80 protein-coding genes, 1 tRNA gene and 1 pseudogene (1 of these 82 running past the window's edge) are annotated in these 97,138 nt (G+C 69.2%); 48 read left to right on the top strand and 34 right to left on the bottom strand.

Translation table 11 applies throughout. From position 1 onward, the window contains the following. From FVE89_RS29610 to FVE89_RS29600, 3 genes are all read left to right on the top strand, one after another. A partial coding sequence (locus tag FVE89_RS29610) for a UDP-glucose/GDP-mannose dehydrogenase family protein (protein ID WP_161393721.1) occupies positions 1–1,107 on the top strand: 1,107 nt, incomplete at its 5' end. Between the two features lie 339 nt (positions 1,108–1,446). After that, on the top strand, positions 1,447–8,889 hold the full coding sequence (locus FVE89_RS29605) for an SDR family NAD(P)-dependent oxidoreductase (RefSeq protein ID WP_342389957.1): 7,443 nt from the start codon (positions 1,447–1,449) through the stop codon (positions 8,887–8,889). Further along, positions 8,886–10,253 (top strand): aminotransferase class I/II-fold pyridoxal phosphate-dependent enzyme, encoded by a 1,368-nt coding sequence (locus tag FVE89_RS29600; RefSeq protein WP_161393719.1) that lies wholly within the window; start codon positions 8,886–8,888, stop codon positions 10,251–10,253. The genes FVE89_RS29605 and FVE89_RS29600 overlap by 4 nt, the downstream gene beginning before the upstream one ends. Before the next feature lie 137 nt (positions 10,254–10,390). Here FVE89_RS29600 and FVE89_RS29595 read toward each other — a convergent pair whose 3' ends face one another. The 3 genes from FVE89_RS29595 to FVE89_RS29585 all read right to left on the bottom strand — a co-directional run bounded on the left by FVE89_RS29595 (position 10,391) and on the right by FVE89_RS29585 (position 14,922). Further along, a complete protein-coding gene (locus FVE89_RS29595) occupies positions 10,391–11,575 on the bottom strand; it encodes a polysaccharide biosynthesis/export family protein (RefSeq protein ID WP_161393718.1) in 1,185 nt (394 codons plus the stop codon). 184 nt (positions 11,576–11,759) lie between these two features. Next, on the bottom strand, positions 11,760–13,250 hold the full coding sequence (locus tag FVE89_RS29590) for an LTA synthase family protein (protein WP_161393717.1): 1,491 nt from the start codon (positions 13,248–13,250) through the stop codon (positions 11,760–11,762). A 175-nt stretch (positions 13,251–13,425) separates the two neighbouring features. Then, complete coding sequence (locus FVE89_RS29585; RefSeq protein WP_161393716.1) at positions 13,426–14,922, bottom strand: capsular biosynthesis protein; 1,497 nt, start codon at positions 14,920–14,922, stop codon at positions 13,426–13,428. A 352-nt stretch (positions 14,923–15,274) separates the two neighbouring features. On the opposite strand from FVE89_RS29585, the gene FVE89_RS29580 reads away from it, so the two are divergent. The 6 genes from FVE89_RS29580 (at position 15,275) to FVE89_RS29555 (ending at position 19,792) form a co-directional block, all read left to right on the top strand. After that, on the top strand, positions 15,275–16,582 hold the full coding sequence (locus FVE89_RS29580; protein ID WP_161393715.1) for a capsular biosynthesis protein: 1,308 nt from the start codon (positions 15,275–15,277) through the stop codon (positions 16,580–16,582). A gap of 67 nt (positions 16,583–16,649) precedes the next feature. Next, complete coding sequence (locus FVE89_RS29575) at positions 16,650–17,417, top strand: SDR family NAD(P)-dependent oxidoreductase (protein WP_161393714.1); 768 nt, start codon at positions 16,650–16,652, stop codon at positions 17,415–17,417. Then, positions 17,417–18,277, top strand: a complete 861-nt coding sequence (locus FVE89_RS29570; protein WP_161393713.1) for a formyltransferase family protein — start codon at positions 17,417–17,419, stop codon at positions 18,275–18,277. The genes FVE89_RS29575 and FVE89_RS29570 overlap by 1 nt, the downstream gene beginning before the upstream one ends. Before the next feature lie 178 nt (positions 18,278–18,455). Then, complete coding sequence (locus FVE89_RS29565) at positions 18,456–18,764, top strand: DUF1778 domain-containing protein (protein ID WP_161393712.1); 309 nt, start codon at positions 18,456–18,458, stop codon at positions 18,762–18,764. Beyond that, positions 18,752–19,285 carry a GNAT family N-acetyltransferase gene (locus tag FVE89_RS29560; RefSeq protein WP_161393711.1) on the top strand — a complete coding sequence of 178 codons (534 nt, stop codon included), beginning with the start codon at positions 18,752–18,754 and terminating at the stop codon, positions 19,283–19,285. Before FVE89_RS29565 ends, FVE89_RS29560 begins: the two co-directional genes overlap by 13 nt. 96 nt (positions 19,286–19,381) lie before the next feature. Then, positions 19,382–19,792, top strand: a complete 411-nt coding sequence (locus FVE89_RS29555) for a flagellar basal body rod C-terminal domain-containing protein (protein ID WP_161393710.1) — start codon at positions 19,382–19,384, stop codon at positions 19,790–19,792. Here FVE89_RS29555 and FVE89_RS29550 read toward each other — a convergent pair. The 3 genes from FVE89_RS29550 to FVE89_RS29540 all read right to left on the bottom strand — a co-directional run bounded on the left by FVE89_RS29550 (position 19,785) and on the right by FVE89_RS29540 (position 23,942). Further along, complete coding sequence (locus FVE89_RS29550; RefSeq protein ID WP_161393709.1) at positions 19,785–21,179, bottom strand: amino acid permease; 1,395 nt, start codon at positions 21,177–21,179, stop codon at positions 19,785–19,787. The two genes, FVE89_RS29555 and FVE89_RS29550, sit on opposite strands and share 8 nt — an antisense overlap. 125 nt (positions 21,180–21,304) lie before the next feature. After that, positions 21,305–21,949 (bottom strand): hypothetical protein, encoded by a 645-nt coding sequence (locus FVE89_RS29545; protein WP_161393708.1) that lies wholly within the window; start codon positions 21,947–21,949, stop codon positions 21,305–21,307. After that, complete coding sequence (locus FVE89_RS29540; RefSeq protein WP_161393707.1) at positions 21,942–23,942, bottom strand: hypothetical protein; 2,001 nt, start codon at positions 23,940–23,942, stop codon at positions 21,942–21,944. The genes FVE89_RS29545 and FVE89_RS29540 overlap by 8 nt, the downstream gene beginning before the upstream one ends. 284 nt (positions 23,943–24,226) lie before the next feature. Between FVE89_RS29540 and rpsO the strand changes: the two genes are divergently transcribed. Together rpsO and pnp are read left to right on the top strand one after the other, a co-directional pair. Further along, complete coding sequence (gene rpsO, locus FVE89_RS29535) at positions 24,227–24,496, top strand: 30S ribosomal protein S15 (RefSeq protein ID WP_010685305.1); 270 nt, start codon at positions 24,227–24,229, stop codon at positions 24,494–24,496. 209 nt (positions 24,497–24,705) lie between these two features. After that, positions 24,706–26,925: a polyribonucleotide nucleotidyltransferase gene (gene pnp / locus FVE89_RS29530; RefSeq protein ID WP_161393706.1), complete on the top strand. Its 2,220-nt coding sequence runs from the start codon at positions 24,706–24,708 to the stop codon at positions 26,923–26,925. Between the two features lie 219 nt (positions 26,926–27,144). Here the strand turns inward: pnp and FVE89_RS29525 are convergent, their stop codons facing one another. Beyond that, positions 27,145–28,953, bottom strand: coding sequence for an SWIM zinc finger family protein (locus FVE89_RS29525; protein ID WP_161393705.1), 1,809 nt, complete (start codon positions 28,951–28,953; stop codon positions 27,145–27,147). Between the two features lie 83 nt (positions 28,954–29,036). Here FVE89_RS29525 and FVE89_RS29520 point away from each other — a divergent pair, with 83 nt between their 5' ends. After that, on the top strand, positions 29,037–29,258 hold the full coding sequence (locus FVE89_RS29520; protein ID WP_012317941.1) for a YgaP-like transmembrane domain: 222 nt from the start codon (positions 29,037–29,039) through the stop codon (positions 29,256–29,258). Between the two features lie 77 nt (positions 29,259–29,335). On the opposite strand, the gene FVE89_RS29515 is transcribed toward FVE89_RS29520, so the two are convergent. Continuing rightward, positions 29,336–29,599 (bottom strand): GlsB/YeaQ/YmgE family stress response membrane protein, encoded by a 264-nt coding sequence (locus FVE89_RS29515; RefSeq protein ID WP_012317940.1) that lies wholly within the window; start codon positions 29,597–29,599, stop codon positions 29,336–29,338. 182 nt (positions 29,600–29,781) lie between these two features. Here FVE89_RS29515 and FVE89_RS29510 point away from each other — a divergent pair, with 182 nt between their 5' ends. Together FVE89_RS29510 and FVE89_RS29505 are read left to right on the top strand one after the other, a co-directional pair. Further along, positions 29,782–30,138 carry a RidA family protein gene (locus FVE89_RS29510; RefSeq protein ID WP_161393704.1) on the top strand — a complete coding sequence of 119 codons (357 nt, stop codon included), beginning with the start codon at positions 29,782–29,784 and terminating at the stop codon, positions 30,136–30,138. A 44-nt stretch (positions 30,139–30,182) separates the two neighbouring features. Then, positions 30,183–31,250: a polyamine ABC transporter substrate-binding protein gene (locus tag FVE89_RS29505; RefSeq protein ID WP_161393740.1), complete on the top strand. Its 1,068-nt coding sequence runs from the start codon at positions 30,183–30,185 to the stop codon at positions 31,248–31,250. A 39-nt stretch (positions 31,251–31,289) separates the two neighbouring features. Here FVE89_RS29505 and FVE89_RS29500 read toward each other — a convergent pair whose 3' ends face one another. The 3 genes from FVE89_RS29500 to FVE89_RS29490 form a co-directional block, all read right to left on the bottom strand. Next, the gene (locus FVE89_RS29500; protein ID WP_161393703.1) at positions 31,290–31,703 is read right to left on the bottom strand and encodes a DUF3597 domain-containing protein; all 414 of its coding nucleotides are present in this window, start codon (positions 31,701–31,703) and stop codon (positions 31,290–31,292) included. Between the two features lie 597 nt (positions 31,704–32,300). After that, the gene (locus tag FVE89_RS29495) at positions 32,301–32,639 is read right to left on the bottom strand and encodes a hypothetical protein (protein ID WP_161393702.1); all 339 of its coding nucleotides are present in this window, start codon (positions 32,637–32,639) and stop codon (positions 32,301–32,303) included. A 46-nt stretch (positions 32,640–32,685) separates the two neighbouring features. Next, complete coding sequence (locus FVE89_RS29490) at positions 32,686–34,539, bottom strand: DEAD/DEAH box helicase family protein (protein ID WP_161393701.1); 1,854 nt, start codon at positions 34,537–34,539, stop codon at positions 32,686–32,688. Positions 34,540–34,760: 221 nt separating this feature from the next. Here FVE89_RS29490 and FVE89_RS29485 point away from each other — a divergent pair. After that, positions 34,761–34,844, top strand: a tRNA-Tyr gene (locus FVE89_RS29485). A gap of 17 nt (positions 34,845–34,861) precedes the next feature. Here FVE89_RS29485 and ruvC read toward each other — a convergent pair. Next, positions 34,862–35,485: a crossover junction endodeoxyribonuclease RuvC gene (gene ruvC / locus FVE89_RS29480; protein ID WP_161393700.1), complete on the bottom strand. Its 624-nt coding sequence runs from the start codon at positions 35,483–35,485 to the stop codon at positions 34,862–34,864. A gap of 101 nt (positions 35,486–35,586) precedes the next feature. Between ruvC and FVE89_RS29475 the strand changes: the two genes are divergently transcribed. Then, a complete protein-coding gene (locus FVE89_RS29475) occupies positions 35,587–36,159 on the top strand; it encodes a peroxidase-related enzyme (RefSeq protein ID WP_161393699.1) in 573 nt (190 codons plus the stop codon). 434 nt (positions 36,160–36,593) lie between these two features. Here FVE89_RS29475 and FVE89_RS29470 read toward each other — a convergent pair whose 3' ends face one another. Beyond that, entirely contained in the window at positions 36,594–37,328 is a 735-nt protein-coding gene (locus FVE89_RS29470; protein WP_161393698.1) for a methyltransferase domain-containing protein, read from the bottom strand. Between the two features lie 179 nt (positions 37,329–37,507). Between FVE89_RS29470 and gloB the strand changes: the two genes are divergently transcribed. The 11 genes from gloB (at position 37,508) to lpdA (ending at position 50,304) form a co-directional block, all read left to right on the top strand. Next, complete coding sequence (gene gloB / locus FVE89_RS29465; protein WP_161393697.1) at positions 37,508–38,284, top strand: hydroxyacylglutathione hydrolase; 777 nt, start codon at positions 37,508–37,510, stop codon at positions 38,282–38,284. Positions 38,285–38,624: 340 nt separating this feature from the next. After that, positions 38,625–39,212 (top strand): TetR family transcriptional regulator, encoded by a 588-nt coding sequence (locus FVE89_RS29460; RefSeq protein ID WP_244042145.1) that lies wholly within the window; start codon positions 38,625–38,627, stop codon positions 39,210–39,212. A gap of 398 nt (positions 39,213–39,610) precedes the next feature. Next, positions 39,611–40,573, top strand: coding sequence for a malate dehydrogenase (gene mdh, locus FVE89_RS29455; protein ID WP_161393696.1), 963 nt, complete (start codon positions 39,611–39,613; stop codon positions 40,571–40,573). Between the two features lie 114 nt (positions 40,574–40,687). Further along, positions 40,688–41,884 (top strand): ADP-forming succinate--CoA ligase subunit beta, encoded by a 1,197-nt coding sequence (gene sucC / locus FVE89_RS29450; RefSeq protein ID WP_161393695.1) that lies wholly within the window; start codon positions 40,688–40,690, stop codon positions 41,882–41,884. 2 nt (positions 41,885–41,886) lie between these two features. Beyond that, entirely contained in the window at positions 41,887–42,771 is an 885-nt protein-coding gene (gene sucD, locus FVE89_RS29445) for a succinate--CoA ligase subunit alpha (protein ID WP_161393694.1), read from the top strand. Positions 42,772–42,945: 174 nt separating this feature from the next. Further along, positions 42,946–45,936 carry a 2-oxoglutarate dehydrogenase E1 component gene (locus tag FVE89_RS29440; RefSeq protein ID WP_161393693.1) on the top strand — a complete coding sequence of 997 codons (2,991 nt, stop codon included), beginning with the start codon at positions 42,946–42,948 and terminating at the stop codon, positions 45,934–45,936. 93 nt (positions 45,937–46,029) lie between these two features. Continuing rightward, positions 46,030–47,346, top strand: coding sequence for a 2-oxoglutarate dehydrogenase complex dihydrolipoyllysine-residue succinyltransferase (odhB, locus tag FVE89_RS29435; RefSeq protein ID WP_161393692.1), 1,317 nt, complete (start codon positions 46,030–46,032; stop codon positions 47,344–47,346). 23 nt (positions 47,347–47,369) lie between these two features. Beyond that, a complete protein-coding gene (locus FVE89_RS29430; RefSeq protein WP_246731231.1) occupies positions 47,370–47,783 on the top strand; it encodes a hypothetical protein in 414 nt (137 codons plus the stop codon). Beyond that, a complete protein-coding gene (locus FVE89_RS29425; RefSeq protein WP_161393691.1) occupies positions 47,761–48,087 on the top strand; it encodes a pentapeptide repeat-containing protein in 327 nt (108 codons plus the stop codon). The genes FVE89_RS29430 and FVE89_RS29425 overlap by 23 nt, the downstream gene beginning before the upstream one ends. After that, complete coding sequence (locus FVE89_RS29420) at positions 48,084–48,839, top strand: SDR family oxidoreductase (protein WP_161393690.1); 756 nt, start codon at positions 48,084–48,086, stop codon at positions 48,837–48,839. Before FVE89_RS29425 ends, FVE89_RS29420 begins: the two co-directional genes overlap by 4 nt. A gap of 61 nt (positions 48,840–48,900) precedes the next feature. Next, positions 48,901–50,304, top strand: a complete 1,404-nt coding sequence (gene lpdA / locus FVE89_RS29415) for a dihydrolipoyl dehydrogenase (RefSeq protein ID WP_161393689.1) — start codon at positions 48,901–48,903, stop codon at positions 50,302–50,304. Between the two features lie 133 nt (positions 50,305–50,437). On the opposite strand, the gene FVE89_RS29410 is transcribed toward lpdA, so the two are convergent. Both FVE89_RS29410 and FVE89_RS29405 read right to left on the bottom strand, forming a co-directional pair. Next, positions 50,438–51,259 carry a response regulator gene (locus FVE89_RS29410; RefSeq protein WP_348644747.1) on the bottom strand — a complete coding sequence of 274 codons (822 nt, stop codon included), beginning with the start codon at positions 51,257–51,259 and terminating at the stop codon, positions 50,438–50,440. Between the two features lie 190 nt (positions 51,260–51,449). Then, positions 51,450–52,418, bottom strand: a complete 969-nt coding sequence (locus FVE89_RS29405) for a tyrosine recombinase XerC (RefSeq protein ID WP_161393687.1) — start codon at positions 52,416–52,418, stop codon at positions 51,450–51,452. Positions 52,419–52,517: 99 nt separating this feature from the next. Here FVE89_RS29405 and FVE89_RS29400 point away from each other — a divergent pair, with 99 nt between their 5' ends. The 3 genes from FVE89_RS29400 (at position 52,518) to FVE89_RS29390 (ending at position 55,110) form a co-directional block, all read left to right on the top strand. Next, entirely contained in the window at positions 52,518–52,838 is a 321-nt protein-coding gene (locus FVE89_RS29400; RefSeq protein WP_161393686.1) for a YnfA family protein, read from the top strand. 86 nt (positions 52,839–52,924) lie between these two features. Then, the gene (locus FVE89_RS29395; protein ID WP_246731230.1) at positions 52,925–53,941 is read left to right on the top strand and encodes a transposase; all 1,017 of its coding nucleotides are present in this window, start codon (positions 52,925–52,927) and stop codon (positions 53,939–53,941) included. 464 nt (positions 53,942–54,405) lie between these two features. After that, positions 54,406–55,110, top strand: a complete 705-nt coding sequence (locus tag FVE89_RS29390) for a MarC family protein (protein WP_161393685.1) — start codon at positions 54,406–54,408, stop codon at positions 55,108–55,110. A gap of 24 nt (positions 55,111–55,134) precedes the next feature. Here FVE89_RS29390 and FVE89_RS29385 read toward each other — a convergent pair whose 3' ends face one another. Further along, on the bottom strand, positions 55,135–56,187 hold the full coding sequence (locus FVE89_RS29385; RefSeq protein WP_161393684.1) for a hypothetical protein: 1,053 nt from the start codon (positions 56,185–56,187) through the stop codon (positions 55,135–55,137). Between the two features lie 958 nt (positions 56,188–57,145). Here FVE89_RS29385 and FVE89_RS29380 point away from each other — a divergent pair. After that, positions 57,146–57,979: an ArsA-related P-loop ATPase gene (locus tag FVE89_RS29380; protein ID WP_161393683.1), complete on the top strand. Its 834-nt coding sequence runs from the start codon at positions 57,146–57,148 to the stop codon at positions 57,977–57,979. Further along, entirely contained in the window at positions 57,976–58,419 is a 444-nt protein-coding gene (locus tag FVE89_RS29375) for a hypothetical protein (RefSeq protein WP_161393682.1), read from the top strand. Before FVE89_RS29380 ends, FVE89_RS29375 begins: the two co-directional genes overlap by 4 nt. A 10-nt stretch (positions 58,420–58,429) precedes the next feature. On the opposite strand, the gene FVE89_RS29370 is transcribed toward FVE89_RS29375, so the two are convergent. The 4 genes from FVE89_RS29370 to FVE89_RS29355 form a co-directional block, all read right to left on the bottom strand. After that, a complete protein-coding gene (locus tag FVE89_RS29370) occupies positions 58,430–59,473 on the bottom strand; it encodes a cytochrome c peroxidase (RefSeq protein WP_161393737.1) in 1,044 nt (347 codons plus the stop codon). Positions 59,474–59,620: 147 nt separating this feature from the next. After that, complete coding sequence (pbpC, locus tag FVE89_RS29365) at positions 59,621–61,687, bottom strand: penicillin-binding protein 1C (RefSeq protein WP_161393736.1); 2,067 nt, start codon at positions 61,685–61,687, stop codon at positions 59,621–59,623. Between the two features lie 223 nt (positions 61,688–61,910). Next, the gene (locus tag FVE89_RS29360; RefSeq protein WP_246731229.1) at positions 61,911–62,096 is read right to left on the bottom strand and encodes a hypothetical protein; all 186 of its coding nucleotides are present in this window, start codon (positions 62,094–62,096) and stop codon (positions 61,911–61,913) included. Positions 62,097–62,296: 200 nt separating this feature from the next. Further along, positions 62,297–65,710: an acyl-[ACP]--phospholipid O-acyltransferase gene (locus FVE89_RS29355; protein WP_161393680.1), complete on the bottom strand. Its 3,414-nt coding sequence runs from the start codon at positions 65,708–65,710 to the stop codon at positions 62,297–62,299. A 462-nt stretch (positions 65,711–66,172) separates the two neighbouring features. On the opposite strand from FVE89_RS29355, the gene FVE89_RS29350 reads away from it, so the two are divergent. The 4 genes from FVE89_RS29350 to FVE89_RS29335 all read left to right on the top strand — a co-directional run bounded on the left by FVE89_RS29350 (position 66,173) and on the right by FVE89_RS29335 (position 70,109). Continuing rightward, on the top strand, positions 66,173–67,126 hold the full coding sequence (locus FVE89_RS29350) for a hypothetical protein (RefSeq protein WP_161393679.1): 954 nt from the start codon (positions 66,173–66,175) through the stop codon (positions 67,124–67,126). 398 nt (positions 67,127–67,524) lie between these two features. Further along, entirely contained in the window at positions 67,525–68,292 is a 768-nt protein-coding gene (locus FVE89_RS29345; RefSeq protein ID WP_161393678.1) for a TylF/MycF/NovP-related O-methyltransferase, read from the top strand. Positions 68,293–68,307: 15 nt separating this feature from the next. Next, positions 68,308–69,195 (top strand): hypothetical protein, encoded by an 888-nt coding sequence (locus FVE89_RS29340; RefSeq protein ID WP_161393677.1) that lies wholly within the window; start codon positions 68,308–68,310, stop codon positions 69,193–69,195. Then, on the top strand, positions 69,192–70,109 hold the full coding sequence (locus FVE89_RS29335) for a glycosyltransferase family 2 protein (RefSeq protein ID WP_161393676.1): 918 nt from the start codon (positions 69,192–69,194) through the stop codon (positions 70,107–70,109). Before FVE89_RS29340 ends, FVE89_RS29335 begins: the two co-directional genes overlap by 4 nt. A gap of 183 nt (positions 70,110–70,292) precedes the next feature. Here FVE89_RS29335 and FVE89_RS29330 read toward each other — a convergent pair whose 3' ends face one another. After that, positions 70,293–70,553, bottom strand: coding sequence for a hypothetical protein (locus FVE89_RS29330; RefSeq protein ID WP_161393675.1), 261 nt, complete (start codon positions 70,551–70,553; stop codon positions 70,293–70,295). 179 nt (positions 70,554–70,732) lie between these two features. On the opposite strand from FVE89_RS29330, the gene FVE89_RS29325 reads away from it, so the two are divergent. Then, a complete protein-coding gene (locus tag FVE89_RS29325) occupies positions 70,733–71,743 on the top strand; it encodes an SDR family oxidoreductase (RefSeq protein WP_202131162.1) in 1,011 nt (336 codons plus the stop codon). A 55-nt stretch (positions 71,744–71,798) separates the two neighbouring features. After that, positions 71,799–72,683: an MBL fold metallo-hydrolase gene (locus FVE89_RS29320; RefSeq protein WP_161393674.1), complete on the top strand. Its 885-nt coding sequence runs from the start codon at positions 71,799–71,801 to the stop codon at positions 72,681–72,683. A 253-nt stretch (positions 72,684–72,936) separates the two neighbouring features. On the opposite strand, the gene FVE89_RS29315 is transcribed toward FVE89_RS29320, so the two are convergent. The 4 genes from FVE89_RS29315 to nthA all read right to left on the bottom strand — a co-directional run bounded on the left by FVE89_RS29315 (position 72,937) and on the right by nthA (position 75,668). Beyond that, on the bottom strand, positions 72,937–73,779 hold the full coding sequence (locus tag FVE89_RS29315) for a class I SAM-dependent methyltransferase (protein WP_161393673.1): 843 nt from the start codon (positions 73,777–73,779) through the stop codon (positions 72,937–72,939). Between the two features lie 253 nt (positions 73,780–74,032). Beyond that, a complete protein-coding gene (locus FVE89_RS29310; RefSeq protein WP_342389954.1) occupies positions 74,033–74,356 on the bottom strand; it encodes a nitrile hydratase accessory protein in 324 nt (107 codons plus the stop codon). Further along, entirely contained in the window at positions 74,353–75,012 is a 660-nt protein-coding gene (nthB, locus tag FVE89_RS29305) for a nitrile hydratase subunit beta (protein WP_161393671.1), read from the bottom strand. The genes FVE89_RS29310 and nthB overlap by 4 nt, the downstream gene beginning before the upstream one ends. Further along, on the bottom strand, positions 75,009–75,668 hold the full coding sequence (gene nthA / locus FVE89_RS29300) for a nitrile hydratase subunit alpha (protein ID WP_161393670.1): 660 nt from the start codon (positions 75,666–75,668) through the stop codon (positions 75,009–75,011). The genes nthB and nthA overlap by 4 nt, the downstream gene beginning before the upstream one ends. A gap of 204 nt (positions 75,669–75,872) precedes the next feature. Here nthA and FVE89_RS29295 point away from each other — a divergent pair, with 204 nt between their 5' ends. After that, positions 75,873–76,577: a sigma-70 family RNA polymerase sigma factor gene (locus tag FVE89_RS29295; RefSeq protein WP_161393669.1), complete on the top strand. Its 705-nt coding sequence runs from the start codon at positions 75,873–75,875 to the stop codon at positions 76,575–76,577. 161 nt (positions 76,578–76,738) lie between these two features. On the opposite strand, the gene FVE89_RS29290 is transcribed toward FVE89_RS29295, so the two are convergent. The 4 genes from FVE89_RS29290 to FVE89_RS29275 form a co-directional block, all read right to left on the bottom strand. Then, positions 76,739–77,356 carry an MAE_28990/MAE_18760 family HEPN-like nuclease gene (locus FVE89_RS29290; RefSeq protein ID WP_161393668.1) on the bottom strand — a complete coding sequence of 206 codons (618 nt, stop codon included), beginning with the start codon at positions 77,354–77,356 and terminating at the stop codon, positions 76,739–76,741. A 3-nt stretch (positions 77,357–77,359) separates the two neighbouring features. Then, the gene (locus FVE89_RS29285; protein WP_161393667.1) at positions 77,360–78,418 is read right to left on the bottom strand and encodes a DUF262 domain-containing protein; all 1,059 of its coding nucleotides are present in this window, start codon (positions 78,416–78,418) and stop codon (positions 77,360–77,362) included. 181 nt (positions 78,419–78,599) lie between these two features. After that, entirely contained in the window at positions 78,600–79,997 is a 1,398-nt protein-coding gene (locus FVE89_RS29280) for an amidase (protein ID WP_161393666.1), read from the bottom strand. Positions 79,998–80,001: 4 nt separating this feature from the next. Continuing rightward, positions 80,002–81,597 (bottom strand): ABC transporter substrate-binding protein, encoded by a 1,596-nt coding sequence (locus FVE89_RS29275; RefSeq protein WP_246731228.1) that lies wholly within the window; start codon positions 81,595–81,597, stop codon positions 80,002–80,004. Positions 81,598–81,808: 211 nt separating this feature from the next. Between FVE89_RS29275 and FVE89_RS29270 the strand changes: the two genes are divergently transcribed. Genes FVE89_RS29270 through FVE89_RS29255 form a run of 4 tightly spaced genes read left to right on the top strand, consistent with a single transcriptional unit; the run spans position 81,809 to position 88,578 of the window. Next, a complete protein-coding gene (locus FVE89_RS29270; RefSeq protein ID WP_202131182.1) occupies positions 81,809–83,353 on the top strand; it encodes an acetolactate synthase large subunit in 1,545 nt (514 codons plus the stop codon). After that, positions 83,350–85,944 carry a penicillin acylase family protein gene (locus FVE89_RS29265; RefSeq protein WP_161393664.1) on the top strand — a complete coding sequence of 865 codons (2,595 nt, stop codon included), beginning with the start codon at positions 83,350–83,352 and terminating at the stop codon, positions 85,942–85,944. Before FVE89_RS29270 ends, FVE89_RS29265 begins: the two co-directional genes overlap by 4 nt. Positions 85,945–85,975: 31 nt before the next feature. After that, positions 85,976–87,448 (top strand): M81 family metallopeptidase, encoded by a 1,473-nt coding sequence (locus tag FVE89_RS29260; protein ID WP_161393663.1) that lies wholly within the window; start codon positions 85,976–85,978, stop codon positions 87,446–87,448. After that, on the top strand, positions 87,445–88,578 hold the full coding sequence (locus tag FVE89_RS29255; RefSeq protein WP_161393662.1) for a M20/M25/M40 family metallo-hydrolase: 1,134 nt from the start codon (positions 87,445–87,447) through the stop codon (positions 88,576–88,578). The genes FVE89_RS29260 and FVE89_RS29255 overlap by 4 nt, the downstream gene beginning before the upstream one ends. A gap of 126 nt (positions 88,579–88,704) precedes the next feature. Here FVE89_RS29255 and FVE89_RS29250 read toward each other — a convergent pair whose 3' ends face one another. Then, positions 88,705–90,096 carry an amidase family protein gene (locus FVE89_RS29250; RefSeq protein ID WP_161393661.1) on the bottom strand — a complete coding sequence of 464 codons (1,392 nt, stop codon included), beginning with the start codon at positions 90,094–90,096 and terminating at the stop codon, positions 88,705–88,707. Between the two features lie 308 nt (positions 90,097–90,404). Between FVE89_RS29250 and FVE89_RS30745 the strand changes: the two genes are divergently transcribed. Beyond that, on the top strand, positions 90,405–90,551 hold the full coding sequence (locus FVE89_RS30745; protein WP_202131161.1) for a hypothetical protein: 147 nt from the start codon (positions 90,405–90,407) through the stop codon (positions 90,549–90,551). A 5-nt stretch (positions 90,552–90,556) separates the two neighbouring features. Here the strand turns inward: FVE89_RS30745 and FVE89_RS29245 are convergent, their stop codons facing one another. Continuing rightward, positions 90,557–91,465 carry a metallophosphoesterase gene (locus FVE89_RS29245; protein ID WP_161393660.1) on the bottom strand — a complete coding sequence of 303 codons (909 nt, stop codon included), beginning with the start codon at positions 91,463–91,465 and terminating at the stop codon, positions 90,557–90,559. A 78-nt stretch (positions 91,466–91,543) separates the two neighbouring features. Further along, positions 91,544–92,035: pseudogene (locus tag FVE89_RS29240) on the bottom strand (VIT family protein); the annotation flags it as partial. 295 nt (positions 92,036–92,330) lie between these two features. On the opposite strand from FVE89_RS29240, the gene FVE89_RS29235 reads away from it, so the two are divergent. From FVE89_RS29235 to lpxK, 3 genes are read left to right on the top strand one after another with little or no spacing between them, the layout of a single operon-like run. Further along, positions 92,331–93,116: a lysophospholipid acyltransferase family protein gene (locus tag FVE89_RS29235; RefSeq protein ID WP_161393658.1), complete on the top strand. Its 786-nt coding sequence runs from the start codon at positions 92,331–92,333 to the stop codon at positions 93,114–93,116. After that, positions 93,113–94,444, top strand: a complete 1,332-nt coding sequence (locus FVE89_RS29230; RefSeq protein ID WP_161393657.1) for a 3-deoxy-D-manno-octulosonic acid transferase — start codon at positions 93,113–93,115, stop codon at positions 94,442–94,444. The genes FVE89_RS29235 and FVE89_RS29230 overlap by 4 nt, the downstream gene beginning before the upstream one ends. Beyond that, positions 94,444–95,427, top strand: coding sequence for a tetraacyldisaccharide 4'-kinase (gene lpxK, locus FVE89_RS29225; protein WP_161393656.1), 984 nt, complete (start codon positions 94,444–94,446; stop codon positions 95,425–95,427). Before FVE89_RS29230 ends, lpxK begins: the two co-directional genes overlap by 1 nt. Before the next feature lie 3 nt (positions 95,428–95,430). Here lpxK and FVE89_RS29220 read toward each other — a convergent pair whose 3' ends face one another. Beyond that, positions 95,431–95,649 (bottom strand): DUF2093 domain-containing protein, encoded by a 219-nt coding sequence (locus FVE89_RS29220; RefSeq protein WP_161393655.1) that lies wholly within the window; start codon positions 95,647–95,649, stop codon positions 95,431–95,433. Between the two features lie 64 nt (positions 95,650–95,713). Continuing rightward, entirely contained in the window at positions 95,714–96,700 is a 987-nt protein-coding gene (locus tag FVE89_RS29215) for a bifunctional riboflavin kinase/FAD synthetase (RefSeq protein ID WP_161393654.1), read from the bottom strand. A gap of 291 nt (positions 96,701–96,991) precedes the next feature. Here FVE89_RS29215 and FVE89_RS29210 point away from each other — a divergent pair, with 291 nt between their 5' ends. Beyond that, positions 96,992–97,138, top strand: the 5' portion of a protein-coding gene (locus FVE89_RS29210) for a response regulator (protein ID WP_091719055.1). It continues 237 nt past the right edge of the window; only the first 147 of its 384 coding nucleotides appear in the window; it begins with the start codon at positions 96,992–96,994; its stop codon lies off the right edge, out of view.

Below are 97,138 nucleotides of genomic sequence, written 5' to 3'. Positions count from 1 at the left end.
GTGTTCATCGCGGTCGGCACCCCGTCCCGCCGCGGCGACGGCTTCGCCGATCTGAGCTTCGTGTTCGACGCCGCCCGGGAGATCGCCGGTGCGCTCTCGGGCTTCACCGTGGTGGTCACCAAGTCCACCGTCCCGGTCGGCACCGGCGACGAGGTCGAGCGCATCATCCGCGAGGCCAACCCCGACGCGGCGTTCGCGGTCGCCTCCAANCCCGAATTCCTGCGCGAGGGCGCGGCGATCGCCGACTTCAAGCGCCCCGACCGGATCGTGGTCGGCACCGAGGAGGCCCGGGCCGAGGCGGTGATGCGTGAGGTCTACCGGCCGCTCTACCTCAACGCCGCGCCGATCCTCGTGACCAGTCGCCGCACCGCCGAGCTGACCAAATACGCCGCCAACGCGTTCCTGGCCGCCAAGATCACCTTCATCAACGAGATCGCCGACCTGTGCGAGGAGGTCGGCGCCGACGTGCAGCAGGTCGCGCGCGGCATCGGGCTCGACAACCGGATCGGCACCAAGTTCCTGCATGCCGGGCCGGGCTATGGCGGCTCGTGCTTTCCCAAGGACACGCTGGCGCTGGTCAAGACCGCCCAGGATGCCGGCACGCCGCTGCGGCTGGTCGAGACCGTGGTGGCGGTCAACGACCAGAGGAAGCGCGCCATGGCGCGCAAGGTGATCAAGGCCTGCGGCGGGAGCGTCCGGGGCAGGACGATCGCGCTGCTCGGCCTGACCTTCAAGCCCGACACGGACGACATGCGCGACGCGCCCGCGCTGGCGATCGTGGCGGGCCTGCAGGATGCGGGCGCGAAGGTGCGCGCCTACGATCCCGAAGGGATGGCGCAGGCGCGGGCGCTGATGCCGGCTGTGGATTACGCCGAGAACGCCTATGCCTGCGCGGAGGGGGCCGACGCGCTCGTGATCGTCACCGAGTGGAACGCGTTCCGGGCGCTCGACCTCGACCGGCTGCGGCAGGCCATGGCGTCCGGCGGCGCGAGTCCCGTCCTGGTCGATCTGCGCAACATCTACGATCCCGAAAGCGCCGCGCGCCACGGCTTTATCTATTGCGGCGTCGGACGAAACGGGGCCGGTCCCGGGCCGAACCCGTCCTGACCTGTGCGACGATCCGAGGATCTCTTCGGAAGATCTTTTTGCGCCCCGGGCACGATGCCGTTAGACGGGCTCCCGGCGGCGGGGCGAAACTGTGGCTTTCTGGTGATCGTTTCTGCGTCTCGACGACCAGTCGACCCGTCCAAACTTGGCGTTCTGATCGCTGGAATTGGATAGGTTTCTGATGAATACATGTCACAGCCTTCGGCAATTTTGCCACGCCGGGATGACCTCGCGCGGCGGCCGGTTGGACACCGCAATGGTGCCACAGTAAGGGGTGACAGGGTACTCACTCGTCGCGAGCCGAGCCGACTTCCGATAACGAGCGTGTGCGAACCGAACGTGACACAACGTACAGACATTGCGATCGTCGGACGCGCCTGCCGACTGCCCGGGGCCCCCAGTGTGGACGGGCTATGGTCACTCCTCTCCGAGGGGCGCTGCGCCGTCAGCAAGGTGCCGGCCGACCGCTTCTCCCTGGAGCGGTTCGCGCATCCGCGCGCCCATGAGCGCGGCAAGAGCTACACCTGGGCGGCGGGCGTCATCGACGACGTGTGGTCGTTCGACCCGGCGGTGTTCGGCATCTCGCCCCGCGAGGCCGAGCAGATGGATCCGCAGCAGCGGATGCTGCTGGAGCTGACCTGGGAAGCCCTGGAGGATGCGGGCCTGCGCCCGTCGAGCGTGGCCGGCAGCAACATCGGCGTGTTCGTCGGCGCCTCCTCGCTCGATTACGGCAACCTGCGCATCCTCGACGCGCCGTCGGGCGACGCCTACGCGGCGACCGGCAACACGCTCTCGATCATCTCGAACCGCATCTCCTACATCTTCGACCTGAAGGGGCCGAGCTTCACGGTCGACACGGCCTGCTCGTCCTCGCTGGTCGCCTTCGACAATGCCGTGCAGGCGATCCGGTCGGGCCGCATCGATACGGCGGTGGTCGCGGGCGTCAACGTCCTGGCGAGCCCGTTCAACTTCATCTGCTTCTCCACCGCGCAGATGCTCTCGCGCACCGGCCTGTGCCAGGCCTTCTCCAAGAACGCGGACGGCTACGTGCGCTCGGAGGGCGGCGTGGTGTTCGTGCTGCAATCGGCCGAGGCCGCGCGGCGCAACGGCGCCACGGTCCGTGCCGTGGTGGCCGCATCGGGCATCAACTCGGACGGCCGCACCACCGGCATCTCGCTCCCCTCGGGCTACGCCCAGGGCGCCCTTCTGGAGAAGGTCTACCGCGAGGCCGAGATCCGGCTCGACGACCTCGCCTTCATGGAGGCGCACGGCACCGGCACGCCGGTGGGCGACCCGATCGAGGCCTCGGCCATCGGCTCGAAGCTCGGCCGCGGCCGGCAGGCGCCGCTGCCGATCGGTTCGATCAAGACCAATATCGGCCATACCGAGCCGGTCTCCGGCCTCGCCGGCCTGATGAAGGCGACGCTGGCGCTCGAGCACGACCTCGTGCCGCCGTCGCTGCACGCGGCCGAACTGAATCCCGAAATCCCGTTCGACGAGCTGAACCTGCACGTCGTGCGCGAGCCGCTGAAGATCGGCCGCAACGGCCGCGAGCGGTTCGCCGGCGTGAACTCCTTCGGTTTCGGCGGCACCAACGCCCACGTGGTCATCACCGATGCCCCCGCTTGGTCCAAGGCCCCCGAGACGGCGCCGGAGCCCGCCGCGCAGGTGCTGCTGCTCTCGGCCCAGAGCCGGGCCGCGCTGAACGAGCTGGCCCTCGACTATGCCGAGCGCCTGGAGGCCGAGCCCGCCCGGGTTCCGACCATCGCGGCCGCCGTCGCGCATCGGCGCGAGCGCATGCCGGCCCGCCTCGCCATCGCCCTCGACGGCAAGACCGATGTCGCAGCCGCCCTCCGCGCGGTCGGCGAGGGTGAGGACAGCTCCGACGCCTTCACCGGCACCGCGGTCGACCGCGTGGCCGAGGTGGCCTTCATCTATTCCGGCAACGGCAGCCAGTGGGCCGGCATGGGCCGCGAGGCCTATGAGGAGAACGCGGTCTTCCGCGCGACCTTCGACCGGATCGACACCCTGTTCCAGACCTATTCGGACTGGTCGCTGAAGGAGGCGCTCTACGCCGAAGACCTGGACGAACGCCTCGCGCTGACCAGCGTCTCGCAGCCGCTGATCTTCGCGATCGAGAGCGCCTCCACGGCCGCCCTCAAGGCCAAGGGCCTGATCCCGTCCTACGTCCTCGGCCACAGCGTCGGCGAGATCGCGGCCGCCGAGGCCGCCGGCATCCTGAGCCTGGAGGATGCGGTCCGGGTCATCTACTACCGCAGCCACCACCAGGAGACGACGCACGGCCAGGGCACCATGGCGGTGCTGCTGATGCCGTCCGAGGAGGTCGAGACCTTCCTGAAGGATTTCCCGGCCCTCGACATCGCCGCCTACAACAGCCCGAAGGCCGTGACGGTCGCGGGTCCGGTCGCCGATATCGAGGCCGCCCTCAAGGCCCTGTCGCGCAAGCGCCGCCGCGGCCGCAAGCTCGACCTCGCCTACGCCTTCCACGGCCGGCTGATGGACCCGACCGAGAAGCCGCTGCTGCGCGATCTCGCCGGGCTGAAGTCCCGCGCCGGCACCACCGCGATGGTCTCCACCGTGACCGGTTCGGTGCTGGACGGCTCGCATTTCGGCGCCGGCTACTGGTGGCGCAACATCCGCGAGCCGGTGCGCTTCTGCGAGGCCGTGCAGGATGCCACCCGCCGCGGCGCCCGCGTGTTCGTCGAGGTCGGCCCGCGCGCGACGCTGATGTCGCATGTCGGCGACGCGGTCGAGCCGCTCGGCATCGAGACCGCCACGGTCGGCGTGATGCACCGCAAGGCCTCGGGCGGCGACCCGATCGCCAAGGCGGTCAGCGCCGCCCTGGTCCAGGGTGCGCAGGTCGACGAGGCCGTGCTGTTCGGCGATGCGCCGCGGGGCGACGTGCGCCTGCCGACCTATCCGTGGCAGCGCCGCCCGTTCCGCCTCGCCGACACCACCGAGGGCGTCGGCGCGATGAGCCCCCGCCCCTACCACCCGCTGATCGGCTCGCGCACGGCCTTCGACGGGCTGGAATGGAACGGCTTCGTCGATCCGGTGACCGTGCCGGAGCTGGAGGATCACAAGGTCGACGGCCAGGTGATCATGCCGGGCGCCGGCTTCGTCGAGATGGCCTTGGCCTGCGTCCGCGAGGCCCTGCGCGACGACGCGGTCGTGCTCGCCGATTTCGAGATCGTGGCGCCGATGGTGTTCACCGAGGACGCCCTGCGCGAGGTCGCGGTGCGCCTGTCGGGCACCGGCAACGGCATCCAGGTGCTGAGCCGCCCGCGCCTGACCCAGACGCCCTGGCAGCTCCACGCCCAGGCCAAGATCGTCGAGGGCACCTTCTCGGCCCCGAAGGCGCCGGACCTCGACGGCTTCAGCTTCGAGACGGCCGGCGAGCACGTGCTCTCCGGCGACGCGCTCTACGCCAAGGCCCTGGCCTCCGGTCTCGCCTTCGGCCCGAGCTTCCAGCAGGTCGCCATGAGCGCCCGGCTGGATGACGCCACCATCGTCTCCGACCTGCTGCCGGCCGAGCCCGACACCCGCTACGGCCTCGTGCCGAACCGGCTGGACGCCTGCTTCCACGGGCTGATCCTGCTCTTCGCCGACCTGCTCGGCGAGAACGGCGGCAAGGCCTATATCCCGGTGCGCTTCGGCGAGGTGCGGCTGCTGCGCCCCGGCGCGGTGATCGCCCGCTCGATCATCCGGACCCGCCGCTGCAACGAGCGCTCGATCCTGGCGGATTTCACGCTGCTCGACGCCGAGGGCGCGGTGATCGCCACGATCCGCGAGGGCCGGTTCCAGGCGCTGCGCGCCAAGGGCGGCGGCGACCTCTCGGTCTACGCGCTGTCGCAGGTGCCGGAACTCGCCACCGAGCCGACCGCGATCCCGATGGAGCGCCGTCCGAGCGTGGCCGCGCGGCTGCGCCCGCTCGCCGCCGAGGCGAAGGGTCCGGCCGACGCCGCCCTGTCGCCGGGCCACCTCCTGCTGGAGGGCTGGGCGACCTCGCTCGCCTACCGCCTCGCCTCCGGGCTGGCGCAGGGCGAGACCGTCTCGGTCACCGACAGCCGCGTGCCGGAATCCCTCCGTCCCTGGCTCCTGAACGCCCTCTACGCCCTGGAGAGCAGCGGGCTCGCCGAGCGCGCCGGTCAGAACTGGACGCTGGGCGACGGCTCCGCCCTGCCGGCGCCCGACGAGATCATGCGCTGGATCGCCGGCGACCATCCGGATCTCTCGGCCGAGCTGGTGCTGATCGCCGATGTCGGCGCTCTGGTCGACCGGCTGCTCGCCGGCACGCTGAGCGACGCGCCGTCCCTGCCGCAGGGGGCGATCGACGCCTTCGTGCTGCGCTCGGCCACCGCGCGCCACGGCGCCGACGTGGTCGCCAACCTGATCGAGCGCAGCCTCGCCCAGCTCCCGAAGGAGCGGGCCCTGCGGGTCCTGCAGGTCGGCTTCGGCCCGCTCTCGGCCCAGGCCGCGACCTTCGCGGCCGCCGCCGAGGCGCGGCTCACCGTGTTCGAGACCGACCGCCGGCTCGCCGAGCGCGCCCGCCTGTCGCTCGGCCGCGCCGCCGCCGTGGTGGAGACCGCGGATGAGCTCGCCCCGGGGAGCTTCGACCTGATCCTGGCCTCCGGCAGCCTGCATCGCGGCGACCGCGCCCTGCCGGGCCAGCTCGCCGGGGCCCTCGCCACCGGCGGCCTGCTGGTGGCGGTGGAGCCGGGGGCCTCCCTGTTCCGCGACCTCGTGTTCGGCCTCAACCCCGGATGGTTCGAGGAGGCGGTCGGAGGCCTGCCGGTCGGCCGGCTGGAGGATATCGAGGGCTGGCAGCGCACGCTCAGCGCCCACGGCCTCGTCAAGGTCGAGGTCGAGCGGGCGGCGTCGGCCAACGGCGACGACCTGCTGCTGACGGCGGAGGCGCCGGTGCGCCCGGGTCCGGCCCCGGCGCAGAGCTTCGCCTTCATCATCGGCTCCGACGACGAGTTCGCGGCCGAGACCGCCTCCTCCCTGGCGACCCTGCTGGTCGCGGGCGGCGTGCATGTCTCGATCATCCTCGACTCCGAGACCTCGCTGATGGAGCTGGAGAAGGAGACCCCCGACACGGTGGTGTTCCTGGCCGGCGCCTTCACCCGCGGCGGCGAGGCGGCCGAGCGGCTGCGCGACCGCTGCCTCAGCCTGAAGCGCTGCACCGAGCATCTGGGATCCCGCCAGACCCGCCTCTGGGTCGTGGCCCCCGGTGCGACCCGTGACCGCGGCGGCCAGACCACCAACATCGAGGCCGGCGTGTGGGCCTTCTCCCGCACGCTCGCCAACGAGGCCCCGAACCTCGACGTCCGCCGCATCGACCTCTCCCCCGAGATGTCGTCGAAGCGCGCCTCCGAGCGCCTGCGCGACCTCATCCTCTCCGGCACGCCGGAGACCGAGATCGTGCTGGACGACGAGCGGACGCAGGTCGTGCGCTTCCATGCCGGCCGGCCGCAGCACCGGGATCCGGCGGATCTGGTCCCGGCCGAGGCCGCGCGCCTGGAGCGCAGCAACACCGGCGGCCTCAGCGAGATGGTCTGGGGTCCGGCCGAGCGCCGCGCCCCCGGCAAGGGCGAGATGGAGATCGCGGTCGAGGCCACCGGCCTCAACTTCCGCGACGTTCTCTGGGCGCTCTCGATGCTGCCCGAGGAGATCCTGGAGGACGGCTTCGCCGGCCCCCGCCTCGGCCTCGAATGCGCCGGCCGCGTCACGGCCGTCGGTCCGGGCGTGAAGGGCTTCAAGGTCGGCGACCCGGTCGTCGCCTTCGCGCAGTCGGGTTTCGCCACCCACATCGTGGTGCCGGATCTCGTCGTCGCGCCGATGCCGCAGGGCCTCGACCCGATGGCGGCCGCCACCGTGCCGGTGGCCTTCCTCACCGCCTATTACGGCCTCGTCTCCTGCGCCCGGATGCGGCGCGGCGAATGGGTGCTGGTCCATGGCGGCGCGGGCGGCGTCGGGCTGGCGGCCCTGCAGATCGCCAAGCTCAAGGGCGCGCGGGTCATCGCCACGGCGGGCTCCCGCGAGAAGCGGGCGCTGGTGAAGGCTTTGGGCGCCGAGCACGTGCTCGATTCCCGCTCGCTTGCCTTCGTGGACGAGGTCCGGGCGATCACCGGCGACGGCGTCGATATCGTGCTGAACAGCCTGTTCGGCGAGGCGATGGAGCGCTCGCTCAACGCGCTCCGGCCGTTCGGCCGCTTCGTCGAGCTGGGCAAGCGCGACTACGTCGCCAACACCCATATCGGCCTGCGCCCGTTCCGGCGGAACCTCAGCTATTTCGGCGTCGATCTCGATCAGGTGATCCAGCACCAGGGCGACGACGGCGCGCGGATGTTCCGCGAGGTGATGGCCCTGTTCAACGACGGCGGCCTGAAGCCCCTGCCCTATCAGCCCTTCACCGCGGCCGAGACCTCGGACGCGTTCCGGCTGATGCAGCAATCGGGTCACATCGGAAAGATCGTGATCAGCCCGCCCAAGGCCGGCACGATCATGAAGGACACGGCGAAGCCGTTCACGGTCTCGGAGACGGGCGTCCACCTGCTCACCGGCGGCCTCGGCGGCTTCGGCCTGGAGGCGGCGCGCTGGCTGATCGACCGGGGTGCCAAGCATCTCGTGCTCGCCGGCCGCAAGGGTGCGGCCACCGATGAGGCCAAGGCGATCGTCGCCGAGCTGTCGGCCCGCGGCGTGACCGTCGAGGCCAAGGCCGTCGACATCACCAGCCGCGCCTCGGTGGACCGGCTGCTCGCCGAGATCGAGCAGAAGGGCAAGACGCTCGCGGGCGTGCTCCACGCCGCCGCGGTGCTTCAGGACGGCCTGATCGCCAACATCGACGCCGCGGCGCTCGACGCGGTGATCGGCCCGAAGGTGATCGGCGCCCAGCACCTGGACGCCGCCACCCGCGACCGGAGCCTCGACTACTTCGTCCTGTTCTCCTCGGCGACGACCTTCATCGGCAATCCGGGCCAGGGCTCCTACGTGGCCGCCAACGGCTTCATGGAGGGCCTGGCGCGGCAGCGCCGCCGCCGCGGCCTGCCGGCCCTGGCGGTGGCCTGGGGTGCGATCGGCGATGTCGGCATGCTCGCCCGCAACCGGGCGGTCATGGAAGGCCTCGCCGGCCGCGTCGGCGTCACGCCGATGGAGGCGCGCCGCTGCCTCGACCTGATGGCCGAGGCTCTGGGCAGCCAGGGCGCGTCTCCGGACGAGGCGGTCATCGCCATCGCGGCGATGCATTGGGGCAAGGCGCGCGAGCGTCTCGCCACCATGCGCTCGCCGAGCTACGCGGAACTCGGCTCGGACCAGCAGGCCGAGGCCGGCGGCGTCCAGGCGATCAACATCGCGGCGCTGCTCAAGGGCGGCGACCTCGATGCGGTCCGCAAGACCGTGTCGGACGCGATCGTCGAGGACATCGCCCGCATCCTGCGGCTGCCGAAGGACGATATCAGCCGCGTGCGCCAGCTCTCGGAGATCGGCCTCGATTCGCTGATGGGTGTCGAGCTCGGCGCCAGCCTGCAGGAGCGCTTCGCCCTTGAGGCGCCGCCCGCGGGCCTGTCCTCGGGCATGACCGTCAACGAGCTGTCGGAGTCCTTAATTCAGGCGGTTTCCGCGCCCATGGATGAGGCGGCCGGCGTCGCGATGAGCCTCGTCTCGAAGCATGTCGGTGGTGAGATCGATGCGCAGATGATGGCGCCTCTCCGGGAGCTCATCGAGCAGACGTCCAGCGAGATCAAAGAGACGAACTCATGACCGATACGGCACGGCCGGACGGCGGGCGCGCGGCGCTCGCCGGCTTCGTGACCAACCGCCTCGGGCGCGCGACGCCGCGCCCGGCCCCCGTCAAGGCGGCCTCCCCCGCCGGCCAGTCGGCGGCGCAGAATTTCGAGAACCTGCCGGGCTACCGGGAGCTGAAGCTCCAGCGTCAGGCGGCCGAGCTGATCGGCCTGGGCAACCCGTTCTTCCGCGTCCACGACGCCAAGGCCGGCGCGACCACCCGGATCGACCAGAAGAGCTTCACCAACTTCTCGTCCTACGATTATCTCGGCCTCAACGGCCATCCGCGGGTGAGCAACGCCGCCCGCGAGGCGATCGACGCCTACGGCACCTCGGCTTCGGCGAGCCGCGTCGTGGCGGGCGAGCGGCCCGGGCACATCAGCCTGGAGCAGGCGCTGGCCAAGCACTACCGCTCCGAGGGCTGCGTCGTGATGGTGAGCGGGCACGCCACCAACGTGACCACCATCGGCGCCCTGCTCGAAGCCGGCGACGTGATCTTCCACGACGCGCTGTCCCACAACAGCATCGTCACGGGCGCGCAGCTCTCCGGCGCCCAGCGGCGCTCTTTCGCGCATAACGACCTCGACGCCCTGGAGACCCTGCTCCAGTCGACCCGCCACGAGCACCGCCGGGCGCTGATCGTGGTCGAGGGCCTGTACAGCATGGACGGCGACGCGCCGGACCTCGCGGGGCTCATCGCACTCAAGAAGCGCTACGATGCGTGGCTGATGGTCGACGAGGCGCACGGCCTCGGCGTCACCGGCCGCACCGGCGCGGGCCTGTTCGAGCATTGCGGTGTCGACCCCAAGGAGGTCGACATCTGGATGGGCACGCTGTCGAAGACGCTGTCCACCTGCGGCGGCTACATCTGCGGGCCGATCGCGCTGATCGAGTATCTGAAGCACTCGGCCGGCGGCTTCGTCTACAGCGTCGGCATGTCGCCGCCGCTCGCCGCCGCCGCCGAGGCGGCGCTCGCGGTGCTGCATGCCGAGCCGGAGCGGGTCGAGCGCCTGCGCCAGAACGGCACGCTGTTCCTGACCACTGCCAAGAAGCTCGGCCTCGACACCGGCTTCAGCCTCGGCCTCGCCGTGGTGCCGATCATCGTCGGCGACTCGCTGAAGGCCGTGACCCTGTCGGACCGGCTGTTCCGGCGCGGCATCAACGTGCAGCCGATCATCCATCCGGCGGTCCCCGAGCGGGCCTCGCGCCTGCGCTTCTTCCTGACCTCCGAGCACACGCCCGATCAGATCCGCGATACCGTGAACGCGGTCGCGGAGGAGCTCGCGGCGATCGACAAGGGCGGCTCGCTGATCGAGCAGCTGCTGGCCAAGCGGGCCTGAGTCTAGTCCGGGGCCGAGCGCCTCGGCCCCGATCCGCCTTGACCGAACACGAGAACAGGGCGCGGATATCATCCGCGCCCTGTTCTCGTTCGGGGATCTGTCGGGATGTTCGCCGGCCCGGAGGCCGGCGGCGTGGCCTACTTCGTATAGGCGTAGGCCGTGGCCACGGAGGCGACCGGGCCGGTGACGCCGCTGAAGGCGGTCAGAACCTTCGACACCTCGGTGAACGGCGCGTTCGACACGTAGATCAGGTCGCGGTTGCGCATCCGGAACGCCTGGGACACGAACAGGCTGTTCGGGTCGCGCATGTCGATCCGGTACACCACCGGAACCAGCGGCGTGCCGAGCAGCTTCGAGCCCGGCTTCAGCCGCCGCACCACGCTGGCCGGCTCGAACCGGAAGATGAAGGTCCCGGCCGGATCGGCGGCGAAGTCCGACAGGCCGCGCGCCTTGGCCAAAGCCTGCGCCAGCGTGATCCCGTCGGCCTGGAACGGCAGCTCGGTGCTGTTGCCCAGCGCCCCCACCGCGATGAAGGTCTGCGGATCGCGCACCAGCGTCAGCACGTCGTTGGGCCGCAGGTAGATGTTCTCCCGCGGGTTCGACACCACCGTGGTCAGCGGCACGGTCGCGGTCACCGACCCGCGCGAGAGCCGCACGAAGGTCTCGTTGACCGGCGAGCGGTTGCCGCCGGCGGCCGCGATGACGTCGAGGATGCGGTCGCCGTGGCCCGACAGCGGCAGGCGGGCGCCGGCCGCACCCTCGCCGGTCACCGTCACGGCCTGGCTGATCGGCCGGGTGACCGAGACCAGCACCTGCGGCTGGATCGCCTTGCCGGCGAGCTCGTTCTCGATCAGCGCCTGGACGTCCTGAGGCCGGCGGCCGTCGACCTTGATCCGGCCGGCATAGGGCACCGAGATGGCACCGTCGCGCCCGACCGGCTGCTCGGGGATGAGGGCGGACTTGGAACCGGCCGAGAAGCGGTCGGCGACGAGCGGCCCGGAGAACAGGCCGCCGGAGCCGGCTTCCCAGATCGAGACCGAGACCATGTCGCCGATGCCGATCACCGGCTCGGCCGACGGGCGGTGGTCGCCGAAGGAGGCGAGCAGGCTGTCGAGCGGGCGCCCGCGCAGGGCCTCGATCACCGCGGGAGTGACGTCGATGATCTCGTAGCGCGCCAGCAGGCTGCCGTCGGCGGTGGCCACCTCCGAGCCCGCCTGGATCGCACTCGCCGTCGGACCCGCCGCAGGCAGGTACGTGCAGCCGCCGGCAGATCCGGCCGCCAGGGCAGCCATCAGGGCGGTGCGCGCCGTCTTACGCAGCATCACAGAGTCTTCTCCAGCCGATCCCGCGCCATCGCTGGCCCGGACCGGGATATCCAGTTAGATCGCCAAACGCTGCGATCGCTTTAACGGCCGTGCGACCGCCCTCGCGGAGGGTTGCATTATCCGTCAGTAATACGTCACCAGCATGGCACCGCCACGCTTCGCGCCGGCAAGCTTGGCCATATCATGTCGCAGCGGCGATGTCCGCAGGCGCGGTGGCGATGGCACCGCGCAGGTCCCGCCCCAGCGCGTCGGCCGCGATGTCGAGCCGGCGCGGGGGGGCAGCCGGCCCGCCGAACCGGAACAGCGCATACTCGGTCGTCCGACCGCCGAAGCCCGGCGTGCAGGCGGGCAGCGAGGGCGCATGATCGCCGAACACGCAGAGCGTCATGGTCTGGCCGCGCTCGGCGGCCAGACGGTCGAGCCCGGCCGCGACCGCCTCCACCATCTGCCCGGTATGGGCGACGTGGTGCATGTACTGCGCCTGCGGATCATCGATGCCGGGGAGCCGCCCGGGCTTCCAGGGCCCGTGGTTCTCCATGGTCACGCAGAACAGGAACAGGGGCGTGCGACGGGCCTGGACCTCGGCGAGGAGGCGCTCGCCAAGCGCCACATCGCCGACATAGGGGCCGACCCGCTCGGCCTCCCCGAACGCCTCCTCCATCACGAGGTCGGAGAAGCCGAAGGCTTCCATCACCTGCGCCCGGCGGAAGAAGTCCCGGTGGAACGGGTGCAGGAACAGGGTGTCGTAGCCGCGGCCGCGGGCCAGCCGGGCGAGGCTCGTCGGCTCGTCGCCGCCGCGGGACGTGTAGGGGTCGTAGCGGCCGAAGCCGAGGGTGTCGGAGGGCCGCCCGGTCAGCACGGCGTGCTCGCTGCGCATCGTGTAGGCACCGTGCGCCGGGACCTGGAGGCGGCCGTACTGCGCCGCCCGGCTGCGGAACAGCGCCATCACCGGCAGGGCCGGGCCGCCCAGGCGCTCCGGATCGATGAACGATTCGAGCTGGATCACCACCACCACGTCGTCCCCCGGCCCGGGGGGCAAAGCGGGCGGCTCGGGCACCGGCTCGCCGCCCGCGAAGGCCCGGGCGGTGTAGCCCAGCAGGCTCGCCGGCAGGCCGACCCGGGCCACGTCCGCTTCGAGATCGGGGCGCGGGAACCAGCGCGCGATCCCGTGCGCGAGCGGCTGTCGCGGCGCGGCCCAGGCCAGCAGGGCGAGCAGCAGCGGCAGGCCGAGGAGCGCCAGGATCCGCGGGAGGGTGGCCTCCGGCAGCACGCTCGGCTCGGTGCGGTACCAGAGCACGGTCGCGCCCAGGGTGGCGAGGACGGGGATGCTGACGCGCGGATGCCACAGGGGCGGGATGTAGTAGAGCTGCGGGTGGCGCGGCACCTGCGGCAGCAGGGCGAAATCGCTGAACAGCAGCGGCTCGCCGATCACCGAGCGCTTGGCCCGGCTGACGACGATCAGCGCCGTGACCGAGATCACCAGGGTCAGGGCGGCGAGCCAGGGCCGCCAGGAGAAGGCGAACCAGAACAGCAGGATCAGCAGGTAGCCGGCGAGCCGCAGGGCGAGGTCCCGCGGCGCGAGGCTCGCCCGGGTGATCGAATCGCCGGCGACCCCCTCCAGGACGAGGCAGAGCGCGAGCGCGAGGCCGGTGGCGATGAGGAACGTCGTCAAGACACGAAACACTCGGCGTGGGGCAGCTTCATCGCTGCCGGGAAAAGGTGTGCGGAAGCATAGCGTTGTGGGCCGTTCCCGATCCCGTGGGATAAGGAGCCGGCCCGGGGCGGGCCGCTGACGGCCGACATTAGCAGCACGCGCTATCGCTTTGATGTCGCGGGCATATCACGTCCTATCGCGGGCCGGCCTCGCGGCCGACGCCCCGGCGGCTGCGCAGCGCCCGCACGATCGGGTTGAGGAGCCCGTAGCGCGCGCGCATCACCCAATGGGCGGTGCGGCCGATCGAGAGGGCGCTGCGCGGGGCCGCCTCCCGGGCGGCGCTCAGGCGGTCGAGGAGCTGCTCCGGGCTGCACGGCTTCATCGCCACGGGGTCGAGGTAGCGCGGATAGAGGATCATCGCCCCCGCCACCAGCTCGTCGAGACCGAGCCTGCGGCCGCGATCGGCCCCCGGCGCGAGATCCTCCGACAGGCCCCAGCCCGCGTAGAACGGCCGTCCGTGGGTCGCCACGGTCAGGCCCCGGATCAGCGCCTCGAACCCGGCGAGCGACGTCATGGTCTCCACGTGATGCACCCGGTCGAGGAGATCGACGATGCTGATGCCGGGAACGATCCGGTCGGCGAGCGTCAGCGCCTCCGCCTCCGGGATGATGCCCGGGCGGAAGCCCGCCTCCACGTCGGGGTGCGGCTTGTAGAGCAGGAACGCGTCCGGGTTGCGCCGCCGCGCCGCCGCGAGCAGCGCCCGGTTCGAGCGGACCAGCGGGGAGCCGTGCCGCACCGAGGCATCGTCCTCCACCTGGCCCGGTACCAGCACGATCCTGCGCCCGGCGGGCCAGTCGAGGGCGGCCGCGTCGAGCCCGACATTGTACTTGCTGAGCCGGCGCGCCACGACCTCCTCGCGCAGGCGCTTCGCCCGGGCGACGAGCTCCGGGGTGAAGTCCGAGTCCGCCAGGAGGCGCTGCAACCGGCTCTCCCGGCGCGGGTCGTAATAGATGCCGAGATCGTCCACCACGATCGAGGCGCCGGGCTGCAGGCTCGCGCCGAGGCCGACCGAGCGCAGGAATCCGTCCTCCACCCGGGCGAGCGGCAGCCCGACCTCCGCGCAGGCTTCCTCCAGCCGGCCCGGCGCCCGGGTCGCCCAGGCGAGGACGCGGCCCCGGTGGCGCCGCCCCGCCGCGACCGCGGCCTCGGTGGTCATGGTATGGACCGGGCGTCCGGCGGGGCCGGCCCCGAGCACGTCGAGGGCCGGGCGCTTCCAGCGCGACATCCCGACATAGATCACCCGCCGGTCGTTCTCGGCGAAGCGCGCCTGGAGCCAGGCCACGCGCTCGGTACAGGCCGCGCGGTCGATCGGCACCCGGGTCCAGGGATCGAGGTAGTGGACGCCGCCCTCCCCGCCGAACGGCCTTCCATCGAGGCTGATCCGCAGGGATGCGAAGCCGCGCTCCGGATCGTCGTAGGGGCTCAGGAGCGGGCCGGGCGCGACCACGAGGCGGCGGCGGCCGGTCAGCCCGAGCAGCCGGTCGACCGCGCTCCCCGTACCCCAGACCACGCCGACGGCGCCGGGATGCGCCCGCCCGAAGGCGAGGCCCGTCGCCGCCTCGATCTCCACCCGGAGGCGGCGGATCGTCCGGCCGGTCGCGTAGAGCGACGGGGTCGGTTCAAGGGGCATGGTTTCGCAGCATCTCTGGCTATCGGGCTCCGCGCGGCCGTGAGGTTCGCCCGCCTGTAGCGCATTTTCGCGCGGATGGCGTGGGAATGGGAGGTGTGGGATTTCGGGGACAACCGGGACGATCCCGCACGCGCGCCAGACGCTTGAAAGGATTCGGACATACCGTCGCCGTGATTGGCCGCTCAATCCGAGTCGGGGCCGCAAAACGCGACCGTTGCAGACGGGTCACGCGGGTGCGGAAAAGCCGTGCTGCGGCACGGCCTCGGATTGCGAGGCCGCCGGAGCTCGTGCCACCTCACGGCAACGTGCCGGCCCGTCGGGCAGTTTTAGGTCAAGGAAGAAGCGCCGCGGAATGCAACAGCCCGCCTCTGATGCCCTCCGCGACCGCCCGGCGACCTTCCTGTTCCTGCAGGGGATCGCCACGCCGTTCTTCTCCGATCTCGGGAAGGCGCTGCGCGCGCGGGGCCATCAGGTCCGGCGCATCAATCTCTGCCCGGGCGACTGGCTGTTCTGGAACGGTTCGGCCGACAATTACCGCGGCCGGCGCGAGGCCTGGGGCATCTATCTCGAAGCCTATCTGACCCGCGAGGGCATCACCGACATCGTGCTGTTCGGCGATTGCCGGCCGTTCCACAAGGCGGCGCGGATGATCGCCGAGGATCGCGGCCTGCGGGTCCACGTGTTCGAGGAGGGCTACATCCGCCCCAACTGGATCACCTGCGAGCTCGGCGGCGTGAACGGCTTCTCGTCCCTGCCCCGCAGCGCCGACGAGATCCGCGCCCTGGCCCGGCGCCTGCCGCAGCCCGGCCGGGCGATGCCCTCCACGGGCGACATGGCGCGCCGGAGCATCTGGGATGTCGGCTACAACCTCGCCAACGTCCTGTTCCCCTACCTCTACCCGCATTTCCGCAGCCACCGGCCGACCCACATCGCCGCCGAGTATGCCGGCTGGATCAAGAAATTCGCCCGGCGCGCCCATACCCGCCGCGAGGCGGCCCGCTGCGACGAGATCTACCGCGCGGTCGGCTGCGACTATTTCCTGCTGCCGCTCCAGCTCGACAGCGACTACCAGATCCGGGTCCACTCGCCGTTCCTCGGCGTCGAAGGCTTCATGGACCGGGTGATCAAGTCCTTCGCGGATGCCTCGGCGGCGCCGACGCGGCTCCTGGTGAAGCTGCACCCGCTGGACAGCGGCCTGATCAACTGGCGCAAATTCGCCCGCGCCTCCGCCCGCCGCCACGGCGTCAGCGACCGGCTCGACTTCATCGACGGCGGCGACCTGCCGGCCCTGATCAAGGGCGCCCGCGGCGTGGTCATCGTCAATTCGACGGTGGGGATGCTGTCCCTGGAGATGGGCTGCCCGACCCATGCGGTCGGCACCGCGATCTACAACATGGCCGGGCTGACCCACCAGGGCGACCTCGACGGCTTCTGGAAGAACCCGACCCCGCCCGATATGGGCCTGATGGCCGATTTCCGCCGGGTCGTGCTGCACCGGACACAGGTCAACGGCGGCTTCTTCTCCAAGGAGGCGATCGACCGGGCCGTGGCCGGCTCCGTGCCACGGATGGAGGCCGCCCTGCCCGATTCGATGCTGGCGGCGGCGCGGGCGATCCGCGAGGCGGCCGAGCGGAACGGCGAACTGGCGCCGGTCTACTGACGGCTTTCCCGGCGACTGAGTCCCGTCGACCCTTGATCTTTCCATACGGGCCGGCGTAACCCGCTCCATGCCTCGCATTCTGATTACCGGCGCGTCGAGCGGCATCGGCGCTGCGCTGGCGCGCCACTACGCGCAGCCCGGCGTGAGCCTCATCCTCGTCGCCCGCAACGCCGAGCGCCTCGAACGGGTCGCCGGGGATTGCCGCGCCAAGGGCGCCGTCGTCGAGGTCGCCCGCCTCGATACCCGCGACCGCGCCGCCACGGGAGCGCTGGTTCACCGCACGGATGCGGAGGCCCCCCTCGACCTCGTCATCGCCAACGCGGCGGTGAACGGCGGCAACCAGGAGGGGCAGGTCGAAGCCGAGGACGTGGCGTTCGAGACCGCCGACATCAACTACACGGGCTCGCTCAACGTGATGCTGCCCACGCTGACGCTGATGCTCCAGCGCGGGCGCGGCCAGATCGTCCTGCTGTCGTCGCTGGCGGCCTACGCCCCGCTCCAGGATGCGCCGGCCTATAGCGGGGCGAAGGCGGCCCTCGTCGCCCACGGCCTCGCCCTGCGGCAGAAGGTCGGGCCTCGGGGCGTGAAGGTCAACGTCGTCACGCCCGGCTACGTGAAGACCCCGATGGGCGGCGAGCTGAAGGGCTGGCGGCCTCTGGAGATCAGCGCCGAGGAGGCGGCCGTGCGCATCGCCAGGGGCATCGCGGCCAACCGCGACGTGATCGCCTTCCCGTTCATCCTCACGGCGCTCGCGCGGACCGTGCTGCTCCTGCCGGAGAGCGTCCGCAAAGCCGGCCTCTACGCCTTCCGGTTCCAGCGGCGGAAGCGGCGCTGATGCCCCGGCCCCGGATCGCGCTGTTCGTTCTGGAGGCGCTTCCGAACGCCCGGGTGGTCCGTCGGTTCGTCGCCGATCACCGGGCCGACATCGCCTTCGTCGGCCTGTCCAACGCCGAGCGGCCGTCGAGCGGCGGCCTGACCGGGCAGATCCGGCGGCACCTCGCGCGCTCGGGGACCGGCATCCTGCCCTATCTGGCGGTGAATTTCGGGCTGCCGGACCTGATGCGCCCGCTCGCGCCGCTCACCCAGGCGGCCTCCGGCAGCGGCGATGCCCCCGAGGCGACGCCGCTCAAGACCCTCTGCCGCCGCCTCGGCATTCCGAGCCTGACGATCGACGACGTCAACGGCCCGGAGGTCGCCCAGAGGCTGCGCGAGGCGGCGCCCGACCTGATCCTGACGTACCATTTCGATCAGATCCTGAAGCCCGAGACCATCGCGCTGGCGCGGCTCGGCGGCATCAACGGCCATCCCGGCCTGCTGCCGCGTCATCGCGGCCCGGTGCCGACGATCCATGCGCTCTCCGAGGGGCCCGGCAGCTTCGGCATGACCCTGCACCGGCTCGCCGCCGCGATCGATGCCGGAGCGATCCTGTCCCAGGAGGCGGTTCCGCTGCCCCCCGGCACCACCGCCACCCGGGCCGCCGTGGCGCTCCATGCCCATGGGCGCGGGATGCTGGACCGGCTGCTCGACGCGGTCGCCCGCACCGGCGCCCTGCCGGAGGGCCGGAGCTTCGAGGTGCTGCCCTATTGCCCGTTTCCGGATCGCGCGATGCTGGCCTCCCTGCGCCGCCGGGGCCTGCGGCTCACCGACGGGCGGGATCTGCGGGAGGCGGTGAGCCTGTCGGGGCGGGCCGCATAGAGTCTGATAAGCGGCTCAAGGCCACGCGATCGCCTTTGCTCACACCCACGCATGCGCGCCGCCATCCGGCTTCGGCCCGCACCGCGTTGGCGCCTCACTGTGTTGACATCGTGTATACAGCCTGCCACCCATATCGGGTCGCGTCCCGGCGTGACGTCTCGGACAGGACGCAGTGATCATGACGGATGTCACGGAACGCCCCGCCGCACGGCAGGATCCGGCTCGCCGCGGTTCCACCATCAATTTGCGGGTTGAGACGGAGACCCGCGACCTAATCGATGCGGCGGCCTCAATCATCGGGAAGACGCGCACCGAGTTCATGATCGAGACCGCACGTCGGCATGCGATCGACGTGCTCCTCGATCAGCGCCTCTTCGTGCTGACCCCCGACCAGCACGACGCCTTTACGCAGGCGCTCGACAATCCGCGCCCCGCCGGCGCGCACCTGAAGGCGCTGATGAAGCGGCGCCCACCATGGGAAACGTGACGGGTCCGCCGGCCGCCGACAAGGGCAGGCTGAGGGCGCCCGCTCATCTCTCCGCGGCTCATTGCGTCGACAACTTCGATTGCGGGCAGCCATCGCTCAACGAGTGGATCCGCAGGCGGGCCGGCGTCAGCGAGGGGCGGACGGCGCGCACCTACGTGGTCTGCGACGGCGACGACGTGGTCGGCTACTACTGCATCGCGAGCGGCAGCGTTGAACGCGGTGCGCTGCCGGGCAAGATGAAGCGCGCCCGGGGCACGCCGAATCAAGTCCCGGTCGCGATCATCGGACGCTTGGCGCGCGATCTGCGCCATCGCGGGACCGGCCTCGGGCAGGATCTGCTCCGGGATGCCCTGTTGCGGATCATCGGTGCGTCCGAGACGATCGGTATCCGTGCCATCCTCGTTCATGCGCTCGACGAGGCCGCAGCCAAATTCTGGACGGAAGCCGAATTCCAGGAAAGCCCGATCGGCTCGCACACCTTCTTCATGCCGATCGAGACGGCGATCGACGCGCTGGCGTGAAGGGCCGGAAGGTCATGGGATCTGGTTTAACCTGCCGTTAAGCCTGTCCCGGGGAGGATCGCCTCCATCGTTCCCGCTGCCCACGAGGCCCCGCGCATGCCGGATACCAGCGCCCTCCACGCGGCGTCCGACGTCCTCGCCGCGGGCCGACAGGTCCAGGGCGGCCGGATCCGGGCGATCTCCGAGAACCTCGCCAACGCGGATTCGGTCTCCGAGACGCCGGGTGGTGCACCCTACACCCGCAAGATCGCCGTGTTCGCCCCCGTGTTCGCCGACAACCCGCGCGACCCGGTCGGCCGCATCGCGCGGGATACCAGCGCGTTCCGCAGCCGCTACGACCCGTCGAACGTCGCCGCCGACCCCCGCGGCTACGTCCAGTTGCCGAACGTGAATGCCGCCACCGAAACGGCCGACCTGCAGACGGTGGTCCGGAATTACGAGGCCAATCTCAGCGCCTCGGGCATCCTCGACTCGCTGAGCCGGGCGACGCTCGACCTCCTCAGCTGATCCGGGCGTGGCGCCTGCCGTAGCCGGCGTAGATGGCGAGCCCGATCGCCAGCCAGAGCGCGAGGCGGATCCAGGTATCGGCCGGCAGCGAGGCCATCAGCACCAGGCAGGACAGGATGCCGAGCCCGGCGACGAGCGGCGCCGCCGGAACCCGGAAGGGTCGCGGCCGGGCCGGATCCCGCCGGCGCAGGATCAGCACCGTCGCGCAGACGAGGCAGAAGGCGAGCAGCGTGCCGATGCTCACGATCTCGCCCAGGATGTCGATCGGCACGAGGCCCGCCAAAGCGGCCGTGAACAGGCCGATCACGATCTGGCTGGCGGCGGGCGCCCGCGTCACGGGATGGACCTGACAGAAGACCTTCGGGAGGAACCCGTCGCGGGCCATGGCGAAGAAGATCCGGCCCTGGCCGAACAGGGCGGTCAGCGCCGAGGTGGTCAGGCCGATCAGGGCGCCGATCTTGATCACGGTCGCGAAGGCCGAGAGCCCGATCGCGTCGACCGCCTTGGCCACCGGATCGGCGACGTCGAGGTCCCGGTAGGGCACGAGGCCGGTGAGCACGACCGCCATCGCCACGTACAGCACCGTGGTGATCAGGAGCGAGCCGATCAGCCCCGCCGGCGCGTCGCGCTGCGGCGCCCGGCACTCGCCCGCGGCGGTCGCGACCGTCTCGAACCCCACGAAAGCGAAGAACACCACCGCGGCGCCGCGAAAGACGCCGCTCCAGCCAAAGGCGCCGAAGGTCCCGGCATTCTCGGGCACGAAGGGATGCCAGAGGTCCGGCCGGAGATGGACGGCGCCGACGCCCACGAAGGCCAGGATGATCGCGATCTTGCAGGCGACGAGGAGACCGTTCACCAGGGAGGCCTCCCGGGTGGCGCGGGTCAGCAGGGCGGTGAGCAGCAGCACGATGGCGACGGCCGGCAGGTTGACGATCCCGCCCTCGCCCGGCGCGCCGGCGAGCGACGGCGGCAGGCGCAGGCCGAAATCCGCCGCGAGCGACTGCGCGTAGCCCGACCATCCCACCGCCACCGTGGCGGCCGCGACGGCAAATTCGAGGACGAGATCCCAGCCGATGATCCAGGCGGGAAACCGGCCGAGGCTCTCGCGGGTGTAGGTGTAGGTGGAGCCGGCCTCCGGGATCATGGCCGCCAGCTCGGCGTAGCACAGGCCGACGAGACCGCAGGCGATCCCGCCGATCACGAAGGACAGGCTGAGCGCCGGCCCCGCATATTGCGCCGCCGCCGTCCCCGTGAGCACGAAGATGCCCGCACCGATCGTGGCGCCGAGGCCGATGGCGATGAGGCCCGGGACCGTGAGGGTCCGGAGGAGTATCCCATCCGGCTCAGACACTGCGTCGGGACCCCTGGTCATCGCCGATTCCGCCATCCCGTCCGTGCTCCCTGATCGCCCGACATAAGGACGTGCAAGGGACACGCCGCTAAGCTTGTCTGGGGCTGGTCATCCCACCGTCACGCAGACTGGATCACCTCCGGTGTCCCGCGTCGAGGCCGCTAGTCCGGCTGGTCCCGAGGCGGCCTCAGGGTCGGTGCCGCCCCAGGCGCCGACGCCCCCGCGATCAGCCTCGTATCGGTCCGGAAGAGCCGGGCGATCAAGCCGGCGAAGCGGATGAAGGCGCGGCCCTGCGGGGTGATGACGTAACCGTCCCCTCTCGGGGCCACGTTGCCCGAGGCTTTCTGCTCGGCCAGTCGCCGCTCCATCTGGCGGAACGTGCCGAGATAGACCGCGTCGAACACCGCCCGGGCACGGTCCGCGTCGAAGCTCTCGTCGGGATGCGCCGCCATCTGCCCGAGCAGGAATACGCTGACCGAGCGGTCGACCGTGACGGGAAGGACGACGAAGCCGCTCAGGTTGAGGGACAGCGACAGCACGCAGGCCCCGAGGGCGTCGCGCCGCCGCAACCCCCAGGCGCGGCCGAGGCCGGTGAGCGCCACGGCCGCCGCCAGCGTGAGCAGGAAAGCCACGACCAGCAGCAGGAGGCCGCGGTAGAACAGGATCGTCACGCCGGACCACAGGTCCGTCTGGAACAGCAGCACGAACGTGCCGAAGCCGACAACCAGGGTCCCCAGATGCAGAAGCGCCTGTGCGCCGACCCAGCGCAGGGCCCGTCCGGTGCCGGACAAGGAAGGCTCAGTCATCGAGGTCCTCGACGCGCAGGATCCGCACGAGCGGATCCGCATAGACAGCCCGCCTGCGCCAGATCCAGGATTCGGGTTCGCCCCAGGCGGCATCCGCGGCCGTGACCACCAGGGCGCCGATCCCGGCCTCGGCCGCCCGGCGGCGCACCTCCGCGGCGGGCAGGGTCGCGTCGAAGATCGGCGCGACCGCGGTGAGGCGCGCCGCGACCGCCTCGGGCGCTGCGCCGAACAGGCGCGCCTCGCGGTCGGCCACCGCCACGGGCTGCGTGCCGTAGAGGCCGAAATCGAAGACGCGCCGCGGAAGCGGTGAGGCTTGCAGGACCAGATCCCGGGGCAGGTGCGTGCCGGCCCAGGCATAGGCGGCGCGCAGCGACCGATCGATGTCCGGGCGCCGGTTGAGGATGGCGAATTGCGGATGCCCGGCGGCCGGATAGGCGCGCATCCCGACGAAGCCGTAGAGCGTCGTTGCATAGCCGAGGAGGAGCAGCGCGCCGAGCGATCCCGAGAGCCGGAGCCGCGCCCCCGGGCTGATCCGGGTCAGGGCCACGACGGTCCAGACGAGCGCCGAGACCTGCGCGAGCAACACCACGCGGGCGCCGAGATCGTTGTAGAGGATCGCCGAACGGACGAATCCGCCGAGCAGCAGGCTCGCTGCCGCGCAGATCGTGAGCAGCCGGCCCGCCTCGCTTGCGTGAGCCTCCCGGCGCGGCACGACCTTCCAGAACAGGAGCGCGCCGCCCGCGAAGACGCCGAGCGCGACGTAGTAGTTCATCGGCAGCAGGATCAGCCGGAGCAGGTCGAGGCCCGGCCCGTCGTCGATCTGCTCCAGGGGGCCGAAGCGCCGGATCGCGAAGCGGATCGTGCCGCCTGTATCGGTCCGGTTCGCCAGGATGCCGAGGAGGTAGGGCGCGGCCAGGACCGCGCTGAGGAGCCCCGCCGCCCCGAGCCGGGCCGCGTCGTGCCAGCGGCGCTCGAATCCGAGCAGCGCGAGCCAGATCCCGGCCGCCGCGGCCGTGCCCAGGCAGACCCAGACCGAGAGCCCCGCGCAGGCCGCGAAGGCGAGCGCTGCCGTGACGATACCCACGATATCGGCGCGGCGATCCGGTCGCGGCCGGTCGGCGCGTTCGGCCAGGACCAGCAGGCCGAGCCAGCCCGCCAGGGCGCCCGCGACGTGATGCGGCACCCAGACCAGGGAGGTCGGCCAGTTGACGACCTGCTCGTTCAGCCATTCCGGGATGGGAATCCAGAAACCCGACGCCGCCCGGTCCAGGAGCACCAGCAGGATGTCGAGGCCGCCCGCCGGCACAAGCACCAGCACCGCCCGGCGCAGCAGTCGGGGCGAAACGTCCCGCGCGAGCCCGGTGGCGGCGAGCAGCCGGTCCAGCAGGCCGAGGAGCGCGATCCCGGTCCAGGCGGCGAGCCCCGCGAAGGCGGTGCGCCCGTCGACCAGCCGGCCACCGGCCCAATCCACCAGGGCGGTCAGCGTGTAGAAATAATAGTAGTACCCGGCCCGCTCCGGACGGGCGAAGAACGGGTCCACCGGCGGGAGGCCGTGCGCGGCGATCGCCCGGGTCAGGGCCGCGTGCTTGACGAGGTCGATGACCGTGAGCGGCTGGCGGAGGGCGGTGCCGGTGTCGAGATCGATCAGCGCGTAGGTCACGATCCCGAGCCAGAGCGCGCCGAGCGCCAGGGCCGGGCGGTCGAGCGGACCACGCAAGTCCCGGAGGGCCGGACGCAGGGCGGTGAGCCCGAGGCCACCGTTCGCCAGGGCCGCCACGGGCAGGCCGGCCGCCTGGATCAGCAGGGCGTCGAGGGCGGGCAGGAGCGCGATGCCGAACAACGCCGCGCACAGCGCGCGCCGGCCGGGCGGCAGCGTCCGGAATCCGAGCACGCCGGTGATCGTGCCGAGCGCGTAGCCCGGCAGGAGGACGAGGGGAACGCCGAGCAGCGTCGCGAGCAGGACACCGCACGCATCCGAGAGGGTGCCGTTCATCGCCGGGCCGCGTTTCGTGCGCGCTCCCGATTAGCACCGGGGCGTTAACCGTTTCCTCGGATGAGCGACTGGTATTCGGCGGCTCGACCGCCCCTACCCCGGGGCTGGCATATCCCCTGGTTTCGTGTATGGATCGCGCGGCCTCGACCCGGGTTACCGGGCGGGGCTTGAGCCGCTTGGCGCTGTGACCGTGCTGGACGACATCCCGGCACCGGCCGAACGCCGAGCCCGCGCGCGCCCGTACGGGGCGCCGCATCCGATCAGCACAACCCGAAAGGCACGCGATGTCGATCACGGCAGAGCGCAAGACCGCGCTCATCAAGGAACACCGCAAGGACGCCAAGGACACCGGCTCCCCCGAGGTCCAGGTGGCGATCCTGACCGAGCGGATCACCAACCTCACCGGCCACTTCAAGACCCACGCCAAGGACAACCATTCCCGGCGCGGCCTCCTGAAGCTGGTCTCGCAGCGCCGCTCGCTGCTCGACTACGTCAAGCGCAAGGACGAGGCCCGCTACCGCGCCCTCATCGAGCGTCTCGGCATCCGCCGCTAAGGCGTCTATCGCGCGGTTCCGGGCCCGGCCCGGGGCCGCGTTTCACCATCGCGGGCTGCCGGAATGGGTCCGGCCTCCCCACAAGCGGGCCGCTTCGAGGCGCCGGCATCGGGGCAGGATCGCGAGACACTTCATTGGGTGAGTGTCTCGCCGTCTTGCCCCCGGCGGCGCCGGGCCAACGCCCGCCGCAGGCAAGGAAGAGATCAGGAATGTTCGACGTTCAACGCGAAGAGCTGATGTGGGGCGACCGCAAGCTCGTCCTCGAGACCGGCAAGGTCGCCCGGCAGGCCGACGGCGCCGTGGTCGCCACCTATGGCGAGACCTCGGTGCTCGCCACCGTGGTCGCCACCAAGGAGCCGAAGCCCGGCGTGGACTTCATGCCGCTCACCGTGAACTACCAGGAGCGCGCCTACGCGGCCGGCCGCATCCCGGGCGGCTACTTCAAGCGCGAGGGCCGTCCCTCCGAGAAGGAGACCCTGGTCTCCCGCCTCATCGACCGCCCGATCCGGCCGCTCTTCGTCGAGGGCTGGCGCAACGACACCCAGGTCGTCGTCACCGTCCTGACCCACGACCTCGAGAACGATCCCGACATCGTGTCTATGGTCGCGGCCTCCGCGGCGCTGACCCTCTCGGGCGTGCCGTTCATGGGCCCGATCGGCGCGGCGCGCGTCGGCTACGTCAACGGCGGCTACCGGCTGAACCCGCTGGTCACCGAGACCAAGGAAGAATCGTCCCTCGACCTCGTCGTCGCCGGCACGCAGGATGCGGTGCTGATGGTCGAGTCGGAGGCGAAGGAACTCTCCGAGGAGATCATGCTCGGCGCCGTGATGTTCGGCCACAAGCACTTCCAGCCGGTGATCGAGGCGATCATCCGCCTCGCCGAGAAGGCCGCCAAAGAGCCGCGCGACTTCAAGGCCCCCGAGAACGCCGACGTCGAGAAGGCGGTGCTGGAGGTCTGCGAGGCGGAACTCCGCGCCGCCTACACCAAGACCGTCAAGCAGGAGCGCTACGCCGCCGTCGACGCCGTGAAGGCGAAGGTGATGGAAGCCCTCTGCCCCGAGGGCGCGGAAAAATTCCCGGCCGAGAAGGTCAAGGCCGCCTTCAAGGAGGCCCAGTCGAAGGTGGTCCGCTGGAACATCCTCGACAGCGGCGCCCGGATCGACGGCCGCGACGTGAAGACGGTCCGCCCGATCCTCTCCGAGGTCGGCGTGCTGCCCCGCGCCCACGGCTCGGCCCTGTTCACCCGCGGCGAGACCCAGGCGCTCGTGGTGGCGACGCTCGGCACCGGCGAGGACGAGCAGTTCATCGACGCGCTGGAAGGCACCTACAAGGAGCGCTTCCTGCTCCACTACAACTTCCCTCCCTATAGCGTCGGCGAGACCGGCCGGATGGGCTCCCCGGGCCGTCGCGAGATCGGCCACGGCAAGCTCGCCTGGCGGGCGATCCGCCCGGTCCTGCCGCCGGCCCACGAGTTCCCCTACACGATCCGCGTCGTGTCGGAGATCACGGAGTCCAACGGCTCGTCCTCGATGGCCTCGGTCTGCGGCGGCTCGCTGTCGCTGATGGATGCCGGCGTGCCGCTGCGCCGTCCGGTGGCGGGCATCGCCATGGGCCTCATCCTGGAGGGTGAGCGCTTCGCGGTGCTGTCCGACATCCTCGGCGACGAGGATCACCTCGGCGACATGGACTTCAAGGTGGCCGGCACGGACGAGGGCGTGACCTCGCTCCAGATGGACATCAAGATCGCCGGCATCACCGAGGAGATCATGAAGATCGCCCTCGCACAGGCGAAGGAGGGCCGCGCCCATATCCTGGCCGAGATGTCCAAGGCCCTGACGGCGGCCCGTCCCGAGCTCGGCGAGTACGCGCCGCGCATCGAGACGATGCAGATCCCGACCGACAAGATCCGCGACGTGATCGGCACCGGCGGCAAGGTGATCCGCGAGATCGTCGAGAAGACCGGCGCCAAGATCAACATCGAGGATACCGGCGTCGTGAAGATCGCCTCCTCGGACGGCAAGGCCATCAAGGCCGCCTACAACTGGATCCGCTCGATCGTGGCGGAGCCGGAGGTCGGTGTGATCTACGACGGCACGATCGTGAAGTGCATGGAGTTCGGCGCCTTCGTGAACTTCTTCGGCGCCAAGGACGGCCTCGTCCACATCTCGGAACTCGCGGCGAACCGCGTCGCCAAGGTGACGGACGTCGTCAAGGAAGGCGACAAGGTCAAGGTGAAGTTCCTCGGCCAGGATGACCGCGGCAAGATCCGCCTGTCCATGAAGGTCGTCGACCAGCAGACCGGCGAGGACATCACCGAGAAGGTGAAGGCCCAGCGCGACGCCGAGCGGGCCGAGCGCGGCGACGAGCCGCGCGAGCCCCGCGAGGGCGGCCGCCACCGCGGCGAGCGCCGCCGCGAGGCGGGCGAGTAAACATCAGCACGACCCGCGCGGGCTCCGACCGGCGCGGGACGTTTCGAGACGGGCGCGGTCTGCACGGGCCGCGCCCTTTTCTTTGCGCATCATCGTCTTTGCGAACGGAGCGAACCGATCCAGCGCAGCACGACACTTGTGGATGTTGCGCGGCCCTGGGTCACTTGGCTGCGCTCGTGATGATGGGGCGGGCTGCATCGCTCGAAGACGCTCATCGCCTCACCCGCCCGCCCGCAGCGCCTCCAGCATTGGCCGCAACTTGTGCTTGCGCTTATGCGTCGCGATCAGATCCTCGATCCGGCGGGTCCAGTCCTCGAAGCGGCCGGCCGCGTCGTAGGCCCGCGCGGCGCAGCCGAGCCAGTCCGCCGCCTCCGCGTACTGGCCGGCCATACCCGCATCCATGATCCGCGCCGCATGGCGCTCCGCCAGGGCGATCACCCAGTCCGGATGGCTGGCATGGGCGGCCTCGGCGAGCCGACGCAAGACGGCCGTGCTGGTGTCCGGCCCGGCGGCCGCGACGGCTTCGTCGATCATCCCTTCGTCGAGCAGGATCGCGACGCGGTCATGGGCGTGCTTGGCCTTGGCGAGAACAGCAAGAAGTTCGGTGCGCAGGGACGGCCACGCCGCGCCGGAGGCGGTCTTTGCGGCGCCGAAATCGGCCCGCGACAGCGTCGCCGCGAAGGCCATCCGGGCTGCCCGCACGGCGAGGTCGCCCCGGGCTTTGTCCCGCAGCCAGCGCGCCAGGGGCGCCATCGCGGAGCCCGGATGCCGGAGGCCGTGCGCGCCGCCCTCCCCGCCCGGCCCCCCGAGGTCCAGACCGGCCTCGGCCACGGCCAGCGCCTCCTTGCGCCGGCCCGCCGCATCGAGCGCCTGCGCGAGATCCAGCGCCTCCGCCGGCTTCGAGAAGGTGGCCCTGGCATGCGCCACCGCCTCCGCGACGCGTCCGAGCCGCACGAGCTTCTCGGCATAGCGCGTCTGCGCGCCCGCGGCCCGGGCGAGGTTGAGATAGGCGTCGTCCCGGCCGCTGCCGTCGAGCACCCGCAGCCTCACCTCGGTAAGCGCGACGTCGTCGAGATCCGCCTCCCCGGCGGGCCAGGAACCGGGAGCGCCGTCGAGGATCGCCTGCAGGTTCGGATCGTCCCACCCGCTCTCCAGCGCCCGGATCGCCACCCCGAAGCCGTTGGGACCCATCTCGTCGAGCCGCTCCTCCCAATCCGTCAGCGTCTCGCGTAGGCGCCGGCGCTCCCGCGCGTCGAGGTCGGTCATCAGCGCGGCCTCGGCCATCATCCGCCCGAGATCCCCGAACAGCAGGTAGGTCTCCTCGTCGTGCTCGTAGAGATAGTCGAGCCAGTCCTCGACCAGCGGCTCGGCCACCGCCTCCAGGATGCGCAGGGCGTTGCGGCCATCGCCCGCCTCCAGGAACGGCACCGCCTTCTCCACCAGGGCGCGCAGCTCCGCGTCGTTGCCGTGGGGCCGGTAGCCGTCCCAGTAATCGTCCCGGCGGTAGCGCCCGGCGAGCACGGTGCGGGCTCGCGCTGCGAGCGGCGCCGGATCGATCTCGGCGCTCCCGGTGCCGGACTTTGCGCCGGCTTTGGGCGCGGTGGCGAGTTCCACCTCGATCCACTCGGTCAGATCGGGATCGAGGGCCGCCCGCCGCAGGATCAGGCCGGCCAGCGCATCCCGGTCGAGGGCTTCGAGGCGGCTCGCGAGGGGCGGCCGCTCGTCGAGGGTCGGCCCCGCCTCGACGGCGGCCAGAAGGGTCGCCACGATGTGCTTGCAGGCATCGCCCCATTCGTACGGGCAGGTGCAGGCGGTCGCGGCGATCCGGCCGTTATCGAGCCGTACCGTGACCCGGTAGGGATCGACATCGCTGCCGGCCACCGACGCGCTGATCGTGTCGCCCCGGGCCACGAGGTCCGACACGGCGCCGTCGTCGCAATAGGCGCGGCCGCGCGCGAACACCGCGGGTTCGGCGAGGGCGCGGATCGCGGCCTCATCCGGCAGCGGGCGCGACGGTTTTCGCGGCATCCGCGACCTCCCGTTCGGGCCGAGGTGGGAACGCCGCTCGCTGGCCCGCGTTCGACCGGCGACCCCAATCCAAGGATTCTTTCATGGCCAACGACATGATGCACGACATCTTCAGCGGGCAGCCGAACCTGTCCACCACGGAGCGCGCCGTCTCGGTGGCGCTCGGCCTCGGCATCGCGGCGGCGGCCGCCCAGCCCCGGCCCAACAAGCTCCTGAGCCTGCTGGCCCTCGTCGTCGGCGTCGGCTTGGCGGTGCGCGGCGCCACCGGCCATTGCGCCGTGAAGGCCGCCTCCGAGCATTTCTGAGTCACGGCCCGACGGGCGGGCAAAAAAGAGGGGCGCCCCGCGGGGCGCCCCTCGTCGTATCCGGGCTGTCGGACCGGTCAGTAGGTCGTGGTGCGGCGGCCGGCGATCAGGCCGTAGATGAACAGCACCACCACGGCGCCCACGATGGCGCCGATGAAGCCCGCGCCCTGGTTGGGGCCGTACCAGCCGATCGCCTGGCCCAGGAAGGTCGCCACGAAGGCGCCGACGATGCCGAGGATCGTGGTCAGGATGAAGCCGGCCGGCTCGTTCGGGCCCGGCATGAGGAACTTGGCGATGACGCCGGCGAGGAACCCGATGATGATGGTCCAGAGGATACCCATGACAAACCCCAAGGCCTGATTGTCGATGCCGGCAGAACGCACCGCAGCCCGCGACGGTTGCCCGCAGCCTGCGACAAGACGACAAATTTCCTCAGCTTCCCCGCGATGCGCGGACGCGCCGCCCTTTACGGATGCCCGGCCCCGGCGGCAGATACGCCGGTTCTGAGGTTTCGGAGACGGGTATGGACATTCAGCGGATCGAGCCGGGCAAGCGCATGGCGCAGGCCGTGACCTTCGGCGACATGGTCTATCTCGCCGGGCAGGTCGCGTCCGACACGGTCGGGACCGGCGTCACGATCCAGACCCAGCAGATCCTGTCCGAGATCGACCGGCTGCTGGCGGCGGCCGGCAGCGGCAAGGAGCGCATCCTCTCGGCGACCGTCTACCTCGCCGACATCGCGACCTTCGCGGAGATGAATGCCGCCTGGGATGCCTGGGTCTCCCCGGAGAATCCCCCGGCCCGCGCCACCGTCGAGGCCAAGCTCGCCGCCCCCGAATACCTCGTCGAGATCGTGGTCGTGGCGGCGAGGAGCCGGTGAGCTGTCCCCGCCGCTCCAGCCTGGCGGCCGTAGCCCTCGCCGTCCTGGCGGCGCTCGGCTCCGCCGCGACGCCCCGGGCCGCCGAGGAGCGGGTCCTCAACATCTACAACTGGTCGGACTATATCGACCCGCAGGTGCTTGAAGCCTTCACCCGGGAGACCGGGATCAAGGTCGTGTACGACACCTACGACAACAACGAGATCCTGGAGACGAAGCTGCTCGCGGGCCGGTCCGGCTATGACCTCGTCGTGCCGTCCGGGCCCTACCTGCAGCGGCTGATCCGGGCCGGCGCCTTCCTGCCGCTCGACAAGTCCAAGCTGAAGAACCTCGGCAATCTCTGGCCGGAGGTCACCAGCCGGCTCGCCGCCTACGATCCCGGCAACACCTACGCGGTCGACTACATGTGGGGCACCACCGGGATCGGCTACAACGTGGCCGCGGTCCGCGAGCGCCTGGGCGCCGGCGCGGCGGTGAATTCCTGGTCCCTCGTCCTCAATCCCGCCTCCGCCAACAAGCTGAAGGAGTGCGGGATCATGATGCTCGACAGCCCGGAGGACCTGATCCCCAGCATGCTGCCGGCCTTCGGCGCCAAGGCGGATTCCAAGCGCTGGGACGACATGACCCTGGTGACCGACGCCCTCTACAAGGTGCGCGGCACCGTGCGGAAGTTCCACTCGTCCGAGTATATCCAGGCGCTCGCCAACGGCGATATCTGCGTGGCGGTGGGCTATTCGGGCGACGTCATGCAGGCCAAGCGCCGGGCCGACGAGGCCAAGAACGGGATCGACATCGCCTACGTGGTGCCCAAGGAAGGCGCCCTGATGTGGTTCGACACCTTCGCGATCCCGAAGGATGCCGCCCACCCGGCCGAGGCGCTGGCCTTCATCGACTACATGATGCGGCCGGAGGTGGCGGCGGCCAACACCAACTTCGTCTCCTATGCGAGCGGCAACCTCGCGGCGAAGAAGTTCGTGAAGCCCGAGATCCTGAACAATCCCGGCATCTACCCGGACGAGGCGACGATGCAGCGCCTCTCGACCAACACCGCCTGGGACGACCGCACCCAGCGGTTCATCACGCGGCTCTGGACCCGGGTCCGGACCGGGCGCTGAGTCGGGAGCCGGCGCGCCGGCTCCCCTTTTCCGGACGCTCTAGTGCTTGAGATCGTCCGGCACCTTGCCGCCGTTCTCGGCGAGCTTCTGCATCACCTGCTTGTGCAGCCAGATGTTCATCGTGGCCGAGTCCTCCTTGTCGCCGCTGTAGTGCAGCTCGTCGGCGAGCTGCTTGCGCGAGGCGAGGCCGGAATCGAGGCCCAGCAGCTTCATCAGGTCGACGATGGAGTGGCGCCAGTCGAGCTTCTGCGGGTTCTTTTCGGCGAGGCTGTTGAGCACCGCCTCGACATCCACGGGGTCGCTGCCGCCCGCGGTCCCGGGGGCCGAGGGCGTCGACGGGGTGCTGGTGCCGGCCGGGCCGCCCGAGCCCGCTGTAGGCGCAGGTGCGGCATCCGCGGTCCCGCCGCCGAACGGGTGGAGGATCTTGCCGACGATGCTGCCGAGGAGGCTCATGGGTCCGCTCCGATAATGCGGCCCGGCCTGACGTGCCGGGCGGGCGTTTAACGGGCGGTTCCAGCTCGGCGTTCCGACAGGGCGACCACGACTCGGCCACCGCCGCGCGGATCCTAGCCGTGGGCGCGATGGAGCGCGACGCCGAGCAGGCTCAGGCCGAGCACAAGGCACACCCCGCTCCAGCGTTCCAGAGTGGCGGCGCGGGCGGGATCCTGAAGAGAGACGCGTGCCAGCGCCACACCGCACATCAAACATATCAAGCTTATCACGATGACCGGCGTACTCCTTTGAATCCGGAATCGATACGCGTAGCCATAATCAGTTTTCGCGCTTATGCGAGTCAAAAAATAGCGTAGTCAATTTGGGTTAAGACAATGACCGTGGACGGGTCGCGGGAACGTGCTCTAGGCTTCAGGGATAAGATCTGAAGTTGTGGCGCCAATGCGTCTGCAACTGTGAAATTTCTGTCATGCGAGCGGCCAATCCGACCATCGGATAAGGTAATATGTCGTGCTTTGATGAGACTCCGGTCGTCTATCATTGATGGTCGCGCGTATGGGTGCCGTCAGGAACGGCAGCGCGTCGGATTCCGATCCCTCACAAAACTGGGATCTCGCCCCGATCGAGCAGAGCCGAGACGAGCGTCGCGTATTCGTCCGCTACGGTCCCGCGCGGTTCCTCACGGCCGGCACGGCCGTACCAGTAGCGCGCATTGCCCGGATCGCCCTCGATGCGGTGGAGATGGGCGTGCACCCAGGCCGCATCGCGGTCCGGTTCCGCCTGCACCAGGGCGTGGGCCTGCTCCCAGCCGGTCGAACTCGGCCCGGACGGGTTCCTGGCCAGCCACCAGAGCGCGGCGAGCGGTGCCGGCCAGTTCGCCGGCGGGGCGGTCGCGGCCAGGGTCGCCGTGAAGGCGGCAGGCAGGTTCTCGGTCACGGCGCTCTCCTCGCGTCCCCCGGATTCCCCGGCGTCCCGCGGCGACTCAGCGTCGGACGGCGCGCTCCGGCGGCCAGCGGCCCCGGCGCTGGCGGGCGGACCACGCGTAACGGGCATCGCCGTCGAGGCAGTCGAGATGGTCCGACAGGCGGTTGCGTTCAAGCCAGCCGAGGGCTGCCTCCAACTCGGGCAGGGTCATGGTCGCGCGGCCCTTGCCGAGGACGCGCTTCAGCACGGCGTTGTAGCGGTGCGCGAGATTGCCGCCGCGCGGAACCCGCAGGGAGGCCTCGTCCTCCACCGCCTGGGCCGCCACCGCGGCGGCGAGACGCTGGCGCAGGGTCCGCTCGGTGACGGACGGCAATTCGGGCGCCGGCGCGGCCGGGGCGGGCTCGGCGAGCCGTGGGCGCAGCAGGGCGTAGCGCAGGCCGATCGCGTTGCTCTCGAGCGGCGTGATCCCGGCGGGCTCATCCTCGTCGCGCCAGCGGGTCCGCTCCGGCACGACGGCGCTGACCGGCCGTTCGCGGCGGGGCCGGATGCTGCTGCCCTGTTCGGTCTCCAGCTCCAGGCGGAACCGGGCGAAGAGCGGGTCGTCGGGATGGAAGACCAGCGCCTGCTGGGTGTCGTAGGCGCCGGCATGGGGATCGACCCGGGTCGCCCGGGCGAGCATCTGCTCCAGCCACGGGCGCGAGCGGATATGGGTGAGGGCCGCCACGACGGCGACCTCGGGGGCGTCGAGCCCCTCGTAGGCCATCGCCACCGTCACGAGGATCGCGGGCTCCGGCGTCAGGCGGAAGGCGGCGAGCGCCGCGTGCGCATCCCCCTGGCCGGAGGTGGCGAGCCGAACATCGCGCATCCCCTGCCCCGCCGGCATCCAGCTCCGGAGGGTTTCGAGGTAGGCGCGGGCGCTCGCCTGATCGGGCGCCACCACGAGGAGCTTGCCGAGCCCTCGCACCGCCTCGCCGGGCGGCAGATCGCGCTCGGCCCTGCGGCGGGCGCGCAGGCGCTTCGTGGCGTGGAAGGCCTCGCTCAGGAGATCCCGGGCGAAGCCGGTGCGCAGGGCCGTGAACAGGGCCGGCCGGGTGGTCACCCGCACCGATCCGGCGCCCAGGCGGTGCGGCCCGACCCGGGGGCTGTCCCCGGCGATCCGGCCGCCCTCCAGCCAGCTCGCCTCGCCGTCGATCGCCCCGAAGGTCACCGGCAGGACCGCCCGCTCGGCCAGCGCCTGCGCCCGGGAATAGCCGATCACCGCGAGCCCCGGGGCGTCGAGATCGAGTTCCGGTCCGCGCCCCGGCGCCGCGGGCTGGTAGGGCAGGCCGAGGATGCGCTTGCCGTCGGCCCGTTCCAGCGTTCCGGACAGGTAGAGGCGGTACGCGGCCGCCTCCATGACGGGGAGCATCGCCCGGGACCACGCCCCGGCCTCCGCCTCCTCGGCGGACCCCTCATCCGCCCCCGGCCTGCCGGGCGCAGGCAGGTGATGGACCTCGTCGATCACCAGCAGGGTGCGGTGCGCCTGCGCCTCCGCACGGTGAAGCGCAGGGGCCGCGGCGACGGCCTGATAGGTGGTGATGTAGCCGGCCAATCCCCGGGCGGGGTCGCGCTCGTTGTCGGCGGCGCGCACGCTCAAGCCGTGCCCGAAGGCCGCCCGCCAGAGCGGATCGGCAAACGCCTCCTCGGCCTGGAGGCGCAGGGAATCCCGCGGCACCACCCAGACCACGCGCTCGACGACACCCGCGGCGATCAGCCCATGCGCGGCGATCACCGGCAGCAGCGACTTGCCGCCGCCGGGCGTCACCGCCGCCAGGATGTCGCGGATGTGGCCCGCCTCCCCGTTCGCCATGGCCGCCACCAGGGCCATCAGCGTGCGTTGGTGCGACCGCAGGGACGGGGCGGGACGGGTCAATGGCCGGCGAAGCAGGGCGACATCGGCGCAAAGTGGCCGATCGCGATTCCTTTGTGAATCCCTTCCGTCGCGGAACGTTCGCGTTTTCTTCCGGGCGGGCGGTCCGGCCGCGTGCCCGCGAAGCGACTCCGCACAGCGCGCTGCCGGATCGGCGCACGAGAAGCGTTGACACCCGGCCCACCCCTCACCATAAGGGCGCCGCGGGCCGAGAGGCTCGCCTTGGGGGAATGTCCCGAGCGGCAAAGGGGGCGGACTGTAAATCCGCTGCGTAAGCTTCGTAGGTTCGAGTCCTACTTCCCCCACCAAGTCCTTCCCGATCCCGTCAGCCCTGTTTCGCCAGCGCCGCCTCGATGCGCGCGGCGGCGGCGGCGGAGAAGCCCTTCCCTTCGAGCCCCTGCCCCGCGGCCGCCTGGCCCGTGAGCGTGCGGCGCTTGCCCGCCGGCAGATGGGCCTTGCGCAGCGCATGCGCGTCCCGGTGGCTGGCATGGGTGATCGCGATGGCGAGCGCGTCGGCGGCGTCGGCCACGCGGAACTCGGCCTTCGGCAGCAGGAAGCGCACCATGGCCTGGATCTGCACCTTCTCGGCGTGGCCGGAGCCCGCCACGGTCTTCTTGATCAGATTGGCGGCGTATTCGAACACCGGCAGCCCGGCGAGCGCCGGCACCACCAGCGCCATGGCGCGGGCATGGCCGAGCTTCAGCGTCGCCTGCGCGTCCTTGTTGACGAAGGTCTCCTCCACGGCGACCTCGTCGGGCTGCTGGCTCTCGACGATGCGTCCGATCCCCTCGAACAGCTCGCGCAGCCGCAGGGCCAGGGGGAGATCGCCGTCCGAGGTGACGACGCCGCAATCGCCGTAGGTGAGCTTGGTCCCCTGCGCGGTGATGAGGCCCCAGCCGGTGCGGCGGAGCCCGGGATCGATCCCGAGGATGCGGACGGGGCTGGTCATGATGCTCCACAGGTCGCGAACAGCTCGACGAACGGCCCGAGGCTGCCGTACGTATCGTGAACGCTTGGTTTCACCAAGGCGCGTTGCCTGCGAGGACGATCATGAGCGCGCAAGCCCCGATCAGCCGCTTCCCGGTGCCGAATCTCTCCGACATGCCGGAGGATCTGCGCGCCCGCATCGCCCTCGTGCAGGAAAAGGCGGGCTTCGTGCCCAACGTCTTCCTGGCGCTGGCGCATCGGCCGGACGAGTTCCGCGCCTTCATGGCCTATCACGACGCGCTGATGGACCGGCCCGGCGGCCTGACCAAGGCCGAGCGCGAGATGATCGTGGTGGCGACCAGCGCGGCGAACGATTGCCTGTACTGCCTCGTCGCCCACGGGGCGATCCTGCGGGTCCGCGCCAAGGATCCGCGGATCGCCGACCAGATCGCGGTGAACTACGCCAAGGCGGACATCACCCCGCGCCAGCGCGCCATGCTGGATTTCGCCGTCAAGGTCGCGACCCGCTCACAGGCTGTGGGGCCGGAGGATCACGCGACGTTGGCAGCGCACGGGTTCAGCCCGGACGACATCTGGGACATCGCCTCCATCACCGCGCTCTTCGCCCTGTCGAACCGGATCGCCAGCGTGGCGGAGCTGCGCCCGAACGACGAGTTTTTTGGGATGGGCCGGTGAGTCGGGGTCCGTTCGCCGGGCGCAGACCGTCCGTCACGCAAGTCATGGTTTCGAAAGGGCGCGCCCTTTCGCGGGTCCAGGGCAGAGCCCAGGGATATCTCAGGGCCCTGCCCTGAGTACCCGCGAAAGGTCTCGCCCCAGCCCTTTAAGGTGTTTGAGCTAGGTGCCGGGATCACACCCATGGCCCTTCTAACCAATTGATGGAGCCGGCGTATTTCCCCTCCCGCTTGCCGGGAGGGGCCAGGGGTGGGGGTGGTGCAGACGGCACCGCAGCGCTCAATCCTGAGCCACCCCCACCTCCAGCTCCTCCCCGCACGGGGGAGGCGAGCGCGTCCTGTCCGTATCCCACAGGGCCGAAAACACCTTTAAAGGGCTGGGGCAGAGCCTTTTGGAAGCCCGGTCTCGTCTCCCGGGATCCGATCGGCGGTGCCCACTCAGCCCGGAGCGGGCGCCGGCACCAGAACGCGCGCCGGGGCGAGGCGGCGGGCGCGCCGCACCTGCCGCACCGTGACCGGCCGGTAGAGCTGCTTCGTCGCGTCGACCACGTGCAGGCCCGCGAAGGGCAGGGACAGGCCGGTGCCGATCCACTCCCAGGCCGGCCCGGTGCGCAGCATCAGGCGGGAGCGCACCGGCGGCATGTAGAGCGTCTCGGTCCAGTTCACCGGCGAGAACAGCGTGTCGCGCATCAGCCGCCCGAGCTGCGAGCGGCTGTAGGGCTGGCCATGGCCGAAGGGGGTCGCCTCCCGTCGCGCCCAGACGCCCCGCCGGTTCGGCACCACCAGGATCATCCGCCCGCCGGGGGTGAGGGTCCGCCACACCTCCTGCAGGAGTTCCGAGGGGCTCTCGACGGCTTCGAGGGCGTGGATGAGGATGATCCGATCGACCGCGGATTCGGGCAGCGGCATCATGGTGGGATCGGCCAAAGCCGTGCAGGACCGCCCGCTCGTCGGCCAGTTCACCACCCCCTGGCTGGTCGGCATGAAGGCGAGGGTGCGCTCGGCGATGCAGTGGATCGGGCTCAGATACGGCATCGCGTAACCGATCCCGAGCACGCGCAGGCCCGAGACCGAGCCGAGGAACTCGTGGATCGAGCGGCCGACCACGCGATGCGTCGTGCGGCCCAGGGGGCTGGCGTAGAAGGCCCGCAAGCCGTTGACGTCGAGACGCATGGAGAGGCAAGCTGCCGAGTCGGGAACGGTTGCCGTACTCAATGGTGACCCGCGCCGCCCGCGGCAAGCGTAACGGGACTCGCGTAACGGGACTCGCGTGGACGGAACCCGGCTGCGGGACCGCCTGTTCACGGCGACAGCGTTTGCACCCGAGTTTGCGCCCCGAGGAGATCTTCCCGATGGCCGCCGAGACCGAGATCCGCACCTTCCTGTGCCGCAGCGACAATATCGGCGTCCTGATCCGCGACCCCGCTACCGGGGCCTGTGCGGCGATCGACGTGCCGGAGGCCGATCCGGTGCTGAGGGCTCTCGATGAGACCGGCTGGCGGCTCACCGACATCCTCGTCACACACCGGCACGGCGACCATGTCGAGGGCATCCCCGCGGTCAAGCAGGCCACCGGCGCCCGGGTCGTCGCGCCCGCCAAGGCCGGAGACGCGGTCCCGCTCGTGGATGTCACGGTCCGGGAGGGCGACACGGTGCGGGTCGGCGATCTCGGTGCCGAGGTCTGGGAGACGCCGGGCCACTGCGCCGACCACGTCACCTACTGGTTCGCGCAAGCCGGCCTCGTCTGCGCCGGCGACACGCTGTTCACCCTCGGCTGCGGCCGGGTGCTGGAAGGCCCGCCCGAGACCCTCTACCGGTCGCTCCGGCGCTTCGACGCGCTGCCCGATTCCGCGCAGGTCTTCAGCGGCCACGACTACGTACTCGCCAACGCCCGCTTCGCCCTGGCGGCCGAACCGGATAACGCGGCCCTCAAGGCTCGCCTCGCCGAGGCGGAAGCCGCGAAGGCGCAGGGCCGCTTCCTCGTACCCTCGTCTCTGGGCGCGGAGCGCGCCACCAACCCGTTCCTGCGTTGCGCAGTGCCCACCCTCGCAAAGTCGGTCGATTTGCCACCAGGAAGCGATCCTGAAACGGTCTTCGTCGCTCTAAGGGCGTGGAAGAACCGCTTCTGACGCAGGTGATAACGAGAAAAATTTGTTGCCTTCTCAAGGCAAACTGACACATAGGAGTGTTTAAGCGGTCCTAATCCGCTCAGGTAACCGGGCTCCCCGGGGGGAAGCCGTAACGTCAACGTGAAGCGCCGGGACGCTTCAGCCGGTATGATGGGGGTCCGTCTCGCCCTACCACCTGTCCACCTCCCGCCTTCCGCTTCCTTTCCTTAAGCCAGAATCCGACGGGTCCAAGGAGGAGGCGCTCAGCGCCAAAGCCAAGCTCTCCGTCGCAGGGGTCGCCGATGCCGGTACGCTCCGGGATGCGGTCGATGCGTCTGGCGGGTCGCGGCCCCGCACGCCCGTGGCAGCCGATGTGCGGCTGCTCGGGATCGCCACGGAGCATCTCTCCCGGCTCGGACCCAAACGCGTGACGGTCGTGGCCGTCGCCGCCGAGGCGGGCATGACCCACGCCAACGTCTACCGCTATTTCCCCTCGAAGGACGCGCTCCTCGACGCGGTGGCGGGGCGCTGGCTGCGCGAGGTCGAGGCCCGGCTCGCCGGCATCGCCGACGCGCCCGATCCGGCCGACGACAAGATCGAGCGCCTGCTCACCGCGCTGGCCACCGTTCAGCGCGACGCGCTGGTCGACGAGCCGAACCTGTTCGCGGTCCATCTCGACGCCACGGTGGCGGCCCGGCCGATCGCCCGGCGGCACCGCGTGCGCCTGCGCAGCCTCGTCGAGCGGGTGGTGGAGGAGGGAATTACCTCCGGGATCTTCTCGGCCCGCGACCGGGAACGGGCGATCGCCTACATCTTCGACGCGAGTTACCGCTTCACGCATCCGCTGGCGATCCAGCACGATGCCGAAGTGCCGCGTGATCTGATCGAGGCGCGCTTCGGCGCCGTCATCCACGCGATCCAGCGGGTTCTGCGCTCCGGCGTGCTCTGAACCGCTGCAAAGCCGATGCACTTTTGGAGGCCCGGACCTTGCGTCCGGGCCTTCGCGTTTGCGGCTGAGCAATCGGCGGCACCGCGCGGGCGGACCTGAAATGACAGCTTTTCAGATCTGTCATCCAAGCTTTACGGCACGCCAGAGCTTGGGTGCAGTGCACCTAAAACCTTCGCGGCGTTGATGTTTCCTGATGCGAGCCGCCGACGATCCGGCCCCTGCGGCCCCGAGGATGAGGGGCCTGCACGCCCCACATCGGGTTGAAGCGACGGTGCTTTTCGGCCACACAGCCGCGCAGATTTCACAGCGGCGAATCCGGTCCCTCTCCCGGCTGATGAAAAGCCCCGGCCTCGCCTGACGCAGCATCGAACTCGACACGCAGCGGAGACGAATCCGACATGGCGCGCAACAAGATTGCCCTCATCGGTGCCGGTCAGATCGGCGGCACCCTGGCCCTCCTGGCCGGCCTCAAGGATCTCGGGGACGTGGTGCTGTTCGACATCGTCGACGGCGTGCCGCAGGGCAAGGCGCTCGACATCGCCGAGGCCGCTCCCGTCGAGGGCTTCGACGCGACCTATGCGGGTGCGAGCGATTATGCCGCCATCAAGGGCGCCGACGTGGTGATCGTCACCGCCGGCGTGCCGCGCAAGCCCGGCATGAGCCGCGACGACCTGATCGGCATCAACCTGAAGGTCATGCAGGCGGTGGGCGAGGGCATCAAGACCTACGCGCCGGACGCCTTCGTGATCTGCATCACCAACCCGCTCGACGCGATGGTCTGGGCGCTGCAGAAGTTCTCGGGGCTGCCGACCAACAAGATCGTCGGCATGGCCGGCGTGCTGGATTCCGCCCGCTTCCGCCACTTCCTCGCGGAAGAGTTCAAGGTCTCGGTGGAGGACGTCACCGCCTTCGTGCTCGGCGGCCACGGCGACGACATGGTGCCGCTGACCCGCTACTCCACGGTCGCGGGCGTGCCGCTGACCGACCTCGTCAAGCTCGGCTGGACCACCCAGGAGAAGCTCGACGCCATGGTCGAGCGCACCCGCAAGGGCGGCGGCGAGATCGTCAACCTGCTCAAGACCGGCTCGGCCTTCTACGCGCCCGCCGCCTCCGCAATCGCCATGGCCGAGAGCTACCTGCGCGACAAGAAGCGGGTCCTGCCCTGCGCCGCCTATCTCGACGGCCAGTACGGCGTGACCGGCATGTTCATCGGCGTGCCGATCGTGATCGGCGCGAACGGCGTGGAGCGCGTGCTCGAAGTGACCTTCGACGCGGCCGAGAAGGCGATGTTCGACAAGTCGGTCGCCTCGGTGACGGGCCTGATCGAGGCCTGCAAGGGCGTCGACGCTTCGCTGGCGTAGAAACAAGGCGAATAGGGAGTAGGAAGTAGCGAATAGGGTCAAATCGGTCCGCTCGCGCTACATCGACTATTCGCTATTCGCTGCTCCCTATTCGCTCCTCCTTAAGAGGCTCCGATGAACATCCACGAATACCAGGCCAAGGCCGTGCTGAAGGAGTTCGGCCTGCCCGTCTCCCGCGGCGTGGCGATCTTCAACCCGTCGGAGGCCGAGGCCGCCGCCAAGGAACTCGGCGGCCCGGTCTGGGTCGTGAAGAGCCAGATCCACGCGGGCGGCCGCGGCAAGGGCACCTTCAAGGGTGCGCCCGAGGGCGCCAAGGGCGGCGTGCGCGTCACCAAGTCGATCGACGAGGTGAAGCAGTTCGCCGGCGAGATGCTCGGCCAGACGCTGGTGACGATCCAGACCGGCCCGGCCGGCAAGCAGGTCAACCGCCTCTACATCGAGGAAGGCGCCCAGATCGCCGAGGAATTCTACCTCTCGATGCTGGTCGATCGCACCACCGGCGGCGTGGCCTTCGTGGTCTCGACCGAGGGCGGCATGGATATCGAGGCGGTCGCCCACGATACCCCTGAGAAGATCCACACGATCGCGGTCGATCCGGCCACGGGCGTGATGCCCCACCATGGCCGCGCCGTCGCCAAGGCGCTGGGCCTGTCGGGCAATCAGGCCAAGGAAGCGGCCTCGCTCACGGAAAAGCTCTACGCGGCCTTCGTGGCCAAGGACATGAGCCTTCTGGAGATCAACCCGCTGGTCCTGACCGCGGATGGGCACCTCAAGTGCCTCGACGCCAAGATGGCCTTCGATTCGAACGCCCTCTACCGGCACCCCGACATCGTGGCGCTGCGCGACGAGACCGAGGAGGACGCCAAGGAGATCGAGGCGTCGAAGTACGACCTCGCCTATATCGCCCTCGACGGCACGATCGGCTGCATGGTCAACGGCGCCGGCCTCGCCATGGCGACGCTCGATATCATCAAGCTCTACGGCGAGGAGCCGGCGAACTTTTTGGATGTCGGCGGCGGCGCCTCCGAGGAGAAGGTGACGGCGGCGTTCAAGATCATCACCGCCGACCCGAACGTGAAGGGGATCCTCGTCAACATCTTCGGCGGGATCATGAAGTGCGACGTGATCGCCAACGGCGTGATCGCGGCCGTGAAGGCGGTGGGCCTGCAGGTGCCGCTGGTGGTGCGCCTCGAAGGCACCAATGTCGAGCAGGGCAAGGCCATCATCCGCAATTCCGGCCTCAACGTCATCCCGGCGGACGACCTCGACGACGCCGCCCAGAAGATCGTCGCCGCCGTGAAGGGAGCCTGATCATGTCGGTGATGATCGACGCCAACACCAAGGTCATCTGCCAGGGTTTCACCGGCAAGAACGGGACCTTCCACTCCGAACAGGCCATCGCGTACGGCACCAAGATGGTCGGCGGCACGAGCCCCGGTAAGGGCGGCTCGACCCATCTCGGCCTGCCGGTCTTCGACACGGTGGCCGAGGCCCGCGAGGCCACGGGCGCCGAGGCCTCGGTGGTCTACGTGCCGCCGCCCGGCGCCGCCGACGCGATCTGCGAGGCGATCGCCGCCGAGGTGCCGCTGATCGTCTGCATCACGGAGGGCATCCCGGTGCTCGACATGGTGCGGGTCAAGCGGGCGCTGACGGGCTCGAAGTCGCGCCTCGTCGGGCCGAACTGCCCCGGCATCGTCACGGCGGGCGAGTCGAAGATCGGCATCATGCCGGCCAACATCTTCCGGCCGGGCTCCGTCGGCATCGTGTCCCGCTCGGGCACGCTGACCTACGAGGCGGTGTTCCAGACCTCCAATGCCGGCCTCGGCCAGACCACGGCGGTCGGCATCGGCGGCGACCCGGTGAAGGGCACCGAGTTCATCGACGTGCTGGAGCTGTTCCTGGCCGACCCGAAGACCGAGTCGATCGTGATGATCGGCGAGATCGGCGGCTCGGCCGAGGAGGAGGCCGCCCAGTTCCTCAAGGACGAGGCCAAGCGCGGGCGCAAGAAGCCGATGGTCGGCTTCATCGCCGGCCGCACGGCGCCTCCGGGCCGCCGCATGGGCCATGCCGGCGCGATCATCTCGGGCGGCAAGGGCGGCGCCGAGGACAAGATCGCCGCGATGGAGGCCGCGGGCATCCGCGTGTCGCCGTCGCCGGCGCGCCTCGGCTCGACGCTGGTCGAGGTGCTGAAGGGCTAAGAGCCCGGCGCGCCTGCGTTGCGGCCATCGCAGGGCCGCACCACCCATATCGGGCGTGCAGAGACGATCTCAGCGGGGCGGTCACCCGCCCCGTTTCGGTTTGAGGGCGATCCGCCGCGCTGACGGAGAGCCCGGAGGGCAGGGCTCCTGCCCGCGCGACAGGATGGACGCACCATGGCACGCCAGGACGTGAACGAAGCGCTCCTCGAAACCTCGTTCCTCTACGGCACCAACGCCGCCTATATCGAGGAATTGCAGGCGGCCTACGCCCGCAACCCCGCCTCGGTGGATCCGGAGTGGCAGGCCTTCTTCAAGGGTCTCGGCGAGGACGAGACGCTCGTCGAGAAGAACGCCGCCGGCGCCTCCTGGGAGAAGCCGAACTGGCCGGTGCCGCTGAACGGCGAGCTGGTCTCGGCGCTCGACGGCAACTGGGGCGCCCTGGAGAAGGCGGTCGGCGACCGGATCGTCGCCCGCGATGCCAAGGAGGCCAAGCCCGGCAAGCCGCAGGACAGCGTCACCGCCACCACCGGCGTCTCGGTCGAGCAGGCGACGAAGGATTCGGTTCGGGCGATCATGCTGATCCGCTCCTACCGCATGCGCGGCCACCTGCACGCCAAGCTCGATCCGCTCGGCCTCGCCCCCCGTGGCGACCACGAGGAGCTGCACCCGCAGCATTACGGCTTCACCGAGGAATCCGACTGGGACCGCCCGATCTTCCTCGACAACGTGCTCGGCCTCCAGTTCGGCACGATCCGCGAGATCGTCGACATCCTGGAGCGGACCTACTGCCAGACGCTCGGCGTCGAGTTCATGCACATCTCCGATCCCGCCGAGAAGGCGTGGATCCAGGAGCGCATCGAGGGCAAGGACAAGGAGATTTCCTTCACGCCCGAGGGCCGCAGGGCGATCCTGAACAAGCTGATCGAGGCCGAGGGCTTCGAGAAATTCCTGGATCTCAAATACACCGGCACCAAGCGCTTCGGCCTCGACGGCGGCGAGTCGATGATCCCGGCGCTGGAGCAGATCATCAAGCGCGGCGGCGCGCTCGGCGTCCGTGAGATCGTGCTCGGCATGGCCCATCGCGGCCGGCTCAACGTGCTGACCAACGTGATGGCCAAGCCGTTCCGGGCGGTGTTCCACGAATTCAAGGGCGGCTCGGCCTCGCCGGCCGAGGTGGAGGGTTCGGGCGACGTGAAGTACCACCTGGGCGCGTCCTCGGACCGCGCCTTCGACGGCAACAACGTCCACCTGTCGCTCACCGCCAACCCGTCGCACCTGGAGATCGTCGATCCGGTGGTGCTGGGGAAGGTCCGCGCCAAGCAGGATCAGTGGGCCAAGCCCAATATCGAGCGCCGCACGGTGCTGCCGCTCCTCATCCACGGTGACGCCGCCTTCGCGGGCCAGGGCGTGGTGGCGGAGTGCTTCGGCCTGTCGGGCCTGAAGGGCCACCGCACCGGCGGCTCGATCCACTTCATCATCAACAACCAGATCGGCTTCACCACCGATCCGCGCTTCTCGCGCTCCTCGCCGTACCCGTCCGACGTCGCCAAGATGGTCGAGGCGCCGATCTTCCACTGCAACGGCGACGATCCCGAGGCCGTCACCTTCGCGGCGAAAGTGGCCGTCGAGTACCGGCAGAAGTTCGGCAAGCCGGTCGTCATCGACATGCTGTGCTACCGCCGCTTCGGCCACAATGAGGGCGACGAGCCGGCCTTCACCCAGCCGAAGATGTACCAGCGGATCCGCAAGCATCCGTCGGTGCTGGAGACCTACGGCCGCAAGCTCGTCGAGAACGGCTCCGTCACCCAGGAGGCGCTCGATGCCCGCAAGGCCGAGTTCCGCGGGATGCTCGACAGCGAGCTCGACGTCGCCAACACCTACAAGGCCAACAAGGCCGACTGGCTCGACGGCCGCTGGTCCGGCGTGAAGGCGGTCCACGAGGACGTGGACGATCCGCGCCGTGGCCGCACCGCCGTGCCGGCCGAGACCCTGCAGGAGATCGCCCGCAAGATCACGCAGGTGCCCCCGGGCTTCCACCTGCACCGCACGATCCAGCGCTTCATGGACAACCGCGCCAAGGCGGTGGAGACCGGGGCCGGCATCGATTGGGCGACCGCCGAGGCCCTGGCCTTCGGTGCGACCCTGCTCGACGGCAACCGCGTCCGGCTCTCGGGCCAGGATGTCGAGCGCGGCACCTTCTCGCAGCGCCACGCCGTGGTGATCGATCAGGAGAACGAGCAGCGCTTCACGCCGCTCAACGCGATCCGCGAGGGGCAGGCCTCGATCGAGATCATCAACTCGATGCTCTCCGAGGAGGCGGTGCTCGGCTTCGAATACGGCTACTCCCTGGCCGAGCCGAACGCCCTGGTCCTGTGGGAGGCGCAGTTCGGCGACTTCGCCAACGGCGCCCAGGTGGTGATCGACCAGTTCATCGCCTCCGGCGAGCGCAAGTGGCTGCGCATGTCCGGCCTCGTGCTGCTGCTGCCGCACGGCTACGAGGGGCAGGGTCCCGAGCACTCCTCCGCCCGCCTGGAGCGCTACCTCCAGGCCTGCGCCGAGGACAACATGCAGGTCGCCAACGTCACGACGCCGGCGAACTACTTCCACATCCTGCGCCGGCAGCTGAAGCGCGACTTCCGCAAGCCGCTGGTGCTGATGACGCCGAAGTCGCTGCTGCGCCACAAGCGCGCCGTCTCGAACCTCGACGCGCTGGCCGAGGGCTCGACCTTCCACCGCGTCCTCTGGGACGACGCCGAGGAGGAGGGCGCGCAGAACAAGCTGGTGCGCGACGACAAGATCCGGCGCGTCGTGCTGTGCTCGGGCAAGGTCTATTACGACCTGCTGGAAGAGCGGGAGAAGCGCGGCCTCAACGACATCTACCTGATGCGCGTCGAGCAGCTCTACCCGTTCCCGCTGAAGGCCCTGGCCAACGAGATGGCGCGCTTCCGCAACGCCGACGTGATCTGGTGCCAGGAAGAGCCCAAGAACATGGGCGCTTGGTCCTTCGTCGAGCCCTACCTCGAATGGGTGCTCGGGCAAGCCGGCTCCGCGGTGAAGCGCGCCCGCTACGTCGGCCGCCCGGCCTCGGCTTCGACGGCCGTGGGCCAGATGTCGAAGCACCAGGCCCAGCTCCAGGCCTTCCTCAACGAGGCCCTGGCCGTCTGACCCTATTGAGACTCGGCGGCGACCCGCAGGGGCCGCCGCCTTCACGCTTCAGGCCGTCCGGCACGGCCCAACCGATCCGGAAGTGCGAGACCTATGGCTACCGACATCCTCGTTCCCACGCTCGGCGAATCTGTCAGCGAGGCCACCATCGGCCGCTGGTTCAAGAAGCCCGGCGACCCGGTCGCGGCCGACGAGCCGATCGTTGAGCTTGAGACCGACAAGGTCACCCTTGAGGTCAATGCCCCGGCGGCCGGCCAGCTCGGCGAGATCCTGGCGAAGGACGGCGAGACCGTGGAACCCGGCGCGCTGCTCGGCTCGATCGTCGAGGCCGGCGCGGGCGGCGGCACGGCCAAGAAGGCGGCACCCAAGGAGGCCGCCGAGACAAAGGCGGAGAGCCGGAGCGAAGCCCCGAAGGCCGCCGCGCCCGCGAAGGCCGAGGCGCCGGCCCAGGAATCCTCTGCCGGCTACGGCAATCACGGTGGCGGCGCCGCTCCCGCTACGCAGCAGCGCCCGGTCGGCGACAACGGCCCGGCGGTGGCCAAGCTCGCCCGCGAATCCGGTGTCGACCCGTCGAGCGTGAACGGCTCCGGCAAGGACGGCCGCGTCACCAAGGGCGACATGCTGGGCGCCATCGCCAAGGGCCCGTCGGCGGCCCCCGCCAAGGAGGCCCGCCCGACCCTGCCGCGCGCCCCCTCGGCGCCGGACGACGCCGCGCGCGAGGAGCGCGTGCGCATGACGAAGCTGCGCCAGACCATCGCGCGCCGCCTCAAGGATGCCCAGGACACCGCGGCGATGCTGACGACGTTCAACGACGTCGACATGTCGGCCGTGATGGCGCTGCGCAGCCAGTACAAGGACATCTTCGAGAAGAAGCACGGCACGAAGCTCGGCTTCATGGGCTTCTTCACCAAGGCGGTGATCGGCGCCCTCAAGGACGTGCCGGCGGTCAACGCCGAGATCGACGGGCAGGACCTCGTCTACAAGAACTATTACCACATCGGCATCGCGGTCGGCACCGATAAGGGTCTCGTCGTCCCGGTGGTGCGCAACGCCGACGACCTGTCGATCGCCGGTATCGAGAAGACGATCGCCGGCTTCGGCAAGAAGGCCCGCGAGGGCAAGCTCTCGATCGAGGAGATGCAGGGCGGCACCTTCACGATCACCAACGGTGGCATCTACGGCTCGCTGATGTCGACGCCGATCCTCAACGCGCCGCAATCCGGCATCCTCGGCATGCACCGCATCGAGGAGCGCCCGGTGGTCCGCGCCGGCAAGATCGAGGCGCGGCCGATGATGTACCTCGCCCTGTCGTACGATCATCGCATCGTCGACGGTAAGGAGGCCGTGACCTTCCTGGTGCGGGTCAAGGAGGCGCTGGAGGATCCGGCGCGGCTCGTGCTGGATCTCTGAGACCGTCGTGGTGATCCGGGATCATGCAGACATGGGTCTTGATCTCGGAGATCGTGCGCAATCTGGGGCTCGCGCTCGCCGCTTTGGTGGGCGCGGCCCTTGCGTGGCGGAAGCTCAAACCAGAGCTGACCCAGGCGGGATCTGCCGCGTCACAAGCGGAACTTGCGCGCCGCGCGCACGTCACCGAACTCTTCAATCGCGCGGCTGGACAACTGGGAGACGAGCGGCTCGAAGTACGCTTGGCGGCGATCTACGTGCTACGCGAAATCGGACGTGATTTTCCTGATCTGTCCGACCCCATATTCGAACTTCTGCAGGCGCACCTGCGCGAACGTCGGTCCCGCTACGAGGAACTCGAACCACCCATCGATGTGAAAGCCATCATCGAAACGCTGCGCATGAGGATTTCCGCCGATGAACCACCGCATCCAATCTAGGACCCATCCGACCGTCAATCTACGTGGCGCCTTCATACGTCACACCGATCTCAGCAATGCCGATCTTCGGCAGGCTGATCTGTCCCGTGTCGATGCAAGCGGTGCCGCGTTCCGGAACTCCGATTTTCAGGATGCGCTGCTCAGCGGAACGATTCTGCGAGGCGCGGATCTGACCGGCGCACGCAACCTGACCGCAGCGCAACTTGCGGCCGCGATCATCGATGAGCATACGCGCCTGCCGAACTACATCGACCGCCAGACTCTGACCGGTAAAACGGGTGACACGGTAGGAGCCGGGGCTTGACCGCGTTTTCCAACCCAGTCGCCATCGTCACCGGCGGTAGCCGCGGCATCGGCCGCGCGGTGTCGCTGATGCTCGCGGAGCGTGGCTACGCAGTCTGCTTGAGCTACGTGTCGGACGCCGCCGCGGCGCAAGCCGTGGTCGACGCGATCACCGCCAGGGGGGGCCGAGCGCGCGCCGTGAAGGGCGATGTCGCCAGCGAGGCCGACGTGATCGCCCTGTTCCAGGCGGCCGACGGGCTCGGGCGCCTCGCCGCGCTCGTCAACAATGCCGGCGTGGTCGACGTGAAGTCGGACGTCGCCGATATGAGCCTCGCCCGCCTCCAGCGGATGATGAACACCAACGTGGTCGGGAGCTTCCTGTGCGCCCGCGAGGCCGTGCGGCGGATGTCGACCAAGCGCGGCGGGGCCGGGGGCGCGATCGTGAACCTGTCCTCGGTGGCTGCCCGTCTCGGCGGACCCGGCCAGTTCGTGGATTACGCCGCCTCGAAGGGCGCCATCGATTCCCTGACGATCGGGCTTGCCCGCGAGGTGGCCGGCGAAGGAATCCGCGTCAACGCGGTGGCGCCCGGCATCATCGCCACCGAGATCCACGCCAGCGGCGGCGAGCCCGACCGGGTCGAACGCCTCGGCCCCGCCGTCCCGATGGGCCGGGCCGGGACCGCCGAGGAGGTCGCCGCCCCGATCGTGTGGCTCCTCTCGGACGAGGCCTCCTACACCACGGGCGCCATCCTCGATATCGGCGGCGGCCGCTGATCCCGACCTGACTTTCCCTGCCCGTCGCAAACGCGGCACGACCGAGCGGAAGCGAACCTGCATGTCCTACGATCTCGTTGTCATCGGCACCGGCCCCGGCGGCTATGTCTGCGCGATCCGCGCGGCGCAGCTCGGCCTGCGCACCGCCGTGGTCGAGAAGCGCGCCACCCATGGCGGCACCTGCCTCAATGTCGGCTGCATCCCGTCGAAGGCCCTGCTCCACGCCTCCGAGGCGTTCGAGGAGGCCAACAAGCATTTCGCCGATCTCGGAATCGATGTCGGCACGCCGAAGCTCGACCTGAAGAAGATGATGGCCTTCAAGGCCGAGGGCGTGGCCGGCAACACCAAGGGCGTCGAGTTCCTGCTCAAGAAGAACAAGGTCGACACCTTCCACGGCACCGGCCGGATCGCCGGGGCGGGCCGGGTCGAGGTCATCGCCGAGGATGGCGGCAACCAGATGCTGGAGACCAAGAGCATCGTCATCGCCACCGGCTCGGACGTGGCGCGGCTGCCCGGCGTGACCATCGACGAGAAGGTCGTGGTCTCCTCCACCGGCGCCCTCGAACTCGACCGGGTGCCGAAGAAGCTCCTCGTCATCGGCGCCGGCGTGATCGGGCTGGAACTGGGCTCGGTCTGGCGGCGGCTCGGCGCCGAGGTAACGGTGGTCGAGTATCTCGACCGCGTGCTGCCCGGCATGGATGGCGAGGTCGGCAAGCAGTTCCAGCGGATCCTGACCAAGCAGGGCATCGCCTTCAAGCTGTCCACCAAGGTGACCGGCGTCGAGGTCGGCAAGAAGGGGGGCGCCAGCGTCACCGTCGAGCCGGCCGCGGGCGGCGAGGCCGAGACGCTGCAGGCGGACGTGGTGCTCGTCTGCATCGGCCGGACTCCCTACACGGAGGGCCTGGGCCTCGACACGGTCGGCGTCCAGCGGGACGACAAGGGCCGGATCCAGACCGATTCCCACTACGCCACCAACGTCACCGGCATCTACGCCATCGGCGACGTGATCGCCGGCCCGATGCTCGCCCACAAGGCCGAGGACGAGGGCGTCGCCGTGGCCGAGATGCTGGCCGGCCAGTCGGGCCACGTGAATTACGGCGTGATCCCGAACGTCGTCTACACGTTCCCGGAGGTCGCCTCGGTGGGCAAGACCGAGGAGGAGCTGACCAAGGACGGCATCGCCTACAATGCCGGCAAGTTCCCGTTCACGGCGAACGGCCGCGCCAAGGCCAACGGCACCACGGATGGGTTCGTGAAGGTGCTGGCCGATGCCCAGACCGACCGGGTGCTCGGCGTCCACATCGTCGGGGCGGATGCCGGAAACCTGATCGCCGAGGTGGCGGTCGCGATGGAGTTCGGCGCCTCGTCCGAGGACATCGCCCGGACCTGCCACGCGCACCCGACGCTGACCGAGGCCGTGAAGGAAGCCGCGCTCGCGGTGAACAAGCGCGCCATCCACGTCTGAGCGTCCGTTCGACTGATGATACCGGGTTTCCAAAGGGCTTCGCCCTTTGGCGGGTTCTCAGGGCAGAGCCCTGAGACGTTCACCAGGGCTCTGCCCTGGACCCGCGAAAGGTCCCGACCTTTCGGAACCGGGATCAGGCGATCTTGCGCCGGGGGGTCGGCAGGTCCGCGATCCGCAGCAGCGCGCTCGGCGCGGGCGGCGCCGTCAGGGCGTTCAGGAGATAGGGCCGGCGCAGGCCGAGCGCGTTGTGCAGGGCAAGGTCGATGTCGCGGGCGTAGAACGGCATCCGCAGCACCGCATCGACGCCGAAATAGCGACCCGCCTGGGCGACCGGCTCCAGCTCGGCGGTGGTCAGGAGGGTGATCCGGGTGGCCAGATGCAGGGGCTGGATCTGGCAGGCGAGTTCGAGCCCGTCGATGCCGGCGAGCTTCACGTCGATGAAGGCGAAATCGTAGGCCGCGAGCTTCAACTGCTTGAGGGCGTGGCGGCCGTCATCGGTCTCATCGAGTTCGATCGTGAACCCGCTCCGGGCCACGACCCGGCTGATTGCCGAGCGGCCGGCCGGGGACGAGCAGGCGAGCAGCGCCCGCGTCGGCGCCCGGCGCCGGGCATCGGCATGGAGCAGCTGCTCGATATGGTTGGGGTCGAGCGGCGTCTTGAGCACCTCGTAGGCGCCGAGGCTGGTGGCGATCTCCTGCCATTGGGCCAGCACGCGGTTGGCGACGAGGACCAGGCAGGGCGGTTCCGCCCCCGCGCGGCGCGCCACCGCGACCGCCTCGGGTCCGCTCAGATCTTCCAGCTGGAGCCCCACGAAAGCGAGGCTGGGGCGGCGCCGGAGCAGGATGTCGCACAGCGCCTGACCGGACGTCGCCTCGTGGATCACGGCTCCGGAATCGAAGCGCCGGACGACGCCGCCGAGCACTGCCCGGCGACCCGCGTCACAATCCGCGATCACGACCCTCGCGGGCGTCCGCGCCCCCTCAAGCTCCATGACGACCGTCCGCGCCGACCCATCCCGTATCGGCTAGAGTGGGCGCAGATGGTGACGAAGCCATTAAAGAAAACAGCCGTTCACCCGATACAGAGGATGAACTTACCACTTTGGCGACGATCGGCCGCCGAATGCGCGGCAATAACAAACTAGATCAACGTCCGGCGCGGGGGTGGGCGGCCGCGTAGGCGCTCATCAGCCGGGCGGCATCGACCTGGGTGTAGAGCTGCGTGGTCGACAGGGAGGCGTGGCCGAGCAGTTCCTGGATTGCGCGCAACTCGCCCTGGCGGGCGAGGAGATGGGTCGCGAAGGAGTGGCGCAGGGCGTGGGGTGTGGCGCTCTCCGGCAGGCCGAGGGCGCCGCGGGCGTGGGCCACCGTGTACTGGATGATCCGGGGCGAGAGCGGGCCGCCGCGGGCGCCGACGAACAGGGGTCCTTCCGGGGGGAGCGGCAGCGGGCAGGCGGCGACGTAATCGGCCACCGCCTGGGCGACGACGGGCAGGATCGGCACCATGCGCTGCTTGCCGCCCTTGCCCAGCACCGTGACCTGATCGACGCCCGGCAGCGGGGCGTCGCGGCGGGTGAGGCCGAGGGCCTCCGAAATGCGCAGGCCGGCGCCGTAGAGCAGGGCCAGCACGGCGGCGTCGCGGGCGAGAATCCAGGGCTCGCGCTCCTCGCCGGCGCGGATCCCGGTATCGGTGAGCGCGACCGCGGCGGAGACCGGCAGCGGCCGGGGCAGCCGCCGCGGGACCTTTGGCGAGCGCACGCCGCCGAGCGCCGAGACGGTGCCGTGACCCTCGCGCTCCAGGAAGCGCGCGAAGGAGCGCAGGCCCGCCAGCATGCGCATCAGCGAGCGCCCGGAGACCTCGTCGGCCCGGCGCGCCGCCATGAAAGCGCGGATGTCGCGCACCTTCAGGGCGACCAGCATCGGGATGGTCGGCGTGCCGAGCCGTCCCGCGAGATGCCGGAGGAACTGGCGCAGGTCGCGCCCATAGGCCTCGACGGTGTTGGGCGACATCCGCCGCTCGCGCGCCAACCCGTCGAGCCACGCCAGGACCACGGCGCGCAGGCGCGCGTCGCCGGGAAACAGCAGACAATCGTCCTGGGTCACGGGTGCGCTCATGGGGCCAATCGACCGGATCAGCCTTGCCGGAGACTTAACGCGGGCCGCCGTTCAGGCCCAAAGCTCGCCTCGCACGGGGCGCCATGCCAAGCTCGATCCATGACCCTCCTCGCCTATGCCGGCGCCGCCCTCGCGGAGATCGCCGGATGCTTCGCGTTCTGGTCCTGGCTCCGGCTCGGACGCTCGCCTCTGTGGATGCTGCCGGGCCTCGCCTCGCTCGTGCTGTTCGCCTTCCTGCTGACCCTGGTGGACAGCCCGGCGGCGGGGCGAGCCTTCGCGGCCTATGGCGGCGTCTACATCGCTGCCTCGATCCTCTGGATGTGGCTCACGGAGGGCCAGCGGCCGGATCGCTGGGACCTTACGGGGGGTGCGGTCTGCCTCGTCGGCACCGCGATCATCCTGCTCGGCCGCCGGCCCTGAAGGCCTGTTCGACCCGCGATCCCGGGTTTCCAAAGGGCTTCAGCCCAGCCCTTCTAAGGTGTTTGTTGTGTGCCCAAGTCGTTGGGATGACAGGATCATCGGACGGATTGGGGTGTGTCTGGTCGGCCGTTCTGGAGCGGTTCGAGCACCAGGCGCCGGCCAGTGTGATGGCGCGGACGCTTCTGGAGCAGGCGTTTCCGGCGGCGTGGCTCGATGCGGTGTTCGCAGCCCATCGCCAGCGCCAGTACGAGCGTGAGTTGCTGTTCTCGACGGTGGTCGAGCTGATGATGCTGGTGGCGGTCGGCTTGCGGCCCTCGTTGCACGCGGCGGCCCGGCAGGCGGGGCCTCTGCCGGTGTCGCTGCCGGCGCTGTACGACAAGCTCAAGCGCACGGATCCGGCCCTGCTGGGGGCGCTGGTGCGCGCCAGCGCCGAGCGGCTCGGCCCGGTTCTGGCGGAGCTGGGGGCGAGGCCGGCCCGCCTGCCGGGCTACGCGCTGCGGGTGATCGACGGCAACCATCTGCCGGCCAGCCACAAGCGCCTGAAGGCGCTGCGCGAGTGCCGGGGCGCGGCGCTGCCGGGGCTGGCGATGGTGGTCTACGATCCTGACAGCGGCTTGGTGACCGATCTCGTGGCGGGCGAGGACGCCTTCACGCACGAGCGGGTCCTGGCTGCGCCCCTGTTGGACAGGGCCGGTCCGGGACAGGTCTGGGTCGGCGACCGACACTTCTGTCCCGGAGGGCTGTTGCGCGGTTGGGATGCGGCCGGGGCCGGGTTCGTGGTGCGCGAGCACGCCACGCATCCCCGCCTGCGAAATGCCGGCCCCTGGCGCATGGCCGGCCGGACCAAGACCGGCCGCCTGCGCGAGCAGGCTATCACCCCCGCCGGGGCCGATCCCGATCAGGCCCCGGCCCCCCGATCACGCCCCGACCTGGCGGCGGATCGAACTTACCCTGACGCAGCCGACCCAGGCGGCCGATCGGGTTCTGCGGCTGTGGAGCAACCTGCCGGCCTCGGTGAGCGCAGCCCAGATCGCACAGGTCTATCGGGACCGCTGGCGCATCGAGGGCCTGTTCCAGCGCCTGGAGGGCGTGCTGCGCAGTGAGATCCCCAGCCTGGGTCATCCCCGTGCGGCGCTGTTCGGGTTCGGTGTGGCCCTGCTGGCCTACAACGTCCTGGCGCTGATCGAGCGCTGCGTGGAGCAGGTGCACACCCCCGCCGCGAAGCCCGCCGTGCAGGCGGCGCCCAAGATCTCCGCGCAGGCGGCGCCCAAGATCTCCCTGTATCATCTCGTCTTGCAGATCCGCGGCGGCTACGAAGGCCTGCTGATTGCTCTGCCCCCGGAGCACTGGACGGCCTGCGGTGCGGCCGACCCACCCGTCCTGGCCGAGCGCCTGCTGAGCTTGGCCCGCAAGATCGACCCCGGGTGCGTGGCGGTCCGCCGGCGAAAACCCAAAGATCCCGCAGAAAACCCAAGCCCGCCAGCAGAAACCACGTCGCAACGGCCAGGGTTCTGGCAGCCCAAACACCTTAAAAGGGCTGGGTCTCGCCCTTTCGAAACCGGTCCCCATGAGCCTCGATTTCACCGTCCAGCAGTTCCTGCTCGCCCTTTCGGGCCTGGTCGCGATCGTCAACCCGATCGGCGGCGCCTTCATCTTCGCCCAGGTGGCGGGCGCCTACAGCCACGCCGAGCGCGTGCTGCTGTCGCGCCGGATCGGCGTCTACGCGGCTTTGGTGATGCTGGGCGCGCTCTGGGCCGGGACGCCGATCCTCAACTTCTTCGGCGTCACCCTGGCGGCCCTGCGCATCGCGGGCGGGCTGGTGGTGATGTCGTCGGCCTGGACCCAACTCAACCGGCCGGAGGCGCGCGAGGCGCGCAAGCAGGCCGAAGCCTCGGGCTCGGCCGGCCGGAGCGCCGCGGCCTCATCCGAGCCGGCGCCCGCGGCGCTCTCGGAGATCGCCTTCTTCCCGCTGACCCTGCCGTTCACCACCGGGCCGGGTACGATCGCGGTGGCGATCACCCTGGGCGCGAACAGGCCCGCGGCTTACGCCGAGCGGGCCGGGTTCTACCTCGGCGTCACGCTGGCGGCGCTCGTGGTCGCCGTCACGGTCGCCCTGCTCTACGCCTCGGCCGACCGGGTCGTCGCGCTGATCGGCCCGGCCCGCGCCCGGGTGGTCGGGCGCCTGTTCGCCTTCCTGCTGCTCTGCGTCGGCACGCAGATCCTGATCAACGGCCTCACCGACGTCATCGCGCCTCTGCTGGCGGCGCGATGACGTCGGGCGTCGTGAAGAGGGCCGTCAGATGACCGGCAGGGTTCCGGGGTCGCCGAACAGGGCGGCGTGGCCCGCGTAGTAGAGGAACAGGAAGATCGCGAGCGCCGCGCCGTACCAGGCCGGCGCCAGGAGCACCTGCCGGGCCCGCACCGGGACCCGGACATCGTCGGCGGCGATCGCCAGCAGCACCACGATGATGCCGGAATGGCCGATCGCGTCCACCTTGCCGAACTCGACGATCGCCGAGACGAAGATCGCCGCCAGGATGATCGCCGCGCAGCGGCGGACGAGCGGCGTCCAGATCAACGCGAAGGCGAGGGTGAATTCGATGACGCCCGCGGCCTGCATGAACAGTTCGGGCGTCGCGCCCATGGTCATCTGCGGCTTGGCGGCGAGCAGCGGCGCCGACCATTCCGGATAGGCCCACTTCTCGATCGAGGCCCACATCAGCGTGATCGCGGCGGCCCAGCGGACGATGTCCAGGGGACGGATGTCGAAGGGCTTCACGCCGACACCCTGGGCGATCAGGTAGACGGCGATCCCGAGGAAGATCGGGTAGTCGGCGAGGTGGAACACCCCGTATTGCGCGGTCGCGTAGCTGAACAGGAAGACGAGGCCGAGGCCGGTGATCGGCATCGTGCGGCGCCAGATCAGGCAGCCGGCCAGCGCGAGCTGGAGCCACGGGATCCAGGTCACGTCTGTCTTCAGCTCGGGCGTCAGGATGATGCCGCCGAGGTCGAACAGCGACACGAGGAAGAAGCCCAGCGTGGCGCGGACCAGCAACTCGGTATCGGTGCGGATCCGTGTCGTGACGCGGTCGAGGGCGTTGAGCAGCGCGCCGCCCAGGGGCGTGCCTTCGGCCAGGCAGCCGAATGTCAGGCAGAGCAGCGCGAGGCCGGTGAGCCATTCGAAGTTGAGGCAGAGCACCTGCTCGAGACCCTGCGGCTGCCCGGCCACGTCGTAGGCGCAGAACCACTTGACGTGCGCCTCGGCGGCGCTTGTCCCGGCGAGAATCAGGGGGCCGGTTATACCGAGGGCGCGGGCGACCGGAACCAGCTTCTTGTTGGGTATTGGCATTGAGCCCTCGTCGCGGCGCAACGACACCGTGGTTACCGAAGGACTTAAATATATAGCGCGCATTTTAGCCAACGGTTTGTTAACGAATATGAGCGAACGGTTAACGCTGTGGATTGCGCTTAGGTCGCATCGCATCGCGTTCGGGCTGCACCGCACGACGGACTTCAGTCCTCCGGCGACCCGGCGCGGACTGCCCGTGTTCTTGGTTGCTGGTTCGGATCGCTGCACAATCGGCAGTCTTCGATGCCGCCGAGTCGTGCCGGGCACGTCTCGCCTTGCGCTATCCCCCCTAGTCTCGCAGATCCGGTTCCTGCCCTGACGCCGCTGATCTCGGCACCGGGTCGGTTCGCCGTGGGGCAACAATTCTATCTTCTAATATTATGGCATAAAATACATATAGAATGCAATAATAAAACGCATTGTTGCCCTATCGTGAAATAGATGTAGAGGATGTATTTAGCAACAATACGAGGTATGACGCGAGATTGATTCGTTAATGTTTAGGCTGTAGCGGGAAGAAGCCTGCGGAAAACGCAAGGCTTGGGATTGCAACTTGCGTGAGCGCGCGCGTTGTCTTGGCTGGCCTGAGCCCGGGGCGATGCCGGTGAGGCTGTTCCGCCGAGGCAGGGGCCGAGTGACAGGGTGCATGCGATGGGGAGGGACGCCATTCCGAGGCCCGACACACCTGTCGATCCCCAGCGGCCGCGCGACACTCTGAACCGCCGCGCGGGGTGGCTCATCGCTCGCCCGCAGGCCCTCCGGGCGAATCACCGCGGTCGGCCATCCGTCGTCTGCGCAGGGCCGGCGGCTCGGAGATGACCGAAACGGCCCCCTGACGGCAATCCGCCCCCGGGGCCGGTCCCGGGTGCACCGCATCGATCCTGACATCCCCCGCGGGACGGTTCCCCGGCGCCCCGGCGCGCGGCGGCCGCTCGATCCATCAGCAAGGAGACATTTCATGAGTGACGAAACGCAGACCAAGGTTCAGCCCTGGTACGGGCCGGACGAGGTCCAGTTGATCCAGCGCGACCTTCTCGGTTCGGCGGCGAAGATCCTGATCCTCTGCCTGGGCGGCAAGGGCGGTGTCGGCAAGACGACGATCGCGCTTCAGGTCGCCGATCTCTGCGCCGAGGTCGGTCCGGTCCTGGCGATCGACACCGATCCGGCCAACCGCCATTTCCACACAGCTTTAATGCAGGAAACCAACCCCGGCAGCGATAGCTTCGTGCCGCGCCGGCCCGACATCACCTGCTTCCGTCAGCGCCTGCGCGCGGAGGACAGCACCGGCCGCGTCGACCCGACCCTGTGCCAGGACATGATCGAGCACGTGATCGAGGCCGCCGAGCGCTTCGTGGTGGTCGATTTCCCGGCCGGCGACACCGAGACGACCCGCCGCTGCGCCGAGATCATCGTGGAGAGCTGCCGGGAGTCGAACATCCGCCTCGCCGTGGTCGTCGCGGCCGGTGCCGTCGATCCGACCGCCCTCGATGTCCTGCGCGAACTCAAGCCGATGCTGATCGAGTGCGACCGCGCGATCCTGGCGAAGAACACCGCGCAGGCGACCAATTTCGACTACCTCGAATCCGCCGACCTCGTGAAAGCCCTGCGCAAGCAGCCGAATTTCCGGGTGATCGAGATCGAGAAGATCGGCGAGCGCCTGATCGAGGCCCTGCGCGTACAGAACATGACCTGGCAGACGCTGGCCAACACGGCGCCGATGCGCCTGCGCGTTGAGGGCCGCCGCCTCCGGCGCAACTTCCACCAAGTTTGGCGGGATGCGCTCCGGCCGTGACCAACCTCGAGCGGTTCTACCGGTCGGTCCACGGCCGCGATCTTCAGCCCTGGGAGCGTCAGCTCGCGGTGCGGATCGCGGCCGCCCTGAACACGACGACGGACGACGACTTCGTCGTCCACCTGCTGCTCGTGTACATGTCCACCAACGCGATCACCAACATGTACAATGAGTTGGTGGCCGCCCGGAACACGCTCGCCGAAGACAACCGCGACCTGATCCAGACGGTCACGAAGGATATGCGCCGCAACAGGCTGCTGACCTACGGCCTGCTTGGTGCCGTGGCCCTCTGCCTCGTCACCTGCGCCTGGACCCTCGGCACGGTCCTCAACCTCTCCAGCGGCAGCGCCGTCAACGGGGCGCGCAATGCCGCCGCGCAGGATTCCTACGATCCCCGCGGCACGGGGCGGATCCCGCGCGGGCCGGACCCCGGCCGCTGAAGCGGCGACGTCACGGCGCCGGCGGCCGGGCCGAGAACGCGGCGGTCACGAGGTCGCGCTCCGTGCGCGCCGACAGCGTCGCCAGGAAGGCCAGGAGATCGCTCCGCTCCGCGGCCGTCAGATGGAGCGGCTTGATCAGCCGGGAGCGGCTCGGACGCTCGATCCCACCGCGGTCGTAGAGATCGATCACGGCTTCGAGGTTCGGCACCGATCCATCGTGCATGTAGGGACCGCGCTGGCCGACCTCCCGGAGGGTCGGTGTCTTGAAGGCGTAGCGCAGCGCGACCGAGGTCGGCTTGAAGCGGCCACGTCCGATATCGGTCCCCGAACCGACGCCGATGTCGTGGAACGAGTTGTCGGTGAACGACCAGCCGGAATGACAGTTGGCGCAGCCCGCCCGCCCGTTGAACAGATCGAAGCCGCGCTTGGCCGGCTCGGCGATGGCGTCCTCCTGGCCGGCGATCCACCGATCGAACGGGGCCGGCTCGGTCACGATCAGGCGCTCGAAGGTGGCGAGCGCGGCCTCCAGCCGTTCGCGGGTGATCGCCGGATCGCTGAACGCGCTCGTGAAGGCGGCGACGTAATCCGGGTCGCCGGAGAGCCGGGACAGGGCCTCGTTCATCGGCAGGTTCATGTTGCCCGGTGCCGTGATCGGCATCGCGGAGACCGATTCGAGCGTCGGGAACTTGCCGTCCCAGCCGAGCGGGCCGTCCTGCCAGGCGACGTTCAGGACCGTCGGCGTGCGCAGGTCCATGTCGCCCTGCTCGCGCGTCGCCGCGCGGGCGCGTCCGTCGGCCCAGGCGAGGTCCGGGACGTGGCAGGTCGCGCAGGCCCGGGTCCGGTCGCCGGACAGGATCGGATCGAAGAACAGGCGCCGGCCGAGCTCGGCCTTGGCGGCCGAGTACGGGTTGCCGGCGGGGAACGGGATCTCGGCGGGCGGGCGATAGGTCTCGCGCCAGCCGGCGCGGCGCGGATCGGGGCCGCTGCCGACCCCGACACCCACACCGACGAATCCGAGAATCGCCGCAACTGCGGCGCCGACCTTCCACGCCATCATGAACCTCACGAAGGCGTGTTTATGCTCCTATTCGTTGATGACCGATGAATCTCCGTATGAATATTTCTGCGCCCGATAGTGCAAATTCATGCAAAACTTCGGTGCGGCCAAGCTTCCGCGTTGCAATCGATCGACCGTGTCCGGCTATTCGAGCCGGACCGCAACGCTGTCACTCGCGCCCGTTGCATCGAGGACGGAGATACGGACGAAGCCGGCGCCTTGCGGAATCCATTCGGCGCGGTGCCGAAGCGCGTGTGCGACCGGCTGACCATCGATCAGCCACGTGAGCGGCGGGACCCCGCCCGAAGCCTTGAGGGCGAGCCCCGGCGCCCCGGCCGCGCCGTCGCGGCCGTGCCCGCCGGGTGTCAGACCGAGGTCGATTCGTGCGCCATCCGGAGGATAGGCGATCCGCACGGTCGGGCCCGGTGCGCCGGCCATGTCCCGACCGAGCCGCTGCAGCGGCGGCGGCAGGCTGCCGGATTCCGCCATCAGGGTGTCGGCGGGACGGGAGATTGGCTCGGGGTCGCCGCCGAGGCGCGCGAAGGCATCGAACAGGATCGGGGCCGCGACGATCCGTCCGACGAGGCCCGGAACCGCCGCCCCGTCCGGCCGGCCGACCCAGACCGCCACGGTCACGCGCCGGTCGAACCCGGCCGCCCAGGCGTCGCGGTAGCCGTAGGAGGTGCCGGTCTTGTAGGCGATGCGGTTCGGAAGCGCGTTCTCCGGCGGCGGCGTGCCGCGCAGGATGTCGGCGACGTACCAAGCCGCCACCCGGCCGGCGATCCGATGCCCGGATCCCGGCGCCGCCTCGGCGTGGCGCAGGAGGTCGGGCAGCGTGCCGCCGCGACTGAGGCCGGCATAGAGCCGCGCGAGGTCGGTCAGCGTGATGCCGAGGCCGCCGAGCGCCACCGGCAGGCCGGGCGCCGCCTCGCGCGGCAGCTGGATCCCGGCGCCGGCCGCGCGCAGCCGCGCGATGAAGCGCGCCGGGCCGACCGCCTCCATCAGCGCCACCGCGGGCACGTTGAGCGACAGTTGCAGCGCCCGCCGGGCCGTGACCGTGCCCTGGAAGGTCAGGTCGAAATTCTCCGGGGCGTAGCTCGCTGAGAAGCGCGTCGGGCGGTCCTCCAGCAGCGTCTCGGGATGGGCCAGACCATCTTCGAACGCCATCGCGTAGACGAACGGCTTCAGGGCGGAGCCGGGCGAGCGGATCGCCAGCGTCATGTCGATCGCGCCGCGCCGGGTCGCATCCAGGTAGCCGGCGCTGCCCACCTGGGCGAGGATGCGCCCGTCCCGGTTGTCGAGGACGAGGATCGCGGCCGAGAGGTCGGGGCCGGCCGCGGCGGCGCGTTCCGCCGCCAGCGCCTCCAGCCGCGCCTGCAACGGCGCGTCGATGGCGAGGCGGATCGCCGGGTTCGTCGGATCGGCCGCGATCGCCTCCTCGGCGGCGTGCGCGGCGAGCATCGGGAAGGGTTTTCGCCCGGTCGGAACCGGCTCCGCCTTGGCGGCCTCGGCCTCCGCTTCGGTCAGGACGCCCCGGGCGCTGGCGATGTCCAGCACGCGGTCGCGGGCGGCGCGGGCGCGGTCCGGGAAGCGGTCGGGCCGGCGCGCCTCGGGGGATTGCGGCAGGGCGACGAGGAGCGCGGCCTGCGCCGCCGTCAGCCGCGCGGGCTCCCGCCCGAAATAGGCGAGGCTCGCCGCCCGGACGCCCTCCAGCGGGCCGCCATAGGGGGCGAGGGCGAGGTAGAGGTCGAGCATCCCGGGCTTGCCCAGGCGCCGTTCGAGCGTCACGGCGCGCACCATCTGCCGGAGCTTGGCGTCGAGGGAGCGTTCGCGCCGCGGCTCGACCAGGCGGGCCACCTGCATCGACAGGGTCGAGCCGCCCGAGACGATGCGCCCCCGCGTCAGCCATTGACCCGCGGCCCGCAGCAGGGCCGCCGGGTCGATGCCGGGATGATGCGCGAAGCGGCGGTCCTCGTAGGCGAGCAGCATCGCCCGGAAGCGCGGATCGACCGCCTCCGCGGTGACCGGCAGGCGCCAGCGCCCGTCCGCGGTCGCGAAGGGGCGCAGCAGCGTGCCGGATCGGTCGAGCACCACGGTGGAGCGCGCCGCAGCGGGGGCGAGGTCGAGGGGGGGCAGTGCCGCGGCGTAGAGCCAGACGGTGCCGAGGCCGACCGCCGACAGGCCCGCCCCCACGGCCAGGACGGCCGCCATGAGGCCGGCAGGCGGGAACACGCGCCGCGCCCGGGCTCCCCCTCCATCGGCGTCGAGCCCGTCCTGCGGCACGTCTCCTCCGAGGTCCGGATCCGCTCTCCGGCGCGCAGGATTCCCGGTTCCTACCGCGCAGGCAAGCCCGGCCGCGAGCCGTGCCCGATCGTGTTGCCATCGGGCACGGCTGCGCGCTTTCGTTCGGACGCGTCCGCCCCCGCGTTCCCGGTTACGCCATGCCGATGCTGCGCCGATCCGTGAAGTCGGGCCGTTCCGGCCGATCGATCCGGACCGGAAACGGCACCACGTTCAACGCGAACGGCGCCGCCGCGGCCTCGGGACCCGATTCGGGTCCACGGGTCCTGCCGGGCTTCAGCCAGCGCCCGACGCGCTTGAAATACGTCCGTCTCGCCAACCAAGCCGGAACGTGTCCCTCCTTCGCCATGATCTGCCCCTCTCGATGCAATCCGCGACGACGACATCCAGCCCGGTGGCTCGATCGCCTCTCTCGATCGAATCGGGACTGTATTCGTGATACCAATGCATACCAGGGGTTGTCGCATCCTCCGTTTGGGTGATGCGGCGTGACGGTTCCGGTCCGGTGTGGGCGCCCTCTCAGGCCGCGGCGGATTCCTTGGCCCGCTCCAGCGCCAGCTTGGTGACCGCAACCTGATCGATCTTGCCGGTGCCGAGCATCGGGATCGCCTCGACCACCACCACCTCGGCGGGGATCGCGACGTCGGAGGCGCCGCGGCCCTTGGCGAAGCTCTGGTAGGCGGATCGCGTCGCGTCCTTCGCCTGCGTGAACAGGATCAGGCGCTCGCCCTTGCGCGAGTCCGGCACCGCCGCCACCGCGCTCAGGCGGTCGGGCCAGAGCTCGGCCGCCAGCGCCTCGATGCCGGCGAGCGACACCATCTCGCCCGCGATCTTGGCGAAGCGCTTCGCCCGGCCCTTGATCGTCACGAAGCCCATCGCGTCGATCGCCACGATGTCGCCGGTGTCGTGCCAGCCGCCGGGCGGCGGCTCCAGCACCCCGGGCTTCTCGGCGCGCAGGTAGCCCAGCATGATGTTGGGGCCCTTCACCGAGAGGCGGCCGCCCTCCTCGATCCCCGGCACCGGCTCCAGCCGCGTCTCGATGCCCGGCAGGATCCGCCCGACCGTGCCGAAGCGGTTGAACATCGGCGTGTTGAGCGCCACCACCGGCCCGCACTCGGTGACGCCGTAGCCCTCCAGGATGCGCAGCCCGAACTTTTCCGCCCAGGTCTTCCGGGTGGTCTCCTTCACGGCCTCGGCGCCGGCCACGACGTAGCGCAGCGAGCGCAGGTCGTAGGAATGGGCGGCGCGGGCATAGCCCGTGAGGAACGTGTCGGTCCCGAACAGGACCGTGCTGTTCGAGCCGTAGATCAGCTCCGGCACGATCCGGTAATGCAGCGGCGACGGGTAGAGGTAGACCGGCACCCCCGAGACCAGGGGCAGGACCAGCCCGGCCGTGAGCCCGAAGGCGTGGAACACCGGCAGGACGTTGAACACCTTGTCCATCGGCCCGAAATCGATCCGGGCCGCGACCTGCGCCACGTTGGCGAGCATGCAGCGGTTGGCCAGCACGACGCCCTTCGGCGTGCCCTCGCTGCCCGAGGTGAACAGGACCGCGGCCGGATCCTCGCCGGAGCGCGCCACCAGGGGGCGGCGGGGGCTGAGGAAGCCGCGGATCTTGTCCCCGGTCGTGATGCCGGCCCGCACGTCCTCCAGGTAGATCAACTCCACGGAGCCGCGAATCGCCTCGATCAGCGGCCCGAGCCGCCCCTTCTCGATGAACGCGCGCGAGGTCAGGACCTTGCTGACCTCCGCCGCCCGGCAGGCCGAGAGCACGTTGGCGGCACCCGCCGAGAAATTGATCATCGCCGGCACCCGGCCGGCGGAGGCGAGCGCGAACAGCGTCACCGCGGCGCCGTTGGCGTTCGGCAGCATGACGCCGATCCGGCCGCCCACGGGCGCCAGCGGCATCAGCTTGCGGCCCAGGATGTTGGCGCCCATCACGAGCCGGCCGTAGCTGAGGCGCCCGCCGACCGGGTCCTCCAGGGCGTTGCGGCGCCAGCCGTGGAGGTCGCCCGCCTCGATCAGAGCCGCCATCAGGCCGCGGTCGATGGCGGCGGTGCGGAACACGAGATCCGACATGATCCCGTAGAGGGCCGCCCCCGCCGCCTGCCGCCGTGCCTTGCCCTTGAGGGCGGGATCGACGGTGAGGCGCACCGGCGGCATCACCGTCACGGTCACCTTCGGCCACCACTTGCGGCTGACCTGCCGCCGCGACAGGCGCGAGAAGGTGGTGCGCTCCAGCCCGTCGATCTTCACCGGCACGACCATCGCGCCGGACTTGTCGGCGATCAGCCCGGCGCCGTCATAGACCTTCATCAGGCTGCCGGTGACGGTGAGCCGCCCCTCGGGGAAGATGATCAGGGTCTCGCCGCCCTTGACCGCGTTGATCAGCGTCCGCGTCGCGAGCGGGCGCGTCGGGTCGAGCGGCATCGCCTTGGTGACGCGCAGGAACGGCCGTACCCACCAGCGCTGCGCGATCCCGCTGTCGACCGCGAAGACCGGCTCCTGATCGAGGAGCGAGAGGGCGAGCGGCGCGTCGAGGAACGAGACGTGGTTCAGGGCGATGATGGCGTTCGGCCCGGCCGCCGCGATGTTGTCGAAGCCGCGCACCTCCAGCCGGTAGAAGGCCCGGAACAGGATCGACAGGGCGTCGCGGAACGGGCTGGTCGGCAGGATCGCGAACACGATCGCGCCGACGATCAGGTTCAGCACCGCGACGAGCGCGAGCAGGCTCGCGATGGAAAGACCGGCCGCCTGGAGCGCGGCGAGCGCCAGCGTTCCGGCCACCATGAAGGCCGCCGTCATGACGTTGACCGCGCCGATGATCCGCGCCCGCATCGCCTTCTCGGCCCAGGCCTGCACCGCCGCGAAGGACGGGACGATGTAGAGGCCGCCGGAGATCGCGAGCCCCAGGAAGTCGATCCCGGTGCGCAGGCCGTGGCCGGTCCGGAGGAGGCCGAGCGGGCCGATCGGATCCGCGGGCGGCGCCGGCAGGTGTCCGATCGTCCAGGCGAGGTCGAGGCCGAACAGGCCCATCAGCACCGCGCCGGCGGGCGTCGGCAGCAGCACGATCCGGCCGCTCGCGAGCCACGAGGCCAACCCCGAGCCCAGGGCGATGCCGATGGAGAACAGCGCGAGCAGCAGCGTGATCACGGTCTCGGTGCCGTTGAAGGCGTCGCGCACCAGCACGGGCAGGAGCGAGAGCACCACCACGCCGACCAGCCAGAACCAGCTCACGATCAGCGAGCCGCGCCACAGGCGCGTGTCGGCCCGGAGGTCGCGCAGCAGCGACAGGGTCGAGCGGGCGACGTTCGGATCGACCCGCAGGTCCGGCGCCCCCTCCCCGGTCGCCGGGATCATCCGGGCCGAGAGCCAGCACAGGACGGCGAAGCCCATCACGAGGGCGCCGAACAGCAGCCCGGACCCGCCCATCGCCGATGCGGCCCCGGCCGCGATCGTCCCGAGCAGGATCGCCAGGAAGGTCGCCGCCTCCACCAGCGCGTTGCCGGCGGGCAATTCTTCGCGGCGCAGGTGATCCGGAAGGATGCCGTACTTGATCGGGCCGAACAGGGCCGCGATCGTCCCGAACAGGCCGAGCGCCACGAACAGCACCGGCACGGAATGGAGCAGGAAGCCCAGCACCGCGGTGCCGGCCGCGAAGATCTCCGCGAACTTGAGCCGGCGGGCCATCAGCGCCTTGTCGTACCGGTCGGCCCATTGGCCGCCGAGGCCCGACAGGATGAAGAACGGCCCGATGAAGACCGCGCTCGCCAGCGTCACCAGGACGCCGGCATGGGCATCGGCCTCGCCGCTGATCCCGAACAGGATCAGGAAGGCCAGCGCGTTCTTCAGGAAATTGTCGTTGAACGCCGAGAAGAACTGGCACCAGAACAGTGGCGCGAAGCGCCGCGCAGTCATCAGGGTACGGAACATGGCGATCTCTCGTTCCGAACCTGACTGGCCTACCCGATACGGTCAGGTCAAATCGGAGCGTCCGCGACGCATGGCAATCGCGGCGGGGGGATCGGCGCCCGGGGGGCCGGTTGCGCGCCCCTGCCCCGAGGATTCGAACGCCGGCGGTAGGGGATTCTTATCTAAGATCAGTATAATTCGTTAGATGACAAGGAAATAGTCCCTTGTGTTGGGCCCATGGACAGATTCTAGAGAATTGTGCGAGGCCATACCCTGAACAAGCGAAAGGCCAATGGTCTTTATAAACGATGAAAGATACCGAAAGACATTCCGTTGTCTGTGATCGATGGATCTTATATTATCAATACAACGTGCTCGGTTTGATCCCATTTCCTCGTCATACATTCTGCGCCAAACATCCTTACGACATGCGCGGCCGGTGCGTGTGCGGCAAGTCTTGGGCAATTCGAGGAGAGAGGCTGAATGCGTCGCTGGATCCAGGGGACATTCGTCGCGCTTGATGCCGCGGTGTTGATGTTGGTCGCGCATCATCTTCCCCTTCGTCTTGGGCGCGGCTGGGCAACGGTTCGCGGCGTTATTCATGCCGGCCTGGGTTATGATTGGTTGTCGAGCGGAACAGGCCGCTATTCGGTTCGCCCCATGGCCTGGCGGTCCTTGTTCCGTCTGGCGCCTGAACAACCGCCGTGGCGTCGGCTCGTCTGGCTCGTGGGGCGGTATATCCACTTTTCGCGGGCGGAGTGGGAGGGGCTCGCTCTGCCGCGCCTGGCGGACAGCCTACCGCCCGCTCCGTCTCGGGGCGAGACCGCGGACCGCCACACTGCATGTCGGCGTGGCACGGTCCACTTTATGTTTCACTACGGCTCGCTCTATCCTGCGGTGGCGTGGCTGGCGAAAAGCGGCAGTAAAACGCATTGGATCACATCAGATATCTATGACAGAATACCCGGCCTATCTCCTTGGATTGGCAAAATTCACCGGTGCATAAATCGCAATTTGTGTCTTTGCACAAATGGCGGTGAGATGATGCTCAGCACGCAAAATGTCCGAGATGTCTATCGGAGGCTTCGCGCCGGCGAGGATGTTGTCATCGTTGTGGATCGTACTGTCGCCACAGGATCAGCGATCATGATCGATCTCCCCGGCCCATGCCGGGTGCCCCTGGCGCGGGGCGCGTGGACCGCGGTGCGTGCCACGCGCTCCCACTGGACGGTAACGGCTTGCGAATATCGACGCGGGCGCTTTCACATCTTTCATGAGCGGTCGAGCGAGCGAGAGGACGACAGCACACCCAATTTACAGTTGATCAGTCGTTTGATTGCCGGGGCGCCGTATCGCTGGTGGGCGTGCCACGTGTTGGATTTTGTGCCCGCTGACAATCGGCCATCTGGAGCGACGGCTAGCGGCCCCGATCTTTAAGGTGCACGTCTCCCTCTCAGCCTTCGATCTACGTCGAATGGCCCGGATGAGTCTGGGAAGGCCTGTTCCCATAGTGTGTCTTAGATTTTCATGCCGGGCGTTATCGCTATTATTTCCGAGCGTGTGAATAGTATCTTTAGGTTTTCTTGCAATTTACTATGTATATCTGAGTAAAGATCTTTGTAGATAGTATTATATAATTGGTCTATCGTAGTGTAACAAAGATGTTGATTTCTAAGGCTCATAGGTGCAAATCCCTGATTGATTCACAAAAGGCTTCTATATGCTTCAAGAGTCGGCAGGGGTTCGATAATAAGATAGATAAGTACTAGAAAGATATTTTGCTTAGATCATGTCTATATCCCTCGATACCAAGCCCTGGCAGGAGGTAGGCATCCATGAACCGCGAACAAGACGACCTGCTCGGCTTCACACGTGCGCTGAGCGAGAGCGAGCAGGCCGCGCGATCTGAACTGACGAATCTATTCAACGGCTCGCCGATCCCGGAAAATGAACGCCTCGACAACCTCGGCCTCCACATGGACCACTTGGCCTTGGGACGCGCGCTTTTCATGGATCATGTTTACCGCCTGATCCTTGGCGTGCCCGGCGTCGTCATGGAGCTCGGCTGCCGTTGGGGGCAAAATCTTTCCTTCTTCTTGAATCTGCGCACCCTTTACGAGCCGACACACTACTCCCGTCGGATCATCGGCTTCGACACCTTCACGGGATTCGTCGACGTCGCTGTCGAGGATGGCGACAGCGTCTACGCCCGCCCGGGCAACGTGCGCACCACGCGCGGCTACGATACTTACCTCGAACGCGTGCTCGCTGCGCGCGAGGCGATGGCACCGCTGGCGCACAAGCGCAAATTCGAAATTGTGACCGGCGATGTGCGGGAAACTCTGCCGCCATATTTAACGGCTCATCCGGAAACGATTGTCGCTCTGGCTTATTTCGACATGGATCTGTTCAGCCCGACCCGGGATGCCTTGTCGGTGCTTAGGCCTCGGCTCGCCCGGGGCAGTGTCGTTGTCTTGGACGAGATCAACGATGCCGGCTTCCCCGGAGAGACGACGGCCCTGCGTGAGGTCTTTGGACTGAACGGCTTGGCTCTGCGGCGGGTCCCCTTCCTGAATGGCCCTGGCTATTTTATCGTCGAATAGAGAAAAATCAGACGCATGTCGCGTGTTCATATCGTGGTGTTCGACCGCACGCCGCAGTGGACCATCATGAAGGAGGATATCTACACGAGCCTTCATCATTGGCTGAGCAAGATCGGCCATGTGGTGACAATCGAACCGCGCTCGTTTGAGCGCAATGCAATAAATATAATAACTGGACTACAATACATTACTCCAGAGGAACTTGAAAATATCGCTGACTCTCCATACGAATACGGAATATTCGATGTTGAATATATCGCAGCCGGAATGGTGAATTTCAAGCCGGAGACATCTTGGCTTTTTGCCGATCGGGCCCGGCGATTTCTGGATCGGTGTCGATTCTTCTTATCGTATTTCGACGACAGCGTGCGCGCCATGGCGCGTTTGGGGGTTTTTTCGCGGCATATCATGCCCGGTTACGTGGAAGCCTTCGAACCGGATGGCGTGCTTGGCGAAGGCGACAAAACGATCGAGATCTATTTTTTCGGCAATGTCGATGCGCATCGCGCCGCGGTTCTGCGGCGCATCGAACGCATCGTGCCGGTGCTGGTGCAAACCCCCTCGCAGGTCACGCCGCTGTTTCTGCGCAATGCCCGCGCCGCGCGGGCGAAGATCGTCCTCATCCTGGGGCGTGCGCCGCCCTTCGGCCACATCGGCCCCATGAGGCTGGTGGAGATGGCGCATCTGCGTACGTTCGTCTTGTCCGAGATGCCGTCGGTTGCCCAACCGGAGCTTGACGGGCTGTGCGCCTATTGGACGGCGGACGAGGATCCTGGCGCGGTGGCCCAGGCTTGGCTTCTCGCCCCCGAACGCCGCCGTGCCAAGGCCGAGGCGGCCTTCGAACGGATCAAGGCTTTCGATCCCCTGACGCCCCTCTCCGAGGCATTGGAGCTGCGAAGGTGACGACGGAAACCGAACGACCGCGCGTTGCAGCCATCATGATGATCCGTGACGAAGGCGATGTCATCGAGGCGAATATCCGACATCACGCCCGCCTGGGTGTCGATCACTTCGTGATCTTGGATCACGGATCGGCCGACGCGACGGCGGACATTCTGCGGACCCTGACCGACGAGGGGGTGCCGCTGACGGTCCTCGCCTATGCGCGAGACGCAGAAATCGAGCTGTCCCAGTGGTATGCCGCATTATTCGCACAGGTGCGCGCCCGGGACGCCGATATCGTACTGCAAATCGACGGCGATGAATTCTGGCATCTGGCAACCGACAGTTTCGCTGAGCTCGATTGGACTGTGCCGGTCATCACTGCTCCACGCTTCAACATGTTTGCGCCACGCGCGGCGCTCGGAGGCGCAGACAGCGCGCTCAGAACCCACCTCTATCGCGCTGGGCGGCCTTTCCCCCCTGAAGACTATCGCAGCCGGGTAATCCGGGGCGAGCGTGATATTGCTCTCGACTATCCGGTCCACATGGCCCGAATCGAACCGAAAGTCGTCTTCCGTCTCGAGGAGATGGGCGAAATCATGGTGGCCGGGCACGGCATCGTTACGCATTCCGGGCAAGTCCTACGCCCGGAGCCGGATGGATCGGCGATGATCTTTCATTATCCGCTGCGCAATTTCGAGCAGTTTGCCAGAAAGGTTGCCGCCTTCGGCGCCGTTTACGAAAACAACCCCGCTCTAGATCGCGGAATATCCTGGCAAACGCGCTATCTCTGGGAACTCGGGGGATCCGAGGCCCTGGAACGGGCATTTCTGCGCTGTTTTCCAGACGAGACCGAACTGCGCCTTTGGCTCGAGTCAGGCGTCCTGGTCCGCGACACCCGGATGGCGGGCGCCGCAATCTCGCCGACGGCCTGACATCCTCCGGAAGGGTTCGTCGACCAGCATCGCGACGGGTGGCCTGTTCGGGTGACAGGCCCATCCGTGATCATGTTTCGAAGGGCTCAATGTGGACCCAAAGGGCTTCAGCCTTTGGAATCATGATGATCAGGGAGCTTTCCAGAGCCATCGATCAGATCACGCCCAGGCCAGAGCCGACGCTCAAATCTTCCGGACGATCCGGCGGTGGCGCCCGACGAAGCCTCCGGCGCGCCGGCCGATCACCTCGCGCAGGCAGACGCCGCTTTCGTAGGACCAGGCGATGTAGGTCGCGACCATCGAGATCACGAACAGCGTGGCGCCCACCGCGCAGGCCGGCAGCAGCAGCAGCAGGGTCAGGACCACCCCGACCGCCGTCCGCTCGGCCAGCGAGGCCTGGGGCCAGGGATCGATCGGCAGGGAAAAGTGACGTCCGGAGTGCATGACTTCGACCTTCGGTGGTTCGGCATGACGCGGCACATGCGGTTAACAGCCGCCGGACTCGGTCGTTGCGTCGCGGCACGCGAAATCGAGACCCCGTGACGTTCCGGCCCGATGCGGCGGCGCAACCGACCGGCAAGAACCGGGTTGCCGTCCGGATGTCCGGTGACGGTGAGGTGGATATGGCTCGGGTTGCGGTCGTGACCGGCGGTACGGCCGGGATCGGGCTGGCCACGGCGCACGCCCTCGCCGAGCGCGGGTGGTCGGTGGCGGTGATCGCACGCGATCCGGACCGGCTCTCCGCGGCCGAGCGGGCGCTCGCGGCCTACGGCCAGCCGGTGCTGGCGATCAGCGCCGACGTCGCCGACCCGAAGGCCGTGGATGCCGCCGCCGCGCGGGTCGAGGCCGAGCTCGGGCCGATCCGCGCCTGGGTGAACAACGCCATGTCGACCGTGGTGAACCCGGCCGACCGGATCACCCCGGACGAGTACCGGCGGGTCACCGAGACGACCTATCTGAGCCAGGTCTATGGCACGCTCGCCGCCCTGCGGTTCATGAAGCGGCGCAACCGGGGCGCGATCATCCAGGTCTCGTCCGGCCTCGCGGTCCGGGCCGCACCGCTGCAGGCGCCCTACTGCGCGGCAAAGTTCGCGGTCTCGGGCTTCACCGACGCCCTGCGCTGCGAGCTGCTCCACGACCGGGTGCATGTCAGCCTCAGCGTGGTCTACCTGCCGGCCGTGAACACGCCCCAGTTCAACTGGGCGCGCAACCGGACCGGGCACCGGCAATACGCGCCGGATCCGGTCTTCGACCCGCGGCTCTGCGCCGAGGCGATCGTGTACGCCATCGCGCATCCGCGCCGGGAGGTCTGGGTCGGGCGCTCGTCGATGATGATGGCGGCCGCGCAAGCCCTGGCCCCGGCGCTCGCCGACCGCAAGGCGGCCTCCATGTGGCCGGCCCAGCTCTCGGACGAGACCATCCCCGAGATGACGGGGAACCTTTTCGAGCCGGTGCCGGGCCCGGTCGGGATCGACGGCCGGTTCTCCGGTCGGACCAAGGCGAGCCGGTCTGAGTTCGTCACGAGCCGGACCCGGGACCTGGTGGTCGGCGGTCTCGCCGGGCTGGCGCTGATCGGGCTCGCCGGTACCATCCACGCCGCCCGCTCGGCGCGCCGGCTCCCGGACCGGACCTGACGGCTGCGCCCGATCGCACAGCCTGCTACAGCCGCCCCGAAGAAGGTCCGAAAAAATGCCCGGCTATCTGCCCTTCGCGGGCGCCCTGAAGCTGCCCGCCTATACCTGCGACAATTGCGGATTCTGGCAGCGCCATTTCGAGGTGCCGGCCGCCTGCCCGCTCTGCCTCGACGCCCGCCACGTCGTACCGCAGGACGGCTGGCGCTTCCGCACCGCCCGGGAGGCGCAGGACACCTTCCCGTGCCACTGGCAGGAGCTGGAGCCGGGCGTCTGGCGGTTCTGGAACGAGCCGGTCTCCGGCATCGGCCCCTCGGCCTACCTGATCCAGACCGAGCACGGGAACATGGGCTTCGAGGGGTGCCCGGTCTTCAGCGAGGCCGCCCTCGACCAGATCGCGCGGCTCGGCGGCATGGCGGTGCTCTCGGCCTCGCATCCCCATTCCTATGGGGCGCTGCCGCAGCTTCAGGACCGGTTCGATCCGGAACTCTGCTTGGCCGCAGCCGACTTCACGTGGAGCGCGGCGCTGCAGGTGAGCTGGCCCTACGACGATTTCCTGGAACCGCTTCCCGGGCTGGAACTGCACCGCACCGCCGGCCATTTCGACGGCCACGCGGTTCTCTATGATCGATCGCGAAAGATCTGCTTCTGCGGGGATGCGCTGAAGTTCGAACTCGACCCGGCGGATTTCCGCCGGGCCATCACGATCTCGGCCCACAAGGCCTTCGTGCGCGGCGTGCCGCTCACGCCGCGCGAGTTGCGCCGCTACCGGGACGTGTTCGAGCGCCTCGATTTCGAGCAGACCTGGACCCCGTTCGAGCCGGCGCGCAATTGCGGGCGGCCGGAGGTTCTGGCGCTCCTCGATCAACTGATGAGCGGCCGGTCGCACGCCGCGCCGGTGCCGCTTGGGTCGCTCGCGATCGGGCCAGCCAATCGGTTCTGAGGCGCCTGACCCGTTCGGGCTTGGCCGCCGCGACCGATCCTGACCGAGCAGGGCGAGCCGGCCCGAAACGGTGATGCCGGCTCAAACGCTTGATGCGGTTTCCTCCGCGCGGCAACCCGAGGCCGCACCAGGCCTGCCCGGCGTGCATCAAGATCGGCGGACCGTATCGGCGCTGAACCGGTTGCGACAGGGGCTGCAAGAACACCGGCATCCCCATCGACTGCACACCGATCGACCGGATCCGGAAGTTCAATCAGGCTACAGGACCCGTCTCAGTCGCTGTTCCGGCCCTCCGAGGAGCGCTCTTCTTGAGCAGATCCGACACCGTTTCAAAATCTCGTTGAATCCACGTCCATGGCTGTTGTTGATGGGACCCGAGAAGATCAAGTGATTTGTTCAACGCATATCTCGGGTTTGCGATGCGGCCGATGACTTCATCAATATTTATGCCGCGCGCCGCCAGGACGGCGATCTCGGCCTTCGCTATGAAGATATGGGTTGAGCCGAAGCTTCTGAGGACGAATCCATATTTCTCGGCCACGAGCGCCAACGCCTTCAGAGAATAAAAGAACACGTGCTGACCACCATCGGGAACAAAATACCACCAGTCTTTCCCCTGGGATTCGTATATTTCGGTGCTTGATATTATGTATTTGCTCGATAATGAGAATATTTCATTCAAATCGACCGCCGGGTTGGGAAGGTGTTCAAGAACCTCGTAGACCGTCACGAGGCTCGGATTTAACCTGGTCAATTCGCTCAAATCGTTCGCCGAGAACGTTCCGCTATATATCGGCTGGCTGAATTTGTCGTAAGAGATAAAGTTGAATCCTCGATCGCGCATCATTCTTGTAAAGAGGCCGATATGTCCGCCAAAATCGATGCATAACTCATCGTGGCCAAACGCAACTTCGGAGAGGAACAAGCTGGTTTGTAGCACGCAGTTCAGGGTGCGTTGGCACATGCCAACGTCGAGATTGATCGCGCTGGATTTATAGGCCTCCGGAAGCCAGTAGGGCTCTTCCGTTTGGCATGACAAGCAATTCTCACATCGATAGTAGGAGACATAATGCTTGCTGAGAACTATCTTGTTCATGAAATAGGTCGTATCTGAACCGCAAAGCCTGCATGGTATTCTATTGGTGCGCATTCGATTTTCCAACTCTGTTCAATATTTCATAAAAAAGAGTCCGGGTCGGAACTATACAATGGCTGCCTTGTCCGGAGCTTGCGCAGTAAGGCTTGAGGATGCCAAGATCGATAACGGGATGGACACTATCAAAATTGGCATCGCCAATGCCCGTCGGGCAATCACACGCCGAGCTGATGTCCCTTTTGGATCGAAGGATTCAGGACCGGTAGAGCGGATCGTTCTCCAGGCGGATCGGCTCGCCGTGCGGCGTCGCCTCGGCAGCACGTTGGAACGCCTTCGTGCGCGCCGCGACGCTCTCGGGTCCGGCCACGCCGCGCTCTGCCAAGATCTCTTCCAGGGTCGTGAGCCATGCGCCGTAATCGGCGGCCCGCTCCGGCGCCTCCGCCGGGCGGATCCCCCGGCCGAGGCGCTCGGCCCATTCCGACCACGTGAACAGCCCGGCCTCGCGCAGGCTCACCACCATGGCGAAGACCTGGGCCTCCCAGGGGGCCGCGAAAGGGCTCGGCGACGGTTCGGTCACGCGGGGTCCAGATAGGGTTCGAAGGCCGCCACCGTGACGGTCCCGCCGGGATCGCCGCTCTCCCCCCACAACTCCTGCGCGGGGAAGGCGACCGTGTAGAGCCATGTCGGGTTCTCGCCGGCCCCGTAGGCGCTGGTATCGGGAAAGACGAAGACCCCGTCGACCCGCACGATCCGTCCCCGCTTGCCGCGGACGTAGCGCGGCAGCCGTGTGTGGGTGGTCGGATGAAAATTGCGCGCCAGGACTGCATCCCCCAACGCGAAGCGGGCGGGGGCGTCGGCCGCCCGGCTGCTCGGGAAGCCGGCCCGGAACCGGTCCTCCAGGCCGTCGCGGGCCAGGATCCGAGCCACGGGCTCCGCCGGTTCCGTGGAACGGCCGGCTGCGATCTCGGCGGGTGTGGCCAGCCCGGTGGCGGCGAGCTGCCTCTCCAGGGCCTTCAGCCAGATCGCGTAGTAGCTCGACGCGAGATACTCGGCCGGCGGCAGCGATTCGCGGGCGGCGCGGCTGCCGTCGAGGTTCCAGGCGCCGGTATAGCCCATGGCGAGCGCCATCGCGAAGACGCGCCGCTCCCAGGCGGCGTGGAACACCGGCTCGTTCGGCTCCGGCACCACCGGGCCGAAGCCGTGCGCGCCGCCGAGATCCTGCGCCCCGTTCATACCGGCCTCTCCGCGGGTTCGACCGGAAGCGCCATCGTGGGCACTTGGGGAAGCCCGGTGCCGATCATGGAATCGCGCGTGACGAGGGCGGCCAGGGCCTCCTCGGAGAAGCCCTCCGTGCCCGCGGGACGCATCGGAAGCACCATGTAGCGGGTCTCGGCGGTCGAATCCCACACGGTGATGCGGGTCGTCTCCGGCAGCGTCACCCCGAACTCGGCCAGCACGCCGCGCGGGTCGATCACCGCCCGGGCCCGGTAGGGTGGGGCCTTGTACCAGACGGGCGGCAGGCCGAGCACCGGCCAGGGATAGCAGGAACACAAAGTGCACACGACGAGGTTGTGCGTCTGAGGCGTGTTCTCCACCACAACCATGTGCTCGCCGCCCCGGCCCCCGATTCCGAGCTCGGCGATGGCCGGCGTGGCCTCGGCCAGCAGCCGCGCGCGGAACGCGGGGTCGACCCAGGCCCGGGCCACCACCCGGGCGCCGAGATGCGGTCCGACCTTGGTCTCGTAGAGCTCGACCAGCGCGTCGAGGGCTGCCGGGTCGAGATAGCCCTTCTCGGTCAGCAGCGACTCGAGCGCCCGCACCCGGGCTTCGACCGGCGAGAGGTCGCTGCCGTGATGCGCGTGATCGTGATCCGCGTGGTCGTGGCTCATGCCGCTCTCCTCACGGTGCGCAGTCTGCACCGCCGGACAAGCCGCTGCCAGCCCTCGTGCGCGGTTGGATTAACCTCGGCCGTTATGGCCACGTTGCCTCTATTCCCCGATACAGACGGGAGCGTTTGGTATCGGTTCATATTTATGCCGGTACGGACGTTAGAGAGATTCCAGTATACAAGCACCAGGGATCAGGACACGTCCATGATCGAAGACGCCGCGAATCCGTCGAGCGAGGCCGAGGCTGACCGCAAAGCCCCCACCTACGCCACGGCCATCGGCCAGCACCTCGCCCTGCCCATCCGCGACTATTTCCAGATCGTGGAACAGGAGCCGCTGCCGGCGCAGCTGAGCGACCTGATCGCGCGGTTCGAGGTTGCCGTCGCCGCCCAAGGTCAGACCGTCCCCTTCGACTTCCGCGGCGACATCATCAAGGCGCTGCCGGCCCTGCGCACCTTCGCGCTGTCGCTCGTGGGGGACGTCAACCGGGCCGACGATCTCGTCCAGGAGACGTTCGTGAAGGCCTGGGCCAATCAGGAACGGTTCCGCCCCGGCACGAACTTCACCGCGTGGCTGTTCACGATCCTGCGCAACCAGTTCTACTCGGAGCTGCGCAAGACCCGGCGCGAGATCGAGGATGTCGACGGGACGCATGCGGGCCAGATGACGAGCCTCGCCGATCAGGAGGATGCCAGCACCCTCAAGGTCGTGTGGGCGCGCCTCGAAGGACTGCCGGCGGCGCAGCGGCAGGCGTTGCTGCTGGTCGGCGCCGAGGGCCACACCTACGAGGAGGCGGCGAGCAAGCTCGGCTGCCAGGTCGGCACCGTGAAGAGCCGGGTGAGCCGGGCCCGGTCCTCGCTGCTCGGCACCCTCGGCACGGTGGTGGCCGGACAGGCCCCGGCGGCGTGACGAAAGTAGATTTTATATAAAAGCTGTTTGCCTAGCTCTTGGTTGGCGATTTCGTCAAATCGCCAACTTTTACGTAGATTTTATGTTGAGGGTAACTGCGTGTGACGCCGCAGGGATCCGCTCAATAATCGATCAAGAATGAATAATTTAGATGCTGTCCACTATAAATGACCAACACGATCAATTATTGCTAAAGCAAGAGCGTACATAAGGTTGCGCACGGCGTTTTCGTATTCCAAATAATATGCGAGGTCGCTGATGAAAACTTTCTGGCCGTGCGCGATGTCGTTTCGACGCGCAACTAAAGTTTTGATACTTTCCGGTCTTTCAATTACCGACGTGGGGGCGATATCGAACGAATACAACAGCTCCTCAAGGAGCGATGGCCATAGATTGCTTTTAGTGTCAACAGTAAGCGACGGAGGTGGGTTTTGCTTCATCTTTTCCAGTGTGTTTCTAAAAAACTCGTAAGCGGCGGCGTGCGGTAAGGTTTTCGCGTCGCGAATAGATTTATCGTGCAAAAATAAAAACATTGAGTGTGAAAGTTTATCACAGTCTGGAAGCCCAGTTAGATAGTCCGCGAAGAGTTGCAGTGAGTTTTTGCAGAAACCTTCATAATGTGCATATAGTATCGCCCATGCTGCTCGAAATAGAGCATGCTGTCTAACCAGGCTTATGGACGACGGCGTTATCATCTCGCGAAAGATCGCAAGCTCGGCATGGCGCCAATCTAAATCAGCTTCGATTTGTCGCTCAAGTTCGCGGGGTGTTAAACCCATGACTTAGGCCAAAGCCGCGCTTACCAAATTAATTCTTCCATTAAGTTTTGGGATTGTATTGGCGCCTGGACCAGTAACCTCCCTAAACTCTTCTGATCCATACAAATTATACAAACTAGCGCGAAGCTGGGCTGGATCGCGTCCTGCAATTTCATCAAGATTTGCAAGAACGCCACCAACCGCTGCTTCAAAATATGCGGGCGCTAGTCTACCGGTTCCTTCCGTGCCCTTCGTTCTCGCGAAGGCGTCTTTGCCAAATACGCTCGAAATTAGATTGAAAACCTGTTCAAATACTTTACTTTCGGCTGCCGTATCAAAAGCGATCCTTTCAAATAATATTTCTTCCATATAAGAGTCTAGCCAATCCTCGACGTTGCCTTTATACCCATGAAGGTAATTTTTTACAGCGAAGAACCGCAACACAAGTTCTTCGTCTCCTTTTTGAAAGATTGAGCTTTCTGGGAGGCGTTCAATCGCAGTTCTAAAAGATGCATTAGAGGCAAGCTCTTGCAATGTTTTATAAAATCGCTCGCCCCCGGCTATCATGCGTGAAGAGCAATTCCTTATTTCTTGCGCGGACAGCAGCGCGCCGCCTGTATTAAGGCGCTTAAAAAGCTCGTATTTTATTTTTTCGTCACCTTGGCGGCGAATTACGATAGCGCGGACTGCAGTCCGCTTTATTCTCAATCGATCAGTCAAGGAGAGGTCATCAAACGATTTTCCATTTCGCTGGGGTATAAGATCGCATCCCACCAGCTTGAGCGGAGAAAGTTCAATATCAGGCGCGCTAATGAATTGGATTACAGAACTTACTCGTTGCAGTCCATCAATGAGTTCAAGGATTCCTTCTTCTCCCTCAATGAGAAAAATCGGAGGAATCGGCAGCTCAACGAGAATAGATTCGATTAATCTTGATCTTTGCTCATCGCTCCAGCGAAAGAGACGCTGGTATTCAGGCGCGATTACTATTTCATTGGCTTTGTGAAGATTTACAATCTCACCGAAAGAAAAATCTACGGCGTCGCTTCTCAGCTGCCGGCTGAGTACCTCTTGCTCGGCCATTAACGGCAATCCTTAAAAAGGCGCCATAGTCAAAACGCATTTTAGCAAGTCTTCTTCGCACTTAATAGGGGGCGTGTTGTGAGCTGAGACGATTTCTCCTCATATCGTCGGCCGCCGTAGGGTGCGCTGTTGGCACGGTATAACTTATTAAGGATTATAAACTCAACCCCTTGATCATTTGCTATTCCTCCACCGGCGGCTGCCGCAGGTGCCAGTCGGTGGCCTGCTGGTAGGCCTGACCGATCCGCAGCGCCGTCGCCTCGTCGTAGCCGCGGCAGACGATCTGCAGCGAGAGCGGCAGCCCGTCGGCGGTGAAGCCGTCCGGCAGCGCCAGGGCGCAGAGATCGAGCAGGTTGCCGAACCGGGTGAAGCGCGAGGGCAGATGCGCCTCGTCGACCGCGGCGAGCGGCACGGCGGCGGATTCGGTGGTCGGCGTCAGCAGCGCGTCGATCCCCGCCATCGCCTCGGCATAGGCCTGCTTCATCGCGGCGCGGCGGTGGAACGTGCCCAGATACGCCTGCGCCGACACCTTCGCGCCGGCCAGGATCCGCGCCCGCACCGCGTCGCCCAGCTGCGAAGACGGGTCTTCCGCCAGCGGGCCGTTGACGAAATAGGCTTCGGCGTTGGTGATCGCGCTCATCGCCACGCAGTCGCTGAACCGGAACGGCAGGGCGACGTCCACGATCTCGGCGCCCGCGCGGGCGAGCCGGTCGAGGGCGTCGTCATAGGCGGCCAGCATGTCGGCGGCGACGCCTTCGCGCTCGATCGCCGGCATCCGGCCGAGGCGCAGGCCGCGCACGCCGCGGTTGAGTGTGGACCAGGGTGCCTCCGGCTGCACGCCGCGCGTCGTCGGATCCAGCGGATCGGGGCCGGAGATCGCCTCGTAGAGGAGCGCGGCGTCCTCCACCGTGCGGGCGAGCGGACCGGGCGAGTCGAGCGTCGTCGAGAGCGGCACGATCCCCCAGGTCGAGACGCGCCCGACCGTCACCTTGAGCCCCGTCAGCCCGCAGAAGGCGGAGGGCAGGCGCACGGAGCCGCCGGTATCGGTGCCGATGCCCCAGGGGGCCATCCGGGCCGCGACCGCGACGCCGGTGCCGCTGCTCGATCCGCCGGGCGTGCGCGGAACCTCCGCGTCCCAGGGGTTCCAGGGCGTGCCGAGATGCTGGTTGGTGCCCCAGCCGCCATAGGCGAACTCCACCGTGTGGGTCTTGCCCAGCACGATCATCCCTTGCGCGATCAGGCGCCGGGCGACGGTCGCGGTCCGCTCGGCCCGCCTTGTGCGGTGGGCGGCCGAGCCGCCCATGGTGATCCGGCCCTCCAGGTCGATCAGATCCTTGAGCACCACCGGCACGCCGTGGAGCGGCCCCACCGCGTGGCCCGAGCGGATCGCCCTGTCCGCGCCCTCGGCCGCGAGGCGCGCATCGGCCGAAAAAATCTCCGTGAAGGCCTGCAGCTTCGGCTCCAGCTGCGTGATGCGCCCGAGCAGCGCATCGACCGCATCGACCGGCGAGAGGCTGCGCGACTGGATCGCCCGGGCGAGCGCGGCCGCGGAGGCGTGGACGGGATCGAGATCGGGCATCGGCTTACTGCACGCTGACGAGGGTGAGATCGACGAACCAGGATTGCGGCGAGACGAACCCGTGGATCTTCTTCGACATCCCGCGAGGGTTGAGGTCGTGGACGATGAACAGCCAGGGCGGGTTGTCCACGAGGCGCTCGTGCGCGGCCTTGGTCTGCGCGTCGATCACCTTCGCGTCGGTGGTCTCGGCGAGCGCCTTGAGGGCGGCGTCGAAGGCATCGTCCTTCCAGTTGGGGAAGTTGAAGCCGGCCGGCGGGAAGCGGTCGCCCGCGAAGTAGCGCGCCATCACGGCCGCATCCGAGGAGGGCGATGAGACGTTGAGCGCCAGCGAGCCCTGCAGGCTCTGCGCGTCCGGCAGCGCGCGGCTGGCGTTCAGCAGCACCTGCCACTCGACCACGTTGAAGCTGAGATCGACGTGGCAGGCCTGTTTGAGGTTCTCCTGAAGGTACTCGTTCATCGGCATGGGCAGCATCTGGCCCGAGCCGGAGGAGGAGATCATCACCTTGAGCTTCAGGGGTTTTGCGTCGGTGTAGCCGGCCTCGGCCAGCAGCGCCTTCCCCTTCGCGGCGTCGAACGTGTAGCGGTTCTTCGGGGACCCGAAATTCGGGTCCTTGTCGTTGAGCCAGCCGGAGGCCGGCTCGGCCGTCCCGTTCAGCAATTCGACGATGCCGGCGCGGTCGATGCAGTAGTTCAGCGCCTGCCGGACGCGCACGTCCTTCAGCGGGCTGTCCTTGGCGCCCATGTTGTAGATGTAGGGCCAGACATGCGGGTACGAGCCCGTGGTGATGGCGAAGCCCGCCTGCTTCAGGGACGGGATCGCGTCGGGGGCCGGCACCTCGATCCAGTCGACCTGCCCGGACCGGAGCGCCGCCACCCGGGCATTCGCCTCCGGGATCGGCAGCAGCCGGACCTTGTCGACCTTGGCCATCCGGTTCGGGTCCCAGTAGCCGTCGAACCTGGCGAGATCGACCGCCTCCCGCGGGGCGACGCGGGTGATCCTGAACGGCCCGGTCCCGGCCGCCGGCAGCATGGCGACCTTGTTCCAGTCATGCCCCGCCTTCTCGAAGGAGGCGGGCGAGGTGAACAGCAGATAGACCACCATGTAGGGGAAGTACGACGCCACCTGCGTGGTGGTGATCTGGACGGTCGCGTCGTCGATCTTCCTGTAGCTGCCGACCAGCGGCGCCCGGGCCCGGGAGATGCCGGCGCCCTGCGGTTCGAATTGCGGGCTGTCGCTCTTGAAGTAGCGGTCGAGGTTCCAGATCACCGCGTCGGCGTTGAACGGCGTGCCGTCATGGAACTTGACGCCCTGGCGCAGGTGGAAGGTCCAGATCGTCTTGTCGTTGGGATCCTGCTCCCAGCGCTCGGCCAGCGCCGGGATGATGCCGGCGAGTTTGGTGGTGCTCTTCAGGTCCCACTGCACCAGCCCCTCGAAGATCGGGTAGCCGAGGAAGCGCATCCCCTCGAAGCCGTTGTTGGGCATCCCCGTGGTGGTCGGGATGTCGGAGGCCGTCATGGCGATGCGCAGCACGCTCTCGGCGCTGGCCGGCGCGGTCGAGGCGACGGAACCGGCCAGGGCGGCGGCAATCAGGCGGCGCATTTTCATTGGACCCCACTCGTGGAAGGTGCGGCTCGCCCCCGGCAAGTCCCGCGCCAGATCGGGCCATGATGCCGGCATCCGGCGAAGGGAAGATGTCACCCGCCGCCCCTTGCGCTGGGCCGCCACGGCGTCACGATAATACAGAATCCAGGGCGGCGCCGAAGGCCGCCAGCGAGAGGAGACGCCCGTGAGCGATGGGATGCCGGCCGCCATGAACGGGGCCGAGAGCCTGGTCCGGACCCTCGTGGAGGGCGGGGTCGAGGTCTGCTTCACCAATCCCGGCACCTCCGAGATGCATTTCGTCGCCGCCCTCGACCGGGTCGAAGGCATGCGCTGCGTGCTGTTCCTGTTCGAGGGCGGGGCGACCGGCGCAGCGGACGGCTACGCCCGCATGGCCGACAAGCCGGCCTCGACCCTGCTCCATCTGGGGCCGGGCCTCGCCAACGGGTTGGCCAATCTCCACAACGCCAAGAAGGCGCGCACGCCGGTCGTCAACATCGTCGGCGAACACGCGACCTACCACCGGGAGTACAACGCGCCGCTGACCTCCGATATCGAGGGGCTGGCCCGGCCGATGTCGTCCTGGGTGCGCACCGGGATGAGCGCCGCCGAGATCGGCCCGGACGGCGCCGCCGCGATCGCGGCCGCCCGCACCGCGCCCGGTCAGGTCGCGACCCTGATCCTGCCCGCCAACACCGCCTGGGATCCCGGCACCGGGCCCGCGCCGGTGCCGGCGATCCCCGAGCGGGCGAAGGCCGGCGACGATGCGATCGCAGCCGCTGTGAAGGCCCTGCAGAGCGGGGAGACGGTGCTGCTGCACCTCGGCGACCGGGCGGTGCGGAACGAAGGCCGGGTCCTCGCCGATCGGATCGCCCGCAAGACCGGCGCGCAGCTCATGGCGATGACGTCGAATGCCCGGATTGACCGCGGCGCCGGCACGGTTCCGATCGAGCGCCTGCCCTACCCGATCGACCAGGGCATCGCCGCCTTGAAGGATTTTCGCCATATCATCCTGATCGGCGCGACCCCGCCGGTCGGCTTCTTCGCCTATCCCGGCAAGCCGAGCCTGCTGGCGCCGGAGGGCTCCTCCACCATCACGCTGGCCACCCCCGAGGAGGACCAGATCGACGCCCTGGAGCGGCTGGCCGAGGCCGTCGGCGCCCCGCCCGCCGAGCCCATCGCCGCCGCCCCGCGCCCGAAGCTCCCGACCTCCGGCCCCCTCGACCAGGACACGATCGGGCAGGTGCTGGGCGCCCTGATCCCCGAGGGCGCGGTGATCTGCGACGAGTCGATCACCACCGGCCGCAACTTCTTCGCCCTGACCCGGGACGCGGCGCCCCATACCTGGCTCCAGCTCAGCGGCGGCTCGATCGGGCTCGGCATCCCGATGGCGACCGGCGCGGCCGTGGCCTGCCCGGACCGCAAGGTGATCAACCTTCAGGCGGACGGCAGCGGGCTCTACACCGTCCAGGCGCTCTGGACTCAGGCCCGTGAGCGCCTCGACGTGGTGACGCTGGTCTGGTCGAACCGCTCCTACGCGATCCTGCGGGCGGAGCTGACCAATGTCGGCGCCCACAATCCCGGCCCGAAGGCGCTCGGCATGCTGAGCCTCGACGATCCGGCGGTGGATTGGGTGGGCCTCGCCAGGGGGTTCGGCGTGGAGGGCCGGCGGGTCGAGACCCTCTCGGACTTCATCGAGGCGTTCCAGCACGCGCTCGCCAACACGGGGCCGCACCTGATCGAAGTCGCGCTGTGAGCGGGGCCGCGTACCCCCTCCCCGGCCTCGACGGGCCGGCTGAAATCCGGGTCGACCGCTGGGGGCTGGCGCATATCCGCGCCGGGACAAAGCTCGATGCCTTCCGGGTGCAGGGCTTCAACGCGGCGCGGGACCGGCTCTGGCAGCTCGACCTCTGGCGCAAGCGCGGGCTGGGCCTGCTGGCGGCGGATTTCGGACCCGGCTACCTCGCCCAGGACCGCGCCGCCCGGCTGTTCCTCTACCGGGGCGAGATGGCGGCGGAATGGGCCGCCTACGGGCCGCAGGATACGAAGGCCATCGTCACGGCCTTCGTGGATGGGCTCAACGCCTACGTGGCGCTCACCGAGGCGCAGCCCGCGCTCCTGCCACCGGAATTCCCCCTGACCGACACGCGCCCGGCCCGCTGGCAGCCGGAGGATGTGGTGCGCATCCGCAGCCACGGTCTGGTGCGCAACGTCCTCTCCGAGGTCGCCCGCGCCCGGGTTCTGGCCCGAGCACAATCCCGGGAGGCCGGGCTCGCGGCGGACGACCTGCGCAAGCGGATCAGCCCGCCGCACGAGCCGGTGGTGCCGGACGGTCTCGACGCTGCCGACTGGCCGGACGATCTCCTCGACGATTTTCGCCTCGCCACCGCGACGGTGGGGTTTCCGCCCGAACGGCTGGCGGCGACCCGCGACGAGGCCTGGGTCTGGAGCAAGGTCGACGCGCATGGCGCCGTCACGCGGGGGGGCCGCGCCGTCCCGAAGGAACCGGCGGAGGGCTCGAACAACTGGGTGGTGGGCCCCTCCCGCACGGACACCGGACGCCCGATCCTGGCGAGCGACCCGCACCGGGTCTACCTGCAGCCGTCGCTCCGCTACGCCGTCCATCTCACGGCACCGGGCCTCGACGTGATCGGGGCCGGCGAACCGGCTCTCCCGGGCATCTCGATCGGGCATAACGGTCACGCCGCCTTCAGCCTGACCATCGCGCCGATGGATCAGGAGGATCTTTTCGTGTGTGAGACCGATCCGGCGGAGCCGGATCGCTACCGGTTTGGCGATGGCTGGGAGCCGATCGAACGCGTCGTGGAAAACATCCCGGTGCGCGACGGGCCGGACGAGACCGTGGTGCTCGGCTTCACGCGGCACGGGCCGGTGATCCGCGAGGCGGCGGGACGCGCCTTCGCGCTGCGGACCGTCTGGTCGGAGCCCGGCGCTGCCGCCTATCTCGGCAGCCTCGCCTATCTCGGCGCCACCACCCCGGAGGCCTTCGGCGCGGCCCTGCGCCATTGGTCGGCGCCCTCCGTGAACCAGCTCTACGCCGACGCCACGGGGCGGATCGCGTGGTTCATGGCCGGGAAGGCGCCGGTGCGGCCGGCCCATGACGGGCTCCTGCCGGTGCCGGGCGACGGTCGCTACGACTGGGCCGGCTTCCACGATCCCGAATCCCTGCCCCGCACTCTCGATCCGAAATCGGGCTGGCTCGCCACCGCCAACGAGATGAACCTGCCGCCGGATTTCCCGGCCGAAGCCCGGAAGGTCGGGTTCGAATGGGCCGAGCCCTGGCGTGCCCGGCGCATCCGCGCGGTGCTCGGCGGGCAGACGCGGCACAGCCTGAAGGATTCACGCGCGCTCCAGGGCGACGTCTTTTCCGAGCCTGCCCTGCGGCTCGCCGATCTGGTCCGGGCCCTGCCGCCGGCCTCGGATCCCGATGTCGCCTCGGCCCAGGCCCTGCTGGTGCCATTCGAGGGTGCGCTGGATTCGGGTTCCGCGGCGGCCGCCCTCATCGAGGTGTGCTGGGTGCATCACCTGCGCCCGGCTCTGCTCGCGGCGCTCGTGCCCGATGCCGGTACCCGCCGCCTCCTGCCGCCCGGCGACACGCAGAGCCTGATCGAGCGGCTGGAGAGCGGGCTCGACCCGGCGACGCGCGATACGCTTCTGGCGGACGCCCTCGGAGCCGCGTTCCGGGACTGTCTGGAGCGGCTGGGGGCGGACCCGATGGGACGGCTTGCACCGGAGGCAGAAGGCCCTCTCCCTCCCCCCTCTGCGGGGGAGGGTGGCCCGCGCGTCAGCGAGGGGCGGAAGAGGGAAACCCAGCTTCCGGAAAGGACGGAAGCCTTCATGAAGGCTGAGCCGGATCTTGCGCCGTCGCTCCCCTCTCCCGACCCGCTTCGCGGGCCACCCTCCCCCGCAGAGGGGGGAGGGAGCGATGCGGAATTGACCGCCTCCAACCGCCCTCCCGCCGGCTGGTCCTGGGGCCGCCTGCACCACGCCCGGTTCGCCCATCCCCTCACCGCCCTGAGGCCTGATCAAGCCTGGGATGTCGGCCCCCTGCCGGTCGGCGGGGCCGCGGCATCGGTCATGCACGCGGAGTACCGGACCGACACGTTCCGGCTCACCCATGGGGCCTCGTTCCGCATGATCGTGGACGTGGGCGACTGGGACCGGTCGGTCTTCATCAACGTGCCGGGCCAGTCCGGAGACCCGGGCAGCCCGCACTACGCCGACCTGGCCCCGATCTGGGGCCGCCAGGACCATGTGCCGATGCTCTACGGCCGCGCGGCCGTGGACGCGGCCACCGAGACGATCATCACCTTGAGCCCCGCCTGACCGGGCGGCCGGGACGGAGTGGGACAGCACCTTGAAGATCTTCATCGCGGGCCTCGCCACCGAGACCAACACCTTCGCGCCGCTGCCCACGGGCCGGGCGGCCTTCCACGCCGACTATGCCCGCCGGGACGGCACAAGGAACCCGCCGCGCCTCAGCAATATCGGCCTCAAGGCGTGGCGCGAACTCGCCGAGGCCAACGGCCATACGGTGGTCGAGAGCCTCTCGACCTTCGCGCAGCCCGGCGGCACCACGCTGCGCGCCGTCTACGAGGAGTTGCGCGAGACCCTGCTGGCGGATCTGAAGGCCGCCCTGCCGGTCGATGCGGTGCTGCTGTTCATGCACGGCGCCATGGTGGCCGAGGGCTATGACGATTGCGAGGGCGACACCCTGGAGCGGGTCCGCGCCGTCGTCGGACCGGACGCGGCGATCGGCGTCGAGCTCGACCTGCACTGCCACCTCACCGAGACGATGCGGCAGAGCGCCGACGTCATCGTGATCTACAAGGAATACCCCCACACCGACATCGTCGACCGCGCCCGGGATCTGTACCCGCTCGTGGTGCGGACGGTCGCGAAGGAAATCCGGCCGGTCATGGCCTATGCCGATTGCCGGATCATCAACATGTGGCGCACCAGCCGCGAGCCGGTCGCGGGCTTCGTGCGCCGGATGGAATCGCTGGAGGGGCGGGACGGCATCCTGTCGGTCTCGTTCGGCCACGGCTTCCCCTGGGGCGACGTGGCCGATGTCGGCGCCAAGATGCTCGTCGTGGCCGACGGCGATGCCGGCAGGGCGCAGGCGCTCGCCGACGAACTTGCCGCCGCAATCTGGGCGATGCGCGAGGAGGCGGCGAGCCGCTGCGACACGATCGACGCCGCCATCGATGCGGCCTTGGCCTCCGACGACCCGCGCCCGATGGTGCTCGCCGATTTCGCCGACAATGCCGGCGCGGGTGCGCCCTCGGACAACACCGCGATCCTCGCCCGTCTCGCCGAGCGCGGGGTGAAGGACGTCGCCCTCGGCCTGATCTGGGACCCCGGCGCGGTCGGGATCTGCCACGAGGCCGGGCTCGGCGCGACCTTCATGCTCCGGATCGGCGGCAAGTGCGGCGTGACCTCGGGCGATCCCGTGGATCTGCGGATCACCGTGCGCGGCCTCTCGGACGACCACAGCCAGACGGGCCTCAGCGGCGGCCGGGCCCTCCTCGGTCCCGCCGCCTGGGTGGAGGCGGACGGGATCCACGTGGTCCTCACCCACAGGCGCCAGCAGGCCTTCGCGCCGGACGCCTTCACGGGGCTCGGGCTCTCCCTCGACGACAAGCGGATCGTGGTGGTGAAGTCGATGCAGCACTTCTACGCCGCCTTCGCGCCCATCGCGAGCGAGGTCCGCTACGTGGCGGCGCCCGGCGCGGTCCCGCCGGATTACGGCGCCATCCCCTACACGAAGCGCACGGGCAACTACTGGCCCAGGGTCGCCGATCCCTTCGCCGCGGAGGCCGCCCGATGATCCCGGATCTGCACCTCGACGCGGGCGACATCCTCGCGTCCTTGCGCCCCTGGGTCGAGTGCGAGAGCCCGACCTACGATGCCGCCGCGGTCAATCGGATGATGGGCGTGGCCGCCCGGGACCTCGCCCTGGCGGGGGCCCAGGTCGAGACGATCCCGGGGCGGATGGGCCTGAGCGAGTGCGTGCGCGCGCGCTTCGCGCATCCGCGCCGCGACGCGCCGGGGATTCTGATTCTCGGCCATCTCGACACCGTCCATCCGGTGGGGACGCTCGGCGCCCTGCCCTGGCGGATCGAGGGCGAGCGCGCCTACGGTCCCGGCATCCTCGACATGAAGGGCGGCAACGTGGTCGCGCTGGCGGCGATCCGGGCGCTCGCGGCGGCCGGGATCGAGACGCCGCTGCCGGTCACGGTGCTGTTCACCGGCGACGAGGAGGTCGGCAGCCCCTCGACCCGCGACCTGATCGAGGCCGAGGCCGCCCGCCACGCCTTCGTGCTGGTGCCCGAGCCCGGCCAACCGGAGAACGGCGTGGTCACCGGCCGCTACGCCATCGCGCGGTTCGATCTGGAGGCGCAGGGCCGCCCGAGCCATGCCGGATCCTCGCCCCATGAGGGGCGTTCGGCGATCCGCGCCATGGCGCGCAAGATCCTCGCGATCGATGCCCTGTCGGATGCCGATTGCACCTTCTCCACCGGGATCGTCTCCGGCGGGCAGTGGGTGAATTGCGTGCCGACCGTCTGCCGCGGTCAGGCGCTCAGCATGGCCAAGCGCCAGGCCGACCTCGACCGCGGCGTCGCGCGGATGCTGGCGCTCTCGGGCGAGGAGGACGGCGTCCGCTTCACCGTGACCCGGGGCGTGACCCGGCCGGTCTGGGAGCCGGATGCCGGCTGCATGGCCCTCTACGAACGGGCCCGGAGCCTGAGCGAGGCGCTCGGCCACCCCCTGCCCCACCGGAGCGCCGGCGGCGGCTCGGACGGCAATTTCACGGGCGCCAACGGCATCCCGACGCTGGACGGGCTCGGCCCCCTCGGCCAGGGCTACCACACCCTGGAGGAGCACGTGCTGATCGAGACGCTGCCGCAGCGGGCGCGGCTGTTCGCGGCGCTGCTGGCCAGCCTCGGGGCGGCGTGACTCGTGGTTTCGAAAGGTCGAGACCTTTCGCGGGTCCAGGGCAGAGCCCTGGGATCCGTCAGGGCTCTGCCCTGACAACCCACCAAAGGGCCTCGGCCCTTTGGAAATCCAAAGTCAAACAGGATTTCAGGCCGGATCGACCGGCATCTCCGGCACCCCGGCCGCCTCGATCGCAGCCCCCGCGGCGAGGCACAGGTCCTCCCGGTAGCGGGCCGCCACGAGCTGCACGCCCACGGGCGTGCGCCCGACGAGGCCCGTGGTCACCGTCAGCGCCGGGATCCCGAGCGGGGCCAGCCCGACCTGGAGGAGATTCGCCTCGAAGGCCCGACCGATCCCGGCCTCCGTCCGGTCGAGTCCGTCCGGGAACGGCAATTCGGCCGAGACCGGCACGAGCAGCACCGGGTTCTCGGCCAGGAACAGCGACCAGTCGCGGGCGAGCGTGGCGCGCCGCGTCAGAGCCTTGGCGATGGCGTCGGGGCTCATCGCCTCGGCCCGCCCCCGGAAACTTTCCAGAAGTCCGATCGCCGCCGGGTCGCCCTCGCGCTCGGCCGCCTCGCGGACGGCCGCGTAGCCGTCGCCCAGCCAGAGCTGGAGCTGCAACTCGCTCGCCTCGCGAATCGGGGGCGTGTCGGCGATCTCCGTCACCGTCCAGCCGGCCTCTGACAGCCGGCGGGCCGAGTCCCGCAGGGCGGCCTCCACCTCGGGGGCGGTGGCGAGGCCCCCCGGCCGCACGCACAGGGCGACCCGGCGCGGGACATCGGGGCCGTCGAGCGGCGCCGGCACCCACCAGGGGTCGCGCGGATCGGGGGCTGCCATGACCTCCAGTCCGAGGCGCACATCCGCGATGCTGCGGGCGAGCGGCCCCGAGACGGCCATGAGCTGCGGCCCGATCCCGCGTTCGGGCGAGGACGGGTTCCAGGCCGGGATGCGGCCGAGGCTCGGGCGCAGGCCGTGGACGCCGCAGGCATAGGCCGGGTAGCGCACCGAACCGGCGATGTCGGTGCCGTGGGCGATCGCCCCGATCCCGGCCGCCACCGCGGCGCCGGCCCCGCCCGACGAGCCGCCCGGCGTCAGCGCCGGATCGCGCGGGTTCTTGGTGTCGCCGTGGATCTGGTTGGTGGTGAACCAACGCAGCGAGAAGGCCGGCGTGTTGGTCCGCCCGAGCAGCACCGCGCCGGCCCGACGGAGATTGGCGACCACGGGATTGTCGTCCCGGGCCACGAGGTCGCGCTGGAGCCGCAGCCCGTTGGTGGTCGCGTAACCGCGCTGGTCGGCATTCACCTTCACGGTCACCGGCACGCCCGCCAGCGGCCCCAAAGTCTCGCCGCGGCCAAGGGCGGCATCGACCGCGTCGGCCTGCGCCAGCACCTCCTCCGGTCGATGCTCGACCACGGCGTTGATCCGGCCGTTGACGGCGTCCAGCCGGTCCAGGGCCGCCTGTGCGACCTCCCGGGCCGAGGCTTGGCCGCTCCGAATCAGGGCCGCGAGATCGGTCGCCGTCAGACGCCAGAGCTGCATCGAATGTCCTTTCGCGCGCCCCGGTGGGGCGGGGTCCAAACCCCGATTCGCTGCACGGGGAGCGGTGGCATCATCGCATTCAAAATGCAGGCCATCCGCCGCATTTTTGGTCAGGCGGAGATCGTCAGCGAAGTCAAGGATTTGCCGCGTTGCAACAGAAAGACCTAAGCATTCATCCGTATCCGGCCCTTGCCACGACGGGTCTGTTCGATAACCTGCCGGCCGTTCGCGCGTTCAACGGCCCATTCACGAGGGAGGGACGATCTCCTCAGTCCACGGCAAGTAAACTCGCACGAAGGAAAAGACCCATGGCAGAGGTGATTCGCGTCAAGCCGACGCATGACGGCACATACACCGTGTATCGCGGAACTTTGGCCCTGATCTGCGGCCTGACCCGGCTCCAGGCCGAGCATTACGAAGCCAGCCTGAACCGGCAGCAACGCGCCGCCGCCTGATCGAATCAGGTCACATCGACGGGGCCGAGGTCGCACATCGTGCCCTCGGCGCCCAGCCCGCGTCGCCGGGCCTCCAGCGCGTAGCCGTTTCTCGACCGGGCAACCTCGTACACGATGTAGGAGGCCCGGCGCGCGGCGGTCGCCCCATGCCCGTCCGGCCGGGCCGAGGCCGAGGAAACGCCGACGACCGGCACGCCCCGCCCGTCGGGCCCTGGGATGCGGGCCGTGCTGATCACGTGATTGTGGCCGTGCAGGATCAGATCCGCGCCCGCGCGCCCGATCATCGCCGTGAACTCCGCCGCGTCGGTCAGCTCGCGGCCCGCCGCCGCGCCCCCCGGTTGCGGCGGATGATGGATCATCACGACCCGGAACGGCCGGCCGGGCTCCGTGGCGAGCGCCCGGAGCAGCGATTCGGCGGCGGCCAGTTGCGGCGCGCCCAGGCGCCCGGTCGCCACGAACGGCTTCGTCGGAATCGCGCTCGACAGGCCGACCAGGGCGAGGGGCCCGCGCCGCCGCAGATAGGGAAATCGGCCGACCGATCCCGAATCGTCGCCCGTATAGGCGCCGCAGGCGTCGAGCAGGCCCTCCAGGGAGCCGCGGACATAGGCGTCGTGATTGCCCGGCACGAAGCTCACCGCATCGGGTGAGCCCAGGGCCTCCAGGAAGGTGCGTGCCGTCGCCCACTCGCTCGGCAGGCCGATGTTGCACAGGTCGCCCGTGCAGGCGACGTGCCCGGCCCCCTGCCCTTTCAGGTCCGCGACCAGGGCCTCGAGCACCGTCATGTCGTGGCTGCGCGACCGGCCGCGCCGCCAGTTGGCGTAGCCGGTGGCGCGCTTGCCGATGAGCTGATGCAGGCGCACCCGGCCCAGGGGGCCGACATGCGGATCGCTGAGATGGGCGAGGCGGAAGGTCAACGCCGGGAATCACGCGCGGGACGGGCTGGGAACGGCCCTCGCATCGCGGGCGCGGGCGCCGCCGTCAAGCGCTTCTCGTCATGCACTCCCGATCAGCATCCCCACGGCCAGAACGAGGAGGCCGCCGAGCATGACCTGCAGGGCCGCGCGCGGGAACGGGGTGGCCATGTAGCGGGTGCGGATCGCCGCGATCGCCACGAGTTCCACCACCACGACCAGCACCGCGAGGCTCGTGGCGAGCAGGAAGGGGTTCGGCCAGCCGGCCGGCAGCGTGTCGGGGATCGCGTAGGGCAGCGTGTGTCCGAGACCGCCGAGCGTCGTCATCACGCCGCAGACGAGGCCGCGGATCCAGGGATCGCCCCGGCCGGTGACGCTGCCGTCATCCGACAGGGCCTCGGTGAAGCCCATGCTGATCCCCGCCCCGACCGAGGCCGCGAGTCCCACCAGGAAGGTCGCGCCGTTGTGCCCCGTCGCGAAGGCCGCCGCGAAGATCGGTGCCAGGGTCGAGACCGAACCGTCGATCAGGCCGGCGAGGCCCGGCTGCACGTAGCGCAGGACGAAGGCGCGGCGGGCCTCCGCGGCCAGCGCGGCGGTGCTCTCGAGGACGGCTGCCATGTCGGCTCTCCATTTCTAGATCGATTCCAATCTATAGTCTGGAATGGATCTAAACAAGCCTGTCCGCCGTGTTTTCGCCGCGCCACGAGAGCATCCGCGTCACCCCCGGGGCGGCGGCGTCGCCGGCGCTTCGAGCGCACAGGTTGTGGTCCGGGCCGATTGTTTCGTTTCATGCGCGGGGGCTAGAGCATGCGCGGTCGATTTCGATCCGGAACTGATCGGGTAGCGGTCCGGCCATCCCAGGCGTGACATGAGCCTCGGCAAGCGTTTCCTCCGTCAACCCGCCGTGCAGCGCCTGCTCGGCCGCCTCGCGGCGGCCTATCTGCGTCTGGTGCGGCGGACCAACCGCTTCGTGATCCAGGCCGGCAGCGCGTCACCCGGCAAGGCCGATGCCTGGCTCGACGCCCGCACGCCGCTCATCATCGGCATGTGGCACGGCCAGCACATCATGATGCCGCTGCTGCGCCGGCCCGCCGACAGGGTCGCCACGATCATCTCGCGGAACGCCGACGGCAACATCAACACCATCGCGCTGGAACGGCTCGGCGTGCGGGTGATGCGGGCCTCGGGCGCCCGCGGCCGGAGCCGGGCCACGGATATGCGCGCCAAGGGCGGGGCCGAGGGGCTGCGGGCCATGCTGCGGGCGCTGAAGGACGGTGAGTCCGTGGCCTTCAGCGCGGACGTGCCGAAGGTGTCGCGCCGGTGCGACGCCGGCATCCTGACGCTCGCGCGCCTCTCGGGCCGGCCGATCGTGCCCGCTGCCGTGGTGACGAGCCGGCATCTGCGCTTCAAGTCCTGGGACCGCGCCTGCCTCGGCCTGCCGTTCGGGCGGGGCGCGATCGTGCTGGGCGACCCGATCTACGTGCCGCGCGACAGCGCGGGCGAGGCCTTCGAGACGCTCCGCCGCTTCGTCGAGGCCGAGATGAACCGGGTCCATGCCCGCGCCTACGCGCTGGTCGGGCGCGCCGACCGGGCGGCCCTCTACCGCGAGGCGCCCTCCGTCGAAGGGGCCGCTCCGGTGGGAGACGCCGCATGAGGCGTCCCTCCGTGACCCTGCCGCTGCAGGCCTACCGGGCCGGCCTGTGGATCGGCGAGCCGGCCCTGTCCGGGCTCCTGGCGTGGCGGGCGCAGCGCGGCAAGGAGGATCCGCTGCGTCTCCCCGAGCGGCGCGGCCTGCCCGGGCGGGCCCGGCCGGTCGGGCCCCTGGTGTGGATGCACGGCGCGAGCGTCGGCGAGGCGCTCTCGCTGATCGGCCTCGTGGAGGGCATGATCGCCCGCGGCTTCTCCGTGCTGGTGACGACGGGCACGCGCGCGGCCGCCGACCTGATCGGCGCCCGCCTGCCGGTCGGCGCGGTCCATCAGTACATGCCCCTCGATGCCCCACGCTGGATGGCGCGCTTCCTCGACCATTGGCAGCCGAACCTCGCGGTCGTCGCCGAGTCGGAGATCTGGCCCAACACGATCCTGGCGCTCGACGAGCGCGAGATTCCGCTGATCCTGGTCAATGGCCGCATGTCGGAGCGTTCGTTCCGCGGCTGGGAGCGCTGCCCGCGTACCGCCAAGGCGCTCCTGTCGCGGATCGCGATCTGCCTCAGCCAGACCCAGGAGGACGGGGCCCGCTTCGCCAAGCTCGGCGCGCCGCGGGTGAGCATTTCCGGCAATCTGAAGTTCGATGCGCCGGTGCCCCCGGCCGATCCGCAGCAACTCGCCTATCTGGGCACCATGGTCGCCGGCCGGCCGATCTGGATCGCGGCCAGCACGCATCCGGGCGAGGAATCCATCGTCGCCTACGCGCACGCGATCCTGAAGGAGCGGTTCCCGCAACTCCTCACGCTGATCGCCCCGCGGCACCCGGCCCGCGCGGAAGAAGTCGTCGGGTGCGCCGCGGCCATGGGCCTGCGCAGCACCCGGCGCTCCACCGGCGGACGGCCGCACCCGTCCGTGGACGTCTACGTCGCCGACACGATCGGCGAACTGGGCCTGTTCTACCGTCTCGCCCCGCTCGGCTTCCTCGGCGGCTCGCTGGTCCCGCGGGGCGGACAGAACCCGATCGAGCCGGTGCGCCTCGATACGGCGGTGCTGCACGGGCCGCACACCGACAATTTCGGCGCGGTCTACCAAGCGCTCGATCGCGCCGGCGGGGCCGTGCCGGTGCAGGACGGGGTCGAGCTGGCCGCGATCGCCGGGGAACTCCTCGCCGATCAGGTTCGGCTCGCCACCATGGCGCAGGCCGGGCAGAGCGCCCTGCGTCCCTTCGAGGGGGCGGTCGCCCGCACCCTCGCGGTGCTGGATCCGTTCGTCGCGCAGATGAAGCTGCAACGCCTCGATCGGGGCGGCCGCGTGCGCCCGCTCGCGCGGGCCTGATGCGGCCGCCGGGCTTCTGGACGTCCGGACCGGATCACCCGCTGGCGCGTGTCCTGGCGCCCGCCGGGACAGCCTACGGGGCGCTCGTGGCCCGGCGCATGGACCGGGTGGGCGTGCGGGCGGGCTGTCCGGTCCTGTGCCTGGGCAACTTCACCCTCGGTGGGGCGGGCAAGACGCCCGCGGCGCTCGCCGTCGCGGATCTGCTCGCCGAGCTCGGTCGCGTCCCCGCCTTCCTGTCCCGCGGCTACGGGGGGCGGGAGCCCGGTCCGGTGCAGGTCGATCCAGAACGGCACAAAGCCGCGGCGGTCGGCGACGAGCCGCTGCTGCTCGCCCGCCGGGCGCCCACGGTCGTGTCGCGCGATCGGCCGGCGGGGGCGTCCCTGTGCCGGCGCGTCGGGGCCGACGTCATCGTGATGGATGACGGGCTGCAGAATCCCGCCCTCGCGAAGGATCTCAGCCTCGCCGTGGTGGATGCGCCGGTCGGCCTCGGCAACGGCCTGCCCTTTCCGGCGGGGCCGCTGCGGGCGCCGCTCGCCCGGCAATGGCCGCATGTCGGCGGCCTGATCGTGATCGGCGACGGCGCGCCGGGCGACGTCATCGCGCGGGCGGCCGAGGGACGGGGCCTGCCGGTCCACCGGGCGCGCCTCGTTCGGGAGGCGGAGGAATGGGCAGACCGGCGCTGCCTGGCCTTTGCGGGGATCGGGCGCCCGGACAAATTCTTCGCCACCCTGGCCGAGGCGGGGGCGGTGATCGCCGCGCGACGCGCCTTCCCGGATCACCATGCCTATCGGGAGGGCGAACTGGCCGCCCTGGCCGAGGAGGCGAAACGGCTCGATGCCGCGCTCGTCACGACCGAGAAGGACGCGGTGCGCCTGCCCGCTGCCTTCGCGGTCCCGGTACGGGTGCTGCGCGTGCGCCTCGCGTTCGATGACCCGGAAGCCCTGCGCCGCCAGCTGCGGCGGGTGCTCGACGCCGCGCCCTGACGATCAGGGCCGGCCGGTCTCCTTCAGCCGCTTCAGGATCGCCTCGGGGGAGGCATAGGCCTCCTGGCGCAGCGCGCTCCAGTAGCGCAGCGCGTCGAGGGGAATCGGCTCGCCGGTCACCGCGCAGCGCACGAAGCTGCCGGGCTTGACCACCCGCATCGTGCCGTCGCCGTACTCGACCACCGCCTCGCCGTTGTTCGCGCGCTCGTAACGACCCAGCACGTCCGCCTCCTGCTCGATGCCGCCCTTCTACACGATCGGCGCTGACCGCGCTCCCCCCGGAAATTCACCCCAGCATCGACCGGATTTCATCGCGCGCCAGCAGGGACCGCGCCGCGTCGGCGTCGACATGCATCCGCTCGACCAGCGCATCGGCGCTGGCGAATCGCTCCTCGCCGCGGATGTAGCCCACGAATTCCACGGCGATCTCCTGGCCGTAGAGGTCGCCGGAGAAGTCGAACAGGCAGGTCTCCAGGAGCGGCGCACCGTCGTCGAAGGTCGGGCGGCGGCCGTAGCTGGCGACGCCGTCGCGGAACTGGCCCGATGCGAGGCGCACCCGCACCGCGTAGATTCCATGCGCGAGGCCGCAATCGGGCAGCATCACGTTGGCGGTGGGGAAGCCGAGCTGCCGGCCGCGCTTGTCGCCGTGGCGGACGGAGCCCAGCACGAACCAGCGATAGCCCAGCAGGGCGTTGGCCCGGGCGATATCCCCGGCCGCGAGCGCCGCGCGGATCGCGCTCGATGAGACCGGCTCGGCCTCGCCGCCGAGGGCGACCGGCGCCACGATGCGGCAGCTCAGGCCCGCCTCCCGGCACAGATCGGCCAGGACCGCGGGTGTGCCCTCGCGGCCACGGCCGAAATGAAAATCGTGGCCGACCACCACGCCGGACAGGCCGAGCGATCCCTTCAGGAAGTCGATCACGAAGGCGCGCGCACCGGTGGCGGCGAGCGCCCCGTCGAACCGGCGCACGATCAGCCCATCAAGCCCCAGGCGCGCGAACACGATCTCCTTGGCGGCGAGGCCGGTGAGGCGGAACATCGGTGCGTCGGGGGTGAAGTAGGCCCGCGGATGCGGCTCGAAGGTCAGGACCACGGCCGGCCGTCCGGCGTCCCGCGCCACCGCCCGCACGCTCTCCACGAGGACGCGGTGGCCGAGATGGACGCCGTCGAAATTGCCGATCGCCGCCACGGCCCCCGCCAGGGCCGGTGGAACCGGCGCATCAGGACCGCAGATGGTGAAGGACCGCGCCGCCGTGTCGTCGCCTGAGGCCATTGTATCGGGGTCGGATACTCGGAAGGTCGGGTTCGGAACGCAGGCCATGCCCGCTCGGGCCCGATGCGAGCGGACCCTGCCGAAAGGTGCCCGGAGGGTCAAGCGAGGGGCGGGTGCCGCCGCGCAACACTCTGCCAAGCCATGCGGTGCCGGTGCCGATTAACGGCTTCGCAATGCGCAAGCCCTATTTAAAATGACGTGCGGCGCAGCTAAATTGCAGCCTTAGCGAAGCGTTAATCTTTCCGGGAGCCGCCGCGGCTTCCCGCCGGGCAATTACGGAGTAGTGGTTCGATGGCTCTCGACTTGAGCATGCCGATCCTCGTTGTCGATGATTACCAGACGATGGTCCGCATTATTCGTAATCTCTTGAAGCAGCTCGGCTTCGAGGAGGTCGATGATGCGTCTGATGGGACGGAGGCGCTGGCCCGGCTCAAGGAC

Origin of the sequence: Methylobacterium sp. 2A (assembly GCF_009806555.1) — a bacterium.
GTDB lineage: Bacteria > Pseudomonadota > Alphaproteobacteria > Rhizobiales > Beijerinckiaceae > Methylobacterium.
The sequence above is the reverse complement of the archived record's forward strand: the minus strand, read 5'-3'. Positions and strand labels throughout refer to the sequence as shown.

Excerpts from the sequence above, each read along its gene's own strand:
- FVE89_RS29600 (WP_161393719.1), top strand. The coding sequence starts at position 8,886 with ATGACCGATACGGCACGGCCGGACGGCGGGCGCGCGGCGCTCGCCGGC.
- FVE89_RS29595 (WP_161393718.1), bottom strand. The coding sequence starts at position 11,575 with ATGCTGCGTAAGACGGCGCGCACCGCCCTGATGGCTGCCCTGGCGGCC.
- FVE89_RS29585 (WP_161393716.1), bottom strand. The coding sequence starts at position 14,922 with ATGCCCCTTGAACCGACCCCGTCGCTCTACGCGACCGGCCGGACGATC.
- FVE89_RS29580 (WP_161393715.1), top strand. The coding sequence starts at position 15,275 with ATGCAACAGCCCGCCTCTGATGCCCTCCGCGACCGCCCGGCGACCTTC.
- FVE89_RS29575 (WP_161393714.1), top strand. The coding sequence starts at position 16,650 with ATGCCTCGCATTCTGATTACCGGCGCGTCGAGCGGCATCGGCGCTGCG.
- FVE89_RS29570 (WP_161393713.1), top strand. The coding sequence starts at position 17,417 with ATGCCCCGGCCCCGGATCGCGCTGTTCGTTCTGGAGGCGCTTCCGAAC.
- FVE89_RS29565 (WP_161393712.1), top strand. The coding sequence starts at position 18,456 with ATGACGGATGTCACGGAACGCCCCGCCGCACGGCAGGATCCGGCTCGC.
- FVE89_RS29560 (WP_161393711.1), top strand. The coding sequence starts at position 18,752 with ATGGGAAACGTGACGGGTCCGCCGGCCGCCGACAAGGGCAGGCTGAGG.
- FVE89_RS29555 (WP_161393710.1), top strand. The coding sequence starts at position 19,382 with ATGCCGGATACCAGCGCCCTCCACGCGGCGTCCGACGTCCTCGCCGCG.
- FVE89_RS29550 (WP_161393709.1), bottom strand. The coding sequence starts at position 21,179 with ATGGCGGAATCGGCGATGACCAGGGGTCCCGACGCAGTGTCTGAGCCG.
- FVE89_RS29545 (WP_161393708.1), bottom strand. The coding sequence starts at position 21,949 with ATGACTGAGCCTTCCTTGTCCGGCACCGGACGGGCCCTGCGCTGGGTC.
- FVE89_RS29540 (WP_161393707.1), bottom strand. The coding sequence starts at position 23,942 with ATGAACGGCACCCTCTCGGATGCGTGCGGTGTCCTGCTCGCGACGCTG.
- rpsO (WP_010685305.1), top strand. The coding sequence starts at position 24,227 with ATGTCGATCACGGCAGAGCGCAAGACCGCGCTCATCAAGGAACACCGC.
- pnp (WP_161393706.1), top strand. The coding sequence starts at position 24,706 with ATGTTCGACGTTCAACGCGAAGAGCTGATGTGGGGCGACCGCAAGCTC.
- FVE89_RS29525 (WP_161393705.1), bottom strand. The coding sequence starts at position 28,953 with ATGCCGCGAAAACCGTCGCGCCCGCTGCCGGATGAGGCCGCGATCCGC.
- FVE89_RS29520 (WP_012317941.1), top strand. The coding sequence starts at position 29,037 with ATGGCCAACGACATGATGCACGACATCTTCAGCGGGCAGCCGAACCTG.
- FVE89_RS29515 (WP_012317940.1), bottom strand. The coding sequence starts at position 29,599 with ATGGGTATCCTCTGGACCATCATCATCGGGTTCCTCGCCGGCGTCATC.
- FVE89_RS29510 (WP_161393704.1), top strand. The coding sequence starts at position 29,782 with ATGGACATTCAGCGGATCGAGCCGGGCAAGCGCATGGCGCAGGCCGTG.
- FVE89_RS29500 (WP_161393703.1), bottom strand. The coding sequence starts at position 31,703 with ATGAGCCTCCTCGGCAGCATCGTCGGCAAGATCCTCCACCCGTTCGGC.
- ruvC (WP_161393700.1), bottom strand. The coding sequence starts at position 35,485 with ATGACCAGCCCCGTCCGCATCCTCGGGATCGATCCCGGGCTCCGCCGC.
- FVE89_RS29475 (WP_161393699.1), top strand. The coding sequence starts at position 35,587 with ATGAGCGCGCAAGCCCCGATCAGCCGCTTCCCGGTGCCGAATCTCTCC.
- FVE89_RS29470 (WP_161393698.1), bottom strand. The coding sequence starts at position 37,328 with ATGCGTCTCGACGTCAACGGCTTGCGGGCCTTCTACGCCAGCCCCCTG.
- gloB (WP_161393697.1), top strand. The coding sequence starts at position 37,508 with ATGGCCGCCGAGACCGAGATCCGCACCTTCCTGTGCCGCAGCGACAAT.
- mdh (WP_161393696.1), top strand. The coding sequence starts at position 39,611 with ATGGCGCGCAACAAGATTGCCCTCATCGGTGCCGGTCAGATCGGCGGC.
- sucC (WP_161393695.1), top strand. The coding sequence starts at position 40,688 with ATGAACATCCACGAATACCAGGCCAAGGCCGTGCTGAAGGAGTTCGGC.
- sucD (WP_161393694.1), top strand. The coding sequence starts at position 41,887 with ATGTCGGTGATGATCGACGCCAACACCAAGGTCATCTGCCAGGGTTTC.
- FVE89_RS29440 (WP_161393693.1), top strand. The coding sequence starts at position 42,946 with ATGGCACGCCAGGACGTGAACGAAGCGCTCCTCGAAACCTCGTTCCTC.
- odhB (WP_161393692.1), top strand. The coding sequence starts at position 46,030 with ATGGCTACCGACATCCTCGTTCCCACGCTCGGCGAATCTGTCAGCGAG.
- FVE89_RS29430 (WP_246731231.1), top strand. The coding sequence starts at position 47,370 with ATGCAGACATGGGTCTTGATCTCGGAGATCGTGCGCAATCTGGGGCTC.
- FVE89_RS29425 (WP_161393691.1), top strand. The coding sequence starts at position 47,761 with ATGAACCACCGCATCCAATCTAGGACCCATCCGACCGTCAATCTACGT.
- lpdA (WP_161393689.1), top strand. The coding sequence starts at position 48,901 with ATGTCCTACGATCTCGTTGTCATCGGCACCGGCCCCGGCGGCTATGTC.
- FVE89_RS29405 (WP_161393687.1), bottom strand. The coding sequence starts at position 52,418 with ATGAGCGCACCCGTGACCCAGGACGATTGTCTGCTGTTTCCCGGCGAC.
- FVE89_RS29400 (WP_161393686.1), top strand. The coding sequence starts at position 52,518 with ATGACCCTCCTCGCCTATGCCGGCGCCGCCCTCGCGGAGATCGCCGGA.
- FVE89_RS29395 (WP_246731230.1), top strand. The coding sequence starts at position 52,925 with ATGACAGGATCATCGGACGGATTGGGGTGTGTCTGGTCGGCCGTTCTG.
- FVE89_RS29390 (WP_161393685.1), top strand. The coding sequence starts at position 54,406 with ATGAGCCTCGATTTCACCGTCCAGCAGTTCCTGCTCGCCCTTTCGGGC.
- FVE89_RS29385 (WP_161393684.1), bottom strand. The coding sequence starts at position 56,187 with ATGCCAATACCCAACAAGAAGCTGGTTCCGGTCGCCCGCGCCCTCGGT.
- FVE89_RS29380 (WP_161393683.1), top strand. The coding sequence starts at position 57,146 with ATGAGTGACGAAACGCAGACCAAGGTTCAGCCCTGGTACGGGCCGGAC.
- FVE89_RS29370 (WP_161393737.1), bottom strand. The coding sequence starts at position 59,473 with ATGGCGTGGAAGGTCGGCGCCGCAGTTGCGGCGATTCTCGGATTCGTC.
- pbpC (WP_161393736.1), bottom strand. The coding sequence starts at position 61,687 with ATGGCGGCCGTCCTGGCCGTGGGGGCGGGCCTGTCGGCGGTCGGCCTC.
- FVE89_RS29355 (WP_161393680.1), bottom strand. The coding sequence starts at position 65,710 with ATGTTCCGTACCCTGATGACTGCGCGGCGCTTCGCGCCACTGTTCTGG.
- FVE89_RS29350 (WP_161393679.1), top strand. The coding sequence starts at position 66,173 with ATGCGTCGCTGGATCCAGGGGACATTCGTCGCGCTTGATGCCGCGGTG.
- FVE89_RS29345 (WP_161393678.1), top strand. The coding sequence starts at position 67,525 with ATGAACCGCGAACAAGACGACCTGCTCGGCTTCACACGTGCGCTGAGC.
- FVE89_RS29340 (WP_161393677.1), top strand. The coding sequence starts at position 68,308 with ATGTCGCGTGTTCATATCGTGGTGTTCGACCGCACGCCGCAGTGGACC.
- FVE89_RS29330 (WP_161393675.1), bottom strand. The coding sequence starts at position 70,553 with ATGCACTCCGGACGTCACTTTTCCCTGCCGATCGATCCCTGGCCCCAG.
- FVE89_RS29325 (WP_202131162.1), top strand. The coding sequence starts at position 70,733 with ATGGCTCGGGTTGCGGTCGTGACCGGCGGTACGGCCGGGATCGGGCTG.
- FVE89_RS29320 (WP_161393674.1), top strand. The coding sequence starts at position 71,799 with ATGCCCGGCTATCTGCCCTTCGCGGGCGCCCTGAAGCTGCCCGCCTAT.
- FVE89_RS29315 (WP_161393673.1), bottom strand. The coding sequence starts at position 73,779 with ATGAACAAGATAGTTCTCAGCAAGCATTATGTCTCCTACTATCGATGT.
- nthB (WP_161393671.1), bottom strand. The coding sequence starts at position 75,012 with ATGAACGGGGCGCAGGATCTCGGCGGCGCGCACGGCTTCGGCCCGGTG.
- nthA (WP_161393670.1), bottom strand. The coding sequence starts at position 75,668 with ATGAGCCACGACCACGCGGATCACGATCACGCGCATCACGGCAGCGAC.
- FVE89_RS29295 (WP_161393669.1), top strand. The coding sequence starts at position 75,873 with ATGATCGAAGACGCCGCGAATCCGTCGAGCGAGGCCGAGGCTGACCGC.
- FVE89_RS29290 (WP_161393668.1), bottom strand. The coding sequence starts at position 77,356 with ATGGGTTTAACACCCCGCGAACTTGAGCGACAAATCGAAGCTGATTTA.
- FVE89_RS29285 (WP_161393667.1), bottom strand. The coding sequence starts at position 78,418 with ATGGCCGAGCAAGAGGTACTCAGCCGGCAGCTGAGAAGCGACGCCGTA.
- FVE89_RS29280 (WP_161393666.1), bottom strand. The coding sequence starts at position 79,997 with ATGCCCGATCTCGATCCCGTCCACGCCTCCGCGGCCGCGCTCGCCCGG.
- FVE89_RS29275 (WP_246731228.1), bottom strand. The coding sequence starts at position 81,597 with ATGCGCCGCCTGATTGCCGCCGCCCTGGCCGGTTCCGTCGCCTCGACC.
- FVE89_RS29270 (WP_202131182.1), top strand. The coding sequence starts at position 81,809 with ATGAACGGGGCCGAGAGCCTGGTCCGGACCCTCGTGGAGGGCGGGGTC.
- FVE89_RS29255 (WP_161393662.1), top strand. The coding sequence starts at position 87,445 with ATGATCCCGGATCTGCACCTCGACGCGGGCGACATCCTCGCGTCCTTG.
- FVE89_RS29250 (WP_161393661.1), bottom strand. The coding sequence starts at position 90,096 with ATGCAGCTCTGGCGTCTGACGGCGACCGATCTCGCGGCCCTGATTCGG.
- FVE89_RS30745 (WP_202131161.1), top strand. The coding sequence starts at position 90,405 with ATGGCAGAGGTGATTCGCGTCAAGCCGACGCATGACGGCACATACACC.
- FVE89_RS29235 (WP_161393658.1), top strand. The coding sequence starts at position 92,331 with ATGAGCCTCGGCAAGCGTTTCCTCCGTCAACCCGCCGTGCAGCGCCTG.
- FVE89_RS29230 (WP_161393657.1), top strand. The coding sequence starts at position 93,113 with ATGAGGCGTCCCTCCGTGACCCTGCCGCTGCAGGCCTACCGGGCCGGC.
- lpxK (WP_161393656.1), top strand. The coding sequence starts at position 94,444 with ATGCGGCCGCCGGGCTTCTGGACGTCCGGACCGGATCACCCGCTGGCG.
- FVE89_RS29215 (WP_161393654.1), bottom strand. The coding sequence starts at position 96,700 with ATGGCCTCAGGCGACGACACGGCGGCGCGGTCCTTCACCATCTGCGGT.